The organism is Streptomyces sp. MspMP-M5 (genome assembly GCF_000373585.1).
Taxonomy (GTDB): domain Bacteria; phylum Actinomycetota; class Actinomycetes; order Streptomycetales; family Streptomycetaceae; genus Streptomyces.
On the sequence record NZ_KB891907.1, the window covers coordinates 167,429 to 280,313 of the forward strand.

The window sequence follows — 112,885 nt, forward strand, 5'->3', positions numbered from 1 at the left end:
CGTCGGCACCGCCGAGTTCGGCAACGGCACCACCACCGTCCACCAGCAGATCACCGCCGGCGCGCTCGGCACCACCGTCGACCGGATCGCCGTCCGGCAGTCCGACACCGACGTCGTCCGGCACGACACCGGCGCCTTCGGCTCGGCCGGCACCGTCGTGGCCGGCAAGGCCGTGATGCGGGCGGCCAACGGCCTGGCGGAGAAGGTCCTTTCGTTCGCCGCCGAATACGCCCGCACCCCGCGCAGCCAGTGCCGGCTGCTGGCCGACGCGGTGGAGTGCGCGGACCGGACGGTGTCGCTCAAGGAGCTGCACCAGGCCGCCCGCGCACGCGAGGTGGAGCTGACGGCCGCCGGGCACTGGGGCGGCTCACCGCGCTCCGTGGCCTTCAACGCCCAGTGGTTCAAGATCGCCGTCGATCCCGGCACCGGCGAGATCAGAATCCTGCGCAGCGTCCACGCGGCCGACGCCGGCAAGGTCATGAACCCCATGCAGTGCCGCGGCCAGGTCGAGGGCGGGGTCGCCCAGGCCCTCGGCGCCACCCTCTTCGAACAGGTCCTGGTCGACGAGCGCGGCGCGGTCCTCACCCCCGCCTTCCGCCGCTACCGGCTGCCCGCCTACGCCGACGTCCCGCGCACCGAGGTCCACTTCACGCAGACCTCGGACGCCATCGGGCCGCTGGGCGCGAAGTCGATGAGCGAGAGCCCGTTCAACCCGGTCGCCCCCGCCTTCGCCAACGCGCTGCGCGACGCCACCGGGGTCCGCTTCACCGAGGTGCCGTTCCTGCGGGACAAGGTGTGGCTGGCGCTGGCGGAACACCGCGCGGCGGGCGGGGAGGAGGGCCGGCCGGCCCGGGCGCACCCCTCGCGGGAGGGCTCGGTCTGAGGCCGGCCGGGAGCACCGACGGGGGCGGCAGGTCCGGGGCCGCGCCGGAGGGCTCGGACCTGCGGCCCTCTTGCCCTCATTCGCCTCACTTACGCAAGGGAAACATCCGTAGCCAGGTGGCATATGTGATTGAGTCATGCGCCGCTGGGGCATCACTGGGACGCAGCGTCCGCATGGATCGTCTCCAGGGGGACACCGATGAGCCGACTCAGTCCGCCGCCCCGCTCCGCCGTCGTCCGCGGCCCGTCCGGGGGCGCCCCGCCCGCCGCCCGGCGCTTCCTGATCAGCGGGCAGCTGCACCGCCCGCTCGCGCTGACCGTCGCCGACCTGCGGGCGCGCTGGCCACAGCGGCACGCCCCGGTCGTCTTCGACTGCGCCACCAACGGACCGCAGCGCCACACCTTCGACGGCCCGCTGCTGCGGGACGTGCTGGACGCGGCGGGCCCCGCCTTCGACGCCCGGCGGCGCAAGGACCGCTCCCGCTTCCTGCTGACCGTCGCCGGCGGGGACGGCCACCACACCGTGCTGTCCTGGGCGGAGATCGACGCCGACTTCGGCAACGCCCCCATCCTGCTGGCCACGGCCATGGACGGGCGGCCGCTGGACGCCATGGGCAGTCAGCTCGTGGTGCCGTCCGACCGCTGCGGCGCGCGGTACATCAGCGCCATCACGGGTATCTGGGTGGGTGCGTGCCCGGCGCCGGGGGAGCGGTAGCCCCGCGGATCGGGACCGTCGGGCCGGCCGGGCCGGGACGCGTCCCGCCGGGTGCCGTGCGTGGTCGCGCCACCGGGCTTTCCGCTGGCCGGAATTCGCCGTTGTCCCATCCTCCAAGCGGCCTTGCATCTGCCATGGAGGAATGCCAAAAGGATTGCAAATGCGAGACAACACCTCATATCTTGTCGCACATGCAGTCCTACACAATCGGCCAGGCGGCACGTCTGCTGGGCGTCAGCCCGGATACCGCCCGCCGCTGGGCGGACGCCGGACGGGTCGCGACCCATCGCGACGAGAGCGGCCGTCGCCTCATCGACGGCCGGGACCTCGCCGCCTTCTCCATCGAGGTGGGCCAGGCCGCCGGCGGTGAGGAGGACGACACCTACACCTCCGTCCGCAACGCCTTCCCGGGCATCGTCACCGCCGTCACCCTCGGCGACGTCGCCGCCCAGGTCGAGATCCAGGCCGGTCCGCACCGCCTGGTGTCCCTCCTCACCCGCGAAGCGGTGGAGGAACTCGGACTGGAGGTCGGCATGCAGGCCGTCGCACGGGTGAAATCCACCAGCGTGCACATCGACCGCACCTGAGCCCCCCGCGACATCCCCGGCGGTCCGCCCCACGTCCCCCGGACCGGCCGCCCACCCAGCGGCGTCGCCCTTCCCCGAGCTCTCGAACCTCCGCGAGCAGGGGAGACCCCACTCGGCGCGGCTTTGTCCCCCCTTCGCTCGGGCGACCGCATCGCCCCGCGTACCAAGGAGTCCCGCACCATGTCCCCGTTCCTCACCGGGCGCCGCGCCGCCGCCGCGATCGTCACCGCCGCCCTCCTCGTCCCGCTCGCCGCCTGCTCCGGCGGCGACAGCGCCAAGAAGGACAACGGCGCATCGGGCGGCACCACCAAGCTCACCGTGCTCGCCGCCGCCTCGCTCACCGACGTCTTCCAGAAGGCCGGCGCCGTCTACGAGAAGGAGCACCCGGGCACCAAGGTCGCCTTCTCCTTCGCCGGCTCCCAGGAGCTCGCCGCCCAGGTCAAGCAGGGTGCCCCCGCCGACGCCCTGGTCACCGCCGACACCAAGACCATGGACGGCCTCAGGGCCGACACCGGCACCCCCACCGTCATCGCCAAGAACCGCCTGGTCATCGCCACCGGCAAGGGCAACCCCAAGAAGGTCGGCGCGCTGAAGGACCTCGCGAACAGCAAGCTGAAGGTGGTACTGGCCGCGCCCGAGGTGCCGGTCGGCCGCTACAGCAAGAAGGTCCTCGACGCCCAGAAGCTGACCGTCAAGCCGGTCTCCCAGGAGCCCAACGTCCGCGCCGTCCTCAGCAAGGTGGAACTCGGCGAGGCGGACGCCGGCATCGTCTACAAGACGGACGCCGCCACCGCGCCGAAGAAGGTCGACGCCATCGACATCCCGGACGCCCAGAACGCCGTCGCCTCCTACCCGGCGGCGACCCTGAAGTCCTCCCAGCACTCCGCCGCGGCCGCCGCGTTCGTGAAGTGGCTGAGCACCCCCGAGGCGCAGCAGCTCCTCCAGCAGGCGGGCTTCCAGAAGCCGTGACGCCCTGCGGGGTGGGGACTGTCCGGCTCGGGGGAGCGGACAGCCCCCGCCCCGCTGCCGTACCCGCCGCCCTCCGGAAGGTCCGGACCCGCCGCCCGCCCCGATCCCAGGACACCCGATGAGCCGCCCCAGCACCTCCGCCGCGGCGCCGGCCGGCCGGCGCCGCGCACCCGGCGCCCGCACCCCGGCCGCCCTGGCCGTCCCCGCGCTGCTCGCCGTCGCGTTCCTGCTGATGCCGCTGCTCGGCATTCTCACCCGCACCAGCTGGGGCGATCTCGGCACCCATCTGACCAGACCCGGAGTGCTCCAGGCGCTCCGGCTGTCGCTGCTGGTGTCGTGCTGGGCGCTGGGCCTGTCGGTGCTGCTCGGCGTCCCGCTGGCCTGGCTGCTGGCTCGGGTCGACTTCCCCGGCAAGGCGCTGGTCCGCTCGCTGGTGCTGCTGCCGATGGTGCTCCCGCCGACCGTCGGCGGTGTCGCCCTGCTGCTCGGCTTCGGCCGCCGCGGACTCCTCGGCCCTTGGCTGGAGGACACCTTCGGCATCACGCTGCCGTTCCACACCTCCGGCGCGGTGGTGGCGGCGACCTTCGTCGCCATGCCCTTCCTCGTCATCAGCCTGGAGGGCACCCTCGCCGCCCTCCGCCCCAGCTACGAGGAGACCGCCGCCTCCCTCGGCGCCTCGCCGGTACGGGTCTTCTGCACCGTCACCCTGCCCATGGTCGCCCCCGGACTGGCCGCCGGCGCCGCGCTGACCTGGGCGCGCGCACTCGGTGAGTTCGGCGCCACGATCACCTTCGCCGGCAACCTCCCCGGCGCCACCCAGACCCTGCCGCTCCAGGTCTATCTGCTGCTCCAGGACACCCCGGAAGCCGCCACCTCCGTCTCCCTGCTGCTGCTCGTCATCGCCATGGCCGTACTGGTGTGCCTGCGCGGGCGGTGGACGGGCGGGCCCGCGGACCGCGCCGCCCGCGGGGGACGCGCCACCGGCCCGGCGGCCGACGGCGACGGGGCCGGCGCGGCCGACGGCGCCGCGCTCCCGGACGCAGGCCACCCGAAGATCCCCGCGCCCGACCCGTCCGCCGGCGGGCGCTGGCCGCTGGACGCCGAGGTCACCGGCTTCACCGAACTCACCCTCCGGGCCGAGCCGGGGACCACCATCGCCGTCGTCGGCCCCAATGGTGCCGGCAAGACCACCCTGCTGCGCGCCCTGCTCGGGCTCACCCCGCGGGCCCGCGCCGTGCTGCGCCTGGGGGAGAGCGACGCCACCGCACTGCCCCCGCACCGCCGGGGCGTCGCCTGGGTACCGCAGGACGGGGCGCTCTTCCCGCACCTGACGGCGCTGGCCAACACCGCCTACGGGCTGCGCGCCCAGGGCGTCCGGCGCGCCGAGGCCCGGCGCACCGCCCAGCAGTGGCTGGACCGGCTCGGCGTCGGCGCGCTCGCCCACCGCCGCCCCGCCCAGCTCTCCGGCGGCCAGGCCCAACGCGTCGCCCTGGCCCGCGCGCTCGCCGCCCGGCCGCGGCTGCTGCTGCTCGACGAACCGCTGGCGGCGCTCGACCAGACCACCCGGGCCCACGTCCGGCACACCCTGCGCAGCCATCTCGCCGGCTTCGGCGGGGTCTGCCTGATCGTCACCCACGACCCCGTCGAGGCGGTGTCGCTCGCCGACCGGGTCCTCGTCCTCGACGGCGGCCGCGCGCTCCAGGACGCCCCGCCCGCCGACGTCACCCGCCATCCGCGCTCGCCCTGGGTGGCCCGGATGCTCGGCCGCAACGCCTGGCCGGGCACCGCGGCCGGCGACGGGCTGGCGCTCACCGGGGGCGGGCACCTCGTCGCCGCCGAACCGCTCCCCGACGGCACCCGGGCGCTGGCGGTGATCGCCCCCGAGGCGGTCGCGGTGCACATCGAGAAGCCCGCGGGCAGTCCGCGCAACGTCTGGGCCGGCACCGTACGGGAGATCACGGCCGCGGGCAGCCGGCTGCGGGTCCTTGTCACCTCGCCCGAGGCGCCCGACCTCGTCGCCGAGATCACCCCGGCGGCGGCCCTGGACCTCGGGCTCGCCGACGGCGCCGCCGTCTGGACCAGCGTCAAGGCCACCGAGGTCACCCTGGTGACGGCCTGACGGGGAGTCAAGAGCCCTCCGGGGCCGCCGCGTTGATTGCCGGACCCGCCGGACCCGCAGGACCCGCCGGGCGGTACCGGCGGGTCCGGCGCTCCGCGTCACGAGACCGGCTCGACCGCCCGGCTCCGGCTGCGGCGGTGCTGCTCGGCCCAGTTCTCCAGGGCCGCCTGGCAGGCGTGGTCCACATGCCGCAGCCCGCTCAGATCGAGCTCCACGTCCCGGTCCGCGGGCAGCGCCTCCAACTGGTCGAGGAGCTTGGGCAGCCGCAGGAACGTGGCGTTGCCGACCGCACGGACCCGCACCGGGCCCGGAACGGTGGGCACGTGGATCTCCAGATGGGCCTGGGAGGTCTCCCAGGCGGTCTTGGCGACGGCCAGCAGCAGACCGATCAGCACGCCCTCGAACATGTTCACCGTCACGATGGCCAGCGCGGTCACACACAGCACCACCGCCTCACCGCGATGCGCCCGCCACAGCGGCCGCAGCTCCCGCAGCGGGATCAGCTTCCAGCCCGCGTGCACCAGTACACCTGCCAGCGCCGCGATCGGCACCACGCCCAGCGCCGCCGGGAACGCCGCCGCGAACAGCAGCAGCCACACCCCGTGCAGCACCCGGGACGCCTTGGTCCGCGCCCCCGCCTGGACGTTGGCGGCGCTGCGTACGATCACCGCCGTCATCGGCAGCGCGCCCAGCACCCCGCACAGCGTGTTGCCGGCGCCCTGCGCCATCAGCTCCCGGTCGTAGTCGGTGCGCGCTCCGTCGTGCAGCCGGTCCACCGCCGCCGCGCTGAACAGCGACTCGGCCGACGCGATCAGGGCGAACGCCAACACCGTGCCCAGTACACCGAGTTCGGTCAGCCGGCCGATGTCGGCCAGCCCGGGCGGCTGGATCGCCGCCAGCAGTCCGCTGACCCGGACCCGGGCCACCGGCAGGTCCAGCACCCCGACCGTGACGGTGGCCAGCGCGACCGCCGCCAACGGGGCCGGCAGCACCCGCGCCGCACGCCGCCACCGGGGCCACAGCACCAGCACGGCGACGGTGCCGGCACCGACGGCGAGCGCCGTCAGCGCGGTGCCGGACCGCGCGGTGTCCAGCACCAGCCGCGGCAGCGATCCGATGTTGACCAGTCCGCTGCCCGGCGCCTTGGCGTCCGCCAGCGCGTAGAGCTGGCCCGTGAGCAGGACCAGCCCGATGCCGGCCAGCATGCCCTGCACCACCGCGACGGAGATGGCCCGGAACCAGCGCCCCAACCTGAGCGCGCCCATGGCCAGTTGGAGCAGCCCGGCGGCCAGGACCAGGGCACCCAGCGCCCCGATTCCGTACTCCTTGACCGCTTCGAAGACCAGCACCGTCAGACCGGCGGCCGGGCCGCTGACCTGCAGGCTGCTGCCGGGCAGCAGCCCGGTGACCAGCCCGCCGACGATGCCGGTGAGCAGGCCCAGTTCGGCCGGTACGCCGGAGGCCACCGCCACTCCCACGCACAGCGGGACGGCGACCAGGAAGACGACGAGGGAGGCGGTGAAGTCCGCCCGGAGGAAAGGAAAACGCTTCATCACGTACAGCTCGCCTTCACAGGGGGAGGAACGCGTCGGCGGCCGGCCGGTATACGGATACCGCCCCGGTGTGCACCTCGTAGAACCAGCCGTGCAGCCGCACCTCGCCGGCGTCCAGCCGCTCCCGTACACACGGATGGCCGCCCAGTCGGTCCAGCTGCCGGCGCACATGGCGCTGTACGGCCGTGGTGACGGCCGGCCCGTCGTCGCCCGGGAGTTCGTCGGAGAGTTGGCGGGTGAGCCAGTCGCGGACGGCGGGTGCCCCGGTCAGGTCCTCGCCGCGGGCCCGGGCGCCGACCGCGCCGCAGTGCGAGTGGCCGCAGACGACGATGTCGGCGACCCGCAGGACCCGCATCGCGTACTCGATGGTGGCGGACTCCGCGCCGGCCGCCATGCCTTCCTGGTAGACGGGCACGGCGTTGCCGGCCGTGCGGAGTTCGAAGAGTTCACCGGGGCGGGCGCCCGTGATCAGGGACGGGACGACCCGGGAGTCGGAGCAGGTGATGAACAGGGCGAGGGGGGACTGACCGGCCGCCAGCCGGCCGAAGGACTCCTGGTCCTCGGGCTGCGCGGCTATACGGGCGGTCAGGCCCCGGGCGTGCTGAATGAAGGTCTCCACGAGGAGGTCTCCTGCTGAAGGGTGATGCCACCGTGGGGATGGCGAGGACGTGCGGCACGGGGGTGGCAGGGCGCGGCGCGGGGCCGTCGCCCGCCACGGGCCCGCTCAGCAGCGGAAGACGCAGTGGAGTACGGGGAGTTGGGACGGTCTGGGGGGCGCCGGCGCACCGCGGGTGGCGGGAATCCGCCCCGGTGTCCCGTCGTCGGCGGCGCCGCCGAGGGACGGCGGCAGGGGGCGCCGGGTGGCCGGGAACCCTTCCGCGGTCGGCGCCGGCCGTCGGGGGCGGCCGCGCTCGGTCTCGCGCTTGGAGTGCTTCTCCTCCTCGGAGTTGGCGTTCGCGGCGGCCGGGGAGCCGGTGGAGCCGGCCGCGGTGGTGGCCGGGCGGGTGGAGCCGGCGGCGTACGCCGGGGCCACCGCGCCGAGCAGCAGTGTCAGGACGACGGCGAGCGCGAGGAGCGGCAGACGGCACAGGGCCGGTATCCGGGGGCGCCGCCCCGGTATCCCGGTGTCCTTCCGCATCGTCGTCCTCCGCTTCGTCCCGTGTCGCCGGGCGCCGTTCGGTCGTTCTTCATGGGCGGGGCCGCGCACGGGCCTGGTCGTCGGGGCACGGTTCCGGTCGCGTGCGCCGAGCGCCGAACGCGTCGTCCTGGAACCGCTCTCTCAGCGTGCCGCAGCCAGGTTTCCAGCATGAAAACGAGACATGACGCCATGTTGCATGCTTTCTCAGGATTCCCGAGGGGCGCCGGCACCCCGTGCGGCGAGCACCGCCACCGGCACCACCACCGTCGCGAGCGCCCCGCAGACCACCGCCGGCCGCGTCAGGACCATCACCGTCGCGCCGGCGGCCACCCGCGTAGCGCGCGGTCAGGTTGGTCGCCGCACCCGCCCCGTATACCAACAGGGACGGGAAGAGCAGCAGCACGCTGTCCAGCACGGCCGGCGGCCGCCGCGGCGCGGCACGACTCATGCGGTCGCCGGCTCCAACGCCGCGATCTCCGCGAGGGAGAGCCCCATCCGCCGGTGCAGGAAGCGGACGACGGTCCAGTGCGGCAGCGCGCCCTCGTCGAACGGCCCGAACTCCTGGCAGTACAGCGGGATCCAGCGCAGTGCCTCTTCCAGTACCTGCTCGCGGCCCGGCTCCCGTTGGTACGCCTCGTAGCCGATGCTGCGGTGCTCGATGAAGTACCGGCCCGGGAGCCGTTCCTCGCACAGCGCGCGGTACTCGCGGGTCTGGAGGATGAGGTGGTGCCAGATCTCGTCGATGTCCTGCTCGACGGGGAGGAACAGCCCGCCGAGCCGGTCGGGATACCGGGAGACGAGGTAGAGATAGCGCAGGCACTCGGTGACCTGGCGCGCCACGAACTCGGCCGGTGCAGCGGTCCGTTCCTCGAAATGGGCGACGACTTCGGCGTGCAGCGGCGCGCCGAGGAGGTCCCGGAGGTCCTCGGCGGTCACCACCCGCCCTGTGGCCACGGGTGCGGGCGCGGTCCGGTGGGTCATGCCTCTCCTCTCGCGAGCCAGGAGTACTTCCCGGACCTGCCGATGGGGATGTGCGGTCGGTGGTCGAGCCGGCAGCGCCGGCCGATGAGTTCGGTGACGCTCCGCTCCAGCGCGGTGGTCTCCGCCGGGCCCAGGGGCGCGCCGTGGAAGGTCGTGTAGGCCAGCCGGGCCCCGGTGCTGCCCACCAGCCGCAGCTGATGGACGAAGACGTGCGGGGTGGCCTCGCCGACGCACCGGTCGAGGTCGCCCTGGGCGACCGGGCCGTGCGGGGTGTCCAGCAACTCCTTCTGGCGGCCGCAGAACTGGGCGATCCGCTCCGGGTCGGGGGTGCCGTCCGTGGTGCGTACGCAGTCGCCCGAGCGGTAGCGGACCAGCGGCATGTAGGGGTTGCGCACACTGGTGACGACGAGGTGGTACAGCGTGCTGTCCGGGGCGACCGGGTGGAGTTCGACGCTCATCTTGTCCAGGTGCGGGCGGTAGTTGCCGCGGCGGTCGCTGGAGTAGAGGTAGCCGAGTTCGGTGCTGCCGAAGAGGTCGATGATCGGGCAGGCGAAGTGCTGGTACAGGAAGCGCCGGACGTTCACCGGCGTGTACTCGTAGGCGTGGACGATGCTGGCGGGCGGCGGGAAGTCGTCCCACAGGCCCAAGTCGCCGACCTTCCGGACCAGATGGGCCAGGTGGTAGCCGGAGCAGTCGAGGTGGTACCAGCCCTCCGGGTGCGCCTCCTGGGCGAGGCGTATCTCGTCCAGCATGCGCACGACGTCGTCGCGGCTCCACAGTGCCGGGTCGAGCCGCAGGTTCACATAACAGGTGCGGTCGTCGAGCCGGCGCTCGTCGAGTGCGGGCACGGGGTCGGGCGGGGCGCCGCGTCGGGCGGCGTTGACCCGCGCGACGTGCTCCGTCGCCAGAACGGTGGTCAGCGAGACGCGGCGGCACCCGGCCGCCCAGGTGGCGGCGAGGTCGGGGTGCTCCCTCCACAGCCGGTAGTAGGAGTGCAGCAGGAAGTACGGGGGCCGGATGAGCTGCATCCGGGCGTGGTTGGTGCCGGTGGAGAGCACGAACTCGGCCTCGCCGGACTCCAGCGCGGCGGCCAGCCGGGGAGTCATCCAGTTGTCGGGGAAGCCGCGGGCGATCTCCGGCTTCTCCAGCACCGGGAAGTGGCCCTTCGCCAGGGCGGCGCGGTAGAGCGGGATGTCGCGGATCTGCTCGACGACCTCGGCGGTCGGCTGGCCTTCCATGGGATACCTCGGGTCGGGGTGCGCGGACGGCACCGCGCGGGCGTCGGGTGCGGGCGCCCGCCGGCGGACCGGCGGCGGGGGAGTGGCCGCCGCCGGTCCGCCGGAGGACGGCCGGGCGTCAGGAGATACAGCCGCTCTTGGGGGCGGCGCTGATACAGCCGGCCTTGGGCGTGGCGCTGATGCAGCCGTTCTTCGCCGTCCGCGGGTCCGGCCCGGTGGAGTTGGCGGCCACCCAGCTCTGCCAGACGTCGTCCTGGGCCATCTTCTTGATGAGCTGCTCCATGGGACCTCCAAGGTGTGGGAAGGGGGGCGGCACCCGGTGGTGCGGTGCTGACCTGCGCCGGTGCCGACTCATTGAAAGTAAAAGGCTCGCCAAGTGAATGTCAATGAAAGGCAATGTCGAGATGCCGGGAGTCCGGCTCGGTGCGCCAACTTTGGCGGGATCCCGCCGAACCGGCCGGGCGCGGAACTTTCTGACGCGACGTCAACTCCCTGGCCGGGGCCGCCACGGCACGGACCCGGCGGCCGGCACCCGTCGGACAGTCCCCAGGTCCGCCGCCCGGCGGGCGCGCACCGGACGCTATCGGGTGACCTCCCTGGCGGGTCCGCCGCCCGGTGGGCGCGCACGCGTAACGATCACGACCGTCCACCGCCTCCAGCCACCCCAGGGAGCCCGCTGTGCGCATCCTGCTCCTCGCCGGCGCCTTCAACAGCCTGACGCAGCGCGCCTACGCCGAACTCGCCGACCGCGGACACCGCCTCGGCGTCGAACTGGTCGCCCGCGGGACGCCGCTGGCCGCTCTGGTGCCGCGGCACGCCCCCGACCTGATCGTCGCGCCGATGCTGACCACGGCCGTCCCCCGCGAGGTCTGGTCGGCCTGGCCCTGTCTGATCGTCCACCCCGGCCCGCTCGGCGACCGCGGCCCGTCCTCGGTGGACTGGGCCGTCCACCTGGGCGCGGAGCGCTGGGGCGTGACCGTCCTCCAGGCCAACGACGAGATGGACGCCGGCGACATCTGGGCGTCGGCCGAGTGCCCCGTCCCGGCCGTCGGCAAGAGCGACCTGTACCGCAACGAGATCGCCGACGCGGCCATCGAGGCGCTGCTGACCGCCGTCGACCGCTTCGCCTCCGGCACCCACCGCCCGGAACCGCAGCACACCCTGCCCGCCGCCCGGCTCCCCGGCCGCCCCCGGCCACCGCTGCGCCAGGACGACCGCCGCATCGACTGGGCGACGGACCCCACCGAGACCGTCCTGCGCACCCTGAGGGCCGCCGACTCCCGCCCCGGGGTACGGGACGAACTCCTCGGCGCGACCTGGTTCCTGCACGGCGGACACCCCGAGGACACCCTCACCGGACGCCCCGGCGAACTGCTCGCCACCCGCCACGGCGCGCTCTGCCGGGCCACCGCCGACGGCGCCGTCTGGATCCCCGAACTCCGTCCGGCCCGCGCCCCCGGCGGGCCCGCCACCGTCAAACTGCCCGCCACCCTCGCCCTGGGCGACCGGCTCCCGTCCCTGCCCGAGATCCCCGCCTCCCTGGAGGCCGGCGACGGCGCCCCGCGTACCTGGACCGACATCCGCTACGACGAGGACGGACCGGCCGGATTCCTCCGCTTCTCGTTCCCCGGCGGGGCGATGAGCACCGACCACTGCCGCCGGCTGCTGGCCGCCTACCGCTACGCCTGCACCCGGCCCACCTCCGTCCTGGTGCTCGGCGGACAGCGGGACTTCTTCTCCAACGGCATCCACCTCAACGTCATCGAGGCCGCCGCCGACCCCGCCGCGGAGTCCTGGGCCAACATCAACGCCCTCGACGACCTCGTGCACGCCGTGCTGACCACCACCGACCGGCTGGTGGTCGCCGCCCTCGGCGGCAACGCCGCGGCCGGTGGCGCGATGCTGGCGCTCGCCGCCGACGAGGTCTGGTGCCGGCACGCCGCCGTCCTCAACCCCCACTACCGGCTGATGGGGCTCTACGGCTCGGAATACTGGACGTACTCCCTGCCCCGCCGGGTCGGCCCGCAGACCGCCGCGCGGCTGATGGACCGCGCCCTGCCCCTCACCGCGGCGCACGGGCAGCGGCTCGGCCTGGTCGACCGGATCGTCGACTGCCCCGCACAGGACTTCGGCGACCGCACCCGGAGCCTCGCCCGGCGGCTCGCCGCGTCACCCGGCGTCCCGTCCCGGATCGCCGCCAAGAAGGACCAGCGGGAGAGCGACGAGGCACGGCGCCCGCTCGCCGCCTACCGCGCGGACGAACTGGCCCGAATGCAGCGCACGTTCGCCGACCCGAACGCCCCCTACCACGCCCTGCGCCGCGCCTTCGTCCGCAAGGAGCGCTCGTCCGGCACCCGGGAGCACCTCAACGCCGGTGTCCTGATGGCCGACGGCGCACCTCGCAGGCACGGCTGAACGGGCCGGTGGCCGCGGGTACGCCGGCCACCGGCCCGCCCCCCGTCGTTCATCCCGGCCTACCTCGCCGGATTCACGGCATCGGCAGGTACTTGTACCCGATGCCGAAGACGGTGGTGATCAACTTCCGCCGGCCCGGGCCCAGCCGCCGGCGCAGCCGGGCGATGTGCACATCGACGGTCCGGTCGCTGGACCGGCAGTCGGGCCAGACCGCGGCCATCAGCTGCTGCCGGGTGAACGCCCGCCGCGGATGCAGCACGAGGTGGGCCAGCAGGTCGAACTCCAGCCGGGGGATGTCGATCTGCCGGCCGTCGATGGAGACGGTGCGGGCCGCGGTGTCGATCTGGATCGGGTCCGGCGCCTGCGGCGGCGCGCCGGCGGTCACCGCGGGCGCGCCCGCGCACGGCGGGGCGAGGATGATGTGCAGCTTGTCCGAGGTCAGTCGGTGAACCGATACCGGTTCCAAATCGTGCAGCGTGAGTTGCCACTTGCCGTCGGGGAGCCGGTCGACCGCCAAGGGCGGTCCTCCGTGGTCGGACTTTGCCGGCCCGCCGAAATCGGCATCCGGACGCAACGCAAGGGGGGTCGTCGACGCGTTCATAAACATGATCTGGGCCCATTCCTCTTGCAAAGCAGGCGTGTTCGGACAGACATGGCGGTGCTCGACGCGCGGCACGCGTACGGCTGTGCCGCGATCGCTGCGCAGCCCGGTGGCAGGCCGGGCAGGGCCGGTGCACCGACACTCGTGATGCGGGTGCCCCCAACGGGTCGCTCGCTCTCCCTCCCTGTAGGGAGTGCGGTCGCGCCCGTGCCCGTACTCGTGACGTGAACAACCGTCACGTCACCGGTCCGAACGAACGCTACATGTGATCGCGCGCTTCCGGATAGTAGCTTCCGCTAATTACGGTTGCTCTTGAGCCGATTTCATGTTTGCCGGGCTTCGCGCCGGCCGGGCCGCTTGCGCCGAGTCACCGGGGCCCGGGAATCAGTTCAATCCGCATCGATTTCCTTACGCATTCCTTATGGGTCCTTCCGCTTCCCGCGCCGGGCGCGGTGCCGCCGGACCGCGTCGCGGTTGGCGCAGGTGGGGGAGCAGTACCGCTGCCGGCCCGCGCGGCTGAAGTCCGCGAAGGCGTCGGGACATTCGGCCAGTGCGCAGCGGCCCAGCCGGTGCATTCCCAGCCCGGTCAGATGCAGCGCGGTGCCGACGGAGGTCACCGCCCGCAGCACCCCGGCGAGGTGCTGGCCGTCCTCGCGGTAGTGGATGTGCCAGCCGCCGTCGGCGTGGTCGGTGAGCCGCGGATAGGCGGCGGCCTCCGCGAGCAGGGCGTTGAGCAGCTCCGCCCGGCGGGCGTCGGTGGGGGCGTCGACGACCGCGGCGAACCGGTCCAGGTAGGCCAGCACCTCGGTCAGGTCGTCGTCGGTCACCGGGTGGTCCAGGACCATGCCGGCCGCCACGGACCGCTCGGCCAGCTCGTTCGCGCCGGCCGGAGGGGAGTTGGTGAGGTCGATCACATAGCGGACCGGGTCCTCCCCGTAAGGGTTCAGCTGCATAAGGGGATTACATCAGGGTGGGCCCATGGACGCACACCTGGCCGGCCGGCCACCCCGCACCTCCCCCTCGACCGACAACTCCCCGCCGGACCACGGCAGATGGCTGCCCCTGGTGGCGGCCTGCCTGGGCACCTTCCTGCTGCTCGTGTACGCGACGATCGTGACGGTGGCGCTGCCCCGTATGGCCGGCGATCTGCACGCCGGCTTCGGAGCCCTGCAATGGATCACCGACGTCTACACCCTGGCCCTGGCCGGCCTGCTCCTGGGTATGGGCTCCCTCGGCGACGCCCTGGGCCGCAAGCGCCTCTACGTCCTGGGCCTCGCCGTCTTCACGGCCGCCACCCTCGCCTGCGCCCTGGCCGGGAACGTCCGCCTGCTGATCGCCGCCCGCGCGGTGCAGGGCCTCGCGGGCGCGGCGATGTTCGCCACCCTCGTCCCGCTGATCGGCCTGGCCTACACCGGCCGGGACCGGGCCCGTGCCTTCGCCGTCTGGGGCGCGGTCGCCGGCGCGGCCGCCGGCATCGGCAACGTCGCCGGCGGCATGCTCACCCAACTGCTCTCCTGGCCATGGATCTTCTACGGCGCGCTGCCGCTCTGCGCCGTGGCGCTGTGGCTGGCCACCAAGGTCCCGGCCGACCACGCCCGGAGCGCGGCCCGGGTCGACTGGCCCGGAATCGCCACCTTCAGCCTCGCCGCGACCGGCATCACCTTCGGCTTCGTCCGCGGTGGCGAGGCCGGTTGGGGCGATGGCTCGACCCTGCTGGGTTTCGGGTCCGGTGTGGTAATGCTGCTCGCCTTCGCCGTCGTCGAGCGTGCCGCCCGCCGCCCGATGGTGCCGCTCGGGCTGTTCCGCACCCCGGCCTTCAACGGGCTTCTGCTCGCCTCCGGCGCGTACTACCTCGGCGCGTTCGCGTTCCTGCCGGTGCTCTCCCTCTGGCTCCAGAACGGCGCCGGGCTCGGCTCGTTCGGCACCTCCCTCGTCCTCACCGTTCAGCCGCTGGCCTTCTTCGCCACCTCCGCGCTGGCCGGCGGCGCACTGCACCGGTTGCCCGCCCGGTGGAGCGTCGGCGGCGGCACCCTCCTGGTGGCCGCCGGCGACCTGCTGCTCCTCCTGGTCCGCACCGGGTCGTCCTGGCAGGTGTTGATACCGGGCCTGATCGTCACCGGTGCCGGCGCCGGGCTGGTCTCACCGGTCCTGCCGGCGCTGGCGATGGCCTTCGCGGAACCGGCCCACAGTGGTGTGGCCGGCGCCGCGGCCAACAGCGCCCGGCAGCTCGGACTGGCGCTGGGCATCGCCCTGTTGGGCACCGTCTTCCACGGCTCCGTTCCGGGCACCGGGGCCGGCGCCGCACCGGCGGCGTACGCGGCCGGATTGACCGCGGTGTTCCTCGTCGCGGGGGTGATCGCGGCCGTCGGCGGACTGGTGGCATGGCTGGTGTGCGGGAAGGAGTGAATATGCCGTTCAAAACTTCCGGCGCACTGGTTTCTTTTTCAATCTCCGTCTGACGAAAGGTGCGGAACCAGATATTCCAGACGACTGTTTTCGAAAGGTGGAGGAAATGAGTAGGGTGTGGGCCGCTGCCGACCGACCAGCGGCGGCGGTCCGGCCGAATTCGGCATGGACGAAATGCGTGGGCGCCGCAAGGCATCCGCGTGCACCGGGAGGGGAACATGCCGGCCGGCTCTTTCGAGGGGCAGTACGTATGGAGTCCAGCAGCCGACGACCGGGCGCTGGCGCAAGCATGTGTGGATGTCCGGGCCGGGCGCTACTTCGGCGCCCATGAGGTGCTCCGGGAGACCCGCCGGGATTTCGAGCTGCGGGCCCATCGGTCACTGGTACTCGCCTCCGAAGCGGCCGGCTCCGACCTCGCCGAACGCTGGCTCGACGAGGAGCCGGGCCCGGAGGCCGCCCTGCTGTGGGCGCGGGTGGCGATGCTCCGGGCCCTGCGGATGGCCGACGCCGGCGACCGGCGGGCCGGCGCCCTGGAGCGCATCGCGCGCACCGCGTGCGAACGCGCCGCGAAGCTGGCGCCCGGAGACCCCACCCCCTGGGTCGCCCAGCTCGCCCTCGCCCGGCTCGATCATCCCCAGGACCCCGCCCCGCAGGGCCTGTTGACCTCGCCCACCGGTCCCTGGTATCTCCTCGCGCACATCCTCCGGCTCGACCCCTGGCACCGTGAGGCCCACCACCGCTTCCTGTCCTTCTTCTTCGCCCGCCACGGCGGCTCGTCCAGCGCGGGCTGGGACGTCGCCGCCTTCCTGAGCCAGCGCGCGGCGGCCTCCTCGCCGCTCCGGCTGCTGCCCCTGGTGGCCCTCGTCGAGGACTACGACCCCGACGCGCCGCTGGCCGCCCGGGCCTGGGAGCAGCCGCAGTGGATCACCGCCGCCACGGGCGTGTACCGCAACTGGTTCCCCACCGTGGCCGACTACCGCTTCACCCCGGTCGTCGACCTGGCCTATCTCGGCCACGCGCTCTTCATGGCGAAACTCGAATTCGAGGCCCGCGAGGTCCTCACCGCCATGGGGCCGTATGCCTCCCGTATGCCATGGAGCGCGTTCGGCGATCCCGAAGAGCAATTGACAAAAGCCCGGAGAGCGTGCGGACTTCCCGTCCCGCACGGCTTGTGACGCACCGGCCGTATATTCCCGCCGAACCGTTGACCCCCACCAGCAGAAAGGTTTCGGTAGTGTCCGACCGTACGTCCTCCCCGCCTCGCGCCAAAACCCGCTCGAAATCCCCGCAAGGTGTGGACTCCGCCGCCCTCGACGACGACGCGACGCTGCACGCCATGGGCTATCCGCGGAAACTCACCCGCAGATTCCGCGCCTTTGACAACTTCGCCATTTCCTTCACCATCATCAACATCATCTCCGGCATCTTCTCCTCCTTCGGATTCGGCCTGAACGCCGGCGGTCCCGGCATCCTGATTTTCGGCTGGATCGGGGTCTCCGTCATGGTGCTGTTCGTCGGCGCCGCCATGGGCGAGATCGCCTCCGCCTACCCGACCAGCGGCGCCCTCTACTTCTCCGCGGGCAAGCTCGCCAAGCGCCACCACGGCGCCTGGTCCTGGTACACCGGCTGGCTCAACTTCGTCGGTCAGGTCGGCGGCACCGCGGCCACCAACTTCGCCGCCGCCACCTTCATCCAGTCGTTCATCGCCATGCAATGGCCGTCCTATCAGCCCACCGCCCCGCAGACCGTCGGCATCACCGCGGCGATTTTGCTGGTGCAAGCCCTCGCGAACACCTACACCGTCCGACTCGTCGCGGTACTCAACCGGATTTCCGTGTGGTGGCTGCTGATCGGCATGGTGGTCATCGTCGCCACCCTCACCCTGATTCCGACGCACCATCAAGCGCCGTCCTTCGCCACCCACTTCGTCAACAACACCGGCTTCACCAACGCCATTTACGGCGGAATGCTCGGTCTGCTCGTCACCAGCTGGACCTTCACCGGCTTCGACGGCAGTTTCCACATGTCCGAGGAAACGGTGAAGGCAACGGTCAATGCCCCCCGCGGCATCATGCGGGCCATCGGATACTCCGCGATCACCGGGCTGATCCTCATGCTCGCCCTGGTGTACGCCATCCGCGACTACGCCGGCGCCGCGAAGGACGATGCCCCGCCGGTGCGGATTCTGACCGACGCACTCGGCGTGCACACCGCGAAGTTCCTGCTGCTGATCGTCATCGGCGCGATGCTCTTCTGCGGGCTCGCCAACATGACCAGCAACACCCGGCAGATCTTCGCCTTCTCCCGCGACGGCGCGATGCCCGGCTCCCGTTGGTGGCATTCGGTCTCCGACCGCACCCGCACCCCCGTCAAGGCCGTCTGGCTCGCCGCCGTCTGCTCGCTGGTCCTCGTCGTCCCTGGCTGGTGGTCGCACACCGCCTTCACCGCCGTCGTCAGCATCAACGTCGTGGGCCTCTTCCTCTCCTACGGCGTGCCCATCTTCCTCCGCCTGCGGCTCGACGACTTCCAGGCCGGACCGTGGAACCTCGGCCGCTACGGCAAGCCCGTCGCCGCGCTCGCCGTGCTCTGGATCGCCGTCAGCAACGTCCTGTTCATGCTGCCGCAGCAGTACCCGGTCACCCCGGCGACCTTCAACTACGCGCCGATCGCACTGGCGGTGGTCCTGGTGATCGCCACGGCCTGGTGGTTCGCCACCGCCCGCCGCCGCTTCCAGGGGCCGGTCAGCTACGGCAGCCCGGACGAGGTCGCGGCGATGGACCTGATCTGACCACAGCCCCCCACCAGAAAGGACGCACCGCGATGCGACCGACCATCCGCACCGCACCGGCCGGCGAACTCGCCGTCGCCGCCGCCCCGTTAGACCTCTGGCACGAGGTCGTCGGCTGGACCGCCGACGAGGGCTGGAACCCCGGCGAGGGCGACATCACCCGCTTCCACCCCACCGACCCCGGCGGCTTCTTCCTCGGCCGCCGCGGCGACCGCACCGTCTCCTCCCTCTCCCTCGTGAACTACTCCGACGACTACGCCTTCCTGGGCTACTACGTCGTCGCCCCCGACCTCCGCGGCCAGGGCCTCGGCCTCGCCACCTGGCGCGCCGCCCTCCCGTACGCCGGGTCCCGGACCATCGGCCTGGACGGGGTCCCCGCCCAGCAGGCCACCTACCGGCGCGCCGGCTTCACCCCCGCCCACGACACCCTCCGCTACACCGGCCACCCCGCCCCCGGCGCCGCCCTCTCCCCGCACACCCACCCGGTCACCGCCGCACACCTGGACGCGATCGCCGCCTATGACCGCCGCTGCTTTCCGGCCGACCGGCGGGAGTTCGTCACCCGCTGGCTGACCGCTCCGAGCCACACCGCCCGGGTCCATTTCCGGGACGGCCAGGTCGTCGGATACGGCGTGCTCCGCCCGGCCCGCTCCGGCCACCGCATCGGCCCGCTCTTCGCCGACACCCGCGAGACCGCCGAGGCCCTCTTCGACGCGCTCACCGCGCACCTCGACCCCGACGACGAGGTCACCCTCGACATCCCCGAACCCAACGTTCCCGCGCACACCCTGGCCACCACCCGTGGTCTGACCCCCCGCTCCCACACCGTGCGCATGTACACCGGTCCGGTCCCGGCCACCGACGCCTCCCACACCTTCGGCGTCACCAGCCTCGAACTGGGCTGACGACCGGGACCGTCCCGCACGCCGCCGCCGGTGTCCCCGCGGCGGCGCGCGCGGCGGCCCCCGACCGCCGGCCGGCCCCGCCCGGTGCGGTCACGCGCCGGTCGGCACCCCGGCGTTGGCGAGGATCTCGCGGACCGGCAGTGCGACGCTCTGCGCGGCGGTCAGCCCGGACGCCGCCAGATGCGCCGTCGCGATCCGCAGCCCGGTCGCGTACCCGGCGAAGTCCGGCAGCCCCACGGGCTCGGCCCCCATCAGCCGCGCCGTGGCGTCACCGTGGACGTACGGGGTGAGGTTCTGCATACCGGCGACGTCGACGGCGGCGGTGATCTTCTCGTACGCCGCGTCCAGTGCGGCGCCGGTCAGGTCGCGGGTCCACGGGCACATGGCCTGCTCGCCGGAAAGCTCCCGTACGAACGCCTCGGCGAGCCCCTCGGCGACGACCTGTTCGCCGACCGTGACGGCCGCCGGGTCCCAGACCACGTTCGCGTAGCGCACGTTGTGGTGGAGCTCGTGCGCGGCGGCATGGCCGATGTTCCGCAGGCTGGTCTCGGTGGGCCATATGTACAGCTGGATCGCGCCCGGGAACCCGCCGAAGCCGAGATAGCCGTGACTGCGGCCGGTCAGGTGCTCGTTGTCGGGATCGCCGAGCGTCACCACGACGTGCACCGTCTCGGCGTGCCGGACGCCGGGCACCGCGCCGTCGATCCGCTCCCACGCGGCCGCGAGCGCCGCCTCGACGCGGTGCCACACGTCCGCGTCCCGCATCGTGCGCAGGGCGGCCGGATAGCGCGGATCGTCGCGGTCGATCCGGAAGCCACCGCCCCTCTGGTGCATCCCGACGAGGTCCAGCTCGCCCGTCACCTCGGACATCACGCGCTGGATGGGCGCGAACATCTCCCGCAGGGCGTCCGCCCGTTGCTCCTGCGGACGTTCCAGGAGCTCCAGCATGGCGGACGCGGTGTCATGAACAACGATCTTCATGCCTGCGACGGTAGGCCCTCCGGTAACAGGAGGGTCAAGCGTGCCGCCCCGGCCGCCCGCCGGCCCGCACGAGGCGGCGCCGTAGATTGCTGTGGGTCAATCGGGCCGACGGGAAAGGGACTTACACGTGGACGTCTACGAAGCGGTGGCGAGCCGACGAGCGGTGCGCGGCTTCACCGGTGCGCCGGTGCCCAGGCAGCTGCTGGAGCGCGTGCTGGGCGCCGCGGCCCGCTCGCCCTCCGGCGGCAACCTCCAGCCCTGGTACAGCTATGTGCTGACCGGGTCGCCGCTCGCCGAGCTCAAGAAGCGCACCGGGGCGCGGGTGGCCGCCGGCGACACCGGTGACGAGCGGGAGTACCAGATGTACCCCGACGAGCTGGAATCCCCTTACCGGGAGCGCCGGTTCGCCGCCGCCGAGCGGCGCTACGCCGCCCTCGGCATACCGCGGGAGGACTCCGCCGCACGCCGGCGCGCCGTCGCCGCGAACTGGCAGTGCTTCGGCGCCCCCGCCGCCCTCTTCTGCTATGTCGACCGCACCATGGGGTCGTCCCAGTGGGCCGACCTCGGTATGTACCTGCAGACCGTCATGCTGCTGCTGCGCGCCGAAGGGCTGCACAGCTGCCCGCAGATCGCCTGGTCGGTGTACCACGGGACGGTCGCGGAGATCGTCTCCCCGCCGGAGGGGCTGATCCTCTTCTGCGGGCTGTCGATCGGCTTCGAGGACACCGCCGTGACCGGCGCCCGTACCGACCGGGCTCCGCTTGCCGAGACGGTCACGTTCCTCGGCGACTGAACCCCTGGCCGCGGGCCTGCGGGGGCGGCCCGCCCGCGCCGCCGCCCGCGGCCTCCGCCCGGCTCGCGGGCCCGCCGTCGGGTGCTCAGTGCGCGAACACCGTGCTGGCCAGGACCACATGGACGGTGGTGCCGCCGAGGATGCTGAGCAGCGCGTTGCGGCGCCACAGGTGCAGGCCGACGGTGACGGCCAGCGCCGCCAGCGGGGCGAGGGCGCGCGGCTCGGTCAGCGGCAGGTCGCGCAGGCAGTAGACGAGCAGGATGACCATGACGCCGGCGGGCATGCCGCGGCTGAGGTACTGGACGGTCCGGCTCGCGCGCAGCGGGGCGAGGGCGGCGAAGGGGAGGGCGCGCAGTCCCCAGGTGACGGCGGTGGAGAGGGCGACCGCCGCGACGAGGTACGGGGTGTCAGGCATCGGCGCGCCTCCGCTCGGCAACGAAGTGGCGGATCAGGAGACCCGCGGTGAACAGGCCGAAGGCGGCCGGGAGCAGCTGGTCGGGGAAGGCCAGGCGGGCCGCGAGCGCGCTGAGCAGGGCCAGCGCCGGGGTGGGCAGATCGCCCCGCCGGTCCCGGAGGGCGTCGAGGGCCAGGACGGTGAACAGGGCGGTCAGCGCGAAGTCCAGGCCCTGCACGCTCTCGGGGATCAGCGAGCCGAGCAGGGCCCCGGCGGTGGCGCTGCCGGCCCAGTACAGGTGCATGAACACCTGCAGCCACAGAATGCGGCCGCCGGGCCAGGAGCGGGCCTGCTCGCCGGTGGTCAGGGCGAACGCCTCGTCGGTGAGGGCGAAGGTGCTGTAGGTCCTGGCCGCGCGGCCCCGGACGCGGTGCAGGGGGAAGGACAGCGCGTAGAAGACGTGCCGGATGTTGACGAGGAGGGCGGTCAGCGCGACCGTCGCCAGCGGGGCGACCGCGCCGACCAGGCCGACCAGCAGGAACTCGAACGAGCCGGCGTAGATGAGGGTGGCGAACAGGGACGCCCACCACCAGGCGAGACCGGAGTGGGTGACCAGCACCCCGAAGGCGATGCCGAGCGGGACGAGCCCCAGGCCCACCGAGGCGGAGTCCTTGAAGGCGGCCCGGTACTGGGGCGTCGTCCGGGATGACGGGGCGGGAGGTGCGGGCCCGACGGGAGCGTCGGCGGTGACCGAGGGTATTGCCATGCCGCAATTTTAGGACGAAATGGATCTTATTTGGTTGCCGATCGTGCCCCTATGATCGCCCTATGGGTAATGAAATCGACCTCGATCCGGTCGACCGAGAAATTTTGTTTCACCTACGTCAGGGCGGGCGGCTGACCAACGTCGAGCTGGCCAAGCGCGTCGGGCTGACCCCGCCGCCGTGTCTGCGCCGGGTCAAGCGCCTGGAGGAGAGCGGTGTCATCGCCGGCTATCGGGCCGTCATCGATCCCGCCGCGGTCGGCCGCGGCCTGGAGGTGCTGGTCGACGTCGAGGTGTACGCCACCGACCGCGAGACCGTCGAGGAGTTCGAGAACACGGTGGCCGCCTACGAGGAGGTCATCGAACTGCGGCGGTTCTTCGGGCGGCCGGACTACTTTCTGCGGGTGACGGTCGCCGACCACGCCGCCTACGAGGCGTTCCTGACGCGCAAGCTGACCGGTCTGCGCGGGGTGCTGCGGGTGGAGTCCCATCTGACCATGAAGAAGATCAAGACCGAGCTGTGAGCCCGCCCGGCCCGCCGGTTGGCCGTTTTGTGTCTCACCGGTGGCCGCCCCGGCCGGACTACGCTCCCGTCGGTGACCACGCAACCGACGAACGACGCCGCGATCCGGCAGTGGAACGACATTCCCCGTGCGGCGCTGGAGGCCATGGAGCCCGACGGCGACTTCGCCAAACGCCATCTGATCAACCCGGTGCTGCTGCGGATGCTCGGCGAGGTGGACGGGCGCCGCATCCTGGACGCGGGCTGCGGACACGGCTACTTCAGCCGCCTGCTCGCCGCCCGCGGAGCGCAGGTCACCGGCGTCGAGCCCACCGACACGATGTTCGCCTACGCGCAGGAGAAGGAACGCGCGCTCGCCCAGGGCGTGGTGTACGTCCAGGCCGATCTGACCCGGCTGCCGGACCTCGGCGGCCCGTTCGACGCCGTGGTCTGCAGCATGGTGCTGCCGGCCGTCCCGGACTGGAAACCGGCCATGCGTGCCTGCGTCGAGGCCCTGCGCCCCGGCGGGCTGTTCCTCTTCTCCGTCAACCACCCGGCCTTCGAGCGGCTGCTGTCGACGTGGCGCGAGCACGGCGACTACCGCCTGCGCCGCTATCTGGAGGAGTACCCGATCGCCCAGACCCACGCCACCGACTTCCACCGCCCGCTCTCGGCCTATCTCAACGAACTCGCCGCCCTCGGCTGCCGGTTGCGGGAGATCGCCGAGCCGGGACTCGACCCCCGTACGGCACGCGAAGCGCAGGACACCACCCCCGGCATCGAGAGCTACGTCCACCTCCCCAACTTCCTGATCGCCGCGGCCGAAGGCCCGTGACGCCGGACGGGCCGACTCCGGACGCGCCACATTCACTCGTGTGAGTGCTGCGCCGTAATTCGAACACGTGATGCAATTCCTGGTGTGACGCACTACGCCTTTCCCACTGACCTCGTCCGGGCCCAGTCCGCCTGGTACGCCGCCTATCAACAGCTCGCCGCCGAGGAGAGCCCCGCGCGAACGGCCGTGCTGCGCCGCCGACTTCAGCGGCTCTCCGTGCAGATCGCCACGCATCCGTACTGGGCCGACATCCCCGGCCACGCCCCGGCCGCCCGGATGGCGCTCAAGGAGCTGGCCCGGCAGGAGCACCGGCCATGACGGGGCGGGCCGGTCCGGTTCAGCGGCCGAGGCGGCTGCGGAGCATGGTGAACATCGCGTCGAGCTCCGGGAGTTTGCAGAGCCGGGCGAGGACGAGGAAGAGCGCGAGCAGGACGGCCGTGCCGGCGGCGAGGGCGGTCAGGGAGCCCAGGGCGTCGTGGCCCATGGCGTGGAGCAGGGCGGTGGCGGTGACTCCGGCGGCGAGGGCGGCCGGTGCGGCGGCGGCGCACAGCCGCGCGTATGTGCGCAGGACGCGGGCGCCGTCCAGGTCGCCGCCCAGGCGCTTGCGCAGCCGGCGCCAGGCGACGGCGATACCCACGGCGAAGCCCAGGCCGTACGAGGCGGCCATACCGGCCACGGCCCAGTGCGCGGGGAGGAGGACGTAGCACAGTGCGGAGGCGGCGGCGTTGACGGCGGCGACGACGAGGGTGTTGAAGAAGGGGGTGCGGGTGTCCTCGTAGGCGTAGAAGCCGCGCAGGACGACGTACTGCGCGGAGTAGGGGATGAGGCCCAGGCCGAAGGCCATCAGGATGTGGCCGATGCCCTGGGCGCCCTCGCTGCCCGAGCCGGCGTAGAGCAGGGTGGCCATCGGCGTGCCCAGCGCCAGGAAGGCGAAGGCGCAGGGGACGACGGCGACGGCCGAGGTGCGCAGGCCGTAGGAGATGTCGTGGCGGACGGCGGCGGCGTCGCCGTCCAGTGCGGCGCGGGAGATCCGGGGCAGCACGGCGGTCATGACCGAGACGGTGATGATGGCCTGGGGCATCTGCCAGATCTGGTACGCGTAGTTGTAGGCGGTGATGCCGGAGCCGGGGTGGCCGGCGTGCTCGGCGACGGCGCCCGCCTTGGTGGCGAGCTCGGTGACGACGATCAGGCCGAGCTGGTTGGCGAGCACGAACAGCAGCGTCCATTTGGCCAGGCCGGCGGCCTTGCCCAGGCCGTGGCCGCGGAAGTCGAAGCGGGGACGGAGCCGGACTCCGGCCTCGCGGAGGTACGGCAGCATGGCCAGTGCTTGGACGGCCAGGCCGAGCAGGGTGCCCAGGCCGATGAGCCGGACGCCTTCGGGCGTGATGGTCGCCGCGCTGACGCCGGAGCTGGTGAAGCCGCCGAAGGCCCAGATGAAGGCGCCGAAGGCGGCGATGATGACGACGTTGTTGAGGACCGGGGTCCACATCATCGCGCCGAAGCGGCCGCGGGCGTTGAGAATCTGCCCGAGCACGACATGGATGCCCATGAAGAACATGGTGGGCAGGCAGTAGCGGGCGAACGCCACGGTGAGGGCCATGCGTTGGGGGTCGGCGGCGATGTCCGGGGACATCATCCGTACCAGCAGCGGAGCGGCCAGGATGCCGAGCGTGGTGACGCCGGTGAGGACGATGACGACGAGCGTGAGCAGGCGGTTGGCGTACGCCTCGCCGCCGTCCTCGTCGTTCTTCATGGCGCGCACGAGCTGCGGGACGAACACCGCGTTCAGTGCCCCGCCGCTCACCAGTACATAGATCATCGTGGGCAGGGTGTTGGCGACTTGATAGGAGTCGCCCAGCGTGCTGACGCCGATCGCGGCCGCCATGACGAGGGTGCGCAGGAATCCCGTGATCCGGGAGACGATCGTGCCGGCCGCCATCAGGGCGCTGGACCTGCCCAGGCGCGAGGCGCCGCCCTTCGGTTCGGGGACGGCGGCCGGGGCGGGCGTGGTGACCTGTGCGGTGGCCGCACGCAGCGGAAGGGTGTCGTCCGGCAGACGGCTGCGCGGCCCTCCCGGTCCGTGGGCCTCTTCGCTTCGCGCGGCCATGCCTGTTCCTCCTCGTCAGGGCGGGCCTCGCGGCCCGTCGTTCGACTGCACACCTTCGCATCCCGTGCGGGCCGGTCGTGCGCGGACCGTCGCGGGCAGGGGCTTTCCCGTCATCTTCGGCCATGTATCGGCCGGAAGCCCGCCCGGTGAAACGGGTCGTGGAAGTCGGGTACGATCATGAACGAACTCCGGTCCTGCGGACGGGAGTCGCGCGTCCGTGGTCCAAGGAAAGACGTCCACCAACCGGTGGGAGATGCAGGTGCAAGGCCGGCCGGGCGCTCCGGAGAAGAACACGAGGTCCCTTTCCCGCGCGGGGAAGGGACCTCGTCGCATGCGCGGACGGCCGCGGGCGTCCGCCGTGGGGCTCAGGGGCCGGTGGCCCCGTCCACGCCCTCGCGCAGGAAGTCGGCATGGCCGTTGTGCCGGGCGTACTCGTGGATCATGTGCAGCATGATCAGGCGGAGCGAGACCTCCTTGTCCCACCGGGGCTGGTAGGCGGTGACGTCCAGGGACTCGGCGGCCTCCTCGATGCGCCGGGAGTGCGCGACCTCCGCCTGCCAGGTGGCGAAGGCCGAAGCGCCGGTGGACCCGCCGTCGTCGAACGCGGCCTGGTAGTCGCCCTCGTCGGACCAGACCAGCGGGATGTCCTCGCCGTTGACCACCCGGCGGAACCACGTGCGCTCGACCTCGGCCAGGTGCCGCACCAGGCCGAGCAGGGAGAGCGTCGACGGCGGCATGGAGCGCCGCCGCAGCTGTTCGTCGGTCAGTCCCTCGACCTTCATGGCCAGGGTGGCCCGGTGGAAGTCCAGGTAGGCGCGGAGCATCTCGCGCTCACCGGCCTGCGCGGGCGGATCGATCCGTTCGATTGTCATGTACCGAGAGAGTAGTGGCGGGGTCCGCACCGTACGCCGCGGCCCGGGGGCCGTCGCCTCCGGGCCGTACGGACGGGTGGCGCGGCGCCGTCGCCGCACCGCCGTCGCTAGGGCAGATACCGCTCGATGGCGGCCCGCCCCTTCTCGTCGATCATGCGCTGGGCCCAGGCCAGGCTGTGCGGTGTGGGCTCGCGCCCGGACGCCCTGACCAGGTCCTCCGCGTCGAAGGGCCGCTCGCTACCGGTGTACAGCTCCGCTGGCCGCTGCCGGGCCGGGGTCTCACTGCCATTGGTCGTCACAGGTCCTCCTCTTTCCGCGCCCGCCGAGTGCCGGGACCTCGTTGGTGGTTTCCATCATGGGACCGGCTCCGCCGACCCGCACGGCGTACCCCGGGGCGCCTGCTCAGCCCACCGGCCGCGGCGCTCCCGGGTAGTCCGGGGGGAACGCCTGCTCCGTCCAGATCGTCTTGCCGGTCTGCGTGTACCGCGTCCCCCAGCGTTGCACCAGCTGCGCCACGATGAACAGCCCCCGGCCGCCCTCGTCGTCGCTCGCCGCGTAGCGCAGGTGCGGCGAGGTGTGGGCGGTGTCGGAGACCTCCGTCACCAGCGCCAGATCCCGCAGCAGCCGCAGGTGCACCGGCCCGGAGGCGTGCCGCACGGCGTTGGTGAACAGTTCGCTGACCATCAGCTCCGTCGCGTAGGACAGCTCCGCCAGGCCCCACTGCACCAGCTGCCCGGTGGCCAGTTCCCGGGCGGTGGCGACCGCGGCCGGCTCCGCGGGCAGCTCCCAGGCCGCCACCTGCCGGGCGTCCAGCTCCCGGGTCCGCACCAGCAGCAGCGCCGCGTCGTCGGCCGTCGCCCCGCCCGGCAGCAGCTCCGCCAGCGCCCGGTCGCACAGCTCCTCCAACGGCCGCCCGTCCGCTCGCAGCACCTCGTCCAGGATCGCCAGCCCCGCGTCGACGTCCCGCTCCCGGTCGCGCAGCAGCCCGTCGGTGAACAGCGCCAGCAGGCTGCCCGCCGGCAGCTCGGTCTCCCAGGAGTCGAACGGCAGGCCGCCCAGCCCCAGCGGCGGCCCGGCCGGCAGGTCCGGGAAGGACACCGCGCCGCCGGGCGTCACGATCGCCGGCGGCGGATGCCCGGCCCGGGCCATCGTGCAGTGCCGCGAGACCGGGTCGTAGACCGCGTACAGGCAGGTCACCCCGGGGGTCACCTCACCCGGGCCGGATTCCTCCGCGCCCCCCGCGGCGCGCTCCTCCGGGGTCTGCCCCACCAGGTCGTCGAGCCTGCCGAGCAGTTCGTCGGGCGCCAGGTCCATCCGGGCCAGCGCCCGGACGGTCGTGCGCAGCCGCCCCATGGTGGCCGCGGCCTGGAGCCCGTGTCCGACCACGTCGCCCACCACCAGCCCGACCCGGGTGCCGGACAGCCCGATCACGTCGAACCAGTCGCCGCCCACTCCGGCCCGGTCGTCGCTGGGCAGATAGCGGTAGGCCAGGTCCACCGCGGACTGCGGGGGCAGGTGCTGGGGCAGCAGATCGCGCTGGAGGGTGAGCGCCGCGGTGTGCTCCCGGGCGAACCGGCGGGCGTTGTCCATGGAGACCGCGGCCCGGACGACCATTTCGTCGGCCAGGTCGACCTCGCCGCTGTCGAAGACCCGCGGGCTGTCCCCGCGGTCGAAGGTGACCAGCCCCATGAGGAGGCCGCCGGCCCGCAGCGGCACCACGATCGTCCGCTCGGTGCGGATCAGCCCGCCCGACGACAGGCTCCGGTACGGCAGCATGCCCCGCCGGTAGGCGACCGGGTGTGGCGGGAGCGGCGGCCGGTCCGGCGGGTCGTCCCGGGAGCGGGCGGCGACCCGGACCAGTTCGGGCACCCCGGCCGCGTCCGGCGCCGGATCGCCGCCCTCCAGCACCGAGCGCACCAGGTCGACGGTCACCGTGCTCGCGAAGTCCGGGACCGCGACCTCGGTCACCTCCCGTGCGGTGCCGACCATGTCCAGCGTGGTGCCGATCCGCCGGCCGGCCTCCACCAGGAGGTTGAGCCGGCGCTGCGCCTGGTAGCGGTCGGTGATGTCGAAGGAGTCCTCGCACACGCCCAGCACCCGCCCGTCCGGGTCCTGGAGCCGGTAGTACGAGCAGGACCAGACGTGCTCGGTGCCCGGGTCGGTGGGCTGCTCGCCGACGAAGTGCAGATCGACGAAGGGCTCACCGGTCGCCAGCACATGGCGCATCACCACCTCCAGGTCGTGCGGGTAGCCCTCGGTCACGAACGCGCCCGGATACAGCTCGTCCGCCCGCTTGCCGATCAACTGCCGCAGCGGCAGCCCGATCTCCCGCCCGTAGGAGCTGTTGAACCACGTCAGCTGCAGGTCGTTGTCGTAGATGGCCAGCCCCACCGGCGACTGCGTCGCCAGCCCGTGCAGCATCGCCTGGCGCGCCTCCCACCGCCGCAGGTCGTCGAGGCCGGTCGCCACCAGGACCCGGGCCGGCCCCTCCGTGGTGTCCTGGAGCGCGTCGGCCAGTGGGCACATGGTGATCGCCACCGGCAGCCGGTGGCCGTCCGCGTGCCGTGCGGTCCGGGCCTCGATGCCGGCCATGTCCAGGGCCGACGGCTCCGGGAGGCCCGGGGGCCGGTCGGCCGTGGCCGGCAGGAAGGTGCCGACCGGCCGGCCGACGATCTCCTCCGGTGCGTAGCCCAGCAGTTTCCGGGCCGCCGCGCTCCACCCGATCACCCGTCCCCGGGCGTCCAGCACCGCCGTGGCCGCCCTGGTGACGTCGAGGGGACCACGGAAGTCGGCGCTCGTCGCCCCGCTCCATGCGTTCATGGCATCAGCCCAGCCCGGTTCGGTACCTCCAGCATCGAGCCCGGTATCGAGCCGCACAACCGGCCCTGCCCCGAGCGGGCGACCGGCGGGCGGACGTCCCTTGGTGCGGGTCCGGGCGGTCGCTGGCACAGTGGAGGGGGCGTCGAGGACCCGGCCGCGACCCACGCCGACCCGCGCGGGCCGACCCACGTTCACGCGTCGAACGGCCCGAGCACCAGGAGGCAGATGGCGATGCCGTCCCCACGCCCGACCGCGCCGGTACGTGGCGCGCCCTGCTGGGTGAGCCTGATGACCACCGACCTGCAGTCCGCCCATCGCTTCTACGGAGCCGTGCTGGGCTGGCAGTTCCGCTCGGCCAGCCTCGGCGAGGAGTTCTCGGTCGCCCTGCACGACGGGGAGCCGGTCGCCGGGATCGGGGCGCTGGCGCCGAACTTCCAGGTGCCGGTGGCCTGGGCCGCGTACTTCGCGGTGCCGGACGCCGACGACGCCGCCGCCCGGATCCGCGAGCGCGGCGCCACGGTCGCCGTGGGGCCGCTCAAGCTCGGCCCGGGGCGGGCCGCCCTCGCCGCGGACCCCGACGGCGCCACCTTCGGCTTCTGGGAGGGGCAGACGCTGAGCTGGTCGGTGGGCACCGGCCACGCCCCGGCGATCCTCGAACTGCGCACCCGGGACGCGTTCGCCGCGGCCATCTTCTACGCCGAGGTCTTCGACTGGGCGTCGGAGAAGCCGGGCGGCTGCCAGGTGACGTACGAGCACGACCAGGTGATCGTGCACGACGGGAAGCATGTGGTGGCGGTGCTGCGCGGCGGGGCGGTGGAGGCGGCCCCGGATCCGCGGGTGCGGCCGCAGTGGCATGTGCACTTCCGGGTGCCGGACGTGCCGGCGGTGACCGAGGCTGCGGTGGACGCCGGCGGCACCGTCACCCCGGTGACCGCGACCCGGGACGGGACCGGCAGCCAGGCGATGGTGCGCGATCCGGACGGCGGGCTGTTCACCGTGACGGGGCCGGGACCGCCGGACTGATACCGGCGGCGGGGGACACTGGCCGGCGCCTCGGCGCCTCGGCCCCTCGCCCCGCCGGACGTCGTGACGGCCCCGCATTCCCGTGACCACGGGGGCTTCATTCTTGTGACGACTGGGGCGTAAAGGTGATCTGCGGGGGCGATTAAGAAATCCTCGATGGACCCGGAGCCGTCCGTACGGAAGATTTCTGGCCGAGATCGGCGGGCCGCACCGGGCCCCCGTGACGTCACAGCACTCATTCACGTACGGGAGCCGATGCGGTGAAGGCACTGGTCAAGCAGAAGGCGGAACCGGGACTCTGGCTGACGGACGTGCCGGAGCCGGCGATCGGCCCCGGAGATGTCCTGATCAAGGTGCTGCGCACCGGCATCTGCGGCACCGATCTGCACATCCGCGCCTGGGACGGCTGGGCCCAGCAGGCGGTGCGCACCCCGCTGACGGTCGGCCACGAGTTCGTCGGGGAGGTCGTCGAGACCGGCCGGGACGTGGCCGACATCAAGGCCGGCGACCTCGTCAGTGGCGAGGGCCACCTGGTCTGCGGCAGCTGCCGCAACTGCCTGGCCGGCCGGCGCCATCTGTGCCGCGCCACGGTCGGCCTGGGCGTCGGCCGGGACGGCGCCTTCGCCGAGTACGTCGCGCTGCCCGCCTCCAACGTCTGGGTGCACCGGGTGCCGGTCGACCTCGACATCGCCGCGGTCTTCGACCCGTTCGGCAACGCCGTGCACACCGCGCTCTCCTTCCCGCTGGTCGGCGAGGACGTCCTGATCACCGGGGCCGGCCCGATCGGCATCATGGCGGCGGCGGTCGCCCGGCACGCCGGCGCCCGCAACGTGGTGATCACCGACGTCAGCGAGCAGCGCCTGCAACTGGCCCGCAAGGTCGGCGTCAGCCTCGCCCTCAACGTCGCGCACGGCTCGATCGAGGACGGCCAGCGCGAACTGGGCCTGCGCGAGGGCTTCGACATCGGCCTGGAGATGTCAGGCCGGCCCGAGGCGATGCGCGACATGATCGCCAACATGACGCACGGCGGCCGGATCGCCGTCCTGGGGCTGCCCTCCGAGGAGTTCCCGGTCGACTGGTCCCGGATCGTCACCTCCATGATCACGATCAAGGGCATCTACGGCCGGGAGATGTTCGAGACCTGGTACGCGATGTCGGTGCTGCTGGAGGGCGGCCTCGACCTCGCCCCCGTGATCACCGGCCGCTACCCGTACCAGGAGTTCGACGCCGCCTTCGCCGACGCGGCGAGCGGCCAGGGCGGCAAGGTCATCCTCGACTGGAGCGCCTAGTTCCGCGGCCCCCCCCTCGCCATCCCCCCGACTTCCGCCCGCTAAGGAGACACCCTTCATGTTCGACGCCGTACGCGACGACCTGCGCACCGACCTCGACGAGATCCGCGCCGCCGGACTGCACAAGCCGGAGCGGGTGATCGGCACCCCGCAGTCCGCCACCGTCGCGGTCACCGCCGGCGGCCGCCCCGGCGAGGTCCTCAACTTCTGCGCCAACAACTACCTCGGCCTCGCCGACCACCCCGAGGTCGTCGGCGCCGCCCACGAGGCCCTGGACCGCTGGGGCTACGGACTGGCCTCGGTCCGCTTCATCTGCGGCACGCAGGAGGTACACAAGGAACTGGAGCGGCGGATCTCCGGCTTCCTCGGCCAGGAGGACACCATCCTCTACTCCTCCTGCTTCGACGCCAACGGCGGTGTCTTCGAGACCCTGCTCGGCCCGGAGGACGCGGTCGTCTCCGACGCCCTCAACCACGCCTCCATCATCGACGGCATCCGGCTCTCCAAGGCCCGCCGCTTCCGGTACGCCAACCGCGACATGGACGACCTGGAGCGGCAGTTGAAGGAGGCCCAGGGCGCCCGGCGCACCCTGATCGTCACCGACGGCGTGTTCTCCATGGACGGCTACCTGGCGCCGCTGCGGGAGATCTGCGACCTGGCCGACCGCTACGGCGCGATGGTGATGGTCGACGACTCGCACGCGGTCGGCTTCGTCGGCGCCGGCGGCCGCGGCACCCCCGAGCTGTGCGGCGTGATGGACCGCGTCGACGTCCTCACCGGCACCCTCGGCAAGGCGCTGGGCGGCGCCTCCGGCGGCTATGTCGCGGCGCGCGCCGAGATCGTCGCGCTGCTCCGCCAGCGCTCCCGCCCCTACCTCTTCTCCAACTCGCTCGCGCCGGTGATCGCGGCCGCCTCGCTCAAGGTGCTCGACCTCCTGGAGGGCGCCGGCGACCTGCGCGAGCGCCTGCAGGCCAACACGGCGCTGTTCCGGTCCCGGATGACCGAGGAGGGCTTCGCGATCCTGCCCGGCGAGCACCCCATCGCGCCCGTCATGATCGGTGACGCGGCCGAGGCGGGCCGGATGGCCGAGCTGCTGCTGGAGCGCGGGGTGTACGTCATCGGCTTCTCGTACCCGGTGGTCCCCAAGGGGCAGGCCCGGATCCGCGTGCAGCTCTCCGCCGCCCACTCCACCGAGGACGTGCACCGCGCGGTGGACGCCTTCGTGGCGGCCCGCGCCGCCCTGGAGAGCTGACCGCACGGTTTCCGGGGCGCAAGGCGGCCTCCGGGCCTGTCTGGTGGACCATGGCCGGTTCCGCCCTGATCCACCGGACAGGCCCGAACCCTGCGAAACTGGATCCATGATCGAAGCACGTCGGCTGCACATCCTCCGTGCGCTGGCCGACCACCGCACGGTGACCGCCGCGGCCGCCGCGCTCTATCTCACGCCCTCGGCGGTCTCCCAGCAGCTGGCCGCGCTGGAGCAGGAGACCGGCCACCGCCTCGTCGAGCGCGGCGCCCGCGGCGTCCGGCTGACCGCCGCGGGCGACATCCTGCTCGGCCACGCCAACGCCGTACTGGCCCAGTTGGAGCGCGCCGAGGCGGAGTTGGCCGCGTACGACAAGGGCGAGGCGGGCACGGTGACGGTCGCGGCGTTCGCGACCGGCATCGGGCTGGTGCTCGCCCCGGCCCTGGCCGAACTCGCCGAGTCCGCGCCGGGCATCCGCGTCCGGGTCCAGGACGCGGAGGGCGACGCCAGCCTGCCGATGGTGCTGGACCGGCAGGTCGATGTGGCGGTGGCCGTGGAGTACCGGGGCGCGCCGGACGCCGACGACCCCCGGCTGACCCGGGTCCCGCTCTACGCCGAGCCGTTCGACGCGGTGCTGCCGCCCGGCCATCCGCTGGCCGGGGCGGCGGCGGTGCCGCTGGCGGGGCTCGCCAAGGACCCCTGGATCGGGCCCTATTCCGGCAATCCGTGCCATGACGTGGTCGTCCTGGCCTGCGAGCACGCCGGGTTCCGGCCGGATCTCAGGCACTCCTCGGACGACTTCCGGGCGGTGGTGGCGCTGGCGTCGGCGGGCGCGGGGGTGGCCCTGGTGCCGCGCTCGGCGCTGCGCGGGATGGATCTGGGGGGTGTGGTGGTGCGGCCGGTCGACGGGGTCGCGCCCACCCGCCGGGTGTTCGCCGCGGTCCGGCGGGGAGCGGAGGGCCATCCGCTGTTCCGTCCGGTACTGGCGGCGCTGCGGACGGCGGCGGCCGCGCAGGGCGGCTGACGGGGCGGGCCCGGTGCCGTGTTGACGCCGCGGCGCGGGCGGGCGGTGGTCAGCCGCTGGCCGTGCGCGGGGTGCGGCCGGTCCGTTTCCAGGCGGCCAGTTGGCGGGCGGTCCAGGTGTTGACGATCCGGCCGGCCGGGACGCCGCACTCCTCGGCGCGGGCGCAGCCGTAGATCTGCCAGTCCAGTTGGCCGGGTGCGTGTGCGTCGCTGTCGACGGCGAAGAGGGTGCCGGTGTCGAGGGCCTGCCGCAGCAGGCGGCGCGGCGGGTCGAGGCGGTCCGGGCGGCAGTTGATCTCCACCGCGGTGCGGTGCTCGGCGCAGGCCGCGAAGACCTCGGCGGCGTCGAACGCCGATTCCGGGCGGCCCCGGCCGGTGACCAGCCGCCCGGTGCAGTGGCCCAGGACGTCCACCAGCGGATTGCGGACCGCGGCCACCAGCCGCCGGGTCATCGGCCCCTTGTCCATCCGCAGTTTCGAGTGGGCGGAGGCGACCACCACGTCCAGCTCCGCCAGCAGCTCCGGTTCCTGGTCGAGCGAGCCGTCGTCGAGGATGTCGCACTCGATCCCGGTCAGCAGCCGGAACGGCGCCAGGCGCGCGTTGACCTCTGCGACGACCTCCAGCTGGTGGCGCAGCCGTTCGGCGGTCAGTCCGCGGGCGACGGTGAGCCGGGGGGAGTGGTCGGTCAGCGCGCACCAGTCGTGGCCGACGTCGCGGGCGGCCCGGGCCATCGCCTCGATGGGGCTGCCGCCGTCCGACCAGTCCGAGTGCAGATGGCAGTCGCCGCGCAGGGCCCGCCGCAGCGCCTGCCCCCGCCCGCCGTCGACCAGCGGGCCGCCGGCCTCTTCTTCCAGATGTGCGAGATAGGCGGGCCGCTGCCCGGCCAGCGCCTCCTCGATGACCCGGGTCGTCTTGGGGCCGAGCCCCTTGAGACGCGCCAACGTGCCGTTCGCGGCCCGCGCGCGCAGCTCGTCCGCGGGCAGTACGCCGATCACCGATGCCGCGGTGCGGAACGCCTGCACCCGGTACGTCACCGCTCCCTGCCGCTCCAGCAGGAATGCGATCCGCTCCAGCGCCGCCACGGGATCCATCCCTCCACCGTGCACCGGGCCGGGGCCGGCTGCCACCGCGGCCGGTCCGGCGAAGGTCCCCTACCGCAGTTATGCGAATATGTCCGTTCTCTGGATAGTCGATCCGTTTCCAGTGGAATGCGGGGCGATAGTCGTGACGATTCCGGTCATGCCTGCACGGGAAGTGGCGGGCAATCATGTTCGGTTAAAACCCGGGCAACATCGCGGCTGTACTGCGGAAACATGAATCGGACTTCTCGGCGCCCGGGCGCACCGGCCGGACGTTGAGTTCGGCGGCCTTCAGGAAATCTGCACACCGAATGTGCAGCCGCCACACGCGGCGCGGTTTTGGGTCCGGCAGGCGCCCTGGTGAGCAGCGACTTGGTTCTGGAATGTCCCATTCCGCGCGCGTCGCAACGACGGGTCGCGGAAAAGGAAACCGGAGGAGTTGTGAAGATGCTCGGACCAAGTCATGGACGCATGTACACGTGCGGTAATTTCCCGGTGCGGCCACGTCCGGATCTCGGCTCATCCGATTAGCAGGGCAACCACCCCGCATGCTTTGATCCATCGCACCGCGGTGGTCACCGGGGTTTCCCGATATCGGGAGCCCCATCCACCGTGGCCGCGGCCGGGTCACCCACCGGACGGCCCGCCGCCGTTTTTTCTTGTTATTGATCCGAAGGGAAACACCATGAACAACGCCCAGGTTCAGACCCAGGAAATCTCCGACGCCGACCTGGACAACGTGTCCGGTGGCCTCGTGGCCGGTGCGCTGAACACCGTCACCAACACCGTCGACTCCGTCGCCCCGGTCTCCGGCCTGCTCGGCAACGTCACCGGCACGGTCCAGGGCCTCACCGGCACCAACGTCGCGGGTACCGTCAGCGGCCTCACCAACGGCCTCTGATCCAGCCGACCCTGTGCCGCCCGCGGCACAGCCGGCGAATAAGGTCGTGACGGTAGTCGGCGCCCCCTCCCTGCCGATCTGCCGTGCCGAGTGCCCCGGACAACCCGGTTCCGGCCGGGTCCCGGGGCACCCGGCTGTCCGCCGCCGGATCTCCGCACCGGCGGCGGACTCCGTCCGCCCGTACCGACCCCCGCAGTTGAGGGAGGAGCGCCGTGCAGTTCCGTCAACAGGCCCTGTCCAAGCTGCAATCGCCCGAGGAACTCGATCTTCCGGTGCGGTTCGCCCGCCCACAGGGCTGGCTGGTGCTGACCGTCAGCGTGCTCGTCATGATCGCCGCGACCGTCTGGGCGATCACCGGCACCGTCTCCGCCACCCTCACCGCCCCCGGCATCCTCACCCACGGCCACGGCAGTTACGTCCTGCAGAGCCCGGTCGCCGGGCAGGTGACCACGGTCCTCGCCGAGGAGGGCAAGCAGGTCGCCACCGGCGCCCCGCTGGTGCGGATACGCACCGCCCAGGGCACCACCACCGTCGTCCGCGCCCTGGCCGCCGGCCGGCTGACCGGCCTCGTCGCCACCATCGGCTCGGTCGTCACCACCGGCGCCGACCTCGCCTCCGTCGAGCGGACCACCGGCCCCCGCGACCCGCTGACCGCCACCCTCTACGTCCCGGCCGAGAGCGCCGCCACCCTCCCCGCCGGCGCCGCCGTCGACCTCACCGTCGCCTCCGCCCCCAGCCAGCGGTTCGGCGTGCTGCGCGGCCATGTCGCGGCCGTCGGCCGCGCCGCCCAGTCCCGCCAGCGGATCTCCGCGTTCCTCGGCAGCGCCCAGCTCGGTGAGCAGTTCTCCCGCGCCGGCCAGCCGATCGCGGTCCTGGTCCGGCTCGACACCGCGCCCACCGCCTCCGGCTACGCCTGGTCCACCTCCGGCGGCCCGCCGTTCGCCCTCGACTCGATGACCCAGGCCACCGCCGCCGTCCACCTGGCCGCGCAGCACCCGATCGATTGGCTGCTCTCGTGACCGCCCCCGACGCCCCGGCCGCGCCCCCGCAGCACCTCCCGCCCGCCGGGCGCCGCCGGCACCGCCCCGAGGGCCCCTCGCCGGCCCGCCGCCGCAGGCCCCCGGCCGCCGCCCCCAAGGCGACGAAGGCCGTCCGCACCCCCACCGTGCTCCAGATGGAGGCCGTGGAGTGCGGCGCCGCCTCCCTGGCGATGGTCCTCGCCCACTACGGGCGGCACGTCCCGCTGGAGGAGCTGCGGATCGCCTGCGGCGTCTCCCGCGACGGCTCCCGGGCCAGCAACCTCCTCAAGGCCGCCCGCAGTTACGGCCTGCAGGCCAAGGGCATGCAGATGGAACCGGCCGCACTCGCCGAGGTCCAGGCACCGGCCATCCTCTTCTGGGAGTTCAACCACTACGTCGTCTACGACGGCATGGGCCGTCGCCTCGGCCGCCGCGGCGTGCACATCAACGACCCCGACAAGGGCCGCCGCTTCGTGCCCACGGAGGACTTCGACACCAGCTTCACCGGCGTCGCCCTGGTCTTCGAACCCACCGAGGAGTTCCGCCGGGGCGGCCGCAAGCCCAGTGTGCTGCAGGCCCTGCCGGCCCGGCTGCGCGGCACCGCCGGCACCCTGCTGGCGGCGCTGCTCGCCAGTCTGCTGCTGGTCGGCGTCGGCGCGGCGCTGCCCGCGCTCAGCCGCACCTACATCGACATGTTCCTGATCGGCAACCAGACCTCCCTGCTGGGGCCGCTGTTCGCCGCGATGACCGCGATGGTGGTGCTCACCGCCGTCCTCACCGGACTCCAGCAGGCCAACCTGCTGCGCGGCCGGATCATCTCCTCCACCCTCGGCAGCGCCCGCTTCCTGCGCCACCTGCTGCGGCTGCCGGTCACCTTCTTCGCCCAGCGCTCGCCCGCCGACCTCGTCCAGCGTCTGCAGTCCAACGACGCGGTCGCCGAGACCCTCGCCCGGGACCTGGCGGCGGCCGCCGTCGACGGCGTCGTGGTCGTCCTCTACGCGGTGCTGCTGTGGACCTACGACCCCCAACTCACCGTCATCGGCGTGCTCATCGCGCTGCTCAACGTCGTCGCCATGCGGATAGTGGTACGGCTGCGCGCCACCCACACCCAGAAGCTGCGCGCCGACACCGCCCGCCTCACCAACACCTCCTACACCGGCCTGCAGCTCATCGAGACGATGAAGGCCACCGGCGGCGAGAACGGCTACTTCCGCCGCTGGGCCGGGCAGCACGCCGCCACCCTGGAGGAGCAGCAGCGGCTCGGCGTCCCCAGCGCCTGGCTGGCCGTCGTCGCGCCCACCCTCGCCACCCTCAACAGCGCCCTGATCCTGTGGATCGGCGGCCTGCGCGCCGTCGAGGGCCATATCTCCATCGGCCTGCTGGTCGCCTTCCAGGCCCTGGTGACCCGCTTCACCGCCCCGATCACCCGACTCAACGGCGTCGCCGGCCGGATCCAGGACTTCGCCGCCGACGTCGCCCGCCTGAAGGACGTCGAGAACTTCCCCGCCGACGCCCACTACTCCCGCCCGGACGCGGACGCCGGCACCCGCCGCCTCAAGGGCCATGTCACCCTCGACGACATCACCTTCGGCTACAGCCCGCTCGACGCCCCGCTGCTGACCGGCTTCTCGCTGTCCGTCGGGCCCGGCCGGCAGGTCGCCCTGGTCGGCGGCTCGGGCAGCGGCAAGTCCACCGTCTCCCGGCTGATATCCGGCCTCTACACCCCCTGGGAAGGCACCATCCGGATCGACGGACAGCGCCTCGCCGACATCCCGCGCAGCGCGCTGGCCGCCTCGGTCTCCTTCGTCGACCAGGACGTCTTCCTCTTCGAGGGCACCGTCCGGGACAACGTCGCGCTGTGGGACCCCTCCATCCCCGACGACGCGGTGATCGCCGCCCTCCAGGACGCCGCCCTCTACGACGACGTCATAGCCCGCCGCCCCGACGGCATCCACAGCCGCGTCGAGCAGGACGGCCGCAACTTCTCCGGCGGCCAGCGGCAGCGCCTGGAGATCGCCCGGGCGCTGGTCCGGCGCCCCAGCATCCTCGTCCTCGACGAGGTCACCAGCGCCCTGGACGCCGGCACCGAGGCGGTCATCATGGACAACCTGCGGCGCCGCGGCTGCGCCTGCGTCATCATCGCCCACCGGCTGAGCACCGTCCGTGACAGCGACGAGATCGTGGTCCTCGACCACGGCGCGGTCGTCGAACGCGGCCGGCACGAGGAGTTGGTCGCCGCCGGTGGCGTCTACGCCGACCTGGTCAAGGAGCACTGACGTGGCATCCGCACACCCGTCCCCGGACGCCGGACCCGCCACGCCCCAGGCCGCACCGGCCCCCGCGGCGACCGGCACTGGCGGCGCTGACGCGGTCACCCACGCCCTGGGCGGCCTCGGCACGCCGGTCGACTGCGCCGGGCTGCGCAACGTCCCCCTCGAAGGCCCGCACGTCCTGTGGCTGGTCACCGGCGGCACCCTCGACCTGTTCGCGGTGGACGCCACCCAGGAGGGGCCCTGGCACTTCCTCGGCCGCCTCGAAGCCGGCACCCTGCTGCTCGGCCCCGTCCAGGGCCCCCAACACACCCTCGTCGGCCGCCCGTCCCCGCACTGCGGACTGCGCCGGATCGCCCTGCGCGAACTGCCCCGCCCCGAGTACACCGGCTACGGCGACCAGGGGACGCACCCCGACGCGTACGGCTACGAGGGCACCTACGGTGCTCCGGCGGCCGGCCCCCTGGAGCACGCCTTCGCGCTCGGTACCGCCCGCGGGCTGGGCGTGCTCTTCGAAGCGCCGCTGGACGGCCGGCCCACCGACGAGGCGGTCGCCGACGACGACGTCCTGTGGATGCCGGTGCCGCCCGGCAGCGTCCAGTACGGCGCCTCCTACAGCGCCGAAGCCGCCGCCGACCTGCTCGTCGACGCGGCACTGTGGCAGCGGATGGTGAACCAGCAGTACCGGCTGCTGTCCGCCGTGGACCGCTGGATCGAGCAGTTGGAGCGCGCCCACGAGGACCGCGCCGCGGCCGGCATCAAGGCCGGCGAGGCCGTTCGGGAACGCGCCGACCAGGCGCTGCTGGCCTCCATCGGCAAGGACCGCACCGGCCGCACCGGCGCGGCCCGCGACCGGGCCGGCGACGACCTGACCTTCGCGGTCTGCCGGAAGGTCGCCGAGGCCGCCGGCATCCCGCTCACCGAACCCCCCAAGGGCGCCGCCGGCGACCGGATCAGCCCCGTCGAGCGGATCGCGCTGGCCTCCCGGATACGCACCCGCCCGGTCCGCCTCGACGGCCGCTGGTGGCGCACCGACGTCGGGCCGCTGGTGGGCCACCGCGCCAAGTCCGGCGCCCCGGTGGCCCTGCTGTGGCGGCGCGGCCGCTACGAGGCGGTCAACCCGGCCTCCGGGCTGCGGATACGGATCGGCGCGGACAACGCGGCGGAGTTCGAGCCGCGCGCGGTGATGTTCTACCGGCCGCTGCCGGACCGCCGGCTCACGCTCTGGCGGCTGATGCGCTTCAGCCTCCGCGGCAACCGCACCGACCTGCGCAACCTCGCCCTGAGCGGACTGGTGACGGTCGCCCTCGGCGCCCTCGTCCCGATCGCCACCGGCAAGGTCCTCGGCGTCTACGTCCCGGCCGCGGCCCGCGGCCCGATCGTCCAGGTCGCGCTGGCCGTCATCATCGCCGGAGTCGTCGCGGCCGCCTTCACCCTGCTGCAGAACCTCACCGTGCTGCGCATAGAGGGCCGGATCGAGAGCGTCCTCCAGCCGGCCGTCTGGGACCGGCTGCTGCGGCTGCCCACCAAGTTCTTCGCGGCCCGCTCCACCGGTGAACTGGCCAGTGCCGCCATGGGCATCAGCGCCATCCGCCGGGTGCTGGCCGGCGTCGGGCCGGTCGCCGTGCAGGCCGGTACGGTCGGCGCGGTCAACCTCGTGCTGCTGCTGGTCTACAGCGTCCCGCTGGCGCTCGCCGCGTGCGCCATGCTGCTCGTCATCGGCGCGGTCTTCCTCGTCCTGGGACTGTGGGAACTGCGCTGGCAGCGCCGGCTGGTGACGCTCGGCAACAAGCTCAACAACCAGGCGTTCCAGACCCTGCGCGGGCTGCCCAAGCTGCGGGTCGCGGCGGCGGAGTCCTTCGCCTACGCGGCCTGGGCGCGGGAGTTCGCCCGCTCCCGGGAGCTCCAGCAGAAGGCCGGCCGGATCAAGAACGTCACCACCGTCCTCAACGCCGTCTACCTTCCGCTCTGTTCCCTGGCGCTGTTCGTGCTGCTGGCCGGGCCGGCCCGCGGCACGCTGTCCGCCGGCGCCTTCCTGACCTTCAACACCTCAGTGACCATGCTGCTCACCTCGGTCACCCAGCTCACCGGCGCCTTCGTCTCGGCCGCCGCTGCCCTGCCGATGTTCGAACAGATCCGGCCGGTCCTGGACGAGGCCCCCGAGGTCCGCGGCGGCAGCTCCCAGCCCGGGGTGCTCTCCGGCGCCATCGAGGCCCGCAAGCTCTCCTTCCGCTACAGCGAGGACGGCCCGCTCGTCCTCGACGACGTCTCCCTCCAGGTGCGGCCCGGCGAGTTCGTGGCGATCGTCGGCCCCAGCGGCTGCGGCAAGTCGACCCTGCTGCGGCTGCTCATCGGCTTCGACCGGCCGTCCGCCGGCAGCGTCCTCTACGACGGCCAGGACCTCGGCGCACTCGACCAGGCGGCGGTGCGCCGCCAGTGCGGAGTGGTCCTGCAGAACGCCCAGCCGCTCACCGGCTCGATCCTGGACTGCATCTGCGGCGCCGAGGTGTTCACCCAGGAGGAGGTCTGGGCGGCGGCCGAGATGGCCGGCCTGGCCGAGGACATCAAGCGGATGCCGATGGGCCTGCACACCATGATCGCCGGCGGCGGTGCCATCTCCGGCGGCCAGCGGCAGCGCCTGATGATCGCTCAGGCGCTGGTCCGCCGCCCGCGCATCCTCTTCTTCGACGAGGCCACCAGCGCCCTGGACAACGAGACCCAGCGGATCGTCATCGACAGCACCCGCGCGCTCAGCGCCAGCCGTGTGGTCATCGCGCACCGCCTCTCCACCGTGCTCGACGCCGACCGGGTCCTGGTCATGGCCGACGGCCGGATCGTCGAGGAGGGCGCCCCGGCCGACCTCCTCGCCGACACCGGCGGCCGGCTGCACGACCTGGTACGCCGTCAGATGGCCTGACCGCGCACCCGCCGCCGGGCCGGCCATTCCCCGTATCTCCCCGATCCGCCGCATATCGTGCCAAGCACTGCACAGCGGTCGATGGAGGACGAGATGCCCAAGGTCCAGCACCTGTTCGACGCGTTGCCCCCGGACCGGCGCCGGCGGCTGACCGAAATCGCCCACGAGGTGTCGCTGCCCCGCGCCACCCGCCTCTTCGAGGAGGGCCACCGGGCCGACCGCTTCTGGATCATCAGCACCGGCCGGGTCGCCCTCGACCAGCACGTCCCCGGCCGCCGGGCCGCCGTCGTGGAAACCCTCGGCCGGGACGAACTCCTGGGCTGGTCCTGGCTGTTCCCGCCCTACATCTGGCACCTCGGCGCGGAGACCGTCGGCCCCGTCGAGGCCCTGCAGTTCGACGCCGTCCTCGTCCGCGCCCTCTGCGAGGACGACCCCGTCCTGGGCCGCGCCGTCTACCGCTACGTCGCCGAGACCGTCGCCGAACGCCTCCACGGCACCCGCACCCGGCTGCTGGACCTCTACGGGCCCCAGGGCGGCGCCGCCGGACCGTGCGGCGGCGACCCGCGGGACTGACCTGGGCGTTCCCGGGAACCGGAAGCGGCCTTCCCCCGACTACCTGTGCCGGGTCACGAGGGTGGCCCGCGGCCGGAGACCGGCCGGAGTGTCACAGTGGTAGGGGAGAAGACCCATGCGCCCAGGAAAGTGGTGCGGACTCGCGATGGTCGTCGCGCTGACCGCCACGGCGTGCGGCGGAGGCGGCGGCGGACGCGGCACGACAGCGGACGGCCCGCCGGGCCGCGACGGCTTCCCCGTGAAGGTCGCCGACTGCAAGGGCGCCGAGACCACCTTCACCGCCCCGCCCGGCAAGATCGTCACCAGTAACGCCACGGCCTTGGAGATGCTGCTGCGGCTGGGCGCCGGCGACCGCGTCATCGGCACCGGATTCCCGCCCGGCAAAGGCACCCTGCCCGGCGACCTCGGCGTCCGGGCCGCCAAGGTACCGGTCCTCGGGAAGGGCATCATCCCCAAGGAGAAGCTGCTGGGGTCGGGCGCCGACCTCTACATCGACACCTTCGCCTCCATGGGCGCCATGGGCGGGGCCGGCGACACCCCCACCGAGGAGGAGTTCGCGGCCGCCGGCATCCGCCACATCTACCTCGCCTCCACCGCCTGCGCCGCCATGGCCAAGGGGCCGCAGCGCGACCTGTCCGGTGTCGAGGGCGACCTCACCCGGCTGGGCGCCGTCACCGGCACCGCCCCGCGGGCCCGCGCCCTCGTGGCCGGCATGCGGGCCAAGGTCGACACCGTCCACAAGGCCCTGGCCGATGTCCCCGAGGAGAAGCGGCCCCGCTACTTCTTCTTCGACTTCGACGCCGGCACCAAGCAGCCGATGGCCCTCTGCGGCAAGCAGGTCGGCAACGCCGTGCTCACCCAGGCCGGCGCCCGCAACGTCTTCGGCGACTGCGACGGCGACTTCAAGCCGGTCTCCTGGGAGGACGTGGTCGCCAAGAACCCCGACTGGATCCAGCTGGGCGTCCGCGACCGCGGCGACGCGGCCGCCGACGCCGCGGCGTACGACCAGGCCGCCCAGTTCCTGAAGACCTTCCCCGCCACCAAGGACCTGCCCGCCGTGCGCGCCGGCCGGTTCCTGCGGATCGGCTCGGAGCGCACCACGCTCCCCGGCACCCGCACCGCGGACACCGTCGAGGAGATCGCGCACACCCTGTACCCGGCGCGGTTCAAGGCGGCGCGCTAGTGGGGGAGCGGACACACCTCCCGCGTACCGGACCGCTCGCCCTCCTGCTCGCCGTCGCACTGCTGGCCGCGCTGACCGCCGCGGTGTCCCTGGGCGCCACCGACATCGCGCCCGGACACGTCTGGTCCGTCGTCCTGAACCGGCTCCAGGGCGCCCCGCCGCGCCCCGGCACCGACGAGCTGATCGTGTGGCAACTCCGCGTGCCCAGGGCCCTGTTGGCGGCCCTCGTCGGCGCCGGACTGGGCCTGGTCGGCACCGCCACCCAGGCCCTGGTCCGCAACCCGCTCGCCGACCCGTACCTGCTGGGCATCTCCAACGGCGCCTCGCTCGGCGCGGTCGCCGCCATCGTGCTGGGCGCGGGCGCCGGCGGGGCACTGGGCCTCGGCCTGTCGGCGGCCGCCTTCGCCGGCGCGCTCGCCGCGTTCGCCCTGGTGTGGCTGATGGCGCGCCGGGGCGGCGGCTTCTCGCCGCTGCGGCTGGTGCTGGCCGGGGTGGGCATCGGGCAGTTCCTGTCCGGTTTCACCAGCTACCTCGTCCTCCAGGCCGGCGACGAACAGCAGACCCGCGGGGTGCTGTTCTGGCTCATGGGCAGCCTGAGCGGGGCCACCTGGGGCGCGCTGTGGCTGCCGGCGCTCGCCGTCGCGGCCGGGCTGCTGGTGCTCCAGGCGCGCGCCCGCGCGATGAACGCGCTGCTCATGGGCGACGAGACGGCGGCCGGCCTCGGCGTGGACGTGACCCGGCTGCGCCGCGAACTCTTCGTCGTGACGAGCCTGTTGACCGGCACCCTCGTCGCGGTCTCCGGCGCCATCGCCTTCGTCGGCCTGATGGTGCCGCACCTGTGCCGGCTGGTCCTCGGCGGCGACCACCGCCGCCTGCTGCCGCTGGCCGCCCTGACCGGCGCGCTGCTGCTGGTGGTCGTCGACGTCGTCTGCCGCACCGCCATGGACGGCCAGGAACTCCCCGTGGGGGTCGTCACGGCCATGATCGGCGCCCCGGCGCTGCTGCTCGTCCTGGACCGGCGACTGGGGGCGGAGCGATGAGGATCGACATCGAGGAGCTGCGGGTCAGCTACGACGGGCGGGACGTGGTGGCCGGCGTCCACCTCATGGCGGCGCCCGGGGAGATCGTCGGGCTGGTCGGCCCCAACGGCAGCGGCAAGTCCACCGTCCTGCGGACCGTCTACCGCCATCTGCGGCCCACCGCGGGCCGGGTCCTGCTCGCCGGCACGGATGTCCGCACCCTGTCCCTCGGGCGGACCGCCCGCCATATCGCCGCCCTGCCGCAGGAGCGCGCCGCCGACTTCGAGCTGACGGTGCACGAGGTGGTGGCGATGGGCCGGACGCCCTACAAGCGGGCGTTCGCCGGCGAGGACCGCGCCGACCGGGCGACGGTGGCCGACGCGCTCGCCGCCGTCGGCATGTCCGGCCAGGGCGCCCGCCGGTTCTCCGCCCTCTCCGGCGGCGAGCGGCAACGCGTCCTGCTCGCCCGGGCGTTCGCCCAGCAGCCGGACGTCCTGGTGCTCGACGAACCCACCAACCACCTCGACGTCCGCCACCAGGTCGAACTGCTCGCCCTGCTCCGCGACCGGGCTCGGACCACCCTGATCTCGCTGCACGACCTGAACGCCGCGGCCTCGCTCTGCGACCGGCTGCACGTCCTGCACGCCGGCCGCCTGGTGGCCTCCGGTCCGCCCCGCACCGTGCTGACCCCGGAGCTGCTGGCGGAGGTCTTCGGCGTCCGGGCCGCGGTGACCGAACACCCGCTGACCGGCGACCCGTTGATCGCCTTCGACCACCGGCGGACGCACCCCTGAGGGCCGCGGTGCGGGCTGCGGGCCCGCACCGCGGCCCTTCGGTCTCAGTCCGCCGCCGGTTCCGCGGCCACCGCGAAGTGGCTCGGCCGCCCCCCGCGCACGACCAGCCGTCCCCGCCGCTCGGCATCCGCCCGCCGCATCAACTCCCGCCGCCCGTCCGGGTGTTCCAGGACGCACCCGTGCCAGGGCGTCAGCCACGCGTCCGGCGCGTCCAGCAGCCGGATGCCGAACTTGGCCGAACCCCGCGGCTGCGGATGGATGGACAGCCGTACCGCACCCGGGTGGTACTCCGCGATCAGCTCCCCCCAGGCCCGGCTCTGCCGGATCACGCCGTAGGCCCGGGCCCGGCACTCACGCTGGAGCGCCGAACGGGTGCCGGGGTAGCTCGCGAGGTCGGTGTCCTCGAAGAGAAAACGGGTGATGCCCTGATACAGCCGCCGAGCCGTCTCCTCGGCCCGGGTCTCGGCCCGCAGCGCCTCCAGCGTGGGCGCGTGCTCCGCCTCGATCCTGGCCCGCTTCTCCTCGTAGGGCAGATCCCCGTACGCCGCGCGCAGGTCGAAGACGCTCAGCCGGTCCGTCAGCCCCTCGTCCCGGATCAGCGTCCGCAGCCCGTCCCCGTACGCGTCGATGGCGGCGTCCGGCACCCGGATCAGGTCGCTGAAGACGTGCCCGTCCGAGCAGATCACCATCCGTACCCCCGGTGGATACACCGCAGCGATACGGGCACACAGCCCGTCCAGGAAGCGCAGCGCCAGCCGCTCGCCCTCATCGGGGAGCGGGCCCAGCACCTTCGCGGGATGGGGGGACTTGCAGGGGAAACCCGGCAGGGTGAACGGGATCGGCCGGCCCGCCGCGACCCAGGGGGCCAACTGCCGCAGCTGGAGCGGGAAGGCGTCCGGGGCGTCCCCGTGCGGGTCGTCCAGGGTGCGTCGGTAGGGGAGGAGGACACGGAGGATGTCCTCGCAGGTGGCGCGGATGGTGGAGTGGGTGGAGCGGGTGGAGCGGGGGTGTTCGGTGGGGGCGGTGGAGCCGGCGGCGGGCATGGCCTGGGTGAGGGAGGCTGAGGCGGGTCGGGTCAGCATGCCGCGTCCGGTGTGCTCGGTGCGTGGGCGCCGGATATCGGGCAGCCGCGGGGCGCGGGGCCGGAGGACTCCGGTCCGAACGCCACCGGGAGCCGGTCCACTCCACGGGCCAACACCGCGGGAATCCACGGCAGTTCGTCCTCCTGGGCGGTCAGCCGGAGGTCGGGCAGCCGCCGCAGCAGCGTGCCCAGCGCGATCTGCAGTTCGGCGCGGGCGAGCGCGGCGCCGGGGCAGAAGTGGATGCCCTGGCCGAAGGCGAGATGCGGGTTGGGCGAGCGGTCGAAGTCGAGGGTGTCGGCGTCGGCGAACCGCCGGGGGTCGCGGTTGGCCGCACACAGCGAGACGATCACCGAGTCGCCGGCCGGAATCCGCGTCCCGTGCAGCTCGCTGTCCTCGGCGAAGAACCGCCAGGTCGTCAGCTCGAACGCGGCGTCGTGGCGCAGCAGTTCCTCGACGGCGCGCGGCAGCAGCTCCGGGCGGGCGGCGAGCGCGGCGAGGTGGCCGGGATGGCGCAGCAGGGTGACCAGTGCCGTGGTGATCTGGTTGGTCACCGGCTCCTGACCCGCGACCAGCAACTGGAAGATCATCGAGTCCAGTTCCTCCGGGGCCAGCTCCCCGGCGTCGCGGGCACTCACCAGCCGGGAGAGCAGATCCCCGCCCGCGGTGCGCCGTTGGTGGGCGACGAGATCGGCGATGTACTGCTGGAGCCCGTGCAGCCGCGCCTCGTACGCCGGACGCCCCGGGTCCGTGGGGCCGACCGGCTGCACCACCTTCCCCCAGTCGCGGTCGAAGCGCTCCGCGAACTCCGCCGGCAGGCCGATCACTTCGGCCAGTACCCGGAACGGGAAGTGGGCCGCGAAGTCCGCCACCAGGTCGGCCCGGCCGGCGCCGGCGAACCGGTCCAGCAGGGCGTCGGCCATCTCCTGGAAGCGGGGGCGCAGCGCCTCGACCCGCTGCGGGGCGAAGGCATCGGTGATCATGCGCCGCATCGCGGTGTGCCGGGGCGGGTCCTGGTGGAGCAGATGCACCTGCAACTGGGAGTGCTGCGGCTCCGGCATGATCGAGGCGCGCGCCCGCCAGGCCGCGTTGCCCCGCGAGTGGTGTTTGCCCAGCCGCGGATCGGTCAGTGCCTTCTGTGCCGCGTCGTATCCGGTGACGAGCCAGGCGCACACCCCGCTGGGGAAGCGGACGCGGTGAACGGGGCCGCGGGCCCGCAGCTCGGCATAGAGGGGATAGGGGTCGCGTTTGTAGTCGGCGCCGTACAGCTCTACGAGGCGTGGTGGATCGGTGGGGTTCATGGCTTCCGAGGGGTGCATGGGGTCTCCTTCATGAGTGGGGGGGGTGTGAGGTGCGGACCACGGCGGGGCTCAGCCGTACGTGCCTCACACGGTGATCTCCGGCCGGTACCGGTCGAGCCACAGGGCGAGGTCCACCACCCGTTCCAGCCGCAGCCGGTGGCCCCACTCCAGCCGCTCCGGTTCCGTCTTCAGGACGGCGGAGACGATCCGTTCGTCGACGAGGTCGCGCACCCGGCCGCCGTCCGCGGCCAGCGCCTCGTGCGCCAGCCGTTGCAGACCGCGGTTGTAGTCGGGGTGGTGGGTGGCCGGATAGTGGTTCTTGGCCCGCCACAGCACCGACTGCGGGGCGAGCCCGGTGCCCGCGGCGCGCAGCAGGCTCTTCTCCCGGCCGTCGTGCGTCTGCAGGTCCCAGGGCGCGTTGAAGGCGTACTCCACCAGGCGGTGATCGCAGTACGGCACCCGTACTTCGAGGCCCTGCGCCATGCTGAGCCGGTCCTTGCGGTGCAGCAGCTGGCGCAGCCATCGGGTCAGCGACAGATGCTGCAACTCGCGCTGCCGGCGCTGCTCGGCACTCTCGCCGTCGAGGCGCGGTACGGCGGCCAGCGCGGCACGATACGTGTCGCGCTGGAACTCCCCGATGCGCAGCGCCGCGGCCAGGTCGGGATGGAGCGGCATGGCCGCCTCGTCGTCGGTGACCAGCAGCCACGGGAAGGTCGCCGCGGCCCGCGCCGCGGGGCTGTGGAACCACGGGTAGCCGCCGAACACCTCGTCCGCGGCCTCGCCCGACACCGCCACCGTCGAGTGTTCCCTGATCCGGCCGAACAGCAGATAGAGCGAGGTGTCCATGTCGCCGACGCCGATCGGCGAGTCGCGGGCGGCGACCACGGCCGCACGGTGCCCGGGGTCCAGGAGCGTGTGCGGGTCCAGGACGACGGTGTCGTGCTCGGTGCCGATGAACGCGCCCGCCTCGACCGCGTACGGCGCATCGTGCCCGGTGCGCAGCACATCGCCGGTGAAGCGTTCCGCCTGGTCGCTGTAGTCGACGGCGTACGAGCGCAGCCGCGCCGCGGGCCCTTCGCGGAGCCGGAGTTCGTCCGCGAGCAGCGCCGTGACGACGGTCGAGTCCAGCCCGCCGGAGAGCAGGCTGCACCGCGGCACATCGGCCTCCAGCTGGGAGCGGACGGCGTGCTCCAGGCGGCGGCGGACGCCGTCGGTGGTGGCGGCGAGGTCGGCGTCGTCGTGCGGGCGCGCGGTGAGCTGCCAGTAGAGCCGCTCGGTCAGCCCGTCGCGGTCGAAGGCCAGCAGCCCGCCGGGCGGCACCTCGCGGACGCCCGTCCACAGCGTCGTCCCCGTCCCGAAGACCAGACCGTACGCCTCCCGGAGCCCCTGCGCGTCCACCCGGGGTGCGCAGTCGGGGTGGGCGAAGAGGGCCTTGGGCTCGGAGCCGAAGAGCAGTCCGCCGTCCGGGGTCCGGGCGTAGTACAGCGGTTTGACGCCCATCCGGTCGCGTACCAGGAGCAGCCGCCGCGCCCGGGCGTCCCACACCGCGAACGCGTACATGCCCTCCAGCCGTGCGGCGAGCCCGGCGCCCCACTCCTGGTAGCCGCGCAGCACCACCTCGGTGTCGCTGCGGGTGGTGAACTCCCACCCCAGGGCGCGGAGTTCGGCGCGCAGCTCGTGATGGTTGTAGACCTCGCCGCTGTAGGTGAGGACGATGTCGCTGGGGGCACGATCAGGGCCGGGGCCGGGGCCGGGGCCGGGTGCCGGGACTCCGGCCGTCCGCGCTGCGGCTCCGGCCCCGGCCGTCATGGGCTGTGCCCCGCCCTCGATGTCGAGTACGGCGAGTCGCCGGTGTCCGATCGCGGCGTGCGGTCCGCGCCAGACCCACGAGCCGTCGGGGCCGCGCGGGGCGAGGGCCGCGGTCATCCGCTCGATGACCCGGGGGCGGTGACCGGGATCCTCGCCGAACGAGATCCAGCCGGTGATGCCGCACATGGGACTGCCTTTCTGGGGGTGGGTGGGGTGGGGCGCACCCGGGTGGGGTGCATCCGGGTGCGTGGGCACACGGGCGCCTGGGCGCGTCGTGGGTACGCCGTTACGGGGGTACTGGGGTGCTTCTTCGGTGGGCCGTCCAGCCGTCGGGCCGTCAGGGCTCACGGAGGGGTGGAGCGGGTACGGCCAGCCGTTGCCGCCGCGCACCGCCCCGGCCGCCGGGCCAGCAGCAGGGCCGCCAGCAGCGCGGCCGCGGTGGCCAGTGCCGGCCCGGTGCGGATGCCGCCCGCGGTGGCCAGTGCGGTGGCCGCGGCCGGGCCGAGCGCGAAGCCGGCGCTCCGGGCGAGTTGCACGGTCGAGCCGGCGGTGGCCATCCGCTCCGGCCCCGCCGCCTCCAGCGCCATCAACTGGGCCGGCCCGCCGTACAGCCCCATGCCCAGCCCCGCCACCGCCAGGCGCCAGGCGACCGGGAGCGGCGTCCAGGCGCCGGCCGTGGCGAGCAGCCCGAAACCGACGGCGACCAGCGCCGCGCCCGCCACCGCCACCGGCCGGGGACCGTAACGGTCGGCGAGGCGGCCGCCCACCGGGCCCGCCACCGCCATGGCCGCGGGGAAACCGAGCAGCGCCAGACCGGTCGCCGACGCCGAGACGCCCTCCGCGCGCTGGAGATCCACCGCCAGCAGGAAGTGCACCGCCGCGAACGCCGCGGCCAGGGCGAGCACCGCACCGTGGATCGCGCCCGTACGGGCCGATCGCAGCGCGGCACGCACCCGCCGCCCGTCCGCGCCCCGTGCCCACACCGCGCCCGCCGCCAGCGCGAGCCCGCAGAGCAGCGGAGCCGTCCACCCCTCGGCCGTCGACGTCAGCCCCAGCAGCAGGGCCGCCACGGCGACGGCGGCAGGTGCGGCGGCCCGCCACTCCGCCCGGCCCGGCGCGCCCGGCCGCCCGCCCGGCGCCAACCCGCGCCGGGCCAGCCACCAGGCGAGCGCACACAGCGGCAACTTCACCAGCAGCACGGCGCGCCAGCCCCAGTGGTCCAGCAGCACCCCGCCCAGCGCCGGTCCGGTGACCGCGCCGAGCGGCCCGAGCGTGGCCGGTACGCTCATCGCCCGGCCGCGCAGCTCGGGTCGTACGGCGCGGAGCGCCAGCAGCGGCATCAGGACGAACAGCACCGCGCCGCACACCCCTTGGAGCAGCCGCGCCACGATCAGCACCGCGGCGACCGGCGCGCCGGCCGCGGCCGCGCCGCACAGCCCGAAGCCGGCCAGCGCGCCCAGCACAACCGGTCGCAGCGGGGCCCGGTCGAGCCAGCGTCCGGCGGGCAACAGCAGGGCGACGACCGGGAGTTGGTAGGCCAGTACCGCCCACTGGGCGACGGACACCGGGACGGCGAAGCCGGTCGCGATGCCGGGCACCGCCACCGTCACCACGCTCATGTCGAACATGGCCAGGAACGCGCAGATCCCGGCGACGGCCACCAGCCCCCACCGCTCCCGCTGCCCCTCCGCCAGGTCCCGTGGCATCGGCCCGTCCTCTCCTCGATCCACCGCACATGTCCGGCACGGCGGCGTCTGAGAGGTCGGTCGGCGAGCGGCCCCGGTTCCCGCCGAGGGGGGAAATTTCCGGTCGGAGGGGGCGCGATGCGGCGAAGTGGGCCGCGGCGAAACCCAGTTAGTCGGCCCGAGAGCGTGCCCGGTTCCGCCGGACGGACGGGACGAACCTCACGTGCCGAACGGCCGCCGATCGGCCGTTCGCCCCCCTTCCCACCTGCCACGATGACGCGATGACCACCCCCGCCCGCTGCGCACCCCCACCCGACGCGTCCCCGGCCGGCTCCGCCCGGCAGCCCCGGGCCTCCGCGCCGCCCGGCCGGCTCCGCCGGCTGCTCCCGGCCCGCTCGGTCCTCGGCTTCGTCGCACTGCTGGCGCTGCTGTTCGCCCTCGCCTACGCGGTGGGCGGCGCCGTCGGCCCGGTCGCCCCCGGCCTCCGTCCCGACCGTGGCCCCGGGAGCACCGAACCGCCCGGCGGCCGCGATTCCGGCGGCGATTCCGGCGGGATGCCCGGCATGGCGGGCATGAGCGCACTGGGCGCGCCGCGGGCCGTGCCAGCCGGCGTCGCCCCCGTCACCGACCCCGCGACCTACCCCGCCGCACCTCTCCTCCCGACGCCGGGAGCCGGACGATGACCCGGCACCGACGGCAGCCCCAGCCAACCCAGTCCGACCCCCAGACCCCACCGCAATCCCCACCCCAGCCCCAGCCGGAGCCCGAACGCGTCACCACCCTCGCCATCGGCGGAATGACCTGCGCCGCCTGCGTGGGCCGGGTGGAGCGGAAGCTCGGCAGGCTGGACGGCGTCACCGCCTCGGTGAACCTCGCCACCGAACGGGCCCGGATCAGCCACCCCGCGTCGCTCGGCGTCGACGCCCTCATCGCCACCGTCGAGGCCGCCGGCTTCACCGCGTCCGCGCCGCCCGAGGACGACCCCCGGCAGCCCTCCGCCGGGAGGCCCGACGACGCCACCCCCGGCGGCGCTCGGGACCACGCCACCGACGCAGCCGACGCACCCGAGACACCCGATGCCGCCGACTCCGCCGAGCTCCGCCGCCTGCTCCTGACCGCCCTGCTCGCCCTCCCCGTGCTGGCCCTGTCGATGGTGCCCGGCTGGCAGTTCCGCAACTGGCAGTGGCTCTGCTTCGTGCTCGCCGCGCCCGTCGCCGTATGGGGCGCGGCCCCCTTCCACGTCCGCGCGCTGCGCGGCCTCCGGCACGGCGCGGCGACCATGGACACCCTGGTGTCCCTCGGCGTCGCGGCGTCCTTCGGCTGGTCCGTGTACGCGCTGTTCCTCGGCGGCGCCGGCACGGCCGGGATGACGATGCCGTTCAGCCTGCTGCCCACGGCCGACGACGGCACCGCCCACCTCTATCTCGAAGCCGCCGTCGGCGTGCCGCTGTTCGTGCTGGCCGGGCGGCGGATGGAGGCCCGGGCCCGGCGCGGCACCGGCGCCGCGCTCCGCTCCCTGGCCGAACTCGCCGCCAAGGAGGTGTCGGTGCGCCGCCCGGACGGCACCGAACGCCGCCTGCCCGTCGCCCTGTTGCAGGTCGGCGACCACTTCCTGGTCCGGCCCGGTGAACGGGTCGCCACCGACGGCACCGTCGTCACCGGCAGCTCGGCCCTGGACCTCTCCCTGATCAGCGGCGAGAGCCACCCCGTCGAGGTCGGCCCGGACTCGCCGGTCGTCGGCGGCGCGGTCAACTCCGGCGGGCTGCTGGAGGTCCGGGCCGACGCGGTGGGCGGCGACACCCAACTCGCCCGGATCACCCGGCTCGTCGAGGATGCCCAGACCGGCAAGACCCGGGCCCAGCGGCTCGCGGACGCGGTCGCCGCGGTCTTCGTCCCCGCCGTGCTGACCATCGCCGTCACCGTGCTGGGGTTCTGGCTCGGCGCCGGAGCCGACCCCCAGGCCGCGGTCACCGCCGCGGTCGCCGTGCTCGTCGTCGCCTGCCCGTGCGCCCTGGGCCTGGCGACCCCGACCGCGCTGCTGGCCGCCACCGGCCGCGGCGCTCAGCTCGGAATCCTGGTCAGCGGCCCGCGGGCGCTGGAACGCCTGCGCCGCATCGATACCGTCGTCCTCGACAAGACCGGCACCCTCACCACGGGACGGATGACCGTCACCGCCTTCACGCCGTGCGCGGACGGCCCCGACCCGGACGAGGTGCTGCGGCTCGCCGCCACCGTCGAGCAGGGCTCCGAACACCCCGTGGCCCGCGCCGTCCTCGCCCACGCCCGCGACCACGGGCCCGACGCACCGCTCGAACCGGCCGCCGCGGTCCGCGACTTCACCGCCACCCCGGGCTTCGGCGTGCGCGGCGTGGTGGACGGGCGCACGGTCACCGTCGTCCGCCCGCCCGACGACCCCGCCGGGCTGCCCGCTCCGCTGCCGGACGCGGTCCGCGCCGCCGAAGCCGCCGGCCACACCGCGGTCCTGGTCACCGTCGACGGCGACCCGGCGGCCGTCCTCGCCCTCGGCGACACCCTCCGCCCCGACGCCTACCGCGCCGTCGACCACCTGCGCCGCCTGGGCCTGCGCCCGGTGCTGGCCACCGGGGACCGCACCGCCACCGCCCGGGCGGTGGCCGCGCAGTTGGCCATCACCGAGGTCCACGCCCAGGCCCGGCCGCATGACAAGGCCGCGCTGGTCACGACGCTGCGGGAGCAGGGCGGCCGGGTCGCGGTGGTCGGCGACGGGGTCAACGACGCGGCCGCCCTGGCCCTCGCCGACCTCGGCATCGCCATGGGCGGCGGGACCGACGCGGCGATCGGCGCCGCCGACGTCACGCTCGTCCGTGCCGACCTCCAGGCCATCCCCGACGCCGTCCGCCTCGCCCGTCGCACGCTCGGCACCATCCGCGGCAACCTCCTCTGGGCGTTCGGCTACAACCTCGTCACCGTGCCGCTCGCCGCCGTCGGACTGCTCAACCCGATGATCGCCGCGGCCGCGATGTCCGCCAGCTCCCTCCTCGTCGTCGGCAACAGCCTGCGGCTCCGCGCCTGGCAACCCCCCGCCGTCACCCGCGCACCCCGCCGCCCGGCAGGCCCGCCACACGACCGCACCACTGCGCATGACGCCACCTCGCGCGGCGCCACCTCACCCCGAAATCACGGCACTTGGGAATCCGCATGAACCGCTCACGCCTCGCCGCCGGCGCCGTGCCGCTGCTCACCTGCCTGGCCACCCTCGGCACCCTCACCGCCTGGACCGCCACCGGCAACGCCGGCACCCCCGCCCGGCTGACCGCCGCCGAGGGCCGGGTGCTGATACCCGCCGGGAACGACGCCACCGCGGCCTTCTTCACCGTCCGCAACTCCGGTACCGCACACGACGTCCTCACCGCCGTCACCGGCCCGCCGGGTCACCGCGCCATGCTCAGCCGCGACATCGCCGTCGGCCGCAACGCCCACTCCATGGCCATGGCCCCCGGCGCCACCGTCCCGGCCGGCGGTGCGCTCACCATGACGCCGACCACCCTCGACATCATGGTCAGCCCACCGCCCCGGCTGGCCCCCGGCGACCGCCTGACCTTCACCCTGCACTTCCGCGACAGCCCACCGCTGACCGTGACGGCCCGGGCGGTCAGCCCCGGCGAGCAGTAGGCGACGCACGGCAGGCGACGGGCCGTAGGCGGCGGGCGGTAGGCGACGCGCACACCCGCCGTCCTGCTGCCCCGCTGTCCCGGCGCCACGGGGGCTCATGAGCCGGCCACCGCCCGCCCATGAGCCCCCGTCGGCAGCCGCCCCGGCCGGTCAGGCCACCGCGGTGGCGAGCCGGCGCGGCCGCCGGTCGCCCGGCCCCGGTCTGCGCCGCGTTACGCCGCGCGGGGCCGCAGCCCGCAGCGTCCGCTCACCGTCGACCGCCACCGCGGCGCCGTCCCCGGCTTCCACCCCGTCCCCGGCTTCCCCCTCGGCCCTGGCGCCGGCCTCGGCCTCCGCCAGCCGCGCGATCAGCGTCTCCCGGGCCCGTGCCACCCGCGAACGCACCGTCCCCACCGGGCAGCCCATCACCCCGGCCGCCGCCGCGTACGGCAGCCCCAGCAGCTGCGTCAGCACGAACGCCTCCCGCCGCTGCGGCGTCAGCGCCGCCAGCAACTCGGCCAGCGCGATGCCCTCCTCGAAGCCCGGCACCCCGCGCGGCTGGACCCGCTCGGCGGCGGACTGCCAGTCGTCGGTCGCCGACAGCCGCGGCCGTACCGCATGGGTGCGGATCCGGTCCGCCACCACCCGCCGGGCGATCGTCAGCAGCCAGGTCCGGGCCGACGACCGGCCCTCGAACCGCGGCAGCCCGCGCAGCGCCCGCACATAGGTGTCCTGCACCAGGTCGTCGGCCGCCTGGGCCTCCCCGCTGAGGTGCGTCACATACCGCCGCACATCGAGCTGGGTGGCCCGCACGAACTGCTCGACGGCCCGTTCGTCGCCGTCCCGGGCGGCCAGCGCCCAGCCGGTTACCGTCTCGTCGTCACGCACGCCGGGACCGCCCCTCGCCGGTACGGACCAATTCGGGGAGACTGGGCGCATGCTCTGCTCGCGCATCCGTACGGCACTCTCCGCCCGCCTCGACGGCGAGGCGCTGCCCCCGGGGCTGACCGCCCGCCGCCTCGACGACCATCTCGCGGGCTGTGCGGACTGTCGCCAGTGGGAGGCCCGGGCACGGGCGTTGAGCACGGCGCTCGGCGGCGCCACCGGACACGAGGGGGAGGGGGCCGCGCCCGAGGGCGTCGACCCGGCGTCGACCGAGGCGCTGCTCGCTCGCCTCCGCCCGGGCCGACGGCCGGGCCGTCAGGCGGGCTGACCGGCCGGGAAGCGCCGGGCGTCCGACGAGGCTCTCCCGGTCATGGGGAAGGGACGCGGGCGGCGGTGCCACCGGCATCCGGACAGGATTCGTCATCTGGAGTCCTTGGAGTCCTTCGCGTGATCCGGTCGGCGCGCGAGGACGCGGCCGACCGGTGACGTCGCGGCCGGAAAGGCGGGCACGGGGCAGTGGCCCGTGGTGCCCGTACGCCGTTTCCGGCCGGGGGTGTTCGACCGTGCTGTCAGACGACAGCCGGCTCACGCGGGGGACCCCGCAAGGACATCGCATGGGCCAGCAGCAGCCGGCGCACCGCGCAGCGCGGCTCCTGCCGGACGGGGCGCGGGACCGGGCGGGACGCCGGCAGCACCGCTCGCAGCGTCAGCAGCAGCGGCGCGAACAGCCGGGCGGACACGCTCCGCACGAGCCGGAACGCCGCCCGCTCCCCGCCCCACAGCCACCACGCACTGAGCAGCGCGACCAGCAGGTGCGCCGCGAGCATGCCGACGGCGCTCCCGTGCATGCCCCCACCGGACATCCCCATAGGGGACATATCCATCTGTGGCATGGCCGAGTGCGCCAGGCCGGAGTGCGGCAACTCCGCCGCACCGCCCATCGCGGCCGAGGGATCCATCGACCCCATCGACCCGGTCCGCCCCATCGGCGTCAACGCCCGCGCCGCGTCGATCTCCTTGAGCGACAGCCCTTGGGCGCCGCACATCCAGGTGCCGGCCCAGGCGCGGGCGAGCGTGGCCCGGTCCCCGCCGGCGCCGGCCATCGCCTGCCCCAGGGAGAACGCGCTGTGCAGGGCGGCCTGCGTGCCGACGGTCAGCAGGCCCACGACCACGGGGCCGCGTTCGCGGCCGGCCAGGCACCAGGCACCGGCCGCGGTCGCCAGTCCGGCCGCGAGCAGCATCCAGCCGGGCACCGCGGCATCCGACATCACCGCGTGCCCCAGCGCAGCCAGGAGCACGCAGACCACCGCGAACACCGCGGCGCGCAGCCCCCTGAGAACGTGCCCCGCATCCATGACAGGCCCCATCGTCGCACCTCGCCCCCGCAGGCGAACCAGGAGGGGCGGAAATGGAGCACAACGGAACACCGGGACCGGCGCCAGTCAGGGCCTGCCCCATCGGCCGGGCCTTGGCCCGCGCCCTACGGCCGCCGCGGTCAGCAGTCCTCGGCCAGGCCCTCCCAGCGATCGGCCAGGGACGTCAGCAGCCGCATCACATCGGCGCGCTGCGCGGCGTCGTACGGCGCCATCAGCCGCTCGTCCAGCCGCCGCGTCCGCTCCCGCGCGGCCCGCAGCGTCCGCTCGCCGTCCTCGGTCAGGAACAGCAGCTTGCGGCGGCCGTCCGCGGCGTCCGCGCGGCGGACTATCAACCCCCGGCTCTCCAGCCGCCGCGCCACATCCGCCATCGTGGAGGTGTCCAACGCCACCGCCGACGCCATCGACCGCTGGTCCCGCCCCGGCGTCGCGTCCACCGCGGTCAGCACCGCGAACTGCGGCCCGGTCAGCGTCGGATCGACCGCGCGCACCCACACGGCCAGATACGCCTGGTACAGCCGCCGCACCTGATAGCCGGGCGCGGCGGTCAGAGCGGGCGGGACCGCCGCCCGGGCTTCGGTGGGGCGCGGTGCCGTGGGCGAACCGGGCGCAGAAGAAGTGGTCTCGTCAGCCATGGGGCAACTCAATCACGGGGCACCGCCGCGTCCCCCGCGGACCGTTCGACATCCCCACCCCGGCATCGGACGCGGCACCGCCCGCAACGCACCCCACCGGGTTCCGGGCATGCGAAGCGGGGCGCGGCCCCGGCCACGCCCCGCCGACCACCCCTTGTCCCTACGGCCGGGGCCCGACCACTTGCCCGGCCGAGTCCCGCACCGTGATGGCCATCGCCGGACACAACTCGGCCGCGTCCACCGCCCGTTCGTCCTCCGGGATCTCCTCCCGCACCGCCCGGGCGTGCGACCCGTCCAGTACGAACAGGTCCGGCGCGATCGCCGGACAGGAACCCGAGGCGATGCACAGCCCCGGGTCGATCTCCACCTTCCACGTCACCGCGCTCACCACCCCACCGGCAGGACCCGCGGACCGCGTACCAGCATCTGGGTCTTCCACTCCACGTCCCCGGCGAGGTGCAGGTCCGGGAAGCGGGTCAGCAGTGCCAGCAGCGCCTCCTGGAGCTCCAGCCGGGCCAGCGGCGCGCCCAGGCAGTGGTGCACGCCGTGCCCGAAGCCCAGGTGCTGGTTGCCGGTCCGCCGGATGTCCAGCTTTCCCGGTGCGTCGAACCGCAGCGCGTCGCGGTTGGCCGCGCCCACCGCGACCAGCACGGGCTCGCCGGCCCGCACCAGCGTGCCCCCGACCTCGATGTCCTCGGTGGCGTACCGTGCCTGGCCGGCACCGCTCCCCAGGGGGACGAACCGCAGCAACTCCTCCACGGCGCCCCCGATCAGCTCGGGCTGCTCCCGCAACAGGGCCAGCTGCTCCGGGTGGTCCAGCAGCGCCAGCACGAAGTTGGGAATCTGGGTGGCGGTGGTCTCGTGGCCGGCGACCAGGATGCCCACGCACAGGTCGATCAGTTCCAGCTCCGTCAGCCGCTCGACGTCGACCTCCCGCGCGTCGATCAGCGCGGTCATCAGGTCGTCCTGCGGCTCCTGCCGGTGCTGGTCGATCAACTTGGCCATGTACGCACGGAGTTCCTCGCGGTTGGCGTCGAACTCCTCGGCGGTCAGGGAACTCGTCGACAGTGCGGCGTCGCTCCACACCCGGAACTGCGGCCGGTCCTCCGTCGGCACCCCGAGCAGCCGGCAGATGACGGCCACCGGAATGGGCAGCGCGTACCGGTCGACGAGGTCCGCCGGCGGCCCGGCCGCCTCCAGTTCGTCGAGCAGTTCGCGGGTCAGTTCTTTGACCTGCGGCCGGAGCTTCTCGACCTGACGGACCGTGAACGCCTTGGCGACCAGGGTGCGCAACCGGGTGTGGTCCGGCGGGTCCATGCTCAGGATGCCGCTGTTGCGGGTCCCCTCGGACTGCCGCGGTTCGTCGTGCCGGGCGCTCTCGGCCCGGCTGAACCGCAGGTCGCCCAGGACGAACCGGGCCTCGGCGTACCGCGTGACGAGCCAGGCCGGCTCACCGTACGTCAACTGGACCTTGAGCAGCCCCGGACGGTCACGTACCTGGTCGTACTCCGCCGCCAGATCGAGGCTCTCAGCGATATTGAAGGGGTAGGAAAGGGGTGCTGTGTCGGCTGTGGTCACGGTGACCTCCCTTGTGTAAGCACCTGCTTACAAAGGTAGGACGCCTGCACGGGGCGGTCAACGGCGGATTGTCGCCGTCGTCATGGCCGTCCGCGGCGGGTCACTGTGGTCATCCGACGGACCGACGGAAAGGGGAAGCGTCATGCGAGAAGCAACGGAGGAGGTCAGGGCGCATTCGACGGAGGAGGCCCCGCGCGGCGGCCCCCCTGGCGAACACCGCCGGGACGCCCAGGGAACCCGGCGACTGCTGCTGGACGCCGCCTCGGAACTCTTCGCCGAACGCGGCTACGAACGCGCGACGGTACGCGACATCGCCGCCCGGGCCGGCGTCAACCAGGCCCTGCTGTTCCGGTACTTCGGCTCGAAGAAGGCCCTGTTCGGCGAGGTGATGGCACGCGGCGGCCACGAGCAGCTGCGCACCNCCCCCGCCGAGCGGCTCTTCGACGTCGCCCTGCGCGGCATGCTCGCCGAGGGCGGCGGCCCCGGCACCGACCGGTCACTGGAGGTCTGCCTCCGCTCCATCGGCGGCAGCGACGAAATCGCCGAGGCGCTCCGGGGACTTGGCGACGAGTACGCCGAGGTGCTCGCCACCCTCTCGCGCGCCGACGACGGCGCGCTGCGCGGCGATCTCGCACTGTCCTGGCTGCTGGGCATCGGCCTGATGCGGGTGGTGGTCGGCAAGGAGCCGTTGGCCAGCGCCGATCCGGACACCGTCTGCCGGCTGGTGGGGGAGGCGCTGGGCGCCCTGCTGGAGGGCCTGCCGAAGACCGGGTGACACCGTCCGGCCGAGGCCGCACTCGGGTGCGGTGCGGCCCGTGCTGCGTTCCGGTGACCCTCCGGCGGGTCGCCGCGCGGGGTTGGATGGCAGCCCTATTGTCGCGCTTGCAGGAGAATGTTCCTTTTCTGCCCAGCTGAGTAAAGGTGGAACAATGCTTCGTTCGATTCCTCGCGGGCTCGCGATGGCCGGTCTCGCCGCGGCTGCCCTGGTCGTCCCGGCCGCGGGCGCCGCGACCGCGGCCCCCAGTGGCGCACAGGCCACGCTGTGCCCCTCCCACAGCCAGTGCCACGCCAAGCACGGCCGCCACCACGGCCACGGCGGCAGCCACGCAGGCCGACACGGGCAAAGCCGTTACGACGACGGCTACGGGCGCGGCGGCCGCCGCTACGACGACGACTCCGGCCGCCGGGACGAAGGCTACGGTCGCCGCGATGACGACGAGGGCCGCCGGGACGACGACTACGGCCGGCGCGACGACGAGGGCCACCGCCGTGACGACGGGGGCAAGCGCCGCGACGACGACGGCGGCAAGCGGCGCGACGACGACGGCCGCCACGACGAGGAGGCGGCCCGCCTCGCCGACGGCCTGGGCCGGCACGGCCTCCTCGGACTGGACTTCCTCGGTCTCCTCTAGCCGCCGCGTCCTGCCGCGTCGCCACCTCCATGGGCCCGGGTCCGGTACCCGGGCCCACCGGTGTGTCGAGGGGCCGAACGCCCGGGGCCGGGCGGCCCGGTCACGGGTGGCCGATCGGCCGCAACCCGCCGTGCACCGGCGTCAGTTCGGTCGCGTACCGCGCGGGCGGCACGGGAACGGTCCGGCGCGGCGGCAGCACGTCCGGCGCCCGGTGCGGCCGCAGCGCGGTGAGCGCGCTCTCGGTCTCCTCCATCAGTGCCCGGTAGGACACCAGCCGCTGCCACTCCGGGTCCGCGACGCCGGGCACCGTAGCGGAGCGCTCCGCCCAGATCTGCACCAGCCCCGCGTACACGGGGGTCTGTCGGACGACTTCGGCGTTGATCCGCGGCGGCGCGGGGGCGACCTCCGTGCCGGGAGGAGCGGGCTGGGCCCCCGGGGAGCGGGGGACGAAGGCGGTCCGGCCGTGGCCGGCGACGGTGACGGACGAGGGAGCACTCATGGCCGTTGAAACGATTCGCCCCGCCGATCGGTCACTGCGCATACCCCCGGTCGGCCCCGTGCGCCCCGTCTCATAACATCCCAAAGCACTGCGCGCGATGCGGGGAATATCACCTCTTACAGTGATCTCTCGTTGAGAACCGGACCAACCCCGGCCAAAAAGCGTTGTCGGTGACATGGAACCGAGGGAGTTGTGGGAGCGCCACGCGGTACTCGCACAGGCTTTTTGCATCAGCGATGACGAGGTCCGCCGGACCCAAGGACTCCTCGACGAGGCCGAGGCCCGCCGCTCGCGGACCCTGGCCGCCTTCGCGGTGACCGTCGGCAGCGACGAGGTGGTCGCCGATCTGCTCGGCCTCGACGCCCGCGAGGTGCGTCTGGCCCGCCGTACCGTAGGCAAGGACGACGCCCGTGCGGTGGCCAAGAACCTGCTGGAGGAGTCCGAGCGGGAGCGCCGCGCCGCCCGCCGGGCCGAGCCCCAGCCGGAGAAGGCCGAGCCACCCCGCCCCGCCTCGCCCGCGGTCGCTGCCGCGGCAGCCGCCGCCGCGGCCGCGATCGGCAACGGCTGGCCACGGGCCACCACCGTCGGCAGCGTGACCTCCGACTCCCTCGGCTGGATCCCCCCGCGCCCGGCCGCGCCCGCTCCCACTCCTCCTCCCGCGCCTGCCGCTGCGCCCGCACCCCCGCCCGCCCAGGCCCCCGGGCCCCCGCCCATGCCCGTCACCGAACCGGCCTGGTCGCCGGCGCTGGACGCGGTACTGGTGCACAGCTACCACACCGGCGCCGACCTCACCGCGCTCGCCACCGAACTGGGCCTGGACGTGCACATCCTTGCCGCCCGCGCACACCAGCTCTCCTCCGAGTCCCAGACCGTCCGCCCCATGAACTCGGACCGCATCGGCCGCCATCGCCGGATGACCGACGTCCAGCCACCCGGTACCCACGACACCGGCCACATTCCCCGCACCGACGCGGCCGCACCGCCCCCGCCCCCGTACGATCCGCAGGCCGCCTGGGCGGCGAGCGCCCACGCCGCCCAATGGGCCGCACCACAGGACCCCTACGCCTCCTGGCAGCCACACGAACCCCACGCCTCCTGGCCATCCCAGGAATCCCACAACCCCTGGGCCTCCCCACCACCCCCGGCACCCCCCTGGGACCCCAGCGCCGTCACCGTCGCCCAGCACGACTGGGACGGCATCCTCAGCCAGTGGGAGGCGGCCACCGCACCGCATATCTCCAGTCCCGGCCAGCAATACCCCTGAGCCGGACGGCTCGCGCCGCCGTCCGGCCATCGCCTAGAGTGGTCGGCGAGCCGTGACTGGCGCTTGGGTGGAGTACCACCAGGGAGCGGCTCGACCTCCTTGGTCAATGCCGTGCGCCTGGGCGATCCCGTACGACGTACGACGCCCAGGAGGCGCTATGACCACGACCACGTCCCCCACCGCCCGCCTCATGGACGGCAGCGCGCTCGCCCGCCGCATGGTCGAGGAGGCCGCCGCACGCGCCGCGGCGCTCACCGCGCGCACCGGCCAGGCCCCATGTCTGGCGACCGTCCTCGTAGGCGACGACCCGGCCTCCGTCACCTACGTCCGGATGAAGCGCAACCGCTGCGCCAAGGCCGGCATCCAGTCCCGGCACCTCGCCCTTCCCGCCGACACCACCACCGCTCAACTCGTCGACACCATCGGCGAGTTGTCGCATGACTCCGGGGTGCACGGCATCCTGCTCCAGCACCCGGTCGGCCCGCACATCGACGAGCGCGCCGCCTTCGAGGCCATCGCCCCCGAGAAGGACGTCGACGGCGTCACCGCGCACTCCTTCGCCGCGATGAGCCTCGGCATGGACGGCTTCGTGTCCTGCACCCCCGGCGGCATCATGCGCCTCCTGGACCACTATGACGTCGATCTCACCGGCAAGCACGCGGTGGTCGTCGGGCGCAGCGCGATCCTCGGCAAGCCCGTCGGCATGCTGCTGCTCGGCCGCAATGCCACCGTCACCTACTGCCACTCCCGCACCGCCGACCTCGCCGCGCACACCAGGGCGGCCGATGTCGTGATCGCCGCGGTCGGCCGTCCCCGCTTCCTGCACGGCGACCAGCTCAAGCCGGGCGCCGTCGTCATCGACGCCGGTTGCAACGCCGGCAACGTCGGAGATGTGGACTTCGACTCCGCGGCCGCGGTCGCGAGCCTGATCACCCCCGTGCCCGGCGGCGTCGGCCCGATGACCATCGCCACCCTCCTCACCCAGACCGTCGACGCGGCGAGCCGCCAACTGGGCGCGTAAGTACACGACGTGATGCTCCGTCACGCCACGCCTCGTCGCGCCACCGTGGCCGTGGCCTGCCAGGGGTGGGGCTGCGGTATCAGCGGAAAGAGTGGATGAGCGACGGGAAGGAGACGGAAGGGAAGGGGGACGAGGTGGGGGAGCGGAGGGGGTGGTGTGACGGGCGTGGGGGGTGTGGGCGCAGGTCAGGGGGTGGTCGGTAGCATTCCCTGCCGCCGTCGCCATTGCCGGCTCATGTTCATGCCACACGGGGGGTTCGCTCTTACATGTTCGGAATTGTCAGGCCCTGCGCCCATCGTCTGACGCAGGGGCTCAGGACGGAGTGGATGGCCCATCTGTGCGGCCTCTGCCTGGCGTTGCGCGCCGACCACGGCCAGTTCGCCCGGATCGTCACCAACTACGACGGACTGATCGTGTCCGTTCTGACGGACGCCCAGTCCGGCCGTACCGATCTCCGCCGCCGCACCGCCGGCCCCTGCCCCCTGCGCGGTATGCGGACCGCCTCGGTCGCCCAGGGGGAGGGGGCGCGACTCGCGGCGTCGGTCTCGCTCGTCCTCGCCTCGGCGAAGATCCGCGACCATGTCGCCGACGGGAACGGGATGCTGCGCCGCCGGCCGATGGCCGCCGCGGCACGTCGGGTTGCCGCGGGCTGGGACCGGGCCGGTGCGCGTACCGGCGCCGCGCTCGGCTTCGACACCGCGGTCCTCGTCGACGCGGTGGACCGGCAGCTGGGCATCGAGCAGCTGGCCGGCCCCGGTACGCCGCTGACGAGGATCACCGAACCGACCGAGACGGCCACCGCCGCGGCCTTCGCCCACACCGCGGCACTGGCCGGCCGGCCCGGTAATGCCGCGCCGCTGGCCGAGGCCGGCCGGCTCTTCGGCCGCCTGGCCCACCTCCTCGACGCCGTGGAGGACCGGACGGCGGATGCCGCCGAGGGTGCCTGGAACCCGATCACCGCCACCGGTGCCGGGCTGGCCGAGGCCCGCCGGCTGTGCGACGACGCACTGCACGGCATCCGCCTGGCGCTGCGCGATGTGGAGTTCACCGACTCCGCCCTGGTCCATGTGCTGCTGGTGCACGAACTGCGGCGCTCGGTGGACCGCGCCTTCGGCACGTCCTCCTGTTCCCACCAGGCCCACGGCGCGACACCCGGCCCCTACGACCCGCAGGGCGGGAACCCGTACGCCGACAATCCCTACGCCAATAGCCCCTATGTCAACAGTCCGTACGCCAACACTCCCTATGCGGGCAATCCCTATGGCGGCGCGGTTCAGCCGGGTGGGGGCGGTGGTGGCTATGGGGGCGGAGACGGCGGGGCCGGTTGGTCCGGTGGCTCGGGTGGTTCAGGTGGTCTGGGTGGCTCCGGTGGGGGTGGCGGGCAGCCGCCGCACTTCTCGCCGGAGCCGAAGAAGCCGCGTGGTTTCTGGGCGGGCTGTGCGGTCGCCATCGGGCTGTGCTGCACCTGCAAGGTCTGCTGCGCGTCGGAGTTCGAGGGGCCGTGGTCGCGCAAGATGCGCGAGGGCTGCTGCCACGCCTGCGATTGCTGTGACTGCTGCAGCAGCGGTGACAGCTGTGCGAGCTGCTGCAGTTGCAGCTGCGACTGCTGCGACAGCTGTGATTGTTGCGACTGCTGAGCCGGTGGCTGCGCGCGCGGATCCCGATGCCTGGCTCGACGGCGCGCCGGCCTCCCGCTTCGGCATCCGGGCCCCGTTCGACGTCCCCGACGAGGCGCTGAGGGCGCTCACGCCGGACGCGTCCCGCCCCGTAGCGGGCGGCGTGATCCGTTACGCGGAGGCGTTCGGCGTCTGACGGGCCGTCGGCTGTCGGCCGCTGCCGGCGATCGGGGTGCCGGTGGGTGTGCCCGTTCGCCGGCTGCGGGCGGGCACACCCCGGGGCCCGGGAGGGGCGTTGGTCGGGGCCGGGGCCTATGCCGCGTCCCAGGTGACGGGGAGGCTCTGTACGCCGTGCATGGTCAGGTCCGTGCGCAGTGGCACCTCCTCTGGGGGTATGGCCAGGCGCAGCGTCGGGAAGCGGGTGAACAGGGCCGGGAAGGCCACCCGCATTTCGATACGGGCCAGTTGCTGGCCCAGGCACTGGTGGATGCCGTGGCCGAAGGCCAGATGGCCGGTGGCCCGGCGCCGCAGGTCGAGGGTGTCGGGGTCGGGGAAGCGCGCCGGGTCGCGGTTGGCGGCCTGGATCGCGAGGGTGACCGTCTCCCCGGCCTTGATCAACTGGCCGTCCAGCTCGACGTCTTCCAGCGCCGTGCGCACCCCGGTGTGGGCGATGGTGAGATAGCGCATCAGCTCTTCCACCGCCTGGTCGGCCAGGGCGGGGTCGGCGCGCAGGGCGGCGGCCTGGTCGGGATGGGTCAGCAGGGCGAAGGTGCCGAGCCCGAGCATGTTCGAGGTGGTGTCCAGCCCCGCGCCGAGCAGGAAGCTGCCTACGCCGGCCAGTTCCTCGTCGGTGAGATCGGTGCCGGTCAGGTCGCTGAGCAGATCGTCGGTGGGCCGGGCGCGCTTGGCGAGCACCAGTTTTCCGACGTACTCCTGCAGCGCGGCCATGGCGGCGTACTGGTCCTCCATGGTGCCGTCCGTGCTGCTGGCCCCCATGGCGTGTTCCTGGAAGAGCTCGCGTTCGGCATAGGGGACGCCGAGCAGTTCACAGATCATCAGCGCGGGGAGCGGGTGCGCGTAGGCTTTCACCAGGTCGACCGGCGGGCCCTGGCGCTCCATGGCGTCGAGGTGCTCGACGGTGATCTGCTCGACGCGCGAGGTCAGCTCGCGCATGCGGCGCACCGTGAACTTCCCCATGAGCAGCCGCCGGTAGCGGGTGTGGTGGGGCGGGTCGATACCGGTCAGGTCGCCGACCGGGGCCGGCGGGAACGTGACCTCCTCCGTGCCCGGGAACGGCGCGTGCATCAGCTCGTAGCGCGAACTGAAGCGCGGGTCGCCGGCCACCGCGCGGGACACGGAATACCCGGTGGCCAGCCAGCCGACGTGGCCGTCCGGGTAGCGCATCCGACGGAGCGGCTGCTCCTCGCGCAGTTCCGCCAGCTCGGCGGGCGGGTCGAAAGGGCACCCCTCGGGACGGGTGATCGGCAACTCGGTGAGCGGCTCCCGCTCAGGGTGATGCGACATGGTTCAAGTCCTCCATTGTGTACCGCAGTTGAGCGAACGGCCGGAGCTCCGTGATGTCATCATGGCACATCTTTGGCGCCACGTGTGAGGTGGTGGCGTTATTTATGTGTCGCGGTGGCGTCAGGCGTGGCGCTATGTCGCTGCGGTGCGGGCTCAGGAGGCGAGCGTGGCCGATGTGGCGGCCGGGCTGCGACTGCGGCTGCCCGGCGGCTGGGGCCGGAGCCGCCGGGTGAACGGTGCCGCTTCGGGGGCGCCCGCCGTCGCTATCCCTCCGGGTAGAACACGAACAGCGTGCAGCCCGTCGTCGTCTGGGGGACGTGCCAGGATCCGGCGGGTGCGTGGATGAACGAGCCGGCCGGATAGTCGCGTTCCCCGTCGTTGAAGACTCCGGAGACCACGAACACCTCCTCGGGGCCCGGCTCGTGGACGTCTATGCCGTCCCAGCACGTCTTTGGATCCATCTCCAGGACCTGGGCCTTGGCGCCGTTCTCCCCGCTCCACAGCGGCCGCGACCGGATGCCGGGGAACAGCTCGCGCACCGGTGCGTCCGCGACGGCGGTCCATACGTAGCCGGTCGGTTGGTTGTCTGCGTTCACTTTCGTTGCCATACGGACAGCGTCGGGGAACGGCGCCGTCCGGCCGAGTGTCAGGAATGACATTCTGAGGTACTTTTCTGCCATGCCTGTCACCGAGCACCGTGTCGTCGCACTCGTCCGACCGCCGCAGTCGACCTTCGAACTGGGCTGTGTGGCCGAGGTGTTCGGGATCGAGCGCAGCGGGGTCCCGGTCCGGTACACCTTCGGGATCTGCACGGAGCACCCCGGCCCGGTGGCCACGCTCGCCGGGTACGACATGCTCGTACCGGACGGACTGGCCGCACTCGACCGGGCGGACACCGTCGTCCTGCCCGGGTGGCTGCCTCCCGAGGAACCGCCGTCGCCCGCGGTCGCCCGCGCGCTGCGCCGGGCGCACGACCGCGGCGCGCGGCTGGTCAGCATCTGCTCCGGTTCCTTCGCGCTGGCGCACGCCGGGCTGCTGGACGGGCGGCGGGCCACCACCCACTGGGCGCGCGCCGGTCAACTGGCCGAGCTTTTCCCGGCCGTCGAGGTGGACCCGGACGTGCTGTACGTGGACCACGGCGACATCGCCACCAGCGCCGGCTCCGGGGCCGGCATCGACCTCTGCCTGCACCTCGTCCGCGCCGACCACGGGGCCGGCTACGCCGCACAGGTCGCCCGGAGCATGGTCATGCCGCCGCATCGCGAGGGCGGGCAGCTCCAGTTCACCGCCCCACCGCGCCCCGTCCAGATGGACGGCTCGCTGGCACCCCTCCTGGAGTGGATGACCGCCCGGCTAGACGAACCCCTCACGGTCGAGGAACTGGCCGCGCACGAAGGCGTGTCGGCCCGTACACTCGCCCGCCGGTTCGCCGACCAACTGGGCGCCAGCCCCGGGCAGTGGCTGCTCACCCAGCGCATCACCGCGTCCCGGGAACTCCTGGAGTCCACCGACCTCCCCCTGGAAGCCATCGCCCGCCGCGTCGGCCTCTCCTCGGCCACCAACCTCCGCAGACGCTTCCTCCGCTCCCTGGGGACGACTCCGGGGGCCTATCGGCGGGCGTTCCGCGCGGAGGCCGCCTGACCGGAGACGAGCGAGGCCGCCTGACCGGAGGCGGGCCCACGGCCTCAGGGCGTAGGCCCGGGGCGGGCGTCCGGCCTCAGTGCGCGCGGCCGGCTTCCGTATGGGCCAGCACCATCCGGAACCGGGCCTTCCCGGCGAGCATCTTCCCGTACGCCTCGTTGGCGTGGTCCAGCGGCATGGTTTCGATCATCGGGCGGATGCCCTGGAGGACACAGAACTCCATGGTGTCCTGGATGTCCTGCGCGGTGCCGGACGGATGGCCGCGGACGACCCGGCCGCGCATCAGGAGCTGGGTGGGGTGGATCCCCAGCGGTTCGGCGTCCGCCCCGACGACCACCAGCTCGCCGCGGTGCGCCAGACCGTCCACGGTCGCGGTGATGGCGGCGGAGTTGGCGGCGGTGGCCAGGACCACCTGGGCGCCGCCGAGCGACTGCAGCGCGTCCGCGACGGGCGTGCCGGCGGTGCTGTCGATGTAGTGGTGCGCGCCGAGCTGCTTGGCGAAGTCCGCCTTGTCGGCACCGCGGGCGATCGCGACCGTCTCGAAGCCCATCGCGGCGGCGAACCGCACGCCCAGATGCCCCAGGCCGCCGAGGCCCAGGACGGCGACCAGATCGCCCGGCCGGGCCGAGCTGCGCCGCAGCCCGTTGTAGGTGGTGACGCCGGCGCAGGCCATCGGCCCGGCGTCGGCCGCGGACAGGCCGTCGGGGATCCGCGCCAGCGCGTCGTCCGGCGCGATCACCTGCTCGCCGAACCCGCCGTCGTACGCCCAGCCGGGCACCTTCAGCCGCTCGCACACGACGTAGTCGCCCTGCCGGCAGGCCGTGCAGTGATGGCAGCTGCCGCCGAACCAGCCCACCGTGACCCGGTCGCCCACCTTCCAGCGGCTGTCCGTGCCCTCGCCGACCTCCTCGATGCGTCCGGCGATCTCATGGCCGGGGACCAGGGGGAAGCGGAGGTCCGGCAACGCACCGTTGACGAACATGGCGTCGCTGTGACAGATCCCGCAGGCGTCCACGCCGATCCGGACCTGTCCCGGCCCCGGCCGCGGCACCTCCCGCTCGACGATCTCGAAGGGTGCGCCGACGGCACCCGCCTGCGCGACTCGGTAGCTGCTCATCTGGATCTCTCCCGTGTGCGTTCTCCCGCGTGCGTGTGCGTTTTTCCGCCCGTGTGTGCGCTCGCCCGCGTGTGTGCTCGTTCTTCCGCGTGTGTGCGCGCTTCTTCGAGTGCGGGCCGGCTCCGGCGACCTGCCGGCTCCATGACCTGCCGGTTCTGCCACCTGCCGGTTCTGCCCTTACGGCTGCAACGGCCTCCTGCCACCAGCACACCAGCTCCGGGCCGGTCTCGCGCGTCGAGCGGGACGGCGGCGGCGCGGGGTCGGGCCCGCCGTACCTCCGTGGCGCATACCGCCGCCCCCGTCCGGTCGCAACCGTTAACCTGACCGCCGCGCGTGGACCGGCCCGGCCGGGCGACAGCGACGACCGGACCGTCCGCCGAACGGTCCGCCACGTACCCGGGAGGGATCACGCCCATGCCACTCAAGCGCCCGCACCAGCACCGCGACGCCAGCCGCAACCTCTCCGTCAACCCGGTCTTCAGCAAGCAGCCCGTCCACGTCCCCCGGTACGAGCTGCCGGACGACGGCATGGAGCCCGACACCGCGTACCAGATCGTCCACGACGAACTCATGCTGGACGGCAACGCCCGGCTCAATCTCGCCACCTTCGTCAGCACCTGGGCCGAACCGCAGGCCCAGCGGCTGATGGCCGAGTGCGCCGAGAAGAACATGATCGACAAGGACGAGTACCCGCAGACCGCCGAGATCGAGGCGCGCTGTGTGCACATGCTCGCCGACCTGTGGCACGCCCCCGACTCCCATGCGGCGGTGGGCTGTTCGACCACCGGCTCCAGCGAGGCGGCGATGCTCGCCGGGCTGGCGCTCAAGCGGCGCTGGCAGCACCGCCGGCGCGCCGAGGGGAAGTCCACCGACCGCCCCAACATGGTCATGGGCATCAACGTCCAGATCTGCTGGGAGAAGTTCGCCAACTACTTCGAGGTCGAGCCGCGCTATGTGCCCATGGAGGGCGACCGCTTCATCCTCTCCCCGGAGGAGGCCGTCGAACTCTGCGACGAGAACACCATCGGCGTCGTCGCCGTCCTCGGCTCCACCTTCGACGGCGCCTACGAGCCGGTCGCCGAGATCTCCGCGGCCCTCGACGACCTCCAGGAGCGCACCGGCATCGACGTCCCGCTCCACGTCGACGGCGCCTCCGGCGCGATGATCGCGCCCTTCCTCGACCCTGAACTCCTCTGGGACTTCCGGCTTCCGCGGGTCGCCTCCATCAACACCTCCGGCCACAAGTACGGCCTGGTGATGCCCGGCGTCGGCTGGGCCCTGTGGCGGGACGCCGACGCGCTCCCCGACGACCTGGTCTTCCACGTCAACTACCTCGGCGGCGACATGCCGACCTTCGCGCTGAACTTCTCCCGGCCCGGCGCCCAAGTCATCGCCCAGTACTACAACTTCCTGCGGCTGGGTTTCGAGGGCTACCGCGCCGTCCAGCAGACCAGCCGGGACGTCGCCACCCGCATCTCCGCCGAGATCGCCGCGATGGGCCCGTTCACGCTGCTCACCGACGGCAGCCAACTCCCGGTCTTCGCCTTCCGGGTCAGCGACGACGTCACCAACTTCACCGTCTTCGACGTCTCCGCCGCACTGCGCGAACGCGGCTGGCAGGTACCCGCCTACACCTTCCCCGCCAACCGCACCGACCTGGCGGCGCTGCGCGTCGTCGTCCGCAACGGTTTCGGCCACGACCTCGGCGACCTGTTCCTGGAGGACCTGCGCCGCGTCCTCCCGCGGCTCCAGGCCCAGCAGCGCCCGCACCGCGACGTCGCCGACGCCGGGGGGTTCGCCCACGGCGCGGAGACCAAGCAGGCCGGCCGTCCGGCCATCCCGGCGCAGACGGTCCGCGACTGACCGCGACGACCGCGACCGGTCCCGCCCCGGCCCGCGCGCCGGGGCGCCGACCGGTTCGGCTGGGCCCGCCGGTTCCGCTGGACCTGCCAGTCCCGCCGGACCTGTCGGATCCGCTGCCTGGTCCGCAGGATGCCTCGGTCCGTCGGTCCGTCGGTCCGTCCGAGGCAGCGGCATCGCAGCGGCAGCCGGGAGTCCGCCGGGCTCAGGCCCTGCCCAGATCGGCGTGATGCGGTCATGCTGGAGGCGAGAGTGAAGGGGAGGGGCAAGGGGGCACGCTCCGGCCGGGTCGCCGGGTCCGGCCGAGGTGGCGGAGGGAGCTGACGGTCATGGCGACGATCGCTGAGGAATACCGGCCGGTACGGGTCGAGGCGGAGCTGGACGAGCCGCTGTCCCGTTGGCTCTGGATGGTGAAGTGGCTGCTCCTCGTCCCGCACCACTTCCTGCTGACGTCCCTGGTCATCGCCTTCCTGCTGGCCACCGCGCTGGCCTTCCCGGTGATCTTCTTCACCGGCCGCTACCCCCGGCCGCTGTTCCGCTTCACCACCGGCGTCCTGCGCTGGATCTGGCGGGTGGCCTTCTACTCCTACGGGGCGCTGGCCACCGACCGCTACCCGCCCTTCACCCTCGGCCTTGTGCCCGACTACCCGGCCCGCCTGTACATCGACCGCCCCGAGCACCTGCCCCGCGGCCCCGGCCTGCTGCTCTCCCGCCTGCGCGCCCTCCCGCAGTGGGTGGGGCTGGCGCTCGTCGGCCTGCTGTTCCGGCTCGTGTGGTGGATCGGCGGGCTGTCGGCCGTGCTGGCGCTGGCCGTCGTGGTGGTCCTGGTCGTCAGCTCGCCGGCCGCGGTGCTGCTGTGGACGGGGCGCTACCCCCGGCGCCAGTTCACCGGGATGGTCGCCTTCGACCGCTGGGCCGTGCAGGTCCTGGCCTACACGTTCTTCCTCACCGACGCCTCTCCGCCGCTCCGGCCGGAGGGATCCGGCCGCCGCGCCGGCCGTCTGCGCGCCCGGCTCCGCAACGGCCTGGGCCACCGGCCGCCCCGCGGCCCCGCCCCGGCGGTCAGCGCCCGCTGAGCCGCCCGGACACGCACGGGTCCTCGTTGCGGTAGCCGAGACGGGTGTAGAGGCGGTCGGCGGGGGCGTTGTCGGCGAGCTGCCACAGCGTGCAGAAGCCGTAACGGCGGACGGCGTACCGGGTCAGCCACGAGGTCAGGGCCGCTCCGAGACCCTGGCCGCGCTGGTCAGCGTCGGTGGCGACCGACGCCATCAGCGGGGCGCCGCTGTCCCGCAGGCTGCTCAGCGCGCCGCAGGCCACCAACTCCCCGTCCGCACCGCGGATCCCGACCCACAGGCTGACGTCCGCGGAACCGGGCCCCGTCGAGTGGGCCGGGCTGTGTTCGTTGAGGAAGGCCAGCAGCTCGTCGTGGTGCGTCTCGTCCAGCGCCGTCACCCGCTCCTCCGCCGGATGGACCGACGGCTCGGCCATCGTCCAGCGGAAGATCCACGCCGTCGGGTCGATCACCGGCAGATGTCGGCCGAGCAGTGCCTCGGTGCCCTGCGGGCCGGTGAACTCCCCTACGGTGTCGGGGAGTTGATGTGCGGCGCGCAGGACGAGGCCGGCCGCGGCGGTCGGCTCGCCGACGCTCCAGACATGGCCGCGCGGCTCGTCGAGCCAGGCCACCGCGCCGTCGCCGGACCAGCTGATCCGGCCGGCCGGGCGCGGTCGCGCGGCGCCGAAACGCAGCAGCGCCGAGCCGGTCTGCAACTCCAGGCCCTGGGTGAACAGGTCCGTGGTCCGGGGGAGAAGAGTCGTCGCCTGCATCGCTCTCTGGGGGAAGGAATCGCTGTGGGAAGGACGGGCGGGCAGGATCCGCGCAGGGCGCGGCCGTAGCCGTCATTCGGTGTCTGGGGGTATGGGATCCCGGCGGCCACCTCCGCACACGGCGAAACGCCCGGCCGACCGGAACGACCACTGTCGCACACCGCCCCCGGCCCGGGGCAAATCAGCCCCCGAGGGCCGTTCCCGAGCCGTCACCCGGCCATCTCTCACAGGGTCGGAGCCGCCCACTGCACCGCCCTGACCTGTCGATTCTTGCTGGCGCGGCCGGGTCGGCCCGACAGCCAGCAGCGTCGGACGCCCCGGCCCCGTCGCCGCACCGCTCGGGCTCGCTGTCGTCCCACTCGGGTCCGCTGTCAGACCACCACCGCCCCGTACACAGGTCGCCCGGCTGAACGAGTCACGGGGGAGGGCTCCGGGGTGCGGCAATCGCGGCGTTCCGCCGGCGATCGGTACATTCGGATCATGGTTCGCGGTCGCTGGAAGTGGTATCTCACGCGCCACCGGCTGCGCGCTCCCCGCATCTGGGCACTGCCGGTCACGCTGCTGGCCGCCGGCCTGTTCCTGTCCTGGCTGTTCCCGCTGATCGACCGCGAGGTCACCTTCTACGGGGAGGAGCTGGGGGAAGCCTTCTTCGTCCACCTGGACAGCGGCTCGATGTCCACGCTGCTCTCCGCCGTCGCGGGCGGCATGATCACGCTGACCGGACTGGTGTTCACGGCGATCACGCTGGCCATGCAGTTCGGCGCCTCGCAACTGTCGGTGCGGGTGGTGCCGATCCTCCAGCAGGACGCCGTGATGCGCTGGGCGATCGGCACGTTCATGGCGACGTTCGTCTACACGCTGATGATCTCGGTGCGGCTCGCGGTCAGCCAGGAGAACTACCGGCCGGTCATCTCGACGTTCTTCGCGATCCTGCTCGCAGCGGTGTGCGCCGTGCTGTTCTTCGCGCTGGTCGCCCGCGTGACGACCGTACTGAACTCCGGGCAGTTGCTCCGCTACCTGGCGACCGAGGGACGCCGGGCCGTGGACCGTACGCACCCGAAGGACGACCTCGCCGTGACCGCCGGAGAGCCTGCCCGGTCGGACGTTCCCCCGGACGACCCGCCAGACGTCCCACTGGAAGGCCGGCCGGTCGGCTCGCCGGACGCCTCGCCGGGGGTCTCGCCGGACGGTGAGCCCATGGTGATTCGGCTCGGTACCCCACCCAGGCGCGGCCAGACACTCATCGCCTGTGACGACCGCGGCCTGGAGCGGCTCGCCCGGCGTCTCGGGGTCCGTATCCAACTCGTCCCGGTGATCGGCGACTTCGTGGCCCAGGAGGCGCCGCTGTTCCTGGTGTACCCGGGTGCGCAGCCGCGGGACCGCAGGGACCTCACGCGCCACCTGCTGTTTGGCACCACCTACAGCGCGGGCACCGACCCGGCCGGGGCGCTGCGCGCGTTCGTCGACATCGCGCTCAAGGCCCTCTCCCCGGCCATCAACGACCCCGGGCGCGCCGTGCAGTGCCTGGACCACATCGAGGACCTGCTGGTGATGATCGCGCCCCGTCTCTCCGCCCGGCAGGCAGGAGCAGCACCAGCCGCCTTCCAGCACCGCACCCGCTGCTGGCCCGACTACGTCTGTATCGCCACCGACGAAATCCGTCACTTCGGCAGTGCCTCGATGCAGGTACAGCGACGACTGCGCGCCCTGTACGCCACGGTCGCCGAGGTGTGCACCCCCGAGCAGGTCACGCCGCTGCGCTCTCGGTTGGCGACGATGGACGCCGAGGTCGGTGCGCAGTGGCCCCAGGACCTCGACGGCCGCTTGGCCCGCCTCCCCGATTCCCAGGGCCTCGGCACGGAGACCGGCGACACCAGGAACGGCCTGGCCCGCCGCTTCTAGATGAGTGAGCCCGAAGTCCCCTCGTCCGCCCGGAGGGCGAGCCTCGCGGCGGTCCCCGCCGAGGCCCTCCAACACCCGAGCAGCATAAGGGCCTTCCGTGGCCTGAAGCTGCTGCTCGGTGGCTACCTCGGCCTCAGCGTGCTCACCCTCGCAGCCGTCTACCTGCTCCGCGGCGACACCGCTCTCGTGACGGACGCCGTCTGGGTGCGGGCGGGCATCGTCGTGGTCAGCGCTCTGCTGACGTACGTCTTCGCTGCTCGAGCGGCCCGTGGATCCCGTGGGGCCTACCGCAGGATGCGGATCGTCGCCACCGTCATGACGGTCGCCATCGCCGTCATCATCGCGATCCCCGGCTCGTTCCCGGCGTGGCTCAAGATAGAACAGGGCATCTGCGGGCTGGCCCTGCTGGGCGTCCTCGTGGTCGCCAACGGCGGCCATGTGCGCGGTCTGTTCGCCGCCAAGTAGATCGCCGGCAGGCGGGTCCGGCGGCTGGCCGGCCGGCCAGCCCACCGCGGCGGTTACCCCTGACCCGGGCGTCGGAACAAGGCCGTCCACAGGAACGCCTCCCCGAAGAAGGGCGATTCCGGCAGCTCGTCCCGCATCCGGCGCAGCTCGACCTCCGTCAGGTCGGCGAAGAGGGCGCGCAGCGACTCCCGGGTGTAGGCGAGGCCACCATGGAGGCCGGGCTCACGGTAGAAGTCGGCGTCCGGAAGCTCCGAGCCCATCGCCCCGGCCGCGAAGCAGGTGAGACCGAAATGGCCACCGGGAGCCAGGGAACGTTCGAGGAGGGCGAGGTAGCTGATGCGGCGGTGCGGCGGCAGGTGGTGGAAGCAACCGGAGTCGTAGATCAGGTCGTAGGGGCCGCCGGCGAGTCCGCTGTTCGCGGAGTGGGCGGGATCGGCGAGGGCGGTGAAGGCGTCGCCGCAGTGGAAGCGAACCGTCGTCCCTGTCCCTGCCTCGCGGGCGCGGTCCTCGGCCCAGGAGACGGCGGTGGGGGAGAGGTCCACGGCATCCACCTCGAAGCCCAGTGCGGCGAGATGCAGTGCGTTGCGGCCCGGACCGCAGCCCAGGTCCAGGGCGCGGCCCACGGTGATCAGCCCGCGATCGAGATACGAGACGAGGTTCTCGTCCGGTTTGGCCACGAAGAACGGCACCGGCCGGTCGTGGTCCGCGTAGAAGTCGTCCCACCAGCCGGCCGCACCCGCCGTCCAGCGGTCGGCCTCCGGCGCGAACAGACCGTCCAGCAGCCGCAGTACGTCCTCCACCGTCCGGATGTTCCGCTCCACCTGCGCGCCGCCGCCGGACCGCTCCGGCTCCGCGCTCCCGTCGTCCACCGCCACCACCCTGACCATCCGCCCCTCCCCGTGCCGTTCACCGGCCACTGCGCTCCCGCGCGCTGTGGGCCCTGACATCCCGCGCTCGTGCGCGCCCGCACCCCGGCCTCGTGCGTGCCCCGGCTTCCTGTGCCCCGGCCTTGTGTGCTCCTCGGCGAGGCTACGTCGGAGTGCGGGGGGTGCCCAGATCGGGCCGGTCGGCCGAAGTGCACCATCGTCCGCCTGGTGTGCTGCGCCCAGGCCCGTGGACCCCCACCCTCCAGCCCTGCCGGAACTCACGCCCGCCGTCCCGTCCCACCCCGCCACGGGCCCATTCCCGACCGAGCCACGGCTTGTTTTCCCGGAAGCCCGGAAGCCCGGAAGCCCGGAAGCCCGGAAGCCCCGAATCCCGGAGGCCCGGAAGTTATGCCCACCCGGCCCCCGCTCACCCCCCAGGCACCACCTCCACCGACCCGATGTACTCCTGCGTTTCGGCGTCGGGGAGGCGTACCGCCTGGGCCCAGAAGTAGATGGCGAGGCTGAACGCGGCGATGAGGGCGATGTCCCACCACAGCGGAACGGCGTCCGTGGCGCCGCAGGACACCTTCGATGCCGGGCCCGTGCTGCAGAAGCCGCCCTGCCAGGAGATCACGCCCATGCCCAGCAGATACACCGGCAGCCACTGTGCGCTCCGCCAGTCCGGGTGCGGGGTCTTCGGGTTGAGCTTGAGCAGCGCCGAGCCGCCGAGGACCAGATAGCCGAGGACGATCGCCACACCGAGGCGCCACAGGGTGTCCCAACCGGCCCAGTAGATGATGAGGTTGGCGACGATGAAGGCCAGCGGGGCCCAGAAGAGTCCGCCGGGCAGGCGGTACGGACGCGGCCGGTCCGGGTCCTGCCTCCGCAGGCAGCCGAAGGCGAGCGGGGCACCGGCGTACATCAGCACGCTCGCCGACGTCACAAAGCCGACCAGCTTCTGCCAGGTGGGGAACGGCAGAAAGACGATCAGCCCGACGACGAAGGCGACAAGCAGGCCCAGCCACGGCACACCCCGCGTGGTGGTGCGCTCGAAGACCGCCGGCACATAGCCGTTGCGGGAGAGCCCGTACGAGACCCGGGAGGTGGCCGTCACATAGACCAGGCCGGTGCCGGACGGTGAGATGACGGCGTCGATGTAGAGGAGCGTCGCCAGCCAGCCGAGGCCGATCGACGTGGCCAGACCGGCGAACGGTCCGGCCTTGCCGCTGAACGACAGATCGGCCCAGCCGCCGTGCGCGAACGCGCTGTGCGGGAGCGCCCCGATGAACACCGCCTGGAGCAGGACGTACACCAGCACACCGATGAGGATCGAGCCGATCACCGCCCGTGGGATGTCCCGCGCCGGGTTGCTGCTCTCGCCCGCCAACTGGTCCGCCTGCTCGAAGCCGAGGAGGGCGAAGATGATGCCGCTGGTGCTGACCGCCGAGAGCATGCCCTTGGCGCCGAACGGCGAGAAGCCCTGGTAGCCGAAGTTGCCGGGGTGGAAGGCGGCGGTCGCCATCACGATGATGGTGAGGACCGGGACGGCCAGCTTCCACCAGGTCGCCACACTGTTGGTGTGGGCCAGCCACCGGATGCCGAAGAAGTTGACCACGACGAAGAACGCCATGAAGGCGACGGCGAGCCCGTAGCCGGCCGGGGTGAGGTGGTTCTTGCCGGTCTGCACCCAGGGGGTGTGCACGCTGAGGTAGTTCAGGGACGCCATGACCTCGATCGGTGCCACGGTGACCGCCTGGAGCCAGGAGAACCAACCGAAGGACGCGCCGGCCGCGCTGCCGAACGCGTAGTGCGGGAAGCGCGCGGTGCCGCCCGCGACCGGGTACATCGCCCCCAGCTCGGCGTGGACGAACGCCAGGATGATGATGGCGACGGCCCCGATGCCCCAGGAGACCAGCGCCGCGGTGCCGGCCGCCTGCGCTGCGAACAATGACCCGAACAGCCATCCGGATCCGATGATGGACCCCTCGGAGGTCCAGATCAGGCCGATCAGCCCGATGTCTCGTTTCAGGCCGGGGTTCCGGGGCGCGGCCGGCGCGGGCGGCTTGTGCATCTCCATGGGGCGTGCCCTCGTTCTGCTGCGACGACGGGTGGCGGCGAGTGCGCGGTGGCAGCGGCTGCGGTGGGTGATGGGTGATGACGAGCCTGCTGACGCCGCACGGGTGGGCTTACGTACGCGTACCTTTTGTCCCCATACTTCCGGATCGGTGAGAGGGGGCGTGGCGCGCCGCGCCGGGAGTGCCGCCGAGGCCGGACGCCGGAGGGGCGACGGCTCCGGTCCTACGGGCGGGAGGGCCGGGTGTGGCGCGGCGGTGACGGCGTCGGCGCCGGTGCCCGGGGCGGGGCAGGAGCGGCGGAGGGATGGCGGAGGGTGTGGGGGCTCGACGGGGCGACCTCCACGCCGGTCTCGTCGACCCCGGCCGTCCAGACGATGCCGGTGACGCTCACGGCCAGCGCGAAGACGAGGCCGATGCCCTCGAACGGGATGCGCCGCACCCCGCCCCGTCCGTTGCGCTCCAAGGGGGTGCGCCGCACCTCGCCCCGCTCGATGCGCTCGAAGGGGATGTGTCGGACCTCGCCTCGCCCGGTGGCCCCGCCCTGCGTATCCGTCACCACCCTGGCGCTTCCTCTCCGCCGCCGCGCTGCCCCAGCTGCTCCACCAGTTGTGCCTCTTGGCCCTTCTCCCTTTCCCCTTCCGCCCATGTTCCTTTGTGGTTGGGGGAGTTGGCCATCACTCATACGAGGGCACCGGGGGTGCAGGGGAGCAGGGACGCGTGGGGAATGGGTCCCGAGGGGGAGAGAGGGGGCGCCTCGCCGCGTCAGCCTCTGGTCATGGTGCACAGTAGCCGTGAGAGAGCGCGTCGAGATCGGGAGGGGGACGACGTGTCCCGAGGTGTGCCGGAGTCCGTGAGGCAGTCCTGCCGGGCGCGGCCGGGCGAGATTGCGGGTCTCATCGAGGAGGTCGTTCGGTCCGGTGCTCGGCTCGGTGCGACGCTGGACGGGCTCGGCGACGCGGAGGTGCGGGCCCCGTCCCTGCTTCCCGGTTGGACCCGCGGTCATGTCCTCACCCATGTGGCGCGCAGTGCGGACGCCTATGTCTGGCTGCTGGCCGTCGCTCGCGGCGAGGCCGAACCCGGACCGCGGGCCGGGGGCGCGGAGCTCGCGCGGGCGGTGACGGACGGGGCGGGCCGCCCGGCGGCCGCGCTGGCCGAGGATGTGCGGTCCGCTCTGGCGCGGCTGGTCGAGGACGCTCGCGCGATGCCCGCCGGGGCGTGGGAAACGCCGGTCACCGCGCTGGCCGGTTGGGCGCATCCGGCCTGGTACACGCTCTACCGGTGCTGGCGCGAACTGGAGACCCACCATGTCGACCTGGGCGCCGGGTACCGCACGGCCGACTGGCCAGCCCCCTACGTGGCGTGGGCGCTGGATGGCACCCTGGCTGCGCTGGCTGCCCGGGACTTCCCCGTCGCCCGGGTCGAGGCCGTCGACCTGGGGCGGGCCTGGAGCCTGCCGCGGGCGGCCGGGCCGACGGTCGCCGGGCCCGGCCACGCCCTGTTGGGATGGCTGAGCGGCCGGGGCGCCGAGGGGGTGGCGGCGGTGCCCGTCGGACGGTTGCCGGTTCCGCCGGCGTGGCCGTTGCCGCCGGTCCCCGGGTGGGACGGTGCCGGGGAGCCGGGTGCCTGAACGGGGCAGGGCGTCACGCCGAGCGCGGTGGCTCCCAGACCGAGCCGTCATGGGCGAAGTACACCCGGCGCGGATCGAACGCGGCGAGCCGGTCGAGCCATGGGCGGTAGCTCGGCAACGGCTGGGCCACGCCGTCGAGTGCGGCCTGGCGGGCCAGGTGGTCGGAGGCATAGTGGGAGGCGAAGTCGTGGGCCTGGCCGGCCAGTACCACCGTGCCGTCGGGGCGGTGGAGGACCAGTGACTGGTGTCCGTCGGTGTGGCCGGGGGTCGGCACGGTCCGGACACCCGGCCAGATCTCGGCCTCGCCGCTGAGCTCCTCGTACGAGGCGCCCGGGAAGTCGATCAGTTCGTCGATGGTGTAGTCGCCCCGGCGGGCGGTGGCCAGTTCGACCTCCTGCACCAGGATGGGTGTCCCGGCCAGCAGGGGATTCCCGCCGCAGTGGTCGAAGTGCAGATGGCAGTTGACGACGAGGGAGACGTCGGCGAGGGACGCTCCGACGGTGGCCAACGCGGCCTGCAGAGGGCGGCGTTGCGGGCGGTAGTGGGCCTCGGTCTCCGGGTCGGCGGCGCCGATGCCGGTGTCGAAGAGGAGCCGGCCCCGCTCGTGTTCCACCAGGTAGGCGAGCGCCGGCTCCACCCGGGGCTCCGGGCCGCCGGTCTCCGACGCCGGCCGTATGAAGTAGCCCAGGTCGAGCCGGTGCACCGCCATGTGCGCTGAGGTTGTAGGCATGCCCCATGATCGCCGGATCGCGCCGCCGTCCGCAGCGGCTTTGCCGCGTCGGCCGCCGTCCGTCTGTCGTCCGTGCCAAGGCGGACGGTGGCCGTGCCCCACGGGGATGCCGATGGTTGCCGTGCGGGCGGGGCGCTGCCCTGACCCTCCCTCAGATCGGTCGGGGGCGCCCCTCTGGCCGGGGTCGTCGTCCCGTGGGGCGGGGTCGTCCCCCTGGCCGGGTGTGTGCTGTCAGGTCGTCGTCCCCACGCACATCACATCGAGCCGGTGTGCCGTCGGCGCGGCGATCCCCAGCTCCGGGCGCCACACGGTGAGGATCTGCGCGGACGGGGTGAACAGCGGGCCGGGCAGCGCGGTGGGGGAGTGCCACTCCCAGCGGCTGATGTGCTGCGGCTCCGCCGCGTACGGCGTGCCCTGGCAGTGCGTGACCAGGGACGCCATGGTGATGCGGTTCAGGCCCTGGATGTCGTCGTGCAGCATCGCGAAGATCCGGACGTCGTCCGGATCGGCGTGCAGTCCGGTCTCCTCGCGGAGTTCCCGGGCCGCGGCGGACCGTACGCTCTCGCCGGGGTCGACCTTGCCGCCGGGCAGCTCCCAGGTGCCCGCGCGGTGCAGACCGAGCAGGATCCGTCCGTCCGCGTCCAGCACGATGACGCCGACCCCGAACACGGCCTGTGCCTGTGGCGGCCGGTCTCCGCGCTGCCGGCTCGTCACCGCGTTCGTCCCCCTGGCCGTCTCCCTGCCCGTTCCGCTGACCATCCCGTCCCCTTCTCGGTTCTGCGTCTTCTCGGCTCTTCGCCGACCTGCCCCGGTCCCGGGGGCGACAACACTTTCCCCCACATTCACCCATGGGGGTGGGCCACATCCATCGTTCCGGCCGAACCCGGAGCGCACAACGACCACAATGCGCTCATGACCCATGACTGGAAGCGACAGATCGACCGGCTCCACGAGGAACTGGTGCGGCGCGACGACCCGGCCGAATGGGTCGCGGAGGCGGATGCCGTGGACGCGTCCCGCCGCTACCCGGACCTCGCGCTCCGCGGCCCGGTCTTCGGCCTCGCCGTGCTCGATCCCCCGCACGTCGTACCGCACGGGAAGGGGCCCGAACACGCCCCGGAATGGCGACTGTTGAAGCCCGTGACCGACGGCACCCCGCAGGACGCCCGGGACACCCTCAACTCTCATCTCTGGTTCAAGGCCAAGGACGACACCGACGATCCCGCCGTCCGGCGCGAACTGCTCGCCGCCGTGGCGCGACTGGAAAGCGAACCGATCGACGACCTCACGGTGTGCGGTGCCCGCTACCGGATCGTCCGCGGCGACGAGTTCGCCCGCAGCGGCCGGGGCGGGCTGGAGCCGCCCCGGCCCACCGACCCCGAGCCGGCCGACCGCAGCTGGGATGGCCGAAACGACACCTCTTCACCGGACCGCGACTTCGGCCTCGTCCCCGGCCGGGAGACCAGCCCGATGGCCGCGGCCATGGAGGTGGCGCTCCGGGACTTCGCCTATTCGGGGGCGCGCTTCCCGGCCGCCGTCCGCGAGGACTCCGAGCGGGCGTGCACCACCCACCCGGACGTCGTGCTGCTGCCCGTCGGCTTCGCCGTCGCCGAACGCCGCTCCGGCGGCTGGCAGCCACGGGGAGCGCTGATGCCGACACCGCACGAGGCGCGGCGGCTGCTCTTCGACGCCATGGTCGAGTTCTGGCCCGAGCTGTACAAGTTCGACGAGGACGAGCGGCAGCGGTACGCGCGGGCCGCCGAGGAGTTCAAGGCCGCCGGCCGGGCCGACGAGGTGCGGGTGGGCGACCGGATGTTCCAGATCTGCCGCATCGAGCGGATGGTCCGGACGGGCCCCGACGGCCCGGAGCCGCCCCGCCCGTCGGACGTGGACGACTACGGCCCGACGAAGATCCATCCGACCATGGACGAGGACGGCACCCTGCACTACGACCGGTGACCGGCGGCGAGCACCGCCCTGTGCCGGGCCTCGGCCGCGATCGCGGCGGCGGTCTCCTCGGGCGTCTGCCCGGAGCTGTCCAGCCACCACCCCACTCCGTTCAGTTCCTCGTGCATCGCGCGGTAGAAGGGGGCGATGTCGTAGTCGACGCGTTCCCGGGCGGGGCGGGCTGCGTTGCGCTGCCGGCAGACCTCCGGCGGCGGGGCCAGCACCACGAACATCACCGGCCGGGGCAGCAGGAGTTCGGCCATGAAGTCCAGGAGTTCGCGGTCGGCGATGGCGTACTCGACGACCGGGAAGATGTCCTGCTCGGCGAAGTTGTTGGCGAGCGTGCACATGTTGCGGGCGCACAGCAGCAGTTGCCGCCGCGACTCGGCCGCGGGCCGGCCGAGGAACCCGACCCGCCCCTGGACGACCATGTACGACAGGAAGTCCCCGTTGATGTGCGCCGCCCGTTCGTGGTGCGCGGCCACCAGCGGCGACACCGTCGACTTCCCGGCCCCCGGCATCCCGGAGACGATCAGGCAGCCGGGCGCCGTTTGCCCCGCCGGCCGGTTGCTGTCCGCCGTCATGCGTTGCTCGCTCTCCTTCGGCCGCCTCTGGGGCGGGCAGCTGGCCCGGCACCGGGTCCGACACCGGACTGGGCATCATCGCAACGCCGGTGTCCTTGCGCACACCAATTTGGCGTCCCGCTACGGCATTTCGTCGATCGTCGGCTGGCCCCGCCCGGGATTCCGGGAATTGCCGCCAATGAGTGAATTCCGGAATGCGGAATCGTTTCGGCGGGTGATGCTTCCCGGGTGATGACCAACGCCTGGTGGCGCCGCGCCGCCACCACAACAGCCCTGATCGTCGCGACAGTTCTGCCGGTCGGATCGACCACCGCGATAGCCGATCCCACTCCGGGCTCCGCGCCCGCCCCCGCCCCTGCGATGCGGCCCGCCGGCACCGCATTCGACGCCGGCCCGCTGCGGCTCCCGGAACCACCGCCCGCGGGCGTGGTACGGACCGAACTCGCCGGCCTGCACGTCTCGGCACCGCATTCGATGAACGGCTACAGCCGTGCGAAATTCCCGCACTGGATCAAGCAGTACGGGGAATGCGACACCCGTGAGGTCGTCCTCGCTCGGGACGGCGAGGACGTCAAGCAGGACGAGAAGTGCCGCGCCATTTCCGGGACATGGTTCAGCGAATACGACGCCAAGGTCTTCACCGTCTCCGGGCAGCTGGACATCGACCACATCGTGCCGCTGGCCAACGCCTGGCGGTCCGGTGCCGACCAGTGGACCACCCCGGAGCGCCGGAGGTTCGCCAACGACCTCGTCCACTCCCAGCTGATCGCGGTGTCGGCCTCCTCCAACCGACAGAAGGGCGACCAGTCCCCGGACCAGTGGGCCCCGCCGAGGCGCGCCTACTGGTGCACCTACGCCCGCGCCTGGACCGACGTCAAACACCTCTACCACCTGAACGTCACCGAACCGGAAAAGGCCAAGCTCAGCGAGATGTTGGACACCTGCGAACAGTGACCACCCCCGATCGCGACGCACTCACCGACCGGGTCACCGCCGGCCCCGGTGGCGCGATGACGGTCCAGGTCGGTGTCATCACCGGCGACCTGACCGTCACCACCACCGACCGCGGCGACGGCACGGCCCGGGTCGTCGTCCAGTACACCGGTGCGGAGGACCGCTACGACCTCGAAGGCGGGCCGGTCCGGATTCCGCCCGGGGGCGTAGCCGCGCTCCACCGGGCCGTGTTGGGCGCGGTGCGCACCGGTGGCGCCGCTCAGGTCCCGGGCACCGCGCCGCGCCCCTGAGGCACGCTCACCGCGACCTCATCGCATACCGCGACCCCGTTCACACCACAACTTCTGAGATTTCTGAGGCAGTTGTTGATGTTGTGGTGTCAAATGACTCCGGTGGCCATCCCGGCCACCGGAGTCATGTTTGAACGGGGAGTTCTTACGTGGAACGTCGAAACACCTCCATATGTGCCATGAAGCGGAGCGGGCTCGCGGCGGCGTCGGTCGCCGCGGCCGTCCTCGCCGGGGCGCTGAGCACGGGGACGGCCGCCGCCGCCCCCGCCGACAACACGCCGAAGATCATCGGCGGTGGAACGGCGCCGGCGTACTCCTTCATGGTCTCGATCCAGGGAGGAGGGGCGCAGGACCCGACCCGCCACCGCTGCGGTGGCGGGCTGATCAGCGACGAGTGGGTGGTCACCGCCGCGCACTGTGTGACCCTGCCGGGCACCGGCGGCAAGCCCTTCGAGGTCAAGCCGGCCGCGCAGTTCCAGCTGCGCATCGGCTCCAACGACCGTACCGCCGGCGGCACCCTGACCGGCGTCGACCGCATCGAGGTCCACCCCGGCTACATCGCGTCGGACGACCGCAGCTCCGGTAACGACCTGGCGCTGATGCACCTGAAGACCGAGGTTCGCCAGCGGCCGGTCGCGCTCGCCGGCTCGGCGACCCCGGCCGGCACCCCGGTCCGGGAGATCGGCTGGGGCTACGACGACCCGGCGAACGCCGGCGACTACAGCAAGCTGCCGAAGATGCTCCGGCAGCTCGACACCAGGACGATCCCGGGCGACACCCCCAAGTGCGTCAAGGACCCGGCGAACGGCAGCGATGCCTGGGGCATCCGGGCCGGCGACGTGTGTGCCGACAACCCCAAGGACACCCTCGGCCCCTGCAACGGCGACTCCGGGTCACCGCTGCTCCGGCAGGCGGCCGGCCGTTGGGAGATCGTCGGCGTCGACAGCCGAGGTGTCGGCTCGACCTGCGGTACCACGCCGGACATCTACACCGAGATCCACTCCTTCAAGAAGTGGGTGGACAGCGTCCGCGGCTGATCCCGCCGGAGTGACGGAGTGATGGGGTGACGGGGTGACCCGGCTGCCTCGCGGTCCTGCGGGGGCTCGGCCGAGTAGTCGGGCCCCCGTGCGTCGCCCCTCGTGCCCCGCGCCGGGTGCCTGGCGCCGCGTCAGCCGCGTCCCGCCCCGACGGCCTTCTCGTCGGCGTCCGCGAGCCAGAAGTAGAGGGGCGGGAGGAGGAGTTCGACGGCCGACAGAGGGATCTGGAACCAGTGCGGCCAGCCGTGGACGAGGACCGACAGCGCCCGGCCGGTTCCGCCGAGCAGGAAGACCGCGCTGAGCAGGCGCACCGCGGCCGACGGGATCGGCGAGCGGCGGGCGGCCCAGATCCAGGCGAGGCCGAACCCGAGGAAGATCGCGTTGTAGAAGCGCTCCCGGCTGTCGACGGTGGCGCCGGTCGCCTCCTCGCCCGGCACCGAGGCGATACCGAGCACGAGGTGGTAGGCGCCGATCGCGACACAGGCCACGCCCATGGTCCAGGCGAGCCCCTTCAGTGCCTTGGCCTTGCCGGTGCGCGGGGCTGTTGTGGCGGCCTTATCCGGGGTCTTGCCTGTGCCTGCGTTTGTGCCGGTGTCCGTGCCGGTCCCCGTGTGGGGGTTCGTGTCCATGCGTACCGCCCTCGTCATCCTGTGAAGCGGTCGATGTACCGCTTCTGCCAAGGGGTTTCCACGGCGTGCCGGTCGTAGTGCCGGCGAAGGTAGGCCGCTCCTTCGGCCCGCGCCCCGACCTCCCTCCGCACCCCCGCAATTCGTTGCCCGTAGCTCCCCGCCCGCAATCCCCCGTGCGGGTGACCCGGGCTGTTCGAGCGGTCGCCGGGGGCCATGGGCCAGGCCCCGCACGGACGGTCTCAGGCAGGGGAACGTGCGTGCAGCATCTGCCCCCGGATGCCCCGTTACGGGGGCCGGGGTGGGCCGTTTTGTAGGGCACCTGTGCCCATCGTTGCGCCTCGGAGGGAGCGGGGCGGGCTCGGTGTCCGTGACGGAACGCGGCCCCGTTTCGTTCGAATTTCTCCTCGGCGGACAGCCCGGGTGCGGTACGTGGTTGACACCGCGGGCGCCGGGGCGGCGGCCGTCCCGGCCGTGAGCAAGAGCACCAGGCCATGAGGACATGAAGGCACGAGGACACGAAGGCACGAGGACAGGAACGCGAGTCGGTGATCGTGGAAGGGAGTAAGAGGGATGTTGCGAAGGCTGGTTGGGGATTCCGGGCGGGTGCGGAAGGAGAAACCCGGGGTGGTGACGGACGGGGGAACGGTCGACGGGGAGGTGTTGCAGTACGTCGACCGGACCGGTAGCCGGGAGCGGGCGGCGCGGCAGATCCGGCTGGTGGACATGGCGCGGCGGCTGCCGCAACTGGTGCGGCGCTCGCTCGCGTTGGCCTGGCGCACCGACCGCTGGGCGGCTCTGGGGCTGCTGGTCTGCCAGGCCGCCTCGGGCGCGATGCAGGCGCTCGGACTGCTGGCGGTCAGCGGGACCCTCACGGCGCTGCTGACCGGCGGGGACCTCTACGGCCGGCTGCTCGGGGCCTGGCCGTCGGTGGTCCTGCTGGCGGCCGCCGCCGGGGTGCGGGCGGCGCTCGGGATCGTGGTGGCCTGGCTGTCGTCGAGACTGGGGCCGCAGATGTCCCGGGAGGCCGAACTCCGGTTGCTGCAGGCGGTCACCGAGGTCGAGCTGTCGGCCTATGACGCGCCCGGCTTCACCCATCGCAAGGAGGCGGCCGACCGGGGCGCCGAGACCGCGCAGGACCTGGTGGGGGAGGGGCAGGACCTGATCGCCTCGGTCGCCTCGCTGGCGGCCGGCGCGGGTGTGCTGACGGCACTGCACCCCGCGCTGCTGCCGCTGCTGACGCTGGCCAGTCTGCCGCAGGCGGTGGCCCAGGTGGGTGCGGCCCGGGTGCGGTACCTGGCGCGGCTGCGGGCCGGCGGCGACTACCGGCTGCTGTCGATTCTGCGCTGGCACGTCTGCGACCGGTACGCCGCCGACCAGGTCCGGGCCGGCACCATGGCCGACTTCCTGCTGGGGCGCTACCGCCAGATCACCGAGCGGATCAACCGCGCCGACCGGCGCGCGGCCGACACCGGCGCCCGGATGTCCGCGGTCGGCGCGGTCTGCGGCGGACTGGCCTCGGCGGCGGTCTGGGCGGCGGTGGTGTGGCTGCTGGCCACCGGGCGGATGAGCGTCGGGCACGCCGGCACCGCGGTGTTCGCGCTGCAGACGGCCGGCACCGCGTTGCGCGGCCTGGTCACCGGGGGCGCCCGCATCATGCGCACCGGGCTGTACATGGACGACTGGTCGGAGTTCCTGGCGGAGGCCGGCGGCTTCCGGATGAGTCGCGGCACCGTCGTCCCGGCGGCCCCGCGCGAGATCCGCGTCCAGGATCTCGTCTTCCGGTACGAGGAGGCTGCTCGGGACGCGCTGCGCGGCGTCTCGTTCACGCTGCGGCGCGGCGAGGTCGTCGCCCTCGTCGGCTACAACGGCAGTGGCAAGACCACCCTGGCCAGACTGCTGAGCGGGCTGTACCTGCCGACGACCGGAGCGGTCACCTGGGACGGCGTGCCCACCGGCGACCTCGATCCGCACGCCATGTGGTCGCAGGTCGCCCTGGTGCCCCAGGACTACGCGCGCTGGCCGCTGACCGCCCGGGAGAACATCACCCTGGGCCGGTCCACCGAGGGCGGTGACGCGGACATCCATGACGCCTGCGCACGTTCCGGCGCCGACGAGGTGCTCACCGAACTACGCTCCGGCCTGGACACCGTGCTGGCCCGCGACTGGCTCGGCGGACAGGAGCTCTCCGGCGGCCAGTGGCAGCGGATCGCCCTCACCCGGGCGTTCCACCGGCCGGCCGGGCTGCTCGTCCTGGACGAGCCCACCTCCGCGCTGGACCCGCTCGGCGAGCACCGCATCTTCGCCGGCCTGCGGGAGATCGCGGCGACCCGCGCGGTGGTCCTGATCACCCACCGGCTCACCAATGTGGCGGTGGCCGACCGCATCCTGGTCCTGGACAAGGGGCAGGTCGTCCAGCACGGCACCTTCCCCGAACTCGTCGCGCAGCCGGGGATGTTCCGGGACCTGTGGACCTACCAGCACACGCGGGAGGTGCACCGGGCGGCGGAGAACGGGGAGGACGGGAAGGACGGGGACAGCGGGGGGATCCAGGAGATCGGCGAGAACGGCGGGAACGGGCCGGTCACGGCCACTGTCACGGTCGCCACGGACGTGCTGCCGTCGCCGGCCCCCGCGGACGCCGAGGCCGCCGCGCACCGGCCCGTCATCACCGGCACGGCGGCACTGCTCGTCAACAAACAGGGGCAGTACCTCCTCCACCTCCGGGACGCGCACAAGGAGATCTGCAACCCCGGCACCTGGTCCCTGCCGGGCGGCGCCCCGGAGCCGGGCGAGACTCCTCACCAGGCCGTCACCCGCGAACTGCGCGAGGAGGCCGAGCTGGTGGTGCCCGACCTGGTGCCGTTCGCGCTGCTGCGGTGCTCCGGGCCGGACGGCACCGTGCACGGGCATGTGCAGGTGTTCCTCGGGCACTGGAACGGTGACGCGGCGGCGCTGCCGCTCACCGAGGGCGTCTTGCTGCACTGGTTCGACGCCGGGATGCTGCCCCGGCTGACGATGTGCGACTGGGCGGCGGAGGCCGTCCGCCGGCACCAGGACGAGCGGTGCGGGGCAGCCGAGGGCGCCCGCGGCTGAGCGGGGCGGGCCCGGGACCGCTTTCCTGCGGCCCGGGCCCGCCCGCAGGTCATTTGCGTCATCGCGAACGCTAATTTCCGAGGGCTGGCTTTCGGTCAATCTGTGGCCGACGGGCCGTCGGTGTCTTCCCAGTTGCCGCACGTTGCGTCATACGTTCCTCCTCAGTGCAGTTGGCGGGAGAGGCCCGCCGCCGAGATCTGTCCGTCCACGGAGGAAGCGATGCCGCAGGGAACCATTGTGCTGTTCAACAAGAGCGACTGTGTGGGCATCATTACCGACGAGCGCGGAGAGCGACTGCCGTTCTCCGGGATGGAGACGCAGACCACCGACGTCGGCCAGCAGGTCATCTTCGATGTGCGCGGGGCGAAGGCCACCAATGTGATGGCCGTGCGCTGAGGGTCCGGTGGCCGTGGACGGCGGCACCCCCGGGCCGTCCACGGTCACCAACGCGCCGGGTGCGGGCCCGCCGGCCGGCCCCGATCGACGAGCAGGGTCCCGAGCGCGGTCCGGCGGTGCAGTACCGCCCGGCCGGCCCGCTCCGTGGTGAGCAGCCCGGCCCCGCGCAGTGCCGCGGCGTGGGTCGAGGCGGTGGCGTTGCTGACGCACAGTCGACGGGCGAGCGCGCCGGTGGTGTGCTCCTCCGCCAGAAGCAGCAGGATCTCCAGCCGGGTTCGGCCCAGTACCGCGGCCAGCGCCTCGTCGGTGCCGCCGGCCGGAGGCGGCGGAAGCGGGAGCCCCGGCCCCGCCGGATAGGTCACGTAGAGCGGCCGACCGGGCGGATCGGCGAGGAGTGGCGGGCCCGCCCAGTGGAACGTGGGGACGAGGACGACTCCGCGGCCCCGCAGCGCGATCTCGCGGTGGGGTGTTGATGAACCCGTGAACTGCCAGGAGTTTCCCCGTAGTCGGGCGCCTTCGGTGAGTCCGTCGAGCGCGGTGGCCAGGCCGTGTTCGGCGACGGTCAGGGCATGGCGGGCGAACTCCGCATGGTGCAGGTCCTGGACCAGTGGCCAGACGGGCCGCAGCACGGCGTCGAAGGTGGCCCGCTGGGCCCGGCGCAGCAGCTGCCAGGCATCGGTGCCGCCCCGGTGGAGGTCATGGAGCCAGGCCGGGGCCGGCGCCGGCCGCCCCGCGTGGACCCGCTCGATCTCGGCGCGGACCAGCTCCGGCCGGGTGGCCCGTACGGACTCCAGGGCCTCGTCGAGGTCGTCGCCGAACTGGTCGAGGAAGCTCGGGGCCCGCAGGCCGGGGACGAGGTCCCCGAAAGGCCGGGCGGCCGGCGGCAGGGCGCGCAGCGTGCGCTGCCGCCAGCGGCCGAAGAGCGGCGCTGCGTCGCGCCGGAACATCATGCTCAGCGCCACGTTCAGCTCCTGGAGCGGCGCCGGTCGGGGTGCGAACCGGACCCGGGCGAAGTCGGCGGCCGTGAAGTGGATCCGGATCACCCGCCGCCCCCTGTCTCCCTGTCCGCCGCCGGTGGCGCCACCCTTTCGGTCAGACCCTAAAGGATCGCCGCCTTCCGGCCGTGATGCCAGGGTGCGGATGAACGGCGGCCGGAGTGGCAGGTGTTGACGGCCCTTCAGCGTCCCTCAGGGGAGGCAAGAGGGCCCCGGTCGCGAAGAGTTGACCGCGCGGAGGCGCGTGGCAGCAGAGTGAGAGTGAGGGGGAGCGATGTCGTGGAGACCGGCGCGGGAGGGTGGTGCGGGTGTCGGCGGAGGGGTGGACCGGCGGACGGTGGTCAGATCGGCGGTGGCGCTGACGGCCACGTCGCTGCTCGCGGTCGGCGGCCCGGGCGCCGCCCAGGCGCGGGAGCGGGACGAAGCAGGGGGGCGGGGTAGCGGGCCGACGCGGGAACGGGCCCGGGTGACGCCCCGTCTGCCGGCACCCGGCGGCCCGTACCCGGTCGGCGTCACCACGCTCTATCTCGTCGATCCGGACCGGCCCGACCCCTGGGAACCCCGCATCCGGGTGCGGGAGTTGATGCTCACCGTCCGCTACCCCGCCCGTCCGGTGCACGGCTACCCGGTCGCCCGGCAGATGACCGAGGCCGCGGCGGCGGTCTTCGGACAGCTCGACGCCGCCGTGCACCGCCTGCCGGCGAGTGGCGTGAACTGGGCGGCCACCAGGACGCATGCGCACACCGACGTGCCCGCGCGGGACGTCCCCGTGCCGGTGCTCCTCTACTCCCCGGGCGGCGGCGACCCGCGCACTCTGGGCACGAGCCTGGCGGAGGACCTGGCCGGGCACGGCGCGGTGGTGGTCGCCCTCGATCATCCCGGCGACACCAGCGAGGTGGAGTTCCCGGTGACGCGGCCGGGGCGGCCGGAGAAGGTTCGGACGACCGTGTTCCGCGGCGATCCGCGGAGCGACGCCGATGTCTTCCGCACCGTGATCGAGACCCGGATCGCCGACCTCCGGTTCGTCCTCGGGCAGTTGGCGGTTCTGGCGGCCGGCGGCAATCCGGACGCGGCCGGCCGTGCGCTGCCACCGGGGCTCGGCCGGGCGCTGGACCTGCGGCGGGTGGGTGTCTACGGCCACTCCGCGGGCGGGACCGCCGCGGCCCAGGCGTTCCACGAGGACCGGCGAATCCGCGTGGCGGTCGACATGGAGGGCTATCTCGACCATCCGGGACCGGAGCCGGGCCGGCCGGGGGAGTTGTTCCCCGTCGCCCGGGACGGAGTGGACCGGCCGCTGCTGCTGCTCGGCAGCGCGGGCTTCGTGGGCAAGGGCGAACGGGAGCGCTCCTGGTCGGTGGTGCGGGCGCGCTCGGGCGGCCGGGTCCGCCAGCGGGAGGTCGCCCGGGGCGCGCACTGGGTGTTCACCGACTACGCGGCCATGGCCCCGCAGCTGGCGGCCGCCGGGCTGATGAGCGTTGCCGACCGGCGGGCGTTGGTCGGGCCGATCAGCCCGGCCGAATCCCTGCCGCTGGTGCGGAGTTGGGTGCGGTCGTTCTTCGCCCGGCATCTGCCGAAGGAGTGACGGCGAGGAGCCTCGGCGGGCGGTCACGGGGGTACCGCCCGCCGGCGCGGCCGTGCCGTCCGGCCGCAGTGCCGTCAGGTCACCACGCCCTCGGTCCACGCCCGGTCGAGGATCGCGTCCACGGTCTCCTCGACCGTCTGGCGCGAGGTGTCCAGCCACAGTCCGAGATGCCTGGGTGTCTCCGAGCGGAGCAGTGCGTCCAGATCGCGTACGCTCCAGTCCGGGCCGTACGCGGTCTTGGGCCGGCCCGCCTCGCGTGCCGCGACCGTCTCCGGGTCGGGCAGCAGGGCGACCACGGCGAGCGGGCGGGTCGCGATGTCGGCGGCCATCTGGGCGAGGTGCTCGCCGAGGAGGATGTCCTGGACGACGACGGTGAACCCGGCCGCGGCGTATTCGTCCGCGCAGGTGGCTGTCAGTCGGTGGCGCAACCGCAGCTGGTTGAGGGCTTCGGCCCCCGCGTCCGGGGTCATACCGACCTGGCCGCGGATGATGTTGCGCCGGAAGCCGTCGCCGCGCAGATGCACCGACCGGGGCAGGCGCTCGGCGAGGGCCTGCGCCACCGTGGACTTGCCGGCGGCCTGGATACCGGTGATCACCACAACTCCGGGTTCCGACCAGGGGCCTTGCGGGGTGGTTCGTCCGGGACTGGGCTCGGGAGCGTTGGTGGGCATGGCCCCGATTATGTCCTTCGGCGTTCCGCCGGTCCTCCCAATTTTCCGCTGGTTCTGCGGAGTTCCCGCGGTGTGGTGGCGTTGGCGGCGGGAGGTCCGCAGCTGCGGCCACCCGGGCCGTCGCGCCCGCGGCCGGGCTCCGTATGCTCGCCGTGAGCAGATCCGGAAGGAAGCCGACCACTGTCGGCCGACCACCACCGAAGGGAGGGCGGCCCATGACGACCCCCTACTACCAGGACCGTTGGATCACCTGCACCCCGGACGCGCTGCGCATCCGCGGCTACTACTTCCCGTGGGGCACCAAGACCATCCCGTACACCGCGATCCGCTCGGTGCGCCGGGTGGAGATGGGCGCCCTGACGGGGCAGGGCCGTATCTGGGGCACCGGGCACCCGCGGTACTGGGCGAGTCTGGATCCCGGGCGGATGTCCAAGTCCACCGCGCTCATCCTCGATCTCGGGCGCTGTGTCCGGCCGTTCCTCACCCCCGACGACCCGGACGCGGTGGCGGCGGTGCTCCGTGAGCGGATGCCGCCGGGCGCGGGCGCGGTGGTGGAGGACGGCGGCCGGCGGTAGCGCCGTCCGGCGCGGAAGTGGTGCCGTGGGGCGGTCAGCCGGTGGCGGCCGGTGACGGGTGGGTGAGTTCGCGGCGCAGGCGCAGGAAGGGGCGGGGGCGGTTGAGGGCGAGGACGGCGGTGGTGCGGCCGTCGCGTTCGTAGCGGGCGAGGAAGCTGCGGTCGTCCGGGGAGCCCTCGACGATGCGCGGGAGGTCGCCGGGCGCGCGGTGGCCGGCGAACTGGATGCGGACGCCGTACTGGTCGGACCAGAAGTAGGGGAGCGCCCGGTGGGTGCGGACGGTGCGGCCGGCGAGGAGGTTGTGGACGGCGGTGGCGGCCTGTTCGGTGGCGCTGGTCCAGTGCTCGGCGCGGGCGCCGGCCACCTGGGCGACATCGCCGGCGGCCACGATGGCGGGGATCGGGGTGGCGCAGCCGGCATCGCAGCGGACCCCGTCGGCGAGCGGCAGGCCGGAGCCTGCCAGCCAGTCGGTGGCCGGGCGCACGCCGATGCCGGTGACGACGATGTCGGCGGTGAGCAGGCGGCCGTCGGCGAGCTCCACCGCCGTGACCCGGCCGTCGCCGTCCGCGCGCAGTCCCCGGACGCCGGTGCCGGTGAGCAGGGCGACGCCGTGGTCGCCGTGCAGCCGGGCACACAACTCGGCCATTTTCTCGCCCAGTTGGGGCATGAGGGGCAGGGGCGCGGCCTCGACGACGGTGACCTGGTGGCCGAGGGCGTTGCAGGACGCGGCGACCTCGGCGCCGATGAAGCCGCCGCCGATCACCACGACCCGGGCCGGACCGCGGGCGAGGCCGGCCCGCAGGGCGCCGGCGTCGTCGAGGGTGCGCAGGGTGTACGAGCCGGCCGGTGCGGGGCCGGGGAGCCGGCGCGGGGCGGCGCCGGTGGCGAGCACGATGCCGTCGGTGGTCAGGACGCGTCCGGTGTCGAGGTGGACGGCGCGGTGGCGGGTGTCGAGACGGGTGGCGCGGGTGCCCAGCAGCCATTCGGCGTCGAGTCCGGCGATCTCTTCGGCGTCGGTGAGGGCGAGCGGGGCTTCGGTGGCCGGGTCGGCGGTGCCGTCCGCGGTGGCCGGGGCGGTGAGGAACTCCTTGGAGAGCGGCGGGCGGTCGTAGGGGAGGTGCGGCTCCGCGCCGACGAGCGTGAGGCGGCCGTCGTAGCCCTGGGCACGCAGGGCGCGCGCGGCGTACAGCCCGGCCAACGAGGCTCCGATGACGGTGACCGACTTCATGCCGCGGTCCCTTCCTCGGCCGTGAGGTGGACGTAGACCATGCCGTCCTCGACCGTGACGGAGTGGGTGCGCACGGGGCGGCGGGCGGGCAGGCAGACCGGCGCTCCGGTGCGGAGATCGAATGAAGCGGCGTGCAGCGGGCATTCGACCAGACACCCCTCCAGCCAGCCGTCCGCGAGTGAGGCGTCCTGGTGGGTGCAGGTGTCGTCGATGGCGTACAGCTCTCCGTCGGCGTTGAAGACGGCGATCGGAGGAGCGGTGTCGAGGCGAACGGACTCGCCGGCGGGCAGGTCAGCGAGGTGGCAGACGGGAATCACTGGGCCCCCCTATTACTGTTCGGTACTATCGAGTTTCGTAATACGCACGACAGAGCGTTATGCGCAACAGAATCCAGTTGGGGGCCTGGCGCGTCAAGCGGTCTCCGGGAATGCCGGCCCGATCGGGCCGCTGGATGGTGGCAGCGAGCTGGGTGGTGACACGGACCTATGACGAAAACGGCCAAGGCGGAGGCGTACGCGAAGAAGCAGTCGGCAGGCAGGCCGGACGTGGAGCCGCGTCGGACGGTGGCGGGAAAACCGCCCGGAGGCGCGGTGAGTGCGGTGCAGTCGGTGGACCGCGCGGTGACCGTCCTGGAGATCCTCGCCAGACTCGGCGAGGCCGGGGTGACCGAGATCGCCGACGAGTTGGGGGTGCACAAGTCGACCGCGTTCCGGCTGCTGGGCGTGCTGGAGAACCGCGGGCTGGTCGCCCAGGAGCAGGAACGCGGCAAGTACTACCTCGGCGCGGGGGTGTTGCGGCTGGCCGGCGCCGCTGCGGTGCGGCTGGACATCTCGCAGGAGGGCGCGGCGGTCTGCCGGACGCTCGCCGACGAACTGGGCGAGACGGTCAACATCGCGGTGATGGAGAGCGACGCCGCGGTCAACATCATGCAGGCCCGCGGGCCGGCGTCGGTCACCGCCCAGAACTGGCTCGGCCGGCGGACGCCGCTGCACGCCACCTCCAGCGGGAAGGCGCTGCTCGCGTACCAGCCGGGGCCGGTCCAGGAGGCCGTGCTGGCACGGAAGTTGCCGCGGCTGACCGAGCGGACCGTGACCTCCCCGGTCGAACTGCGCGGCCAGCTCGCCGAGGTGGTCGAGAGGGGCTTCGCGGTCGCGGTCGAGGAACTGGAGCTGGGGCTGCGCGCGGTCGCCGCGCCGGTGCGGGCGCACGACGGTTCGGTCATCGGCGCGATCAGCGTCTCCGTGCCCGCCTACCGGCTGGACGAGGAGCGGCTGCCGGAGGTGGTCAAGCGCACTGTCGCCGCCGGTGAGGAGCTCTCCCGGCGGATGGGGTACGCCTGTTGACGGCTTACGGGCGGTCCGGGCGCGGTGCCCGCTGACCGCCGGATGACGGCACTCCGGAGCGGGGCCGGGTCGCGCGACCCGGCCCCGCTGCCGTGTGCGCGGGGGCGTGCGCCGGGCCGCGGGCGGTGCCTTCGCATGCGTAACCGGCCGTTTGCGAACCGCCGGCGCGTACCTCTTGACGCTACCGATATGCCGTTCCCACTATGTCTCTCATCGCGCAACCAGTCGTGCACTGCGCAACACTGAGGGGTAGGGCATGCCACACGAAGTCCATGCCGTCGTCGCGGCGAAGAAGGGCGCTCCCGTCGGTCCCCAGATGATTGTGGTGCCGGATCCCGGCCCCGGAGAAGTGCTCGTCGACGTCCAGGCCAGCGGGGTCTGCCACACCGATCTGCACTACCGCGAGGGCGCCGTCACCGACGACTTCCCCGTTCTGCTCGGTCATGAGGCGGCCGGGATCGTCGAGGCCGTCGGCGCGGGCGTCACCGAACTCGCGCCGGGCGACTTCGTGGTGCTCGCCTGGCGGGCGCCCTGCGGACGGTGCCGGTCCTGCCGGCGCGGCCGCCCCTGGTACTGCTTCGACTCCCGCACCGCCGCCCAGCCGATGACGCTGCTCGACGGCACCCCGCTCACCCCCGCCCTCGGCATCGGTGCGTTCGCCGAGAAGACCCTGGTCGCGGCCGGGCAGGCGATCAGGGTCGATCCCTCGGCCCGGCCCGAGGCGGCAGGCCTGATCGGCTGCGGGGTGATGGCCGGCTACGGCGCTGCCGTCCACACCGGGGCGGTCGGCAGCGGCGACACCGTCGCCGTCATCGGCTGCGGCGGGGTCGGCTGCGCCGCCGTCGCCGGCGCCTCGATCGCCGGGGCCCGCCGGGTCATCGCCGTCGACATCGACGAACGCAAACTGGACGGCGCCACCCGCTTCGGCGCCACCCACACCGTCAACTCCCGCCGCACCGACCCCGTCGAGGCGGTCCGGGAACTGACCGGCGGTCATGGCGCGGACGTGGTCATCGACGCGGTCGGCCACCCCGAGACCTACCGCCAGGGCTTCTCCATGCGGGACCTCGCCGGCACCCTGGTCCAGGTCGGGGTGCCCGAACCCGACATGCGGATCGAGCTGCCGCTGATCGACCTCTTCTCCCGCGGCGGCGCCCTGAAGCCCTCCTGGTACGGCGACTGCCTCCCCTGCCGCGACTTCCCCGTCCTCATCGACCGCTACCTCAGCGGCCGGCTCGACCTCGACGGATTCGTCACCGAGACCATCGGCCTGGACGGCGTGGAGGCCGCCTTCGACAAGATGCGGGACGGCCGGGTGCTGCGCTCGGTGGTGGTCCTGTGACCGGCCCGCTGCGCGACCCCGCCGAAGCCCGGGTCGTCGTCATCGGAGCCGGCATCGTCGGCTGCTCGCTCGCCGACGAACTCACCGCCCGCGGCTGGCGCCGGGTCACCGTCCTCGACCAGGGCCCGCTGCCCGCCCCCGGCGGCTCCACCTCGCACGCCCCCGGCCTGGTCTTCCAGACGAACCCCTCCAAGACCATGACCGAGTTCGCCGCCTACACCGTCCGGAAGTTCGGCTCCCTCGACGTCGACGGCCTGCCCTGCTTCCACCCCGTCGGCGGCCTGGAGGTCGCCACCACCAAGGCCCGCTGGGCCGACCTCCACCGCAAGGCCGGCCTCGCCGCCTCCTGGGGCGTCCGCGGCGAACTCCTCGACGCCCAGCAGTGCAAGAAGCTCTGGCCGCTGCTCGACGAGACCACGCTGTACGGCGGGTTCCACACCCCCGACGACGGCCTGGCCCGCGCCGTGCTCGCCTGCCGCGCCCAGACGGCTCGCGCCGAAGGCCGCGGCGCCCGCTTCCTGGGGCGGCACACCGTCACCGGCATCGAGCGGGCGGCCGGCCGGGTCACCGGCGTCGTCACCGACCGGGGTGTCTTCCCCGCCGACCACGTCGTCTCCGCCGCCGGCTTCTGGGGACCGGTGATCGGCGCGATGGCCGGCGTCGACGTCCCGCTGCTGCCGCTGGCCCACCAGTACGCCACCACCGCACCGCTGCCCGAACTCGCCGGCCCCAACGGCCCCTGCACGGAGGCGAGTCGGCCGATCCTCCGCTTCCAGGACCGCGACCTCTACTTCCGCGAGCACCACGACCGCATCGGCATCGGCTCCTACGCCCACCGCCCCCTGCCCGTCGACCCGTTCACCCTCGCCGCCTACGACGAGACCCCGGTGATGCCCTCTTCCCTGCCGTTCACCGAGGAGGACTTCGCCCCCAGCTGGCGCGACAGCGTCGGACTGCTGCCCGCTCTCGGCCGGTCCCGGATCGCCGAGGGCTTCAACGGGGTCTTCTCCTTCACCCCCGACGGCCTGCCGCTCCTCGGCGAGTCCCGCACCCTGCGCGGATTCTGGCTCGCCGAGGCGGTCTGGGTCACCCACTCCGCCGGCGTCGCCAAGGCCGTCGCCGAGTGGATGACCGACGGCCGGCCCGCCACCGACATCCACGAATGCGACCTCACCCGCTTCGAGGACGCCCAGCGGTCACCCGCCTACACACAGGAGCGCGGCGCCCAGAACTTCATCGAGGTCTACGACGTCCTCCACCCCCTCCAGCCCATGGAGCGGCCCCGCCCGCTGCGCACCAGCCCCTTCTACCCGCGCCAGCGGGAACTCGGCGCGTACTTCCTGGAGGCCGGCGGCTGGGAGCGCCCCCACTGGTACGAGGCCAACGCCCCGCTCGCCGAAGGGCTCCAACTCCCCGAACGCGACGCCTGGTCCGCCCGCTACTGGTCGCCGATCGCCGCCGCCGAGGCCGTCGCCACCCGCCAACGGGTCGCCCTCTACGACATGACCCCGCTGCGCCGCCTGGAGGTCACCGGGCCCGGCGCACTGGACTTCCTCCAGCGTATGACGACCAATCAGCTCAACAAGAAGCCCGGCGCGGTGACCTACACCCTCCTCCTCGACGAGGCCGGTGGCATCCGCTCCGACCTCACGGTCGCCCGGCTCGCCCCCGACCGCTTCCAGGTCGGCGCCAACAGCCCGGCCGACCTCGACTGGCTGCTGCGGCACGCCCCGCAGGACGTCGCCGTCCGGGACCTCACCGCCGGCACCTGCTGCATCGGTGTCTGGGGACCGCTCGCCCGGGACCTCGTCCAGCCGCTGACCCGCGACGACTTCTCACACCAGGCGTTCGGCTACTTCCGGGCCAAGCAGACCTACCTCGGCCACGTCCCCGTCACCGCCCTGCGGCTGAGCTACGTCGGCGAACTCGGCTGGGAGCTCTACACCACCGCCGACCTCGGGCTGCGCCTGTGGGACACGCTCTGGGACGCCGGCCGGGAGCTCGGCGTGATCGCCGCCGGCCGCAGCGCCTTCAACAGCCTCCGCCTGGAGAAGGGTTACCGCGCCTGGGGCCAGGACATGACCACCGAGCACAACCCCTACGAGGCCGGCCTCGGCTTCGCCGTCCGCCCCGCCAAGGGCGACTTCCTCGGCCGGGCCGCCCTGGAGGGCCTCGGCGCGGAGACCGCCGCCCGCAGGCTCACCTGCCTCACCCTCGACGACCCCGCCGCCAACGTCCTCGGCAAGGAACCCGTCCTCGTCGACGGCGCCCCGGCCGGCTACGTCACCTCCGCCGCCTATGGCTACACCCTCGGCCGGGGCATCGCCTACGCCTGGCTGCCGGCCGCCGCGGCGGTCCCCGGCACCGCCGTCCACATCGAGTACTTCGGGCAGAAGGTCGCCGCGACCGTCGCCCAAGAACCGCTCTACGACCCGGGGATGACCCGCATCCGCCGTTAGATGAGTGAGTCCGAAGTCCCGCCCGCCCGAAGCCCGCAGCCTGCCCGAAGGAGCCCGACCGCATGGCCCCCACCTACGACGTCATCGTCCTCGGCCTGGGCGGGATGGGCAGCGCCGCCGCCCACCACCTCGCCGCCCGCGGCGCCCGGGTCCTGGGCCTGGAGAAGTTCGGCCCGGTCCACCACCGCGGCTCCAGCCACGGCGGTTCCCGGATCACCCGCCAGTCCTACTTCGAGGACCCCGCCTACGTCCCGCTGCTGCTGCGCTCCTACGAGCTCTACGCGAAGCTGGAGCGCGACACCGGCCGGCAGATCGCCACCCTCTGCGGCGGTGTGATGGTCGGCCGCCCCGACAGCCGCACCGTCCGCGGCAGCCTGGCCTCCGCCCGGCAGTGGGACCTCCCGCACGAGATGCTCGACGCCCCGGAGATCCGCCGCCGCTTCCCGACCCTCACCCCCGCCCCCGACGAGGTCGCCCTCTACGAGGCGCGCGCCGGACTCGTCCGCCCCGAGAACACCGTCGCCGCCCATGTCCAGCTCGCCACCCGGGGCGGCGCCGACCTGCACTTCGAGGAGCCGGTCACCCGCTGGGAGGAGCTGCCCGGCGGCGCCGGGGTCCGCGTCCACACCCACGAGAACACCTACACCGCCGGCCAGTTGGTGATCTGCCCCGGCGCCTGGGCGCCCCAGCTGCTCACCGACCTCGGCGTCCCGGTCACCATCGAGCGGCACCTCATGTACTGGTTCGCCCCCGACGGCGGCACCGCCCCCTTCGTACCCGAACGCCACCCCATCTACATCTGGGAGGACGCCCGGGGCGTCCAGATCTACGGCTTCCCCGCCATCGACGGCCCCGACGGCGGCGCCAAGGTCGCCTTCTTCCGCAAGGGCACCGCCTGCACCCCGGAAACCATCGACCGCACCGTCCACGACCACGAGGTCCGCGCCATGGCCGACCAGCTCGGCCCGCGCCTCCCGACCCTGCCCGGCCGCTTCCTGAAGGCCGCCACCTGCATGTACTCCAACACCCCCGACGAACACTTCGTGATCACCCGCCATCCGGCGCACCCGGAGACCGTCACCGTCGCCTGCGGCTTCTCCGGCCACGGCTTCAAGTTCGTCCCCGTCGTCGGCGAGATCGTCGCCGACCTCGCGCTCACCGGCAGCACCGCGCACCCCATCGACCTGTTCGCCCCGTCCCGCCGCCGCACCGGGCAGAGCCCCGGCCGACCCGCCGCCACGGTCGCCTGAGGAGAGCAGCCATGACGACCACACCCACCGCTGCGCAACCGACCGCCGTCGACGTCGTCGACCCCGCCGGGCCCAGCCTGATCGCCACCCTCCCGGGCCGCGCCTACACCGACCCGGACGGCTTCCGGCGCGAACAGGAGCTGATCTTCGAACGGCTGTGGTTCTGTGCCGTCCGCGGCGCCGACCTCGCCCGGCCGGGCGCCTTCCGCACCGTCCGCGTCGGCCGCGAGAGCGTCCTGATCACCCGTAACCGCGCCGGCGAACTGCGCGCCTTCCTCAACATCTGCCGGCATCGCGGCGCGCAGCTGTGCACCGAGGAGTCCGGCGAGGTCCGCCGCAACCTCCAATGCCCGTACCACGCCTGGACCTACGACCTCGACGGCCGGCTGGTGGCCGCCCCCAACCTCCAGAAGATGCCGGACGTCGACCGCACCGAACGCGGCCTGGTCCCGGTCCCGTTGCGGGAATGGCTCGGCTATGCCTGGGTGTGCCTGGCCGACGACCCGCCGTCCTTCGAGGACACCGTGATCGGCGCGGCCGTAGAACGGCTGGGCGACGCCGCGGTCCTGGACCACTACCGCACCGAGACCCTGGCCCTGGGCCGGCGCATCGGCTACGACGTCCGGGCCAACTGGAAGCTGATCGTCGAGAACTTCATGGAGTGCTACCACTGCGCCACCATCCACCCCGAACTCACCGATGTCCTACCGGAGTTCGCGGACGGTTTTGCCGCCCAGTACTACGTCGGCCACGGCGCCGCGTTCGCCCCTGAGGCGCAGGGCTTCACGGTGGACGGCAGCGCCGGATTCGGCCGGCTCCCGGGCATCGACGACAGCCAGGACCGGCGCTACTATGCCGTGACCGTCCGCCCCCAGGTGTTCGTCAACCTCGTCCCCGACCACGTCATCCTGCACCGGATGTTCCCGCTCGCCGCCGACCGCACCCTGGTCGAATGCGACTGGCTGTATCTGCCCGAGGTCCTCGACTCCGGCGCCGATGTCGCCAAGTCCGTCGAGCTGTTCCACCGGGTCAACGTCCAGGACTTTGCGGCCTGCGAGCGCACCCAGCCGGCCATGGACTCCCGCGCCTACCGCGACGGCGGCGTCCTGGTGCCCAGCGAACACCATATCGGCGGGTTCCACGCCTGGGTCACCGCGCAGCTGGCGGCCGGGTGCGGCTGACCCGTTCCCCGGCGGGCGCCCGCGCCGTACCCACGGCTGCCTACGAACGGTTCGACTGAGGAGGACGGCCCTTGACCGCACCCGCCGACATCCCACCGGAGGACGACACCGGCGACGACACCGGCCTGGCCGAGTTCGGCTACCGCCCCGAACTCAAGCGCACCCTCGGCACCTTCCACACCTTCGCCGCCGGCATCAGCTACATCTCCATCCTCACCGGCACCTTCCAGCTCTTCTACTTCGGCTACGGGCACGGCGGCCCGGCCTACTGGTGGTCCTGGCCGATGGTCTTCGCCGGCCAGTTGATGGTCGCCCTCTCCTTCGCCGAACTGGCCGCCCGCCACCCGGTCGCCGGCTCCGTCTACAACTGGGCGAAAAAGCTCGGCAATCCGCACCTCGGCTGGCTGGCCGGCTGGCTGATGCTGGTCGCCTCCGTCGTCTCGCTGGCCGCGGTGGCCCTCGCCTACCAGTTGACCCTCCCGCAGATCTCCCGGGTCTTCCAGTTCGTCGGCGACGGCACCGGTACCTACGACGCCGCGACCAACGCCGTCCTGCTGGCCGCCCTCCTGATCCTCTTCACCACCCTGGTCAACGCCTTCGGCGTGAAGCTGATGGCGCGGATCAACACTGCCGGCGTCTTCGTCGAGCTGATCGCCACCGCCGTCCTCATCGTGCTGTTCGCGCTGCACATCGTCCGCGGCCCCGGCGTGCTGCTCCAGACCCACCACACCGGCGCCGGACAGCCGCTCGGCTACCTCGGCGCCTTCCTCACCGCCTCGCTCGCCTCCGCCTACGTCATGTACGGCTTCGACACCGCGGCCTCACTCGGCGAGGAGTCCCTGGACCCCTCGCGCAACGCCCCGCGCGCCATCCTCCGCGCCCTGATCGCCTCGTTCGTGCTCGGCGGACTGGTCCTGCTGCTCGCCCTGATGAGCGTCGGCAGCCTCGACGGCAAGGGGCTCACCACCGACGGGCTCCAGTACGTCGTCCTGGACGTGCTCGGCGACACCGGCGGCAAGGCGATGCTCTGGTGCGTCCTGATCGCCGTCACGGTCTGCGCGCTGGCCGTGCACACCGCTGCGATCCGGCTCACCTTCGCGATGGCCCGCGACACCAACCTCCCCTTCGCCGCCCGGCTCGCCCGGGTCAGCCCGCGCTTTCGCACCCCGGTCCTGCCCGCGGTGCTCATCGGCGTGCTGTCGCTGGCCGTGCTGCTCCTCAACATCCGCCAGCCGCAGATCTTCTCGGTCGTCACCAGCCTCGGCATCATCCTGATCTACGCGGCGTATCTGCTGGTCACCGCGCCCATGCTGGTCGCCAGGCTGCGCGGCGGATGGCGACCGGCCGGCGGCGGCCGGTTCAGCCTGGGGCGCTGGGGCCTGCCGGTCAACATCGTCGCCGTCCTCTGGGGCGCCGCCATGATCGTCAACCTCGCCTGGCCGCGCGCCGCCGTCTACAACGCCACCGGTCCGCAGCACTGGTATCTGCGCTGGGGCGCGGTGCTCTTCGTCGGCGCGGTCGCGGTCGGCGGCTTCGCCTACTACTGGTGCGTCCAGCGCCACCGCACCGGCATCCTCGCCGACCACGCGGCCCGGCCTTCAACGGCCCCCTCCGCCGGCATCGGTGCGGGCAACGGCACCGGCGACGGGAACGGCACCGAGGTCAGCGTCCCGGCGGACGGTTGATCCGCCCAGGGCCCGGCGGCCGGATCGCCCCGCCGGGCCCACGCGCCCGCCTACAGCCGCCGGTTGTCCAGCACCGCCACCGCCCGCCGCACCCGCTCGGTCTCCGCCGGGTCCACGTCGGCGACCAGCAGCCCCGGGGCACCGCCCAGCCGCCCCCGCACCGTGCCGTCCGGGCCGACCAGCGCGCTGTGCCCCACCCCGGTCGGCGCCTTGGTGGGCGCCTCCGGATCGGCGTCCTGGTCCGGGGCCGCCTGGCCCACCGCCGCCAGCCACACCGTCGCGTCCAGCGCCCGGGCCCGCACCAGCAGGTCCCACTGGTCCCGCTTGCCCGGCCCCGCGCCCCACGACGCGGGCAGCACCGACACCGCCGCACCGGCGTCCGCATGCGCCCGGAACAGCTCCGGGAAACGCAGGTCGTAGCAGGTCGCCAGGCCCACCCGGACGCCGTCGACATCGATCGTCACCACCCGCTCGCCCGGCGCGACGGTGTCCGACTCGCGGAACCCGAAGGCGTCATAGAGGTGGATCTTGTCGTAGGACTCCTCCACCCCGGGCCCGGTGGCCAGCAGCGTGTTGGCCACTCGGCCGTCCGGCGCCGGGGTGAACATCCCCGCCACCACCGTCACTTCGGTCTCCCTGGCCACCGCCCGCACCCCTTCGGCCCACGGCCCGTCCAGCGGCTCGGCCACCGGCCCGAGCGGCGCCCCGAACCGCACCATCGCCGCCTCCGGCAGCACCGCCAGCCGCGCGCCGTCGGCGGCGGCCCGGCGCACCAGGTCCGCGACCAGCGCGAGGTTCTCCTTCGGCTCGGTCGACGAGGTCATCTGGCACAGCGCGATCCGCATCGGAGTTCTCTCCTGTCGTGTCCGGTCCCGCGGGCCGCACGGGAGATCGCGCGGCCCGCCCTGCCTGGACGGTACGCCGTACCGGCCCCGTCCCACAGCTCCCCCTGCAGACACCGGCGGTGCCTCAGGCCCCGGCGGCCCCGGCTGCCTCCCGGCCCGCGCCGGCGATCTCCTCCGGGCGGAGCAGCGCGGCGAGCCGGTCGGCGGGCAACAGCCCCCGTTCCAGGACGAGTTCGGCCACCCCGCGCCCGCTGGCCAGCGCTTCCTTGGCGATCGCGGTCGCCGCGGTGTAGCCGATGTGCGGATTGAGGGCGGTGACCAGGCCGATGGAGTTCTGCACGCTCGCCCGCAGCGTCTCGGTGTTGGCGGTGATGCCGGAGACGCAGCGCTCGGCGAGGGTGCGGCAGGCCGCTCCCAGGTGGGTGATGCTCTCCGACAGCGCGTGCAGGATGATCGGCTCGAAGGCGTTCAGCTGCAGCTGCCCGGCCTCCGCAGCCATGGTGATGGTGACGTCGTTGCCGATCACCTCGAAGGCGACCTGGTTGACCACCTCCGGGATCACCGGGTTGACCTTCCCCGGCATGATGCTCGAACCGGCCTGTACCGGCGGCAGGTTGATCTCCGCGAGTCCGGCCCGCGGCCCGGACGACAGTAGCCGCAGGTCGTTGCAGCTCTTGGAGAGCTTGACCGCGATCCGCTTGAGGACACCGGAGAGGTGGACGAACGCCCCGCAGTCCTGGGTGGCCTCGACGAGGTTGGCCGCGGTCACCAGCGGCAGCCCGGTGATCTCCGCGAGATGGCGGCGGGCCGCCTCGGCGTAGCCCCGGGGCGCGTTGAGGCCGGTCCCGATGGCGGTGGCGCCGAGGTTGATCTCGTGGACGAGGGTCACCGCCTCGGCCAGCCGGCTCTGGTCCTCCTCCAGCATCACCGCATACGCCGAGAACTCCTGGCCCAGCGTCATCGGCACCGCGTCCTGGAGCTGGGTGCGGCCCATCTTGAGGACGTCCCGGAACTCCTCGGCCTTGGCGGCGAACGCCTCGCGCAGCACCGTCATCGCGGCCAGCAGCTCGCGCACCGCGATCACGGTGGCGACCTTGACGGCGGTGGGGTAGACGTCGTTGGTCGACTGGCTGAGGTTGACGTGCTCGTTGGGGTGCAGCCGGGCGTAGTCGCCCTTGGCGTGGCCCAGCAGTTCCAGCGCCCGGTTGGCGATCACCTCGTTGGCGTTCATATTGGTCGACGTCCCGGCGCCGCCCTGGATGACGTCGACGATGAACTGGTCGTGCAGCTGTCCGTCCCGGATCTCCCGGCAGGCGGCGGCGATCGCGTCGGCCTGGTCCGGGGCGAGCAGCCCGAGGTCGGCGTTGGCGCGGGCGGCGGCTTCCTTGACGGCGGCGAGCGCGTCGATCAGATGCGGGTAGCCGGAGATCGCGGTGCCGGTGATGGGGAAGTTCTCCGAGGCGCGCAGGGTGTGCACGCCCCAGTAGGCGTCGGCGGGTATCTCGCGGTCGCCGAGCAGGTCGTGTTCGCGGCGGTGGCCGGACGTCATGACGGAAGGTTCCTTCGTGTGGAGCGAGGAGGGGAGAGGAGGGGAATCGGGCGGGGGAGCGGGGGCGTCAGGTGGCCGGCGGGGCGATCGCCCGCAGCCGGCCGACCTCCGTACCGCCGCCCAGGACCGGCGCGGTGGCGAACGGGGCGAGCACCTCGGGGTCGATGCCGCAGCGGGCCAGCGCCGCGGCCGTCACCGGCATCCGGGCCCGGTCCGCGCCGTCGGCGATCTTCACGCCGACCGCCCGGCCGTCCGGCAGGGCCGCGATCTGCACGCCCTCGAAGCCGTCCTTGGCCAGCAGGCCGGGCAGCGTGCGCACCAGCCGGGCGACATCGCGGTCCCGGCCGGAGACCATCTCCGGGTGGCTGCGCATGGCGTGCGCGACCCGGCCCTCGTCGGTGTCCGGGGCGGCCGTCGCCAGCCGGGCCGCGGCCCGGGTCAGACCGAGCAGCGAGACCGCGAACAGCGGGGCGCCGCAGCCGTCGACGGTGACCTGCGCGATGCCCTGCCCGGTCAGCTCCTCCACCGCGGCGGCCAGCTCCCGCTGGAGGGGGTGGCCGGGTTCGAGGTAGGTGTCCAGCCGCCAGCCCCGGGCGCGCGCCGTCGCCAGCATGGCGGCGTGCTTGCCCGAGCAGTTCTGGGCGAGCCGGCTGGGGCCCAGGCCGCGGCCCAGCCAGGCGTGCCGTTCGGTGATGCCGTAGGGCAGGTCGGGCACGTTGCCCAGGTCGTCCTCGGTCAGCCCGCCGCCGTTCAGGATGCGCCGGGCGGTCGCCAGGTGTCGCTCGTCGCCGGAGTGGCTGGCCGCGACCAGCGCCAGCGCCTCCTCGTCCAGCGGCGGCAGCCCGGCCCGCAGCAGGCCGACGGCCTGGAGCGGCTTGAGCGCCGAACGGGGGTAGAACGCCGCCTCGGGATCGCCGAGCCGGTACGCCACGGAGCCGTCCGCCGCCAGCACCACCACCGAGCCGTGGTGCACGCCCTCGACCAGGCCGCCGCGGACGACCTCGGCGACCGGCACATGGCCCGGAGTACGGACGGCCGGCGGTTCGCCCGCGGCGCCTCGGCGCGCGCTACGCCCCTGCTCGTCCAATGTCGCGTCCTCGAACATCGCGCTCATCCGCGCACCCCGTCGCCGGTCTCGTCCGCGGCGGGGCCGGGCTGCTCCGGCGACCGCACGATCGTCGACAGCGTCGTCTCGACCCGGGCGAGATGGTGTCGCATCGCCTCGGCGGCGTCCTGCTCCGACCGCTCCACCAGGGCCTCCACGATCGCCCGATGCTCCCGGTTCGCCTGTTCCCGCCGGCCGCCGACGTCGGTCAGGAACGCCGACTGGCGGGCCAGGGCGTCCCGGATCTCCTCGATCACCCGCCGGAAGACCGGGTTCCGGGCGGCCTCGGCCACCGCCAGATGGAACAGCGTGTCCATGGCGACCCAGGCGGTGGTGTCGGTCTCCCGCTCCATCCGCTCCAGCAGGTGCGTCAGGCGGTCGAGGTCCTCCGGCGTCCGGCGCACCGCCGCGTAGCCGGCGACCGGGATCTCGACATGGCGGCGGACCTCCAGCAGGTCACTGGCCGCGTAGTCGCCGAAGGTCGGGTCCGCCACCGCGCCGGCCGAGACGACGAAGGTGCCCTTGCCGGTACGGGAGACCGTGAGCCCCATGGTCTGGAGCGCGCGCAGCGCCTCGCGGAGCACCGGCCGGCTGACCTCCAGCCGGCGGCACAGCTCGGCCTCGGAGGGGAGCTTGTCCCCGACGGCGTAGTCGCCCCGCTCGATGGCCCCGCGCAGATGACTCAGCACGGCCTCCATCGCACTCACCCGACGGGGAACGGGGGCGGCGGATATGCCACCAGGTGTCTGGCTGTCTGACAGGTTCACCCGGGGATCGTCGGACGGAGACGGGGGAGCTGTCAAGAGAGGGTCCGTGCTGGGCCCGGTGCGAGCGCGCGAGGCGTCCACCCGGGCCGCCGGTCGAGAGGTCGCCCGACCGGCAACGCCCTTATTTCGTAAGGGAATTGGGAGGAAAAGGCGGACCTTCACACCCGCCGCCGACACCCCCCGAAAGATCGAACGGGCATGGGGTTAGCATATGAGCACCGCCTAGCTCGATCGAGAGATAAGCCTGTGACTGTCAACGACGACTCGTTCACCAACTGGAAGAACCGCGAGGAGATCGCGGAGTCGATGATCCCGCTCATCGGGAAGCTGCACCGGGAACGGGACGTCACCGTCCTGGTCCACAGCCGCTCCCTGGTGAACAAGTCGGTGGTCAGCATCCTCAAGACCCACCGGTTCGCCCGGCAGATCGCCGGCGAGGAACTGTCGGTCACCGAGACGCTGCCGTTCCTCCAGGCGCTCACCGCCCTCGACCTCGGCCCCTCCCAGATCGACATCGGCATGCTCGCCGCGACGTACCGCGCCGACGACCGCGGACTGTCGGTGGCCGACTTCACCGCCGAGGCCGTCGCCGGCGCCACCGGCGCCAACAAGATCGAGTGCCGCGAGGGCCGCGATGTCGTCCTCTACGGCTTCGGCCGCATAGGCCGCCTCGTCGCCCGGCTCCTCATCGAGAAGGCCGGCTCCGGCAACGGCCTGCGGCTGCGCGCCATCGTCGTCCGCGGCGGTGGCGGCCGGGCCGGCGAGGACCTCGTCAAGCGCGCCTCGCTGCTGCGCCGGGACTCCATCCACGGCCAGTTCCAGGGCACCATCACCGTGGACGAGGCGAACAGCACGATCCTCGCCAACGGCAACGCCATCAAGGTGATCTACGCCAACGACCCCTCGGAGGTCGACTACACGGCGTACGGCATCAAGGACGCCATCCTCATCGACAACACCGGCAAGTGGCGCGACCGCGAGGGCCTCTCGCAGCACCTCCGCCCCGGTGTCGACAAGGTGGTGCTGACCGCCCCGGGCAAGGGCGACGTCCCCAACATCGTCCACGGCGTCAACCACGACATGATCAAGCCGGACGAGCAGATCCTGTCCTGCGCCTCCTGCACCACCAACGCCATCGTCCCGCCGCTGAAGGCGATGGAGGACGAGTACGGCGTGCTGCGCGGCCACGTGGAGACCGTCCACTCGTTCACCAACGACCAGAACCTGCTGGACAATTACCACAAGTCGGACCGCCGTGGCCGCTCCGCGCCGCTCAACATGGTCATCACCGAGACCGGCGCCGCCTCCGCCGTCGCCAAGGCGCTGCCCGACCTCAAGGCGAAGATCACCGGCAGCTCGATCCGCGTCCCGGTCCCGGACGTCTCGATCGCGATCCTCAACCTCCAGCTGGCGCGCGAGACCACCCGCGAGGAGGTCCTCGACTACCTCCGGGACGTCTCGCTGACCTCGCCGCTCAAGCGCCAGATCGACTTCACCAGCGCCCCCGACGCGGTCTCCAACGACTTCATCGGCTCGCGCCACGCCTCGATCGTCGACGCCGGCGCCACCAAGGTCGACGGCGACAACGCGATCCTCTACCTCTGGTACGACAACGAGTTCGGCTACTCGTGCCAGGTCATCCGCGTCGTCCAGTACGTCTCCGGGGTGGAGTACCCCACCTTCCCGGCCTAGGGAAGACGGGCTCTATGCGATGCCCCCTCTTACCTGCATCGTCGCAGGTAAGAGGGGGTTTGAAGCAGGTCGATTCCTCCACGGGCTGCTCGGAGGCCAGTACGGATGCCCGGGAACTGTTGCCTGACGCTCAGCCTTCGGAAAACGGGTACAGGACCGCTGCGGCAGAGTCGGCCGGCTGGCGGGACGGGCTCTGGGGGAGGCCGCGGTCGGCGGGTGCACGGTCGGCGAAGGTTTGGCGGTAGGCGGAGGGAGACACGCCGAGGGCGTGTCTGAGGTGTTCGCGCAGGGATCGGGGAGATCCGAAGCCGGTGGCCGCCGCGATGTGGTCGATGGTCAGGGTGGTGGTCTCCAGCAGAGCGCGGGCGCGGTCGACGCGTTGCAGGGTGATCCATTGTCCGGGTGTCGTGCCGGTCTCCCTGCGGAACCGTCGGTTGAAGGTACGGACGCTCATGCTGGCGCGCTGGGCAAGTTCACCCAGAGCCAGGGGCCGGTGGAGCTGGGTGAGTGCCCACGCGCGCGCGGCGGCGGTGGAGGCGCCGTCATCGGCGGGGACGACCGCTTGGACGTACTGGGCCTGGCCGCCCTCGCGCCAGGGCGGCACGACGCAGGCGCGGGCCACGTCGTTGGCGACGGACGCGCCGTGATCGCGGCGTACGAGGTGAAGGCAGAGGTCGATGCCGGCGGCGACTCCGGCGGAGGTGAGCACGTCACCGTCGTCGACGAAGAGCACATCGCGGTCGAGCCGGACGTCGGGGAACGAGACGCGGAAGTCCTCGGCTTCTCGCCAGTGCGTGGTGGCCGGGCGGCCGTCGAGCAGCCCCGCGGCGGCGAGAGCGAAGGCCGCGGCGCACAGGCCCACGACCCGCGTACCGGGGCGCAAACCGGTGAGGGCGCGGAGCACGTCGGCGGGGACCCCGTCGCGCCCCCGGTCACGCATGGCGAGGGTGGGGGCGACGACGACGGTGTCCGCGTCCCGCAGGATCTCGACGCCGTGTTCGACGGCGATCGAGAAGCCCGCGTCGCTGGTCACGGTCCGGGCGCCGAGCGAGCACACCCGCACCTCGTACAGCGGAGAGCCGTCCGCGGCGTTGGCCGCGCCCAGGACGCGGGTCGGGATGACGAGTTCAAACGCGCGTACCCCGTCAAGCGCGAGAACGGCCACCTTGTGCATGGCCAAATCCTGCCACAAGGTGGCATCCGTGCCACCGCCGGGGCGAGAGGGGCCGACGTAGCGTGGAGATCACGGGCAGAACGGGCCCGTCGATACTCCTCGGAAAGGCCACATGTCATGCATTCCGGCACCCCCCAACAGCTTGTCGGTTCCTGGCGACTCGTCTCCTACCGGCTCAGCGGCTCCGACGCCGCGTACCCGTTGGGCAAGGACGCGCATGGCCTGATCATCTACACCGACGACGGCCACATGTCCGTTCAGATCAGCGCCCCGGGCCGGTCTGCGTACACCGACGGCGAGGTGCACGGCGGCACTGGCGCCGAGCAGGCCGAGGCGGCACGCGGCTACCTCGCTTATGCGGGCACCTACACCGTCACCGACGACATCATCGAGCACCACGTCGAGCACAGTCTCTTCCCGAACTGGGAGAACAACGTCCTGCCCCGGCGCGCCACCCTGGACGAGAACCACCGGCTCCACCTGAAACTCGTCAAGCCGGTCATCGTAGAAGGACAAGAGCGCGGCGGCGTCCTGACGTGGGAACGCGCCGAGTCACCCGGGAACCCCTCGAAGTCAAAAATGAAGTGATCGTGCCCCCGGCCAGGCGGGCGAGTCTTGCCCGGAGCGAGGCGGTCTGTCGCCAGTGTTGTTCAGGGCGGAGCAAGGTGCCGGAGGCCCAAGAGGCGTTGCCTTGGTCGGGCTGCGGACCTGCGGACCTGGGTACCCACTTGAGTCTTTGGCTCAGGGGCGGGGGCTTCCCTGCCACTCAGAGCGACGAAGTCCCGCCATGGCTCTGTCCAGTTCGCGTTCCGTAGATCCCGAGTGGATGCCTCGGTGAGATCCCCAAGGAACCGTGTGGCATCGTTTTGGAAGGTCACCGGATCGTCCAGGCGGCAGGATTCCCAGAGTTCTTGTCCGCGCGTCTCATGGCGACCTCTGTTCGCAACAGCTCCGCCACGGTCAAGCCGCGGCCGACACAGGCCCTGTTGCTGTTCGGTCCCCTCGCAGTCCTCGGTGCTGTCATTGTGTGCCGCATCGGCCGCCAGGCGATGGTCTGCGGGGCGATGTGGTCGCGCCCGGCCGCGTCGTCCATGTTTGGATGTGTTGGTGATTGTTAACGCACAGGAAACATCCGAGTCGCAGATATACATCGACCGCATTCTGGAGCACTGGAACCACGACGAGGACGCCGAGGCGCTCGTCCAGGGGACGCACCGACTGACCAGAGGGGAGGCTCGGCGGCAACTGTTCAGGCTGGGGCACGCGCTGCGCGGGCAGGGGCTCGCGCCCGGCGACGGAGTGGGGCTGTTTCTGGCCAACCGCGTGGACTCCGTCCTCGCGCAGCTCGCCGTCCATCTCATCGGCTGTCGCGTTGTGTTCCTGCCGCCCGAGCC

105 protein-coding genes and 1 riboswitch (2 of these 106 cut by a window edge) are annotated in these 112,885 nt (G+C 73.1%); of the genes, 59 read left to right on the forward strand and 46 right to left on the reverse strand.

From position 1 onward, the window contains the following. The 5 genes from B073_RS0125565 to B073_RS0125585 all read left to right on the forward strand — a co-directional run. Window positions 1-883 carry the end of a molybdopterin-dependent oxidoreductase gene (locus B073_RS0125565; RefSeq protein ID WP_018540935.1) on the forward strand. 1,916 nt of this gene lie to the left of the window's left edge, so only the last 883 of its 2,799 coding nucleotides appear in the window; its start codon lies beyond the left edge, outside the window; it ends in the stop codon at window positions 881-883. 198 nt (window positions 884-1,081) lie between these two features. Further along, window positions 1,082-1,597, forward strand: a complete 516-nt coding sequence (locus B073_RS0125570; protein WP_018540936.1) for a molybdopterin-dependent oxidoreductase — start codon at window positions 1,082-1,084, stop codon at window positions 1,595-1,597. A 191-nt stretch (window positions 1,598-1,788) separates the two neighbouring features. Continuing rightward, window positions 1,789-2,184, forward strand: coding sequence for a TOBE domain-containing protein (locus B073_RS0125575; protein WP_026247721.1), 396 nt, complete (start codon window positions 1,789-1,791; stop codon window positions 2,182-2,184). Between the two features lie 180 nt (window positions 2,185-2,364). Continuing rightward, on the forward strand, window positions 2,365-3,153 hold the full coding sequence (modA, locus tag B073_RS0125580) for a molybdate ABC transporter substrate-binding protein (RefSeq protein WP_018540938.1): 789 nt from the start codon (window positions 2,365-2,367) through the stop codon (window positions 3,151-3,153). Window positions 3,154-3,271: 118 nt separating this feature from the next. Continuing rightward, entirely contained in the window at window positions 3,272-5,272 is a 2,001-nt protein-coding gene (locus tag B073_RS0125585; RefSeq protein ID WP_018540939.1) for an ABC transporter permease, read from the forward strand. Window positions 5,273-5,370: 98 nt separating this feature from the next. On the opposite strand, the gene B073_RS0125590 is transcribed toward B073_RS0125585, so the two are convergent. From B073_RS0125590 to B073_RS47290, 6 genes are all read right to left on the reverse strand, one after another. Continuing rightward, a complete protein-coding gene (locus tag B073_RS0125590) occupies window positions 5,371-6,825 on the reverse strand; it encodes a SulP family inorganic anion transporter (RefSeq protein ID WP_018540940.1) in 1,455 nt (484 codons plus the stop codon). A 16-nt stretch (window positions 6,826-6,841) separates the two neighbouring features. Then, the gene (locus tag B073_RS0125595; RefSeq protein WP_018540941.1) at window positions 6,842-7,444 is read right to left on the reverse strand and encodes a carbonic anhydrase; all 603 of its coding nucleotides are present in this window, start codon (window positions 7,442-7,444) and stop codon (window positions 6,842-6,844) included. Window positions 7,445-7,549: 105 nt separating this feature from the next. Next, entirely contained in the window at window positions 7,550-7,963 is a 414-nt protein-coding gene (locus B073_RS0125600; RefSeq protein ID WP_018540942.1) for a hypothetical protein, read from the reverse strand. Window positions 7,964-8,407: 444 nt separating this feature from the next. Next, a complete protein-coding gene (locus B073_RS0125610; protein WP_018540944.1) occupies window positions 8,408-8,944 on the reverse strand; it encodes a hypothetical protein in 537 nt (178 codons plus the stop codon). Beyond that, the gene (locus B073_RS0125615) at window positions 8,941-10,182 is read right to left on the reverse strand and encodes a hypothetical protein (RefSeq protein WP_018540945.1); all 1,242 of its coding nucleotides are present in this window, start codon (window positions 10,180-10,182) and stop codon (window positions 8,941-8,943) included. The genes B073_RS0125610 and B073_RS0125615 overlap by 4 nt, the downstream gene beginning before the upstream one ends. Before the next feature lie 118 nt (window positions 10,183-10,300). Beyond that, complete coding sequence (locus tag B073_RS47290) at window positions 10,301-10,465, reverse strand: hypothetical protein (RefSeq protein WP_018540946.1); 165 nt, start codon at window positions 10,463-10,465, stop codon at window positions 10,301-10,303. Between the two features lie 395 nt (window positions 10,466-10,860). On the opposite strand from B073_RS47290, the gene B073_RS0125625 reads away from it, so the two are divergent. Beyond that, entirely contained in the window at window positions 10,861-12,597 is a 1,737-nt protein-coding gene (locus B073_RS0125625) for an enoyl-CoA hydratase-related protein (RefSeq protein WP_018540947.1), read from the forward strand. Window positions 12,598-12,670: 73 nt separating this feature from the next. Here B073_RS0125625 and B073_RS0125630 read toward each other — a convergent pair whose 3' ends face one another. Both B073_RS0125630 and B073_RS0125635 read right to left on the reverse strand, forming a co-directional pair. Continuing rightward, a complete protein-coding gene (locus B073_RS0125630; protein WP_234025165.1) occupies window positions 12,671-13,273 on the reverse strand; it encodes a winged helix-turn-helix domain-containing protein in 603 nt (200 codons plus the stop codon). 344 nt (window positions 13,274-13,617) lie between these two features. Then, window positions 13,618-14,151, reverse strand: coding sequence for a CGNR zinc finger domain-containing protein (locus tag B073_RS0125635; RefSeq protein WP_018540949.1), 534 nt, complete (start codon window positions 14,149-14,151; stop codon window positions 13,618-13,620). A gap of 25 nt (window positions 14,152-14,176) precedes the next feature. On the opposite strand from B073_RS0125635, the gene B073_RS0125640 reads away from it, so the two are divergent. The 4 genes from B073_RS0125640 (at window position 14,177) to B073_RS0125655 (ending at window position 19,297) form a co-directional block, all read left to right on the forward strand. Further along, window positions 14,177-15,604 carry an MFS transporter gene (locus B073_RS0125640; protein ID WP_018540950.1) on the forward strand — a complete coding sequence of 476 codons (1,428 nt, stop codon included), beginning with the start codon at window positions 14,177-14,179 and terminating at the stop codon, window positions 15,602-15,604. Between the two features lie 218 nt (window positions 15,605-15,822). After that, window positions 15,823-16,779, forward strand: a complete 957-nt coding sequence (locus tag B073_RS0125645) for a hypothetical protein (protein ID WP_026247723.1) — start codon at window positions 15,823-15,825, stop codon at window positions 16,777-16,779. A gap of 161 nt (window positions 16,780-16,940) precedes the next feature. Beyond that, a complete protein-coding gene (locus tag B073_RS0125650; RefSeq protein WP_037812756.1) occupies window positions 16,941-18,392 on the forward strand; it encodes an amino acid permease in 1,452 nt (483 codons plus the stop codon). Window positions 18,393-18,424: 32 nt separating this feature from the next. Then, entirely contained in the window at window positions 18,425-19,297 is an 873-nt protein-coding gene (locus B073_RS0125655) for a GNAT family N-acetyltransferase (RefSeq protein WP_018540953.1), read from the forward strand. Between the two features lie 90 nt (window positions 19,298-19,387). Here the strand turns inward: B073_RS0125655 and B073_RS0125660 are convergent, their stop codons facing one another. After that, the gene (locus B073_RS0125660; protein WP_018540954.1) at window positions 19,388-20,278 is read right to left on the reverse strand and encodes a DUF2268 domain-containing protein; all 891 of its coding nucleotides are present in this window, start codon (window positions 20,276-20,278) and stop codon (window positions 19,388-19,390) included. 127 nt (window positions 20,279-20,405) lie between these two features. On the opposite strand from B073_RS0125660, the gene B073_RS0125665 reads away from it, so the two are divergent. Then, window positions 20,406-21,071 (forward strand): nitroreductase, encoded by a 666-nt coding sequence (locus tag B073_RS0125665; RefSeq protein WP_018540955.1) that lies wholly within the window; start codon window positions 20,406-20,408, stop codon window positions 21,069-21,071. 85 nt (window positions 21,072-21,156) lie between these two features. On the opposite strand, the gene B073_RS0125670 is transcribed toward B073_RS0125665, so the two are convergent. Further along, on the reverse strand, window positions 21,157-21,486 hold the full coding sequence (locus B073_RS0125670; RefSeq protein WP_018540956.1) for a branched-chain amino acid transporter permease: 330 nt from the start codon (window positions 21,484-21,486) through the stop codon (window positions 21,157-21,159). Continuing rightward, window positions 21,479-22,123, reverse strand: coding sequence for an AzlC family ABC transporter permease (locus tag B073_RS41155; RefSeq protein ID WP_018540957.1), 645 nt, complete (start codon window positions 22,121-22,123; stop codon window positions 21,479-21,481). The genes B073_RS0125670 and B073_RS41155 overlap by 8 nt, the downstream gene beginning before the upstream one ends. Window positions 22,124-22,293: 170 nt before the next feature. Between B073_RS41155 and B073_RS0125680 the strand changes: the two genes are divergently transcribed. From B073_RS0125680 to B073_RS0125690, 3 genes are all read left to right on the forward strand, one after another. Then, window positions 22,294-22,752 (forward strand): Lrp/AsnC family transcriptional regulator, encoded by a 459-nt coding sequence (locus B073_RS0125680; protein ID WP_026247726.1) that lies wholly within the window; start codon window positions 22,294-22,296, stop codon window positions 22,750-22,752. Between the two features lie 72 nt (window positions 22,753-22,824). Beyond that, entirely contained in the window at window positions 22,825-23,565 is a 741-nt protein-coding gene (locus B073_RS0125685) for a class I SAM-dependent methyltransferase (RefSeq protein ID WP_018540959.1), read from the forward strand. Window positions 23,566-23,649: 84 nt separating this feature from the next. Beyond that, window positions 23,650-23,883, forward strand: a complete 234-nt coding sequence (locus B073_RS0125690; RefSeq protein ID WP_018540960.1) for a hypothetical protein — start codon at window positions 23,650-23,652, stop codon at window positions 23,881-23,883. A 19-nt stretch (window positions 23,884-23,902) separates the two neighbouring features. Here the strand turns inward: B073_RS0125690 and murJ are convergent, their stop codons facing one another. The 4 genes from murJ to B073_RS0125710 all read right to left on the reverse strand — a co-directional run bounded on the left by murJ (window position 23,903) and on the right by B073_RS0125710 (window position 29,364). Then, window positions 23,903-25,672, reverse strand: coding sequence for a murein biosynthesis integral membrane protein MurJ (gene murJ / locus B073_RS0125695; protein WP_018540961.1), 1,770 nt, complete (start codon window positions 25,670-25,672; stop codon window positions 23,903-23,905). 365 nt (window positions 25,673-26,037) lie between these two features. Next, a complete protein-coding gene (locus B073_RS0125700; protein ID WP_018540962.1) occupies window positions 26,038-26,544 on the reverse strand; it encodes a DinB family protein in 507 nt (168 codons plus the stop codon). 107 nt (window positions 26,545-26,651) lie between these two features. After that, the gene (locus tag B073_RS0125705; RefSeq protein ID WP_018540963.1) at window positions 26,652-26,843 is read right to left on the reverse strand and encodes a hypothetical protein; all 192 of its coding nucleotides are present in this window, start codon (window positions 26,841-26,843) and stop codon (window positions 26,652-26,654) included. A 103-nt stretch (window positions 26,844-26,946) separates the two neighbouring features. Continuing rightward, window positions 26,947-29,364 carry a SpoIIE family protein phosphatase gene (locus B073_RS0125710; RefSeq protein WP_018540964.1) on the reverse strand — a complete coding sequence of 806 codons (2,418 nt, stop codon included), beginning with the start codon at window positions 29,362-29,364 and terminating at the stop codon, window positions 26,947-26,949. A gap of 288 nt (window positions 29,365-29,652) precedes the next feature. On the opposite strand from B073_RS0125710, the gene B073_RS0125715 reads away from it, so the two are divergent. The 4 genes from B073_RS0125715 (at window position 29,653) to B073_RS0125730 (ending at window position 33,946) form a co-directional block, all read left to right on the forward strand. Next, window positions 29,653-30,387, forward strand: a complete 735-nt coding sequence (locus B073_RS0125715) for a VOC family protein (protein ID WP_018540966.1) — start codon at window positions 29,653-29,655, stop codon at window positions 30,385-30,387. A 260-nt stretch (window positions 30,388-30,647) separates the two neighbouring features. Beyond that, window positions 30,648-31,676, forward strand: a complete 1,029-nt coding sequence (tdh, locus tag B073_RS0125720; RefSeq protein ID WP_018540967.1) for an L-threonine 3-dehydrogenase — start codon at window positions 30,648-30,650, stop codon at window positions 31,674-31,676. A 58-nt stretch (window positions 31,677-31,734) separates the two neighbouring features. Next, a complete protein-coding gene (locus tag B073_RS0125725) occupies window positions 31,735-32,928 on the forward strand; it encodes a glycine C-acetyltransferase (RefSeq protein ID WP_018540968.1) in 1,194 nt (397 codons plus the stop codon). A gap of 106 nt (window positions 32,929-33,034) precedes the next feature. Further along, a complete protein-coding gene (locus tag B073_RS0125730) occupies window positions 33,035-33,946 on the forward strand; it encodes a LysR family transcriptional regulator (RefSeq protein WP_018540969.1) in 912 nt (303 codons plus the stop codon). 49 nt (window positions 33,947-33,995) lie between these two features. Here the strand turns inward: B073_RS0125730 and B073_RS0125735 are convergent, their stop codons facing one another. Then, window positions 33,996-35,036 (reverse strand): PHP domain-containing protein, encoded by a 1,041-nt coding sequence (locus B073_RS0125735; protein WP_018540970.1) that lies wholly within the window; start codon window positions 35,034-35,036, stop codon window positions 33,996-33,998. Window positions 35,037-35,709: 673 nt separating this feature from the next. Between B073_RS0125735 and B073_RS0125740 the strand changes: the two genes are divergently transcribed. From B073_RS0125740 to B073_RS0125775, 8 genes are all read left to right on the forward strand, one after another. After that, window positions 35,710-35,925, forward strand: a complete 216-nt coding sequence (locus tag B073_RS0125740; protein ID WP_018540971.1) for a hypothetical protein — start codon at window positions 35,710-35,712, stop codon at window positions 35,923-35,925. A gap of 212 nt (window positions 35,926-36,137) precedes the next feature. Beyond that, window positions 36,138-36,944, forward strand: coding sequence for an HlyD family efflux transporter periplasmic adaptor subunit (locus B073_RS0125745; RefSeq protein ID WP_018540972.1), 807 nt, complete (start codon window positions 36,138-36,140; stop codon window positions 36,942-36,944). Beyond that, window positions 36,941-39,220, forward strand: coding sequence for an NHLP family bacteriocin export ABC transporter peptidase/permease/ATPase subunit (locus B073_RS0125750; protein ID WP_018540973.1), 2,280 nt, complete (start codon window positions 36,941-36,943; stop codon window positions 39,218-39,220). The genes B073_RS0125745 and B073_RS0125750 overlap by 4 nt, the downstream gene beginning before the upstream one ends. A gap of 1 nt (window position 39,221) precedes the next feature. Continuing rightward, on the forward strand, window positions 39,222-42,131 hold the full coding sequence (locus B073_RS0125755) for an NHLP bacteriocin export ABC transporter permease/ATPase subunit (protein ID WP_018540974.1): 2,910 nt from the start codon (window positions 39,222-39,224) through the stop codon (window positions 42,129-42,131). Between the two features lie 93 nt (window positions 42,132-42,224). Then, window positions 42,225-42,704 carry a cyclic nucleotide-binding domain-containing protein gene (locus tag B073_RS0125760; protein WP_018540975.1) on the forward strand — a complete coding sequence of 160 codons (480 nt, stop codon included), beginning with the start codon at window positions 42,225-42,227 and terminating at the stop codon, window positions 42,702-42,704. A gap of 115 nt (window positions 42,705-42,819) precedes the next feature. Further along, the gene (locus B073_RS0125765) at window positions 42,820-43,887 is read left to right on the forward strand and encodes an ABC transporter substrate-binding protein (protein ID WP_199788192.1); all 1,068 of its coding nucleotides are present in this window, start codon (window positions 42,820-42,822) and stop codon (window positions 43,885-43,887) included. Next, window positions 43,887-44,927, forward strand: coding sequence for a FecCD family ABC transporter permease (locus B073_RS0125770; protein ID WP_018540977.1), 1,041 nt, complete (start codon window positions 43,887-43,889; stop codon window positions 44,925-44,927). The genes B073_RS0125765 and B073_RS0125770 overlap by 1 nt, the downstream gene beginning before the upstream one ends. Next, complete coding sequence (locus tag B073_RS0125775) at window positions 44,924-45,700, forward strand: ABC transporter ATP-binding protein (RefSeq protein WP_018540978.1); 777 nt, start codon at window positions 44,924-44,926, stop codon at window positions 45,698-45,700. Before B073_RS0125770 ends, B073_RS0125775 begins: the two co-directional genes overlap by 4 nt. Before the next feature lie 44 nt (window positions 45,701-45,744). Here the strand turns inward: B073_RS0125775 and B073_RS0125780 are convergent, their stop codons facing one another. From B073_RS0125780 to B073_RS0125795, 4 genes are all read right to left on the reverse strand, one after another. Further along, window positions 45,745-46,782: an L-tyrosine/L-tryptophan isonitrile synthase family protein gene (locus B073_RS0125780; RefSeq protein WP_018540979.1), complete on the reverse strand. Its 1,038-nt coding sequence runs from the start codon at window positions 46,780-46,782 to the stop codon at window positions 45,745-45,747. Then, window positions 46,776-48,098 (reverse strand): cytochrome P450, encoded by a 1,323-nt coding sequence (locus B073_RS0125785; RefSeq protein WP_018540980.1) that lies wholly within the window; start codon window positions 48,096-48,098, stop codon window positions 46,776-46,778. The genes B073_RS0125780 and B073_RS0125785 overlap by 7 nt, the downstream gene beginning before the upstream one ends. Before the next feature lie 66 nt (window positions 48,099-48,164). Beyond that, window positions 48,165-50,075 carry an asparagine synthase (glutamine-hydrolyzing) gene (asnB, locus tag B073_RS0125790; RefSeq protein WP_018540981.1) on the reverse strand — a complete coding sequence of 637 codons (1,911 nt, stop codon included), beginning with the start codon at window positions 50,073-50,075 and terminating at the stop codon, window positions 48,165-48,167. Window positions 50,076-50,233: 158 nt separating this feature from the next. Next, on the reverse strand, window positions 50,234-51,595 hold the full coding sequence (locus tag B073_RS0125795; RefSeq protein WP_018540982.1) for an MFS transporter: 1,362 nt from the start codon (window positions 51,593-51,595) through the stop codon (window positions 50,234-50,236). Between the two features lie 260 nt (window positions 51,596-51,855). Here B073_RS0125795 and B073_RS43335 point away from each other — a divergent pair, with 260 nt between their 5' ends. The 3 genes from B073_RS43335 (at window position 51,856) to B073_RS0125810 (ending at window position 55,225) form a co-directional block, all read left to right on the forward strand. Beyond that, entirely contained in the window at window positions 51,856-52,257 is a 402-nt protein-coding gene (locus B073_RS43335; RefSeq protein WP_018540983.1) for a hypothetical protein, read from the forward strand. A 113-nt stretch (window positions 52,258-52,370) separates the two neighbouring features. After that, complete coding sequence (locus B073_RS41165; protein WP_018540984.1) at window positions 52,371-54,755, forward strand: heavy metal translocating P-type ATPase; 2,385 nt, start codon at window positions 52,371-52,373, stop codon at window positions 54,753-54,755. Beyond that, window positions 54,752-55,225: a copper chaperone PCu(A)C gene (locus B073_RS0125810; protein WP_018540985.1), complete on the forward strand. Its 474-nt coding sequence runs from the start codon at window positions 54,752-54,754 to the stop codon at window positions 55,223-55,225. The genes B073_RS41165 and B073_RS0125810 overlap by 4 nt, the downstream gene beginning before the upstream one ends. Window positions 55,226-55,375: 150 nt before the next feature. On the opposite strand, the gene B073_RS0125815 is transcribed toward B073_RS0125810, so the two are convergent. After that, window positions 55,376-56,092, reverse strand: a complete 717-nt coding sequence (locus B073_RS0125815) for a sigma-70 family RNA polymerase sigma factor (protein WP_018540986.1) — start codon at window positions 56,090-56,092, stop codon at window positions 55,376-55,378. Window positions 56,093-56,141: 49 nt separating this feature from the next. Here B073_RS0125815 and B073_RS0125820 point away from each other — a divergent pair, with 49 nt between their 5' ends. Next, on the forward strand, window positions 56,142-56,417 hold the full coding sequence (locus B073_RS0125820) for a zf-HC2 domain-containing protein (protein ID WP_018540987.1): 276 nt from the start codon (window positions 56,142-56,144) through the stop codon (window positions 56,415-56,417). 241 nt (window positions 56,418-56,658) lie between these two features. Here the strand turns inward: B073_RS0125820 and B073_RS45925 are convergent, their stop codons facing one another. The 4 genes from B073_RS45925 to B073_RS0125840 form a co-directional block, all read right to left on the reverse strand. Then, complete coding sequence (locus B073_RS45925; protein WP_026247729.1) at window positions 56,659-57,444, reverse strand: hypothetical protein; 786 nt, start codon at window positions 57,442-57,444, stop codon at window positions 56,659-56,661. A 140-nt stretch (window positions 57,445-57,584) separates the two neighbouring features. Then, a complete protein-coding gene (locus tag B073_RS0125830) occupies window positions 57,585-58,097 on the reverse strand; it encodes a MarR family winged helix-turn-helix transcriptional regulator (RefSeq protein WP_018540989.1) in 513 nt (170 codons plus the stop codon). A 160-nt stretch (window positions 58,098-58,257) separates the two neighbouring features. Then, window positions 58,258-58,476, reverse strand: a complete 219-nt coding sequence (locus B073_RS0125835; protein ID WP_026247730.1) for a ferredoxin — start codon at window positions 58,474-58,476, stop codon at window positions 58,258-58,260. Window positions 58,477-58,481: 5 nt separating this feature from the next. Continuing rightward, window positions 58,482-59,675 (reverse strand): cytochrome P450, encoded by a 1,194-nt coding sequence (locus B073_RS0125840; protein ID WP_018540991.1) that lies wholly within the window; start codon window positions 59,673-59,675, stop codon window positions 58,482-58,484. 142 nt (window positions 59,676-59,817) lie between these two features. On the opposite strand from B073_RS0125840, the gene B073_RS0125845 reads away from it, so the two are divergent. Both B073_RS0125845 and B073_RS46660 read left to right on the forward strand, forming a co-directional pair. Next, on the forward strand, window positions 59,818-60,450 hold the full coding sequence (locus B073_RS0125845; RefSeq protein ID WP_018540992.1) for a TetR/AcrR family transcriptional regulator: 633 nt from the start codon (window positions 59,818-59,820) through the stop codon (window positions 60,448-60,450). 154 nt (window positions 60,451-60,604) lie between these two features. Beyond that, window positions 60,605-61,087 carry a hypothetical protein gene (locus B073_RS46660; RefSeq protein WP_158690225.1) on the forward strand — a complete coding sequence of 161 codons (483 nt, stop codon included), beginning with the start codon at window positions 60,605-60,607 and terminating at the stop codon, window positions 61,085-61,087. A 100-nt stretch (window positions 61,088-61,187) separates the two neighbouring features. Here B073_RS46660 and B073_RS0125855 read toward each other — a convergent pair whose 3' ends face one another. After that, window positions 61,188-61,586 carry a hypothetical protein gene (locus B073_RS0125855; protein WP_018540993.1) on the reverse strand — a complete coding sequence of 133 codons (399 nt, stop codon included), beginning with the start codon at window positions 61,584-61,586 and terminating at the stop codon, window positions 61,188-61,190. Between the two features lie 175 nt (window positions 61,587-61,761). Here B073_RS0125855 and B073_RS47295 point away from each other — a divergent pair, with 175 nt between their 5' ends. The 4 genes from B073_RS47295 (at window position 61,762) to B073_RS44435 (ending at window position 65,683) form a co-directional block, all read left to right on the forward strand. After that, a complete protein-coding gene (locus B073_RS47295; protein ID WP_199788193.1) occupies window positions 61,762-62,850 on the forward strand; it encodes a hypothetical protein in 1,089 nt (362 codons plus the stop codon). 42 nt (window positions 62,851-62,892) lie between these two features. Further along, window positions 62,893-62,980: riboswitch (ZMP/ZTP riboswitch) on the forward strand. Window positions 62,981-63,007: 27 nt separating this feature from the next. Beyond that, the gene (locus B073_RS0125865) at window positions 63,008-63,871 is read left to right on the forward strand and encodes a bifunctional 5,10-methylenetetrahydrofolate dehydrogenase/5,10-methenyltetrahydrofolate cyclohydrolase (RefSeq protein ID WP_018540994.1); all 864 of its coding nucleotides are present in this window, start codon (window positions 63,008-63,010) and stop codon (window positions 63,869-63,871) included. 266 nt (window positions 63,872-64,137) lie between these two features. After that, window positions 64,138-65,508, forward strand: coding sequence for a DUF5685 family protein (locus B073_RS46670; protein ID WP_026247732.1), 1,371 nt, complete (start codon window positions 64,138-64,140; stop codon window positions 65,506-65,508). A 4-nt stretch (window positions 65,509-65,512) separates the two neighbouring features. Continuing rightward, window positions 65,513-65,683 carry a hypothetical protein gene (locus B073_RS44435; RefSeq protein ID WP_018540996.1) on the forward strand — a complete coding sequence of 57 codons (171 nt, stop codon included), beginning with the start codon at window positions 65,513-65,515 and terminating at the stop codon, window positions 65,681-65,683. Between the two features lie 116 nt (window positions 65,684-65,799). Here the strand turns inward: B073_RS44435 and B073_RS0125880 are convergent, their stop codons facing one another. Beyond that, entirely contained in the window at window positions 65,800-67,011 is a 1,212-nt protein-coding gene (locus B073_RS0125880) for a cytochrome P450 (RefSeq protein ID WP_018540997.1), read from the reverse strand. Between the two features lie 263 nt (window positions 67,012-67,274). Next, the gene (locus B073_RS0125885; RefSeq protein ID WP_037812676.1) at window positions 67,275-67,619 is read right to left on the reverse strand and encodes a cupin domain-containing protein; all 345 of its coding nucleotides are present in this window, start codon (window positions 67,617-67,619) and stop codon (window positions 67,275-67,277) included. Between the two features lie 70 nt (window positions 67,620-67,689). On the opposite strand from B073_RS0125885, the gene B073_RS0125890 reads away from it, so the two are divergent. Continuing rightward, the gene (locus B073_RS0125890; protein WP_018540999.1) at window positions 67,690-68,652 is read left to right on the forward strand and encodes a GlxA family transcriptional regulator; all 963 of its coding nucleotides are present in this window, start codon (window positions 67,690-67,692) and stop codon (window positions 68,650-68,652) included. A gap of 76 nt (window positions 68,653-68,728) precedes the next feature. On the opposite strand, the gene B073_RS0125895 is transcribed toward B073_RS0125890, so the two are convergent. Continuing rightward, window positions 68,729-69,769 (reverse strand): alcohol dehydrogenase, encoded by a 1,041-nt coding sequence (locus B073_RS0125895; RefSeq protein WP_018541000.1) that lies wholly within the window; start codon window positions 69,767-69,769, stop codon window positions 68,729-68,731. Between the two features lie 414 nt (window positions 69,770-70,183). On the opposite strand from B073_RS0125895, the gene B073_RS0125900 reads away from it, so the two are divergent. Continuing rightward, window positions 70,184-71,632 carry a glutamate decarboxylase gene (locus B073_RS0125900; RefSeq protein ID WP_018541001.1) on the forward strand — a complete coding sequence of 483 codons (1,449 nt, stop codon included), beginning with the start codon at window positions 70,184-70,186 and terminating at the stop codon, window positions 71,630-71,632. A 326-nt stretch (window positions 71,633-71,958) separates the two neighbouring features. After that, window positions 71,959-72,705 carry a DUF4389 domain-containing protein gene (locus B073_RS41180; protein WP_018541002.1) on the forward strand — a complete coding sequence of 249 codons (747 nt, stop codon included), beginning with the start codon at window positions 71,959-71,961 and terminating at the stop codon, window positions 72,703-72,705. On the opposite strand, the gene B073_RS0125910 is transcribed toward B073_RS41180, so the two are convergent. Next, entirely contained in the window at window positions 72,692-73,453 is a 762-nt protein-coding gene (locus B073_RS0125910; RefSeq protein ID WP_018541003.1) for a GNAT family N-acetyltransferase, read from the reverse strand. The two genes, B073_RS41180 and B073_RS0125910, sit on opposite strands and share 14 nt — an antisense overlap. A gap of 480 nt (window positions 73,454-73,933) precedes the next feature. Here B073_RS0125910 and B073_RS41185 point away from each other — a divergent pair, with 480 nt between their 5' ends. After that, window positions 73,934-75,355, forward strand: coding sequence for a DUF2254 domain-containing protein (locus tag B073_RS41185; RefSeq protein WP_106731962.1), 1,422 nt, complete (start codon window positions 73,934-73,936; stop codon window positions 75,353-75,355). Then, window positions 75,356-75,820, forward strand: coding sequence for a hypothetical protein (locus tag B073_RS0125920; protein ID WP_018541005.1), 465 nt, complete (start codon window positions 75,356-75,358; stop codon window positions 75,818-75,820). A 53-nt stretch (window positions 75,821-75,873) separates the two neighbouring features. Here B073_RS0125920 and B073_RS0125925 read toward each other — a convergent pair whose 3' ends face one another. The 3 genes from B073_RS0125925 to B073_RS0125935 all read right to left on the reverse strand — a co-directional run bounded on the left by B073_RS0125925 (window position 75,874) and on the right by B073_RS0125935 (window position 79,317). After that, complete coding sequence (locus B073_RS0125925; RefSeq protein ID WP_026247734.1) at window positions 75,874-76,641, reverse strand: class I SAM-dependent methyltransferase; 768 nt, start codon at window positions 76,639-76,641, stop codon at window positions 75,874-75,876. Between the two features lie 472 nt (window positions 76,642-77,113). Continuing rightward, window positions 77,114-78,763: an APC family permease gene (locus tag B073_RS0125930; protein ID WP_018541007.1), complete on the reverse strand. Its 1,650-nt coding sequence runs from the start codon at window positions 78,761-78,763 to the stop codon at window positions 77,114-77,116. Window positions 78,764-78,984: 221 nt separating this feature from the next. Then, entirely contained in the window at window positions 78,985-79,317 is a 333-nt protein-coding gene (locus B073_RS0125935) for a hypothetical protein (protein ID WP_158690226.1), read from the reverse strand. Window positions 79,318-79,611: 294 nt separating this feature from the next. Between B073_RS0125935 and B073_RS0125940 the strand changes: the two genes are divergently transcribed. Then, window positions 79,612-80,388, forward strand: a complete 777-nt coding sequence (locus tag B073_RS0125940) for a maleylpyruvate isomerase family mycothiol-dependent enzyme (protein ID WP_199788194.1) — start codon at window positions 79,612-79,614, stop codon at window positions 80,386-80,388. Between the two features lie 13 nt (window positions 80,389-80,401). Here the strand turns inward: B073_RS0125940 and B073_RS0125945 are convergent, their stop codons facing one another. Further along, window positions 80,402-81,118: an N-acyl homoserine lactonase family protein gene (locus tag B073_RS0125945; protein WP_037812679.1), complete on the reverse strand. Its 717-nt coding sequence runs from the start codon at window positions 81,116-81,118 to the stop codon at window positions 80,402-80,404. A gap of 231 nt (window positions 81,119-81,349) precedes the next feature. Continuing rightward, entirely contained in the window at window positions 81,350-81,877 is a 528-nt protein-coding gene (locus B073_RS0125950) for a nucleotide triphosphate diphosphatase NUDT15 (RefSeq protein ID WP_078508184.1), read from the reverse strand. A gap of 153 nt (window positions 81,878-82,030) precedes the next feature. On the opposite strand from B073_RS0125950, the gene B073_RS0125955 reads away from it, so the two are divergent. Further along, the gene (locus B073_RS0125955; protein ID WP_018541012.1) at window positions 82,031-83,077 is read left to right on the forward strand and encodes a DUF5954 family protein; all 1,047 of its coding nucleotides are present in this window, start codon (window positions 82,031-82,033) and stop codon (window positions 83,075-83,077) included. Here B073_RS0125955 and B073_RS0125960 read toward each other — a convergent pair. Beyond that, entirely contained in the window at window positions 83,065-83,649 is a 585-nt protein-coding gene (locus B073_RS0125960; RefSeq protein WP_018541013.1) for an AAA family ATPase, read from the reverse strand. The two genes, B073_RS0125955 and B073_RS0125960, sit on opposite strands and share 13 nt — an antisense overlap. 231 nt (window positions 83,650-83,880) lie before the next feature. On the opposite strand from B073_RS0125960, the gene B073_RS0125965 reads away from it, so the two are divergent. From B073_RS0125965 to B073_RS0125975, 3 genes are all read left to right on the forward strand, one after another. Next, window positions 83,881-84,603 (forward strand): HNH endonuclease family protein, encoded by a 723-nt coding sequence (locus B073_RS0125965; RefSeq protein ID WP_018541014.1) that lies wholly within the window; start codon window positions 83,881-83,883, stop codon window positions 84,601-84,603. Then, window positions 84,600-84,893, forward strand: coding sequence for a hypothetical protein (locus tag B073_RS0125970; protein ID WP_018541015.1), 294 nt, complete (start codon window positions 84,600-84,602; stop codon window positions 84,891-84,893). The genes B073_RS0125965 and B073_RS0125970 overlap by 4 nt, the downstream gene beginning before the upstream one ends. Before the next feature lie 179 nt (window positions 84,894-85,072). Continuing rightward, window positions 85,073-85,930 (forward strand): S1 family peptidase, encoded by an 858-nt coding sequence (locus B073_RS0125975; RefSeq protein ID WP_018541016.1) that lies wholly within the window; start codon window positions 85,073-85,075, stop codon window positions 85,928-85,930. 131 nt (window positions 85,931-86,061) lie between these two features. Here B073_RS0125975 and B073_RS0125980 read toward each other — a convergent pair whose 3' ends face one another. After that, window positions 86,062-86,559 carry a DUF4345 family protein gene (locus tag B073_RS0125980; protein WP_018541017.1) on the reverse strand — a complete coding sequence of 166 codons (498 nt, stop codon included), beginning with the start codon at window positions 86,557-86,559 and terminating at the stop codon, window positions 86,062-86,064. A gap of 660 nt (window positions 86,560-87,219) precedes the next feature. On the opposite strand from B073_RS0125980, the gene B073_RS41190 reads away from it, so the two are divergent. After that, window positions 87,220-89,652 carry an ATP-binding cassette domain-containing protein gene (locus B073_RS41190; protein ID WP_420706462.1) on the forward strand — a complete coding sequence of 811 codons (2,433 nt, stop codon included), beginning with the start codon at window positions 87,220-87,222 and terminating at the stop codon, window positions 89,650-89,652. Window positions 89,653-89,871: 219 nt separating this feature from the next. After that, complete coding sequence (locus B073_RS47300) at window positions 89,872-90,048, forward strand: hypothetical protein (RefSeq protein ID WP_018541019.1); 177 nt, start codon at window positions 89,872-89,874, stop codon at window positions 90,046-90,048. A 44-nt stretch (window positions 90,049-90,092) separates the two neighbouring features. Here B073_RS47300 and B073_RS0125995 read toward each other — a convergent pair whose 3' ends face one another. Beyond that, on the reverse strand, window positions 90,093-91,091 hold the full coding sequence (locus B073_RS0125995) for an ArsR/SmtB family transcription factor (RefSeq protein ID WP_018541020.1): 999 nt from the start codon (window positions 91,089-91,091) through the stop codon (window positions 90,093-90,095). A 226-nt stretch (window positions 91,092-91,317) separates the two neighbouring features. Here B073_RS0125995 and B073_RS0126000 point away from each other — a divergent pair, with 226 nt between their 5' ends. Beyond that, window positions 91,318-92,625: an alpha/beta hydrolase family protein gene (locus B073_RS0126000; RefSeq protein ID WP_199788195.1), complete on the forward strand. Its 1,308-nt coding sequence runs from the start codon at window positions 91,318-91,320 to the stop codon at window positions 92,623-92,625. A gap of 74 nt (window positions 92,626-92,699) precedes the next feature. Here B073_RS0126000 and B073_RS0126005 read toward each other — a convergent pair whose 3' ends face one another. Then, on the reverse strand, window positions 92,700-93,296 hold the full coding sequence (locus B073_RS0126005) for an AAA family ATPase (protein ID WP_051094192.1): 597 nt from the start codon (window positions 93,294-93,296) through the stop codon (window positions 92,700-92,702). Between the two features lie 215 nt (window positions 93,297-93,511). Between B073_RS0126005 and B073_RS41195 the strand changes: the two genes are divergently transcribed. Beyond that, complete coding sequence (locus tag B073_RS41195; protein ID WP_018541023.1) at window positions 93,512-93,871, forward strand: hypothetical protein; 360 nt, start codon at window positions 93,512-93,514, stop codon at window positions 93,869-93,871. 34 nt (window positions 93,872-93,905) lie between these two features. Here the strand turns inward: B073_RS41195 and B073_RS0126015 are convergent, their stop codons facing one another. Both B073_RS0126015 and B073_RS0126020 read right to left on the reverse strand, forming a co-directional pair. After that, complete coding sequence (locus B073_RS0126015) at window positions 93,906-95,099, reverse strand: NAD(P)/FAD-dependent oxidoreductase (RefSeq protein ID WP_018541024.1); 1,194 nt, start codon at window positions 95,097-95,099, stop codon at window positions 93,906-93,908. Continuing rightward, window positions 95,096-95,416, reverse strand: a complete 321-nt coding sequence (locus tag B073_RS0126020; RefSeq protein WP_018541025.1) for a bifunctional 3-phenylpropionate/cinnamic acid dioxygenase ferredoxin subunit — start codon at window positions 95,414-95,416, stop codon at window positions 95,096-95,098. Before B073_RS0126020 ends, B073_RS0126015 begins: the two co-directional genes overlap by 4 nt. 282 nt (window positions 95,417-95,698) lie before the next feature. Between B073_RS0126020 and B073_RS0126025 the strand changes: the two genes are divergently transcribed. The 6 genes from B073_RS0126025 to B073_RS0126050 all read left to right on the forward strand — a co-directional run bounded on the left by B073_RS0126025 (window position 95,699) and on the right by B073_RS0126050 (window position 104,359). Then, the gene (locus B073_RS0126025; protein ID WP_026247739.1) at window positions 95,699-96,442 is read left to right on the forward strand and encodes an IclR family transcriptional regulator; all 744 of its coding nucleotides are present in this window, start codon (window positions 95,699-95,701) and stop codon (window positions 96,440-96,442) included. Window positions 96,443-96,698: 256 nt separating this feature from the next. Then, window positions 96,699-97,784, forward strand: coding sequence for an S-(hydroxymethyl)mycothiol dehydrogenase (locus B073_RS0126030; protein WP_018541027.1), 1,086 nt, complete (start codon window positions 96,699-96,701; stop codon window positions 97,782-97,784). After that, window positions 97,781-100,243, forward strand: a complete 2,463-nt coding sequence (locus tag B073_RS0126035) for a GcvT family protein (protein WP_018541028.1) — start codon at window positions 97,781-97,783, stop codon at window positions 100,241-100,243. The genes B073_RS0126030 and B073_RS0126035 overlap by 4 nt, the downstream gene beginning before the upstream one ends. A gap of 62 nt (window positions 100,244-100,305) precedes the next feature. Then, a complete protein-coding gene (solA, locus tag B073_RS0126040) occupies window positions 100,306-101,493 on the forward strand; it encodes an N-methyl-L-tryptophan oxidase (RefSeq protein ID WP_018541029.1) in 1,188 nt (395 codons plus the stop codon). An 11-nt stretch (window positions 101,494-101,504) separates the two neighbouring features. Continuing rightward, on the forward strand, window positions 101,505-102,674 hold the full coding sequence (locus B073_RS0126045) for an aromatic ring-hydroxylating oxygenase subunit alpha (protein ID WP_018541030.1): 1,170 nt from the start codon (window positions 101,505-101,507) through the stop codon (window positions 102,672-102,674). 71 nt (window positions 102,675-102,745) lie between these two features. Further along, window positions 102,746-104,359, forward strand: coding sequence for an APC family permease (locus B073_RS0126050; protein ID WP_018541031.1), 1,614 nt, complete (start codon window positions 102,746-102,748; stop codon window positions 104,357-104,359). A 50-nt stretch (window positions 104,360-104,409) separates the two neighbouring features. Here the strand turns inward: B073_RS0126050 and B073_RS0126055 are convergent, their stop codons facing one another. The 4 genes from B073_RS0126055 to B073_RS0126070 form a co-directional block, all read right to left on the reverse strand. After that, complete coding sequence (locus B073_RS0126055; protein ID WP_018541032.1) at window positions 104,410-105,204, reverse strand: carbon-nitrogen hydrolase family protein; 795 nt, start codon at window positions 105,202-105,204, stop codon at window positions 104,410-104,412. Between the two features lie 124 nt (window positions 105,205-105,328). Beyond that, window positions 105,329-106,753, reverse strand: a complete 1,425-nt coding sequence (aspA, locus tag B073_RS0126060) for an aspartate ammonia-lyase (RefSeq protein ID WP_018541033.1) — start codon at window positions 106,751-106,753, stop codon at window positions 105,329-105,331. Between the two features lie 67 nt (window positions 106,754-106,820). After that, window positions 106,821-107,858, reverse strand: a complete 1,038-nt coding sequence (locus tag B073_RS0126065) for an asparaginase (protein ID WP_018541034.1) — start codon at window positions 107,856-107,858, stop codon at window positions 106,821-106,823. A gap of 5 nt (window positions 107,859-107,863) precedes the next feature. Continuing rightward, window positions 107,864-108,625 (reverse strand): FadR/GntR family transcriptional regulator, encoded by a 762-nt coding sequence (locus B073_RS0126070; RefSeq protein WP_078508185.1) that lies wholly within the window; start codon window positions 108,623-108,625, stop codon window positions 107,864-107,866. A gap of 246 nt (window positions 108,626-108,871) precedes the next feature. Between B073_RS0126070 and B073_RS0126075 the strand changes: the two genes are divergently transcribed. Continuing rightward, window positions 108,872-110,317 (forward strand): glyceraldehyde-3-phosphate dehydrogenase, encoded by a 1,446-nt coding sequence (locus B073_RS0126075; protein WP_018541036.1) that lies wholly within the window; start codon window positions 108,872-108,874, stop codon window positions 110,315-110,317. 130 nt (window positions 110,318-110,447) lie between these two features. Here B073_RS0126075 and B073_RS0126080 read toward each other — a convergent pair whose 3' ends face one another. Continuing rightward, entirely contained in the window at window positions 110,448-111,491 is a 1,044-nt protein-coding gene (locus tag B073_RS0126080; protein ID WP_018541037.1) for a GlxA family transcriptional regulator, read from the reverse strand. Between the two features lie 117 nt (window positions 111,492-111,608). Here B073_RS0126080 and B073_RS41200 point away from each other — a divergent pair, with 117 nt between their 5' ends. Both B073_RS41200 and B073_RS0126090 read left to right on the forward strand, forming a co-directional pair. Further along, window positions 111,609-112,079, forward strand: a complete 471-nt coding sequence (locus B073_RS41200) for a lipocalin-like domain-containing protein (RefSeq protein WP_018541038.1) — start codon at window positions 111,609-111,611, stop codon at window positions 112,077-112,079. A gap of 519 nt (window positions 112,080-112,598) precedes the next feature. Then, window positions 112,599-112,885, forward strand: the beginning of a protein-coding gene (locus tag B073_RS0126090; RefSeq protein WP_234025166.1) for a class I adenylate-forming enzyme family protein. It continues 1,339 nt past the right edge of the window; only the first 287 of its 1,626 coding nucleotides appear in the window; its start codon is at window positions 112,599-112,601; the stop codon falls past the right edge of the window.

Bases quoted from the DNA above. Each gene is read 5' to 3' on its own strand.
- asnB (WP_018540981.1), bottom strand. From the start codon at position 50,075: ATGTGCGGCATCACCGGCTGGATCTCGTTCGGCGAGGATCCCGGTCAC.
- B073_RS0125760 (WP_018540975.1), top strand. From the start codon at position 42,225: ATGCCCAAGGTCCAGCACCTGTTCGACGCGTTGCCCCCGGACCGGCGC.
- B073_RS41180 (WP_018541002.1), top strand. From the start codon at position 71,959: ATGGCGACGATCGCTGAGGAATACCGGCCGGTACGGGTCGAGGCGGAG.
- B073_RS0125575 (WP_026247721.1), top strand. From the start codon at position 1,789: ATGCAGTCCTACACAATCGGCCAGGCGGCACGTCTGCTGGGCGTCAGC.
- B073_RS0126065 (WP_018541034.1), bottom strand. From the start codon at position 107,858: ATGTTCGAGGACGCGACATTGGACGAGCAGGGGCGTAGCGCGCGCCGA.
- B073_RS0125955 (WP_018541012.1), top strand. From the start codon at position 82,031: ATGACCCATGACTGGAAGCGACAGATCGACCGGCTCCACGAGGAACTG.
- B073_RS0125810 (WP_018540985.1), top strand. From the start codon at position 54,752: ATGAACCGCTCACGCCTCGCCGCCGGCGCCGTGCCGCTGCTCACCTGC.
- B073_RS41200 (WP_018541038.1), top strand. From the start codon at position 111,609: ATGCATTCCGGCACCCCCCAACAGCTTGTCGGTTCCTGGCGACTCGTC.
- B073_RS0125635 (WP_018540949.1), bottom strand. From the start codon at position 14,151: ATGCAGCTGAACCCTTACGGGGAGGACCCGGTCCGCTATGTGATCGAC.
- B073_RS0125610 (WP_018540944.1), bottom strand. From the start codon at position 8,944: ATGACCCACCGGACCGCGCCCGCACCCGTGGCCACAGGGCGGGTGGTG.
- B073_RS0125980 (WP_018541017.1), bottom strand. From the start codon at position 86,559: ATGGACACGAACCCCCACACGGGGACCGGCACGGACACCGGCACAAAC.
- B073_RS45925 (WP_026247729.1), bottom strand. From the start codon at position 57,444: ATGGATGCGGGGCACGTTCTCAGGGGGCTGCGCGCCGCGGTGTTCGCG.
- B073_RS0125730 (WP_018540969.1), top strand. From the start codon at position 33,035: ATGATCGAAGCACGTCGGCTGCACATCCTCCGTGCGCTGGCCGACCAC.
- B073_RS0125655 (WP_018540953.1), top strand. From the start codon at position 18,425: ATGCGACCGACCATCCGCACCGCACCGGCCGGCGAACTCGCCGTCGCC.
- B073_RS0125930 (WP_018541007.1), bottom strand. From the start codon at position 78,763: ATGGAGATGCACAAGCCGCCCGCGCCGGCCGCGCCCCGGAACCCCGGC.
- B073_RS0125715 (WP_018540966.1), top strand. From the start codon at position 29,653: ATGACCACCGACCTGCAGTCCGCCCATCGCTTCTACGGAGCCGTGCTG.
- B073_RS47295 (WP_199788193.1), top strand. From the start codon at position 61,762: ATGGAACCGAGGGAGTTGTGGGAGCGCCACGCGGTACTCGCACAGGCT.
- B073_RS0125895 (WP_018541000.1), bottom strand. From the start codon at position 69,769: ATGAGCAGCTACCGAGTCGCGCAGGCGGGTGCCGTCGGCGCACCCTTC.
- B073_RS0126080 (WP_018541037.1), bottom strand. From the start codon at position 111,491: ATGCACAAGGTGGCCGTTCTCGCGCTTGACGGGGTACGCGCGTTTGAA.
- B073_RS46660 (WP_158690225.1), top strand. From the start codon at position 60,605: ATGCTTCGTTCGATTCCTCGCGGGCTCGCGATGGCCGGTCTCGCCGCG.
- B073_RS0125735 (WP_018540970.1), bottom strand. From the start codon at position 35,036: ATGGATCCCGTGGCGGCGCTGGAGCGGATCGCATTCCTGCTGGAGCGG.
- B073_RS0125590 (WP_018540940.1), bottom strand. From the start codon at position 6,825: ATGAAGCGTTTTCCTTTCCTCCGGGCGGACTTCACCGCCTCCCTCGTC.
- B073_RS0125945 (WP_037812679.1), bottom strand. From the start codon at position 81,118: ATGCCTACAACCTCAGCGCACATGGCGGTGCACCGGCTCGACCTGGGC.
- B073_RS41165 (WP_018540984.1), top strand. From the start codon at position 52,371: ATGACCTGCGCCGCCTGCGTGGGCCGGGTGGAGCGGAAGCTCGGCAGG.
- B073_RS0126005 (WP_051094192.1), bottom strand. From the start codon at position 93,296: ATGCCCACCAACGCTCCCGAGCCCAGTCCCGGACGAACCACCCCGCAA.
- B073_RS0125795 (WP_018540982.1), bottom strand. From the start codon at position 51,595: ATGCCACGGGACCTGGCGGAGGGGCAGCGGGAGCGGTGGGGGCTGGTG.
- B073_RS0126030 (WP_018541027.1), top strand. From the start codon at position 96,699: ATGCCACACGAAGTCCATGCCGTCGTCGCGGCGAAGAAGGGCGCTCCC.
- murJ (WP_018540961.1), bottom strand. From the start codon at position 25,672: ATGGCCGCGCGAAGCGAAGAGGCCCACGGACCGGGAGGGCCGCGCAGC.
- B073_RS0125600 (WP_018540942.1), bottom strand. From the start codon at position 7,963: ATGCGGAAGGACACCGGGATACCGGGGCGGCGCCCCCGGATACCGGCC.
- solA (WP_018541029.1), top strand. From the start codon at position 100,306: ATGGCCCCCACCTACGACGTCATCGTCCTCGGCCTGGGCGGGATGGGC.
- B073_RS0125910 (WP_018541003.1), bottom strand. From the start codon at position 73,453: ATGCAGGCGACGACTCTTCTCCCCCGGACCACGGACCTGTTCACCCAG.
- B073_RS0125785 (WP_018540980.1), bottom strand. From the start codon at position 48,098: ATGCACCCCTCGGAAGCCATGAACCCCACCGATCCACCACGCCTCGTA.
- B073_RS0125640 (WP_018540950.1), top strand. From the start codon at position 14,177: ATGGACGCACACCTGGCCGGCCGGCCACCCCGCACCTCCCCCTCGACC.
- B073_RS41195 (WP_018541023.1), top strand. From the start codon at position 93,512: ATGACGACCCCCTACTACCAGGACCGTTGGATCACCTGCACCCCGGAC.
- B073_RS0125700 (WP_018540962.1), bottom strand. From the start codon at position 26,544: ATGACAATCGAACGGATCGATCCGCCCGCGCAGGCCGGTGAGCGCGAG.
- B073_RS0125900 (WP_018541001.1), top strand. From the start codon at position 70,184: ATGCCACTCAAGCGCCCGCACCAGCACCGCGACGCCAGCCGCAACCTC.
- B073_RS0125650 (WP_037812756.1), top strand. From the start codon at position 16,941: ATGGGCTATCCGCGGAAACTCACCCGCAGATTCCGCGCCTTTGACAAC.
- B073_RS43335 (WP_018540983.1), top strand. From the start codon at position 51,856: ATGACCACCCCCGCCCGCTGCGCACCCCCACCCGACGCGTCCCCGGCC.
- B073_RS0125890 (WP_018540999.1), top strand. From the start codon at position 67,690: ATGCCTGTCACCGAGCACCGTGTCGTCGCACTCGTCCGACCGCCGCAG.
- B073_RS0125680 (WP_026247726.1), top strand. From the start codon at position 22,294: ATGGGTAATGAAATCGACCTCGATCCGGTCGACCGAGAAATTTTGTTT.
- B073_RS0125920 (WP_018541005.1), top strand. From the start codon at position 75,356: ATGAGTGAGCCCGAAGTCCCCTCGTCCGCCCGGAGGGCGAGCCTCGCG.
- B073_RS47300 (WP_018541019.1), top strand. From the start codon at position 89,872: ATGCCGCAGGGAACCATTGTGCTGTTCAACAAGAGCGACTGTGTGGGC.
- modA (WP_018540938.1), top strand. From the start codon at position 2,365: ATGTCCCCGTTCCTCACCGGGCGCCGCGCCGCCGCCGCGATCGTCACC.
- B073_RS0125820 (WP_018540987.1), top strand. From the start codon at position 56,142: ATGCTCTGCTCGCGCATCCGTACGGCACTCTCCGCCCGCCTCGACGGC.
- B073_RS0125880 (WP_018540997.1), bottom strand. From the start codon at position 67,011: ATGTCGCATCACCCTGAGCGGGAGCCGCTCACCGAGTTGCCGATCACC.
- B073_RS47290 (WP_018540946.1), bottom strand. From the start codon at position 10,465: ATGGAGCAGCTCATCAAGAAGATGGCCCAGGACGACGTCTGGCAGAGC.
- B073_RS0125585 (WP_018540939.1), top strand. From the start codon at position 3,272: ATGAGCCGCCCCAGCACCTCCGCCGCGGCGCCGGCCGGCCGGCGCCGC.
- B073_RS0125660 (WP_018540954.1), bottom strand. From the start codon at position 20,278: ATGAAGATCGTTGTTCATGACACCGCGTCCGCCATGCTGGAGCTCCTG.
- B073_RS0125670 (WP_018540956.1), bottom strand. From the start codon at position 21,486: ATGCCTGACACCCCGTACCTCGTCGCGGCGGTCGCCCTCTCCACCGCC.
- B073_RS0125965 (WP_018541014.1), top strand. From the start codon at position 83,881: ATGACCAACGCCTGGTGGCGCCGCGCCGCCACCACAACAGCCCTGATC.
- B073_RS41185 (WP_106731962.1), top strand. From the start codon at position 73,934: ATGGTTCGCGGTCGCTGGAAGTGGTATCTCACGCGCCACCGGCTGCGC.
- B073_RS0125570 (WP_018540936.1), top strand. From the start codon at position 1,082: ATGAGCCGACTCAGTCCGCCGCCCCGCTCCGCCGTCGTCCGCGGCCCG.
- aspA (WP_018541033.1), bottom strand. From the start codon at position 106,753: ATGACGTCCGGCCACCGCCGCGAACACGACCTGCTCGGCGACCGCGAG.
- B073_RS0126055 (WP_018541032.1), bottom strand. From the start codon at position 105,204: ATGCGGATCGCGCTGTGCCAGATGACCTCGTCGACCGAGCCGAAGGAG.
- B073_RS0125885 (WP_037812676.1), bottom strand. From the start codon at position 67,619: ATGGCAACGAAAGTGAACGCAGACAACCAACCGACCGGCTACGTATGG.
- B073_RS0125710 (WP_018540964.1), bottom strand. From the start codon at position 29,364: ATGAACGCATGGAGCGGGGCGACGAGCGCCGACTTCCGTGGTCCCCTC.
- B073_RS0126000 (WP_199788195.1), top strand. From the start codon at position 91,318: ATGTCGTGGAGACCGGCGCGGGAGGGTGGTGCGGGTGTCGGCGGAGGG.
- B073_RS0125740 (WP_018540971.1), top strand. From the start codon at position 35,710: ATGAACAACGCCCAGGTTCAGACCCAGGAAATCTCCGACGCCGACCTG.
- B073_RS0125975 (WP_018541016.1), top strand. From the start codon at position 85,073: ATGAAGCGGAGCGGGCTCGCGGCGGCGTCGGTCGCCGCGGCCGTCCTC.
- B073_RS0125830 (WP_018540989.1), bottom strand. From the start codon at position 58,097: ATGGCTGACGAGACCACTTCTTCTGCGCCCGGTTCGCCCACGGCACCG.
- B073_RS0125960 (WP_018541013.1), bottom strand. From the start codon at position 83,649: ATGACGGCGGACAGCAACCGGCCGGCGGGGCAAACGGCGCCCGGCTGC.
- B073_RS0125645 (WP_026247723.1), top strand. From the start codon at position 15,823: ATGCCGGCCGGCTCTTTCGAGGGGCAGTACGTATGGAGTCCAGCAGCC.
- B073_RS0125950 (WP_078508184.1), bottom strand. From the start codon at position 81,877: ATGGTCAGCGGAACGGGCAGGGAGACGGCCAGGGGGACGAACGCGGTG.
- B073_RS46670 (WP_026247732.1), top strand. From the start codon at position 64,138: ATGTTCGGAATTGTCAGGCCCTGCGCCCATCGTCTGACGCAGGGGCTC.
- B073_RS0125865 (WP_018540994.1), top strand. From the start codon at position 63,008: ATGACCACGACCACGTCCCCCACCGCCCGCCTCATGGACGGCAGCGCG.
- B073_RS0126045 (WP_018541030.1), top strand. From the start codon at position 101,505: ATGACGACCACACCCACCGCTGCGCAACCGACCGCCGTCGACGTCGTC.
- B073_RS0126015 (WP_018541024.1), bottom strand. From the start codon at position 95,099: ATGAAGTCGGTCACCGTCATCGGAGCCTCGTTGGCCGGGCTGTACGCC.
- B073_RS0125615 (WP_018540945.1), bottom strand. From the start codon at position 10,182: ATGGAAGGCCAGCCGACCGCCGAGGTCGTCGAGCAGATCCGCGACATC.
- B073_RS0125775 (WP_018540978.1), top strand. From the start codon at position 44,924: ATGAGGATCGACATCGAGGAGCTGCGGGTCAGCTACGACGGGCGGGAC.
- B073_RS0125725 (WP_018540968.1), top strand. From the start codon at position 31,735: ATGTTCGACGCCGTACGCGACGACCTGCGCACCGACCTCGACGAGATC.
- B073_RS0125855 (WP_018540993.1), bottom strand. From the start codon at position 61,586: ATGAGTGCTCCCTCGTCCGTCACCGTCGCCGGCCACGGCCGGACCGCC.
- B073_RS0125780 (WP_018540979.1), bottom strand. From the start codon at position 46,782: ATGCTGACCCGACCCGCCTCAGCCTCCCTCACCCAGGCCATGCCCGCC.
- B073_RS0125765 (WP_199788192.1), top strand. From the start codon at position 42,820: ATGCGCCCAGGAAAGTGGTGCGGACTCGCGATGGTCGTCGCGCTGACC.